Below are 114002 nucleotides of genomic sequence, written 5' to 3' on the forward strand. Positions count from 1 at the left end.
CCCGTGTCCCCGGCAGTGCCCCCGCCGTGCGAGCGGCGGGTCCCCTCATACGGTCCGTACAAGGGCGTACGGAACTCCGACACCGCGCCCGCCATGGCTCCTTTGGGATGCCGGGCTCGCACCGCTCGGCCGCGGGCGGCCTCCCGGGCTTCGCCCGGCTGCGCCGGCCTCCGGCCGTCGGTGCGCGGCCCGTGTCCCCGGCAGTGCCCCCGCCGTGCGAGCGGCGGGTCCCCTCATACGGTCCGTACAAGGGCGTACGGAACTCCGACACCGCGCCCGCCATGTCCCCGACCAGGGATGGCGGGCGCGGTGGCGTGTCCGGCCAAGGGGGCGTTGTCCCAGCGCCGCCGTGCTTCAGGGGGTGGGGTCCTCGCGTGGGGGTTCGTCGTCGTTGCCGCGGCGGAGGGTGCGCGTTCCGTGGGCCGGGGTCCACGAGCGGATCACCAGGTCCTCGCCGTCGACGGCGATGTGGACCACCTCGGTCAGGTCGGCGTGGAAGAGGTGGAAGGGGTGTGCCGGGGCGTCGGTCTCCTCCGCGTACCGGTGCAGTTCCGGCGGCTCCAGTACCTCCACCGCGCGCCCCGAGATCCGTACGTCGCCGTCGGGCATGGTGTCGCCCTCGCCGGGGTTGGTGTGCAGGGCGAAGCGCGGGTCGCGCTGGAGGTCCCTGGCCTTCATCGAGCCCGCCATCATGCCGAGCCACAGTTCCCCGCCCCGGAACTCCACGTTGAGTCCGGTCACCCGGGGCGAGCCGTCCTTGCGCAGGGTGGCCAGGACGTGGTGCGGGAACTGGGCGAAGCGGGCCCGCACGGCCGCCGCGAATTCCGGTTCCGCCTTCTCGAACGCTGCCCAGTTGTTCGTCGTCATCTCGGTCTCCTCGCATGATGTCGCAGGCCGGGCCCCTGCTGCCCTGGCGTCTGGGGGCGTGGGGACATCTTCGGTGAAGCGGGCGCTCGGATGCCGCTTCTGTCCGGTGGACGCGCGGACGCGCGGACGCGCCCGTGCTCGCGCCGCGGGAGCCCGGCGCCCCTACGGGCGCTTTGCCGCGCCTTCGGAGGCCGCGCGCGCCGCCTCCAGGGCGTCGATGTCCTCCAGCATCGCGGCCGCGAGGTCCCGCTCGGAGGTGTAGTACCGCTCCGCCCACCTGAGGGTCAGCGCCGGGTACGCCCAGGCCGCCTCGTCCTGGGCGCCCTCCGCGTCGGCCTCCGCGCGGCGGCGCATCCCCTCCGCGAACTCCTGGTGCCCGAGCAGTACTTCGCGCATCTGCTCCGGCTCCAGCAGATGGCCCAGCCACAGCCGCAGCATCGGCCCGTGCTTGAGGACCGGCGGGTCGACCGGTGCCTCGCGCGCCCACCTGCGTACGGCGGCCATGCCCTCGTCGGTGATCCGGTACACGCGCTTGTCCCGGGTGCCGGATTCCTGGGAGACCATCCGCGAGGAGGTGTAGCCGGCCTTCTCCAGGCGCTTCAGCTCGCTGTAGATCTGGCTGAAGGAGGGGCTCCAGTAGAAGAAGCGCAGCGACCGGTCCGACCACTTCTTCAGGTCGTAGCCGGACAGTTCCTCGCCGAAGGAGAGCAGTCCGAGGACCGCCCAGCTGGTCGCGGGGAGGGCGCGCGGGTGCGCCCCCGCCGGCGTCTCGTCTGCCGTCTCGGCCGTCTCGTCTGCCACGCAGCGCAGTCTACGACCGGTCGCGCGAGGGCCCTTCCCCCTGCCGTAAGTGACTGCTAGAAGTATTCCTGTTCGTCATGTGGGGTGCGGCGCGCCGTGTCCTCTTCCCGAACCCCCGCTGGAGGGACCTTCCGTGAAGTTCCAGGAGAAGCCCGCGTACCGGGTGCGTCCCGGCGCCCGCGGCGGGGTCTGAGATGGCCTCGCTGGAGGGGAAGGTCGTCGTCATCACCGGAGCCGGACGCGGCCAGGGCGCCGCCGGGGCCCGGCTGTGCGCGGGGGCCGGGGCGCGGGTCGTCGTCACCGACGTGCGTGAGGAGGAGGGCCGGGCGGTCGCCGCCGAACTGGGCACCGGCCAGGGCCTGTACGTACGGCACGACGTGGCCGACGCCGACAGCTGGGCCGGGGTGGTGCGGGAGGCGTTGGCCGCCTTCGGTACGGTCTCGGCGCTGGTCAACAACGCCGCCCTGTGGCGCACCGCGCACGTCGAGGAGCAGAGCGCGGAGGGCTTCGAGGAGCTGCTGAGGGTCAACCTGCTGGGCCCGTTCCTCGGCATCCGGGCGCTGGCCCCGGTCCTGCGCGCCGGCGGGGGCGGTTCCGTCGTCAACATCTCCTCCACCGCCGGGCTGGTCGGCATCCCCGGCCACGCGGCGTACGCGTCCACGAAGTTCGGGCTGCGGGGCCTGACCCGGTCGGCGGCGCTGGACCTCGCCGGGGACGGGATCCGGGTCAACTCGGTGCACCCGGGGGCCGTCGACACCCCGATGGTGGCCGCCGCGGTCGCCGGGCGGGACTGGTCGCACGTGCCGCTGGGGCGGATGGGCAGGCCGGGGGAGGTCGCGGAGCTGGTGCTGTTCCTGTGCTCGGACGCGTCCTCGTACGTGACGGGCGCGGAGTTCACGGTCGACGGGGGGATGACGGCGCGATGACGCGGGACGAGCTGTCCGGGGCCGCGCGGCGGCTGTGCGACGCGATGGCCGCCCGGTTCCCCGGGCCCGGGGACGCCGGCGCGCTGCGGGCCGCGGTGGCCGCGGGGGGCGCGGTGCGCCCGGCGGGGCCGGAGGTGGCGTCGGTGTACGACACCACCGCGGGCGGGGTGCCGGTGCGGGTCTACGACCCGGCGCCCGGGGCGGCGGGGCGGCCGCTGGCCGTGTACTTCCACGGCGGCGGCTGGGTGATGTGCGGCCTGGACACCCACGACGCCCTGTGCCGCGCCCTGGCCGCGGCCTCCGGGGCGGTGGTCGTCTCCGCGGGGTACCGGCTGGCCCCGGAGCACCCCTGGCCGGCGGCGGCCGACGACGCGCTCACCGCCCTGCTGTGGGCACGGGCCGAGGCGGTCCGGCTGGGCTGCGATCCGGGCCGGGTGGTGGTGGCGGGGGACTCCAGCGGGGGCAACCTGGCGGCGGTCACCGCGCTGCGGGCGCCGGAACTGGTCGCCGGGCAGCTGCTGGCGTACCCGCCGCTGGACGCCTCGATGGACTCCGCGTCGGTGGCGGCGTACGGGCGCGGCTACTTCCACACCGCCGCGCACATGGGCTGGTACTGGGACCAGTACGGCGGCGACCCCGCTCACCCGCACGTCTCGCCCCTGCGGGCGGCCCGGATCGCGGGGCTCCCGCGCACGCTGCTCGTCCTCGCGGACTGCGATCCGCTGCGGGACGAGGGGCTGGCGTACGCGCGCCGCCTGGGCCGGGCGGGCGTGGACTGCGAGGTCCGGCTCTACCCGGGGGTCTTCCACGGCTTCCTGGGCCTGCCGCTGCCGGCGGCGGAGGCGGCGGTGGCGGGAGCGGCGGCCTGGCTGGCGGGCACCGGCTGAGGGAGAGGGGCGGGGCGGCCGGATTCGAACCGGCGTCCTCCTCCATGCTGTGTAGGCGCACTGCCTCTGTGCTACGACCCCGCTTGTGTGCGATCTTAACCGCCGCCGGGCGGGCCCCGCACCGGGTATTCCCGGCATGATGTGTCCATGCCTGGTTTCCTGCTGCGTGCCTGCCTGCTCCTCGCCGTGGAGGCCGGAGCAGCCGCGCTGCTGCGCGATCCCGGGACGCCGTGGATCCCCGTACTGCTGGCGGTGTTCGTGGCCGGCTCGGCCGTACCGCACGGCACCGAGGCGGAGTTCGCGGGCCGCTTCCTCGTCGCTCTCACCGCGGTGGGCGCCGCCCGGCTGGGGGCCGCGGCCTGGGAGGGGCACGGCCTGCCGGCCACGGTGGGCCTCGGGGCGCTGCTGCTGCTCCAGACGGTGGCGCTGCTGCGGCTGTCGCTGCGCGCGCGCCGCCGTCGGACCGGGCGCCGGCGCGCCCCCGCGGGCGGCCGCGGCGGCCGGTGACGGCCGGACGATTTGGCGCACCCGGGCGGACCGGGTATTTTTCCTGTCGAGGCGCCGCTAGCTCAGTTGGTTAGAGCAGCTGACTCTTAATCAGCGGGTCCGGGGTTCGAGTCCCTGGCGGCGCACCCTTTCCTTCGGGCGGTTCCCGGTTCACCGGGAACCGCCCGAAGTGCTTTCCGGCCCGGCCGTGATCCGCCGGACCCCCTATGCCAGCGCCTCCGCCCGGCACTGCGACGGGCCGCCCCACGCGTCACGCAGCGGGCGGGCCTTGAGCAGCCACAGCGACAGGTCCAGTTCCCGGGTGTAGCCGACCGCCCCGTGCAGCTGGAGGGCGGTGAGCGCGGCCGCGTACGCCGCCTCCCCGGCGGTCAGCTTCGCCGCCGCCACGTCCCGGCGCGACAGGGACAGCGCGGCCGCCCACAGCAGCGGCCGGGCGAACTCCAGCGCCAGCAGGGTGTCCGCCAGCCGGTGCTTGACCGCCTGGAAGCCGCCGATCGGCATCCCGAACTGGGTGCGCCGCTTCGCGTACTCCACCGTCCGCGCCAGCAGCGCCTCGCCGACGCCCAGGCACTGGGCCGCCGTCAGCAGCCGCGCCCAGCGCAGGGCCGCCCCGGCCGCCGCCGTCACCGCCGGGCCCGCCGCCAGCAGCTCCCCGGCGGCGGCCGGCCGGTACAGCCGCCGCGCCGGATCGGTCGAGGCCAGCGGCTCCCCGGGCCCGTCTGCCAGCCACAGCTCGCCCGCCGCCGTCACCGCGAACCGGTGCGTCGCCGCGTCCGCGTCCAGGGCGTACGGGGATCCGCCCGGCAGCGTCAGCGTCGCCGAGGACCCGCCCGAGGCCAGTCCCGGCAGGAACCGCTCCGCCGGCTTCCCGTCGTCCAGCCCGGCGAGGAGCACCGCGGCCGCCGCCGTCTCCACCACCGGCCCCGCAACGCCCGCCCGCCCCAGCTCCACGAAACCGAGCGCCAGCTCCACCGGCAGCGGGCCCGCGCCGTCATACGCCTCCGGCGCGGCCAGCGCGAACAGGCCCGTACCGGCGAGCCGGGCCCACAGCGCCCGCCCGGGCCCGTGCTCCCCGGCCGCCCAGGCCCGCGCCGTCGCCGGGACCCCGGCCGCGGCCAGCAGGGAGCGCAGGGTGCGGACGTACTCGGACTGTTCCGCGGTCGGCAGGAAGCGCATCAGCGGCGGCCCTTCGGGAGGCCGAGCAGCCGCTCGGCGATGATGTCGCGCTGGATCTCGTTCGTGCCCGCGTAGATCGGCCCGGCCAGCGAGAAGAGCCACGGCTCCGCCCACTCGCCGTCCGCGAGCTCCGCGTCCGCGCCCAGCAGGTCGAGGGCCGTCTCGTGCAGGGCGATGTCGTACTGCGACCAGAACACCTTGTTCAGGCTGGACTCGGCGCCGATCCGCTCGCCCGCCGCGAAGCGGGAGGCGCCCGCCCAGGTGAACAGCGCGTAGGCGCGGGCCCCGACCACCGCGTCCGCGACCCGGTCCCGCAGCGCGGTGTCGGAGGGGTCGCCCCGGTCGCGCCACAGCCGGGCCAGCCGGTCGGCCGCCGCCAGGAACCGGCCGGGGGAGCGCAGGGTCAGCCCCCGCTCGTTGCCGGTGGTGGACATCGCGATCCGCCAGCCCTGCCCGGGCTCGCCGATCACGTCCTCGTCGGGGACGAAGACCCCGTCCAGGAAGAGCTCCGCGAAGGCCGGCTTGCCGTCGAGGCGGCCGATGGGCCGTACCGTCACCCCCGGGGCCCGCAGGCCGAACATCAGGTACGTCAGCCCCTGGTGCGGCTCCGGCGCCCCGGGGTCCGTGCGGAAGACGCCGAAGGCCCGGTCGGCGAAGGCGGCCCGCGAGGACCAGGTCTTCTGCCCGGACAGCAGCCAGCCGCCCTCCGTCCGTACCGCCTTCGAGCGCAGCGAGGCCAGGTCGGAGCCGGCCTCCGGCTCCGACCAGGCCTGCGCCCAGATCACCTCGCCGCTCGCCATGGGGGGCAGTACGCGCGCCCGCTGCGCGGCCGTGGCGTGCTCGAAGAGGGTGGGGGCCAGCAGGTTGATGCCGTTCTGCGAGACCCGGCCGGGTGCGCCCGCCGCCCAGTACTCCTCCTCGAAGACCAGCCACCGCTCGAGGTCCGCGCCCCGGCCCCCGTACTCCTCGGGCCAGGACACCACCGACCAGCGGTCCGCGTGCAGCAGCGCCTCCCATTCCCGGTGCGCCGCGAAGCCTTCGGCGGTCTCCAGGGAGGGCAGGGGGCGGGCGGGGACGTGGGCGCGGAGCCAGTCGCGGGCCTCGGCCCGGAAGGCCTCCACCCCGGGGGAGTGGTCGAGGTTCATGAGGCGGCACATCCTTCCCTAACAAGTGTTTGGTAGGTTAACGTACGGCCATGAGCAGAGTCGAGGAGTCGCGCACCGGAGCCCGCGGCCGGCTCCGCACCCCCCGCACCACCGCCGAGCGGAACCCCGGCCTTCCAGAGGAGGTACGGGCATGACCGCGCCCCCCTACGTCCCGGCCCACGGGCTGCTCAAGGACCGCACCGCCGTCATCACCGCCGCCGCCGGAGCCGGTATCGGCGGCGCCACCGCCCGCCGCTTCCTGGAGGAGGGCGCGACCGTCCTGATCAGCGACGCCCACGCCCGCCGCCTGAAGGAGACCGAGGAAGCCCTCACCGCCGCGTTCGGGCCCGGCCGCGTCGCCTCCCTGCCCTGCGACGTCACCGACGGGCACCAGGTCGAGACCCTCTTCGCGCACGCCGAACGGCTCCACGGCGGCCTCGACGTCGTCGTCAACAACGCCGGCCTCGGCGGCACCGCCGAACTCGTGGACATGACCGACGACCAGTGGGACCGGGTCCTCGACGTCACCCTGAACGGCACCTTCCGCTGTACCCGCGCCGCGCTGCGCTCCCTGAAGGCCTCCGGACGCGGCGGAGTCGTCGTCAACAACGCCTCCGTCATCGGCTGGCGCGCCCAGACCGGCCAGGCCCACTACGCCGCCGCCAAGGCCGGAGTGATGGCCCTGACCCGCTGCGCGGCGCTGGAGGCCGCCGGGTTCGGCGTCCGCGTCAACGCGGTAGCCCCCAGCCTGGCCATGCATCCGCACCTGGCGAAGGTCACCAGCGAGGAGCTGCTGCGCGAACTGACGGCCCGCGAGGCCTTCGGCCGGTACGCCGAGCCGTGGGAGATCGCCAACGTCATCGTCTTCCTGGCCAGCGGCTACTCCTCGTACATGACGGGCGAGACGGTGTCGGTCAGCAGCCAGCACGCCTAGGCCGAGAATGGGCACGTGCCAACGAACCAGCCGAACGCCCGGCCGAACGCCCAGCCGGGCGCGAAGAAGAAGACGCACGTGACCGCCTCACCGGAGCGCCGGCGGGAGCTCCTCGCCACCGCCGCCGAGGTCTTCGCCGCCCAGGGCTACAACGCCACCACCGTCCGCAAGATCGCCGACGCCGCCGGGATGCTCGCCGGCAGCCTCTACTACCACTTCGATTCCAAGGAATCGATGCTCGACGAGATCCTCTCGGCGTTCCTGACCGAGCTGTGGGCGGGGTACGACACCGTCCTCGCCGCCGGTCTCGGCCCCAGGGAGACCATCGAGGCCCTCGTCACCGAGTCCTTCCGGGAGATCGACCGGCACCGCGCCGCCGTCGCGATCTACCAGAAGGAGGCCCGCGCCCTCTCCGCGCAGCCCCGCTTCCACTACCTCTCCGACTCTCAGGTCAAGTTCGAGAAGGCGTGGCTGGGGACGCTGGAGCGGGGGGTCGACGCCCAGGTCTTCCGTGCCGACCTCGACATCCGCCTCACCTACCGCTTCGTCCGCGACACGGTCTGGGTCGCGGCGTCCTGGTACCGGCCGGGCGGCCAGCACAGCCCCGAGGAGATCGCCCGCCAGTACCTGTCGATGGTGCTGGACGGGATCGCCGTACGCCCCTGACCCGGAGGAGCCCGCCATGCCCGAGGCCTACATAGTCGACGCCGTACGCACCCCCGTGGGGCGGCGCGGCGGCGGCCTGTCCGCCGTGCACCCCGCCGACCTGGGCGCGCACGTCCTGAAGGCGCTGGTCGAGCGGTCCGGGGTCGACCCGGCCGCCGTGGAGGACGTCGTCTTCGGCTGCCTGGACACCGTCGGGCCGCAGGCCGGCGACATCGCCCGCACGGCATGGCTGGCGGCGGGCCTCCCGGAGGAGGTGCCCGGGGTGACGGTGGACCGGCAGTGCGGGTCCTCGCAGCAGGCCGTGCACTTCGCCGCGCAGGGCGTCCTGTCCGGGACCCAGGACCTGGTCGTCGCGGGCGGCACCCAGAACATGTCGATGATCCCCATCGCCTACGCCTCCCGCCAGGCCGCCGAGCCGCTGGGCCTCACCGAGGGCCCCTACGCGGGATCGCGCGGCTGGCGAGCCCGGTACGGGGACGCGCCGGTCAACCAGTTCCACGGGGCGGAGCTCATCGCCGCGAAGTGGGGGATCTCGCGGCGGGACATGGAGGAATTCGCGCTGCGCTCCCACCGGCGGGCGGTCCGCGCCATCGACGAGGGCCGCTTCCGGCGGGAGACCGTCGCCTACGGGGAGGTCCGGGTGGACGAGGGCCCGCGCCGGGACACCACCCCGGAGAAGATGGCCGGCCTGAAGCCGGTCGTCGAGGGCGGCACCATCACCGCGGCCGTCTCCTCCCAGGTCTCGGACGGCGCCGCCGCCCTGCTGATCGCCTCCGAACGGGCGGTCGCCGAGCACGGCCTCACGCCCCGCGCCCGCGTCCACCACCTGTCGGTCCGCGGCGAGGACCCCGTCCGCATGCTGTCGGCCCCGATCCCGGCGACCGCGTACGCCCTGAAGAAGACCGGCCTCACCCTGGACGCGATCGACCTGGTCGAGATCAACGAGGCCTTCGCGCCGGTGGTGCTGGCCTGGCTGAAGGAGACGGGCGCCGACCCGGACCGGGTCAACGTCAACGGCGGCGCCATCGCCCTGGGCCACCCGCTGGGGGCGACGGGCGCGAAGCTGATGACCACGCTGCTGCACGAGCTGGAACGCACGGGCGGCCGCTACGGGCTCCAGACCATGTGCGAGGGCGGCGGGCAGGCGAACGTGACGATCATCGAGCGGCTCTGATCCGGCTCCGGCGGGGCCCCGCCGCGGCCCCGCCGCGGTTCGAGTGGCGCAGGTCGCAGCGGCGCGGGCCCGAGGTGTGCTAGCTTTGGAGCCGTTGCAGTTGTGGTACCCATGAACATTATGTGCGCCTGACGGGATTGCTCCGCAGGCGCTTTTATTGTTTTTCCCGGAATCTCCCGGATGGGGCCCTTGCCGCCTATTCAGGAGATCCAAATGGCTAACGGTACCGTGAAGTGGTTCAACTCGGAAAAGGGCTTCGGCTTCATCGAGCAGGACGGTGGCGGCCCGGACGTCTTCGCCCACTACTCGAACATCGCCACCCAGGGCTTCCGTGAGCTGACCGAGGGTCAGCGCGTGTCGTTCGACGTCACCCAGGGCCAGAAGGGCCCCCAGGCGGAGAACATCCTCCCCGCCTAAGTTCTTCAGCATGCCGGGGTCCGCACCGCACGGTGCGGGCCCCGGCTTGTCTGCTGTCTCCACCGTTGTTCGACCTGCCGGTTTCAGGAGGGCTTTTCCGCATGACCAGCTCCAGCTCCGCACGACCCAGCCGCCGCCCCACCCGGGGCCGAGGTGCGGCCCAGGGACGTCCGAAGGCTGGCGCGGGACGGCAGAAGTCCGCACCCGTCGCCCGGCCCCAGGAATTCACCATGCCCGAACCGCAGACCCCGGCCCTCCCGCCGGTCGCCGCGTTCGAGGACATGGACATGCCCGAGGCGCTGCTGAAGACCCTCGCCGCCCAGGGCGTGACCGAGCCGTTCCCGATCCAGGCCGCCACCCTGCCGAACTCGCTCGCCGGCCGTGACCTGCTCGGCCGCGGCCGCACCGGCTCCGGCAAGACCCTCGCCTTCGGCCTGGCCCTGCTCGCCCGCACCGCCGGCCGCCGCGCACAGCCCAAGGCGCCGCTCGCGATGGTCCTCGTACCGACCCGCGAGCTGGCCCAGCAGGTCACCGACGCCCTGAGCCCGTACGCCACGGCCGTCAACCTGCGCATCGCGACCGTCGTCGGCGGCATGTCGATCAACCGGCAGTCCGGCGCCCTGCGCCGCGGCGCCGAGGTGCTCGTCGCCACCCCCGGCCGCCTCAAGGACCTCATCGACCGCGGCGACGCCGACCTCTCGCAGGTCTCCGTCACCGTCCTCGACGAGGCCGACCAGATGACCGACATGGGCTTCATGCCGCAGGTCACCGCCCTGCTCAAGCAGGTCGAGCCCGGCGGCCAGACCATGCTGTTCTCGGCGACCCTCGACAAGAACATCGACAAGCTCGTCAAGATGTTCCTGACCGACCCGGTCGGCCACTCCGTCGACCCGTCGGCCGGCGCGGTCACCACCATGGAGCACCACGTCCTGTACGTCATGGACGAGACCGACAAGAAGGCCGTGGCGACCCGCATAGCGGCCCGCGACGGTCGGGTGATCATGTTCGTGGACACCAAGCGCGGGGTCGACCGCATGGTCAAGCGGCTGCTCGCCGACGGCGTCCGCGCCTCCGGCCTGCACGGCGGACGTTCCCAGCCGCAGCGCAACCGGACCCTGGACTGGTTCAAGACCGGCGAGGTCACCGCGCTGATCGCCACCAACGTCGCCGCGCGCGGCATCCACATCGACGACCTCGACCTCGTCGTCAACGTGGACCCGCCGACCGACCACAAGGACTACCTGCACCGCGGTGGCCGCACCGCCCGCGCCGGCGAGTCCGGCAGCGTCGTCACCCTGGTCCTGCCCGAGCAGAAGCGGGACATGACCCGCCTGATGTCGGACGCCGGGATCAGCCCGCGCACCGCGCAGGTCAAGTCCTCCGACGCGGAACTGTCCCGCCTCACCGGCGCCCGCGAGCCCTCCGGCATCCCCGTCGTCATGGAGGTGCCGCAGCCCCCGCAGCCCAAGCGCACCGGATCGGGATCCGGATCCGGATCCGGTTCCTCGCGCCGCCGCTCCGGCGGCCCCCGCGGCGGCTCCGCCACCGGCTCCGCCCCCGCGGCCGGCGGTCGCGGCCGGCGCTCCGGCGGCGCCGCCTCCGGGCAGGCCACCGCCTCCGGCTCGGGCCAGGCCCGCCGCGGCCAGGGCGGCGGCCAGGGCACCGGCGGTGCCCCCGCCCAGGGCCGCCGCTCCGGCGGCTCGGTCTCCGGCGGCGCCGCCGCGGCCTCCGCGCGCAGCCGCGTCGGCACCGGCGGCCAGGGCCGCCGCCGGGCGGTCTGACCCCCGGCACGACGACGAGGACGCCGGGCGGCACGCAGCACGTGCCGCCCGGCCTCGGCATGTCCGGCCCCGGACGGCTGCCGGAGGGCTACCGGGCGGCTGCCGGAGGGCTACCGGACCAGCTTGTCCTGGAGCTTCACCAGCGTCCGCAGGTCCAGGCCCAGCCCGTCCGTCAGGTAGCCGTAGAAGCTCCCGTAGTCGGCCTCCAGCTGTCCCGTCGCCGCGTCCAGGTAGTCCTGGCGGACCTCCTGGAGCGGGATCAGCAGGTCCGGGTTCTGCATCCGCCCCGACTGCTTGAGAACCTCGCGCACCCGGGCGTCGTACGCCGCCCGGAAGGTGTTCGAGGCCAGGTAGTCGCGCTCGGCCGTCTCCTGCGGCACGGCCAGCGCACGCAACAGGACGTAACTCAGCCAGCCCGTCCGGTCCTTGCCGGAGGTGCAGTGGTACAGCAGCGGGCCCTGGCTCCCGTCCGCGATCTCCCGCAGCGTCGTCGCCAGCTGCGCCCGGTTCTCGGGACCGGTCACGAAGGTGCGGTAGATGTCCCGCATGTACGCCTCCGCGCGCCCGCCGCCGAGCATCTGCTCCTGCTTCACGGGGTCACCCGTGGCTATCGCACCGACCAGGGTGCCGTACAGGCCCAGGTCGCTGATCGGACGGGACGTGACGGAGAGCCCGGACGGCAGCCGGTCGGCGCCGTCGTACTGGAGCTCCAGCGGGATGCGGAAATCGACGACCTTCGTGAGGCCGAGACCCGCGACGGCGGTGACGTCCGCCGCCGTCAGCCTGCTCAGCGCGTCGGAGCGGTACACCAGCCCCTGACGGACCTGACCGCCGGTGTAGGTGCGGTAGCCGCCGACGTCCCGGACGTTGACGGCGCCCTGGAGGGGGATCTGACGGATCGTTTCCGCCAGCGGGTCCTGGTGCTGCGCCGGACGGTGGCGCGGGTGCCCGGCGGAGGCGGCGCTGTCCGCCGGCGCCGCGTACGCGGAGGCGGGCAGGGCCCCGAGGGCGAGGGCGGCGGCGACCGCCGCGGTGGCCAGGCGGGTTCGGGCACGGCTCATCGTGCGACTCCTGTAACGGAGAAGGGGGATCACCCTGGGGGTGGCAGGGTGCGGAGCGAGTGCAGTGCTTCGAGTACCTGCTGTGCTTCGGCCATGACGCCGGAGACGAGTTCCGCACACGACGGCAGATCCTCGATCACCCCCGCGACCTGGCCCGATGCCATGACACCGAGGTCCGTACGGCCCTCGACCATGGACGCCTTCAGGAGCATCGGGGTGTTCGCGGCCAGCAGGACCTGGCTCCAGGACAGGTCCTTGCCGTGCTTCATCGCCAGGCCGTCGCGCACCAGCCGCGTCCAGCTCAGGCCCGACAGCCTCCGGAAACCCGCCGCGTGCCGGACCGCCCTGACCAGCGCCCCGGCGCGGCCGGACCGCTCCAGGGACGCCACCAGTTCGGTGCGCAGCATCCGGTGCGGCAGCCCGTCCACGGCCGTGGTGACGGTGACGTCCTTGACCGTGGCCTTCAGGTACTCGGCCTTCACGGCGTCCGGGACCGTGGAATCGGAGGTCAGCAGGAAACGCGTACCCATCGCGATGCCCGCCGCCCCGTAGGCCAGGGCCGCCACCAGCCCACGGCCGTCACGGAAGCCGCCCGCCGCCACCACCGGGATGTCCACCGCGTCGACCACCTGCGGCAACAGCACGGTCGTGGCCACCTCCCCGGTGTGCCCGCCGCCCTCCCCGCCCTGCACGATCACCGCGTCCGCACCCCAGGCCGCGACCTTCTCGGCGTGCCGGCGCGCCCCGACCGAGGGGATCACCACCACCCCGGCGTCCTTCAGCCGGGCGATCAGCTCCCGGGAAGGGGCGAGCGCGAACGAGACCACCCGCACGCCCTCGTCGATGACCAGCCGCACCCGCTCGGCCGCGTCCCCGGAGTCCGCCCGCAGGTTCACCCCGAACGGCGCGTCCGTACGCGACCGGACCTCCCTGACCGCCGCCCGCAGCTGCGGCATGGTCATCGTCGCCGAGGCCAGGACGCCGAGTGCCCCCGCGTTCGCCGCCGCCGACACCAGCCGCGGCCCGGCCACCCAGCCCATGCCCGTCTGCACGATCGGGTACCGGACCCCGACCAGCCGGGTCAACGCCGTCTCCATCGTCCCCGTCGTCCCCATCGCCGCCTCCCCGCCGTTCCGCCCATTCGCCCTCCCCGTGCCCGACGCCTCAGACCCGGACCTCCCGGTCGCGCAGGCCCCGGGGGTCGATCACCTCGCGGATCAGCCGCAGCTCCTCGGCGCTCGGCTCCCGCGTGTACGGGACCCCGTCCGCGACCGCCAGCTCGAACCCGGTCGCCGCGCGGACCTGCCCGACCGTGACGCCCGGGTGCAGCGACACCAGCCGCATCGAGCGGTCCGGGCCGGCGAAGTCGAACACCCCGAGATCGCTGACCACCCGGGGCAGCCGGTGGAAGCGGGTCACCCCGGCCGCCTCCGCACGGTCGTGGCCTACCCCGCAGACCATGTCGACGCGCTCGACGAACACCCGCGGGGAGTGCCTCGGGATCCAGTAGCTCACCGGGTTGTTCAGGGTGTTCACGGGTGCGCCGCGCACCCCGAGGAGCTGACGGGAGGGCCGCTCCCAGTCGCCGACGCAGGAGATGTTCTGGTTGCCGTACCGGTCGATCTGGCTGGCGCCCATCATCACGTGCCGCCGGCCGCCGGCGACCATCGTCAGGTGGCGGCGGTACGGCAGCCAGCCCTCGGCCGTACCGTCGAGGCCGACCAGCATGGCCTCGCCGTCGGTGAGCAGCAGGTCGGGGGCGAAGGTGTGCTTGGCGAGCCGGGCGCCGAAGGAGGGGATCAGCCCCATCGGGCTGGCCAGCACCTCGCCGTCGCCCCGCCAGGCCTCGGCGCAGGCGATGACGCAGTACTCCGGTCGGGTGGCGGTCGCGGCGGTCACTGCTGCTCCTCGTGCCAGGTCCGGACGGCGGTCCGGTAGTCGTGCTCGCTCGCGCCGGCCAGGAAGCGGGCGGCGAACTCGGGCCAGGGGGTGGACGCGTACAGCTTCTGGAAGGCCTCGTCGCGGTCGTAGTCGGGCACGCAGGAGGTGAAGTGCGCGCCGTTCGGGGCCTCCACGACCCCGGTGACGGAGTGCCGGCTGACGAGGAGGGACTGCGGCGGCCCCGACTTGGCCAGCTCCGCGCTCTCCACGAGCTGCTCGCAGGAGACGTACGCGGCGTCGGCGGCCTCGCAGAAGAGGTCGTCGAAGTAGGGGTCCGGGCCCAGGTACTGGGCGTTGCCGAGCCGGTCGGCGCGGTTGAGGTGGACCAGGGCCGCGTCCATGCGCAGGGCGGGGACGGCGACGAACTCCTCGCCGTCGGCGTACGGGGAGGTGACGGTGCGCAGTTCGGGGTTGACCCGCATCACGTCGGAGCCGAGGCCGGCCCGCACGGGCATGAACGGGAGCCGGTTCGCGGCGGCGTGCAGCCCCCACATGAGCATGGCCTCGTCGTACTCGGTGAGGGCGAGGGTCCCGCGCTCGCGGGCGGCCCGGAAGTTCGGTTCCAGGGCGATGGAGTCGAGGGTGGCGAAGGGGGCCACCAGTCTGCGGATCCGGCCGGCGGCGGCCAGCAGCCCGACATCGGGGCCGCCGTACGAGACCACGGTGAGATCGGTGATCTCCGAGCGGAGCAGCGCCCGCACCAGGGCCATCGGCTTGCGCCGGGAGCCCCAGCCGCCGATGCCGAGGGTCATCCCGCTGCGCAGCTGCCCGACGACCTCTTCGAGGGTCATGCTCTTGTCCGTCATGCGGTGTCTCCCCAATCCTTCCCGGGGGCGGAGCCCTTCCCGAACGTGTCGCGGACCCGGTCGGCGACCCCGCTGAGGTTGGCCTCGAAGGTGAAGCCCTGCTCGAAGCGGTAGCTGCGCCGCACGTCCACCGGGTCGATGCCGTTGATGGCGGCCTTGGCCAGGCGGATCAGGTATGCGTCCTTCTTCGCGATCTCGGCCGCCAGCTCCAGGGCCGCCTCCCGCAGCCGCTCGGGCGGCACCACCTTCCAGACGGAGCCGTGCGCGTGCAGTTCGGCGGCGGTGACGGTGCGCGAGGTGTAGTACAGGGCCCGCATCAGGTGCTGCGGGACGAGCCGGGCCAGGTGGGTGGCGGCCCCGAGGGCGCCCCGGTCGAGCTCGGGCAGGCCGAAGACGGCGTCCTCGCCCGCCACGATCGCGTCGGCGTTGCCGACGAGGCCGATGCCGCCGCCCAGACAGAAGCCGTTCACGGCGGCGACCACCGGCACCTCGCACTCGTACACGGCGGCGAAGGCCTCGTAGCAGCCGCGGTTGGCGCCGACGAGGGCCCCGTGCCCGGAGTCGCGCTGCATCTCCTTGATGTCGACCCCGGCGTTGAAACCCCGGCCCTCGGCAGCCAGCACCACGCAGCGCACCGCGGGGTCGCGGCCCGCCGCGCGCAGGGCGTCGGCGAGGTCGTACCAGCCCTGGACCGGCAGCGCGTTGACGGGCGGGAAGTCGGCTGTGACGAGTGCGATGCCCTTGGCGGGGCCGGAGGTGGAGACACCCATGAGAGGATCAGCTACCTTTCCACCAAACATTTGTTAGGTGAGGAAGGTAGCAGCCGATGGAGCTCAACGGGAGGGTCGTGGTCGTCACCGGCGGAACCCGGGGCGTGGGCGCCGGGATCGCGCGTTCGTTCCTCACGGCGGGGGCGGAGGTCGTCGTCTGCGCGCGGCGGGAGCCGCGGGAGCCGGTGGCGGCGGACGGGCGGCAGGCCGCCTTCACCGCCGTGGACCTGCGCGACGGGGCAGCCGTACGGGAGTTCTTCGACGCGGTCGCCGGCCGGTACGGGCGGCTCGACTGCCTGGTGAACAACGCGGGCGGCACCCCGTACCGGCTGCTGGGCGAGGGCGGGGCCGAGCGGCACGCGCGGGTCGTCGAGCTCAACCTGGTGGCCCCGATGACGGCCTCGCTCGCCGCCTACCCGTGGCTGCGCGAGAGCCGGGGCTCGGTCGTGATGATCGGCAGCGTCAGCGGGACCCGCCCCTCGCCCGGGACGGCGGCCTACGGCGCGGCCAAGGCGGGCCTGGAGAACCTGGCCCGCTCGATGGCGGTGGAATGGGCGCCCCGGGTACGCGTCAACTCGCTGGTCCTGGGCATGGTGCGGACCGAGCTGGCGCACCTGCACTACGGGGACGAGGCGGGCATCGCGGCGGTCGGTGCCACCGTGCCGCTGGGCCGGCTGGCCGAACCCTCCGACGTGGGGGAGGCGGCGGTGTTCCTGGCCTCGGACCGGGCGGCGTACGTGAGCGGAGCGAGCCTGCTGGTGCACGGGGGCGGGGAGCGCCCGGCGTTCCTGGACGCGGCGACGGTCAACGGGGCGAGGGGCGGCGGGGCGACGGTCAACGGGGCGAGGGGCGACGGGGCAGTGGCCGGCGGGGCAGTGGTCGGGGAGGAGAGCTGAGATGGGCATGGCGCAGGGACGCGTGGTGATCGTGACGGGCGCGGGACGGGGACTGGGCCGGGCCCACGCCTTGGCCTTCGCGGCGGAGGGCGCGCGGGTGGTCGTCAACGACCTCGGCGTGGACATCGACGGGCGGCCGGGGCCCGACAGCCCGGCGACGCTGGTCGTGGAGGAGATCCGGGCGCTGGGCGGGCAGGCGGTGGCGCACGGCGGGGACATCGCGTCGGAGGGGGGCGCGGCCTCGCTGGTGGACTGCGCCGTCTCCTCCTTCGGCGGGCTGGACACCCTGGTGAACAACGCCGGGTTCCTGCGGGACCGGATGCTGGTCAACCTGGGGGAGGCCGACTGGGACGCGGTGATGCGGGTGCACCTGAAGGGACACTTCCTGCCGCTGCGGTCGGCGGCCGCGTGGTGGCGGGCCGAGGCGAAGGCCGGGCGGCAGCGGGCCGCCCGGGTGGTCAACACCTCCTCGGGCGCGGGGCTGCTGGGCTCGGTCGGCCAGGGCAACTACAGCGCGGCCAAGGCGGGCGTCCTCGGCCTGACCCTGGTGGCGGCGGCCGAGATGGCCCGGTACGGGGTCCAGGTCAACGCCATCGCCCCGGCGGCGCGGACCCGGATGACCGAGGAGACCTTCGCCGAGTCGATGGCGGCGCCGGGGGAAGGCGCCTTCGACGCGATGGCCCCGGAGAACGTGTCCCCGCTGGTGGTGTGGCTCGGCTCGGACGCCTCCGCGGGGGTCACGGGGCGGGTGTTCGAGGCGGAGGGCGGCCGGATCACGGTGATGGAGGGCTGGCGCCCGGGCCCCACCACCGACCGCGGCGCCCGCTGGACCCCGTCGGAGGCGGGCGAGGCGGCGGCGAAACTCCTGGCGGCATCGCAGCCGCCGCTGCCGGTGTACGGAGCCCGGTAGGCGGGGTAGCGGCGGCTGGGGGAGGGCCTCCGACGACCGGGCCCGGCCTCCCGGCACCGAGTCGACCCGCGCCACGGCCGGGCGGCGACGCTCCGGGTCCCGGGGACGTTCCAGACCCGCGCGGCCGCCGGGCCCCAAGGCCCGCGCGGCCCGGCTCTGGGCGGGCCAGCGGTTGGAGGGGCCGGTCCCGCGCGGGTCGGGTCCCGTCCGGCCGGCTTCGGGTGGTCCGGCGCGGTCCGGCTCCGGCCAGCCGTCCGGCCCCCAGTGGTTGGAGGGGCCGGTCCCGCGGGGGTCTGGTCCCGTCCGGCCTCGGGCGGTCCTGCCCGGCGCGGTCCGGCCGGCCGTGTGCGGCCGTCGCGGGGTTCGGCTTCGCGGGGATCCGGCCTCTCCGGCGCCGGTCGGCCGGCTTCGGATGGTGCGGCCCGGGTGGTCCGGCCCTGCGCGGGTTCGGACCTGTCCGAGGGCCGGTCCCGTCCGGCACCCCGGCGCGGCCCGACGGGTCGGCGTGGTGTGGCCCGGCCGTGCGGGGGCCTTGCCGCGCCCCCGGCCTCCGCCCGTTCCCCGGGCTGCGAACGGCCCCTCTGGGGTGGCGCGCCTCGGATGCCGGCCTCCGAGGCGCGGGCGCGGAGCCCCGGGTGCTGGAGGTCGGAACGCGCGCGGTCGGGGGCGGCCCCGGTCGCGGCCCGGGCGGGTGGTGCATCAAAAGGGCCATCGTGCGGGCCGCGGTGGATCAGCCCGTCCGTGGTCGCGCTGATGGGCGGCCCCGGGCACGGGCGGGGCGCGCCCGTTCCGGCCAGGAAAGGGGCGCGGTACGCGCGACGGCGGCCTTGGCCGTATCCCGTCCTCCCCACCCCGACGGCAGCGTGATGGCATGTGCACGCCGAATCCGGCAAACGTTCCCGTCCGCGTGAAAGGGAGAACCGAACATGCCGCTCCGCAGAATCGCCGTCGGCGCCGCCGTCGCAGTGCTGTCGGCCGTGGCCCTGCCCGCCCAGGCCCAGGCAGGCCCGTCCTACGTCCCGCCGCCCGGCCGCGTCACCGTCGACGTCGTCGGCGTCAACGGCTCGGGCTGCCCCCAGGGCACCGCCAACGTCGCCGCCGCCTCCGACAACACGGCCTTCACCGTCACGTACAGCAACTACCTCGCGCAGACCGGAGGCGGCTCCGGCGGCACCGAGTTCCGCAAGAACTGCCAACTGGCCCTGCGGATCCACGTCCCCCAGGGGTACACGTACGCCATCGCCCGCGCCGACTACCGCGGCTTCGCCCACCTCCAGCGCGGGGCCTACGGACAGGAGCGCGCGAACTACTACTTCCAGGGCGCGCCCCAGACGGCCCGCACCACCCACCAGTTCAACGGTCCCTTGACGGACAACTGGCAGGCCGGCGACCGCACCGAGTACGCCGACCTGGTCTGGGCTCCCTGCGGCGAGGAGCGCAACCTCAACGTCAACACCGAACTGCGGGTCTACGCGGGCACGTCGAGCCCGCAGACGCTGAGCTTCATGAGCATGGATTCGACGGACGGCAGCGTCAGCACCGTCTACCACTTCGAGTGGAAGGAATGCCCCGCCAGCTGACGCCAGCGCCTGAGACCGATCCGGAGGTCAGGAGTGACAACGATGTCTCACCCCCTGTCCCGCAACCGCACCCGCACCCGCACCCGCGTCCTGCTCGTCGGCGCCGCGGCCGCCGCCCTGGTCACCGCGTCCACTCCCGCCGTGGCCGCGGGCCCGATCACCGCCCCGCCCGACAAGATCGTGATCGAACTCGCCACCGTCAACGGCTCCGGCTGCCGCGAAGGCACCGCCCAGGTCGCCGTCGCCCCCGACAACACGGCCTTCACCGTCACGTACAGCGACTACATGGCGCAGGTCGGCCCGGGCGCCCCGCCGACCGCCTTCCGCAGGAACTGCCAGCTCAATCTCCGCGTCCACGTGCCGTCCGGCTTCACCTACGCCATCGTGCAGGCCGACTACCGCGGATTCGCGTTCCTCCAGCCCGGCGCCTGGGGCCAGGAGAGGGCGAGCTACTACTTCCAGGGAATGCCGCAGACGTCCCAGCGGACCCACCAGTTCACCGGCCCCCTCAACGACAACTGGCAGACGAGCGACAAGACCGAATACGCCGACCTCGTCTGGGCTCCCTGCGGTGAAAAGCGGAACTTCAACATCAACACCGAACTGCGCGTGAACGCCGGCACCTCCAACCCGCAGACCTCCACGAGCTTCATGGCCATGGACTCCACCGACGCCAGTGTCAGCACCCTCTACCACCTCGCCTGGCAGGTCTGCCCGGGCGGCGGCCCGAAGAAGGCCTAACCCGAGGAAGGCCCAACCCGAGGAAGACCCGGAGCCGCGAAAGGCCGCGGGCCCGGCCCCCTGGCGAGGGGTCGGGCCCGCGGCTTCACTCGTGCGTTGCCATATGACTACCCGCTACGTCGGCGCGTTGAACCGCGGCCGGACCACCAGGTTGTCCGCCGACCGCCGCGACCGCCCGCGGCGGTCGCCCGGGCCGCGCCGGTCAGGACAGCTTGCCGCCGTAGTCCGGCAGCTTGACGGTGCGTTCGGCGTGGCCGCCGACGAGGTCGCTCTCGTTGTTCCCGATGTTGGCGATGATCGTGTAGCCGCGCGCCTCGATCTCCGCGCGCTTGGCCGTCTTGTACGCGCTGACCTGCTCGAACAGTGCCGGCAGGTCCCGTACGTACAGTCCGTCGACCGGGTAGCCGACCGCCTTCAGGTTGTGCTCGGTCAGGGAGTACACGATCCCGGGCCGGGCGGTGACGAAGAAGATCGCCACGCCCCGGTCGTCCGCGTACCGGGTCAGCGCGCGCACCTTCTCGATGGCGGGCGTGGGGAAGGTCCAGAACCAGTGGAAGTCCGTCTCCAGCGAGGAGTTGTCGATGTCGAGGACGATCGCGGGCTTCTCGCCGGCCGGGGAGGCGGCGATGCGCTGCTCGATGGCGGGGCGCGCGGCGTCGATGACGGCGGCCACGTCGCGCTGCCACGTGGCGTAGTCGATGCCGAGGATCGCCGCGTTGCCGCCGGGTGCGGAGGCGGTGACCGCGGCCGGGGCGGCCGCGGGGGCCGCCTCGGCGGCGGTGGCCGGCAGCAGCGTCATCACGGCGGCGGCGACGGCCACGCCGGCGGCGGCGGTACGGGACATGGGGATGCGGCGGGTGCTGCGCATGGGGGGCGCTCCTCGGTCACGGCTTGACATGTACTGACCAGGGTTGGCCAGAACCGCACCCCTGTCTACTGGCCGGTAGGAAACTTTTCGTGGCCGCCCGATGAATGGTGTTCCGTCCCCCGGACGGGCGGGCCGGAACTTGTCCGAAAAGGCGGTCTTGATGGCGCCGCTCCGGCGGTTGTGTCATGGACGCGTCATTCACCCGATGGCACGCACAGCCCAACCCCCCACGAAAGGCAGTGTGTTGACCGTGACCACCCTTGGCCGGATCGTCAAGCGCGCCCTCGCCGTCGGCGCCGTCACCCTCGCCGCCGTCAGCCTCCAGCCCGCCGGCGCCAACGCCTCACCCACCCCCGTCGTCGGCGGAACCCGCGCCGCCCAGGGGGAGTTCCCCTTCATGGTGCGCCTCTCCATGGGCTGCGGCGGATCCCTCTACACCCAGCAGATCGTCCTCACCGCCGCCCACTGCGTCAGCGGCTCCGGCAACAACACCTCCATCACCGCCACCGCCGGCGTCGTCGACCTCAACAGCTCCAGCGCGATCAAGGTCAGGTCCACCAAGGTGCTCCAGGCCCCCGGCTACAACGGCAAGGGCAAGGACTGGGCCCTGATCAAGCTCGCCCAGCCCATCAACCTGGCCACCCTCAAGATCGCCGACACCAAGGCCTACGACAGCGGCACCTTCACCGTCGCCGGCTGGGGCGCCGCCCGCGAAGGCGGCAGCCAGCAGCGCTACCTCCTGAAGGCCCAGGTCCCCTTCGTCTCCGACGCCTCCTGCCAGAGCGCCTACGGCAACGACCTCGTCCCCAGCGAAGAGATCTGCGCCGGCTACGCCCAGGGCGGCGTCGACACCTGCCAGGGCGACTCCGGCGGCCCCATGTTCCGCCGCGACAGCAGCAACGCCTGGATCCAGGTCGGCATCGTCAGCTGGGGCGAGGGCTGCGCCCGGGCCGGCTACCCCGGCGTGTACACCGAGGTGTCCACCTTCGCCGCCGACATCAAGGCCGCGGCGGCCACCCTCTAGTCCCGGCCCCTCCGCCCGTCCTTCCGGCCGGACCGAACCGGCCGGAAGGACGAGCGCGACGCCCCGGACACCACCACGTCACCGGCACCAGCACCGGCCCCGAAGCCCTGATCCGCACCGCCGGACCGCCACCCGCCCCGACGGCTCCCTCCCGGCCGGGCCCGCCCCCGCCGCCGGCCGCCGTGAGCCCCCGGCCGCACCCCGCGTCTCACGGACCGACTGACAGAGGTGACGGCGACGCCCGGCACGTATTCTCGGGAACCATGAACAACAGCGACATCGACGAGATCGACGAGAACGTCACCGCCGAACTGTCCCGCCTGCGCGACAGCATCGACAACATCGACGCGGCCGTGGTCCACATGCTCGCCGAGCGCTTCAAGTGCACCCAGCAGGTCGGCCACCTCAAGGCCAAGCACCAGCTGCCCCCGGCCGACCCGGGCCGCGAGGCCAGCCAGATCGCCCGCCTGCGCCAGCTCGCCGAGAGCGCCAAACTCGACCCGGCCTTCGCCGAAAAACTCCTCAACTTCATCATCGCCGAGGTCATCCGCCACCACGAGACCATCGCCGCGGGCGAGGAGTAGCACCCACCGGGGCCGGCAGCCGGGCCGACACCCGGCCCCGGCCGAGCCCCGGCCCCGGCTCCCGGCAGACGCCCGGCCCCGGCCGAGCCCCGGACGACGCCCCGCCCCGGCAGACACCCCCGCCGACGACCGGCCCCGCCAGCCCTGGGAGCCGCCGCGGCCATCCGGCAGCATGGGCCCATGACCGCACTGACGCGCAACGAAGCGCAGCTCCGAGCCCAGCTCCTCGACGTCCACCACTACGTCGTCGGCCTCGACCTCACCACCGGCGACGAGACCTTCGAATCCGCCACCGTCATCCGGTTCACCGCCCGCACCGCCGCGGACACCTTCATCGAGCTCAAGCCGGACGCACTGCACTCCGCCACCCTCGACGGAACCCCCCTCGACCCCGCCACCCTCACCGGCAACCGGCTCCCCCTCACCGGCCTGACCCCCGGCCCCCACGAGCTGCGCATCGACGCCCGCATGCGCTACTCCCGCACCGGCGAGGGACTCCACCGCTTCACCGACCCCGCCGACGGGGAGACGTACGTCTACTCCCAGATGTTCATGGACGACGTCCAGCGCGTCTTCCCCGCCTTCGACCAGCCCGACCTGAAGGCCGTCTTCGAATTCACCGTCGCCGCCCCCACCCACTGGACCGTCCTCACCAACAGCGTCACCACCCGCGTCGTCGACCGCCCCGCCACCGGCGACACCGCCGCCGCAGGCCTCTGGCAGTCCGTCACCACCCCCCTCATCCCCAGCTACCTCGCCGCCGTCGCCGCCGGCCCCTGGCACAGCGTCACCACCAGCCACGCCGGACTGCCCTTCGGCATCCACTGCCGCCAGTCCCTCGCCCCCCACCTCGACGCCGACGCCGACGAGATCCTCTCCGTCACCACCGCCTGCTTCGACCGCTACCACGAGAAGTTCACCGAGCCCTACCCCTTCGACTCCTACGACCAGGCCTTCGTCCCCGAATTCAACGCGGGCGCCATGGAGAACCCCGGGCTCGTCACCTTCCGCGACGAATTCGTCTTCCGCTCCGCCGTCACCGACACCGAACGCCAGCGCCGCGCCATGGTCATCGCCCACGAAATGGCCCACATGTGGTTCGGCGACCTCGTCACCCTCGCCTGGTTCGACGACATCTGGCTCAACGAATCCTTCGCCGAATACATGGGCTACCAGACCCTCACCGAAGCCACCCGCTTCACCGGCACCTGGACCGAATTCGGCATGGAACGCAAGCCCTGGGGCTACGCCGCCGACCAACGCCCCTCCACCCACCCCGTCGCCCCCGGCCCCGACGACGTCCCCGACACCGCCTCCGCCCTCCTCAACTTCGACGGCATCTCCTACGCCAAGGGCGCCTCCGCCCTGCGCCAGCTCGTCGCCTGGCTCGGCGAGAAGGACTTCCTCGCCGGCATCAACACCCACTTCACCCGCCACAAATTCGCCAACGCCTCCCTCGCCGACTTCGTGGACTCCCTCGCCGCCCACACCGACCGCGACGTCCACACCTGGGCCGACACCTGGCTGCGCACCACCGGCATCGACACCCTCACCCCCCGCATCGAGGAGAACACCGGCGGCTGGACCCTCACCGTCGACCGCCACGGCAGCCGCCCCCACCGCATCACCGCCGGCACCTACGACCACACCGCCGACGGCACCCTCGAACGCACCGAACTCCTCGACCTCGACGTCCCCACCGACGAGGTCCTCTCCGCCACCGGCCCCCGCCCCGCCCTCCTCGTCCTCAACGACGGCGACCTCAGCTACGCCAAGATCCGCCTCGACGACACCTCCCTCGAAACCGCCCGGCGCAACCTCTCCCGCATCCCCGACCCCCTCACCCGCGCCGTCGTCTGGGGCTCCCTGCGCGACATGGTCCGCGACGGCGAACTCGCACCCGCCGCCTACCTCGCCACCGCCGAAGCCCACCTCCCCGACGAAACCGACCTCGCCGTCGTCCAGGGCGTCCTCACCTTCGCCCGCGACCACGTCGCCGACTCCTACACCGCCCCCGACCAGCGCACCGCCGCCCTCACCACCCTCACCGGCATCGCCCGCGCCCTCCTGCGCCGCACCGAGGACGGCACCGAACCCGGCCTGCGCCTCGCCGCCGTACGCGCCCTCATCGACAGCGCCACCCAGCCCGACACCCTCACCGCCTGGCTCACCGACGGCACCGTCACCGGCGGCCCCGAACTCGACCCCGAACTGCGCTGGCGCATCCTCGCCCGCCTCTGCGTACTCGGCGCCGCCGACGCCACCGCCATCGACGCCGCCCTCGCCGCCGACCCCAGCGCCACCGGTCAGCAGGGCGCCGCCCGCTGCCACGCCTCCCTGCCCACCCCCGAAGCCAAGGCCGCCGCCTGGCAGCGCCTCTTCCACGACGACACCCTGTCCAACTACCTCTTCACCGCCACCGCCCACGGCTTCTGGCAACCCGAACAGGCCGACCTCGTACGCGACTACGTACCCCGCTACTACCCCGAGGCCGTCGCCCTCGCCGCCCGCCGCGGCCCCGCCATCGCGGAAGCCGCCGGCCGCTGGGCCTTCCCCACCCACGCCGTCGACCGGGCCAACCTCCAGGCCGGCCACACCTGCCTCGAAAACCCCGAGATCATCCCGATGCTGCGCCGCGCCCTCACCGACCAGCTCGACGACCTCGCCCGCGCCCTGCGGGTCCGGGGCACCTGACCCGCCCCGACCCCTCCCGTCGGGCGGCCACCGCACCGCGCCGCCGCCCGACGGGCCCACCCGCGTACCCTTTGTCCCGTGCCGTCCTCCCCCCTCCACCGCGTCGCCGTCCTCGTGCTCGAGGGCGCCAAACCCCTCGACGTCGGCATCCCCGCACAGGTCTTCACGACCCGCGCGAGCATGCCGTACGAGGTACGCGTCTGCGGAGCGGCACCCGGACTCGTCACCGGCGGCGACGGCCTCTCGTACTACGTCACCCACGGCCTCGACGCACTCGCCTGGGCCGACATCGTCTTCGTCCCCGGCTACCGCTTCCCCGACCGCGACGACCCGCCCCGCCCCGTCCTCGACGCCCTCACCGCCGCCCACCACCGGGGCGCACGGCTCGCCGCCATCTCCACCGGCGCCTTCGCCCTCGCCGCCACCGGCCTCCTCGACGGCAAACGGGCCACCACCCACTGGCACTACGCCCGCGCCCTCGCCGCCAAACACCCCCTCGTCCACGTCGACGAGAACGTCCTCTTCGTCGACGAGGGCAGCGTCCTCACCTCCGCCGGCGCCGCCTCCGGCATCGACCTGTGCCTGCACGTCCTGCGCCGCGACCTCGGCATCGCCGCCTCCAACCACGCCGCCCGCCGCCTGGTCGCCGCCCCCTACCGCAGCGGCGGCCAGGCCCAGTACGTGCCGCGCAGCGTCCCCGAACCGCTCGGCGAACGCTTCGCCGCCACCCGCGAATGGGCCCTGCACCGCCTCGGCGAACCCCTCACCCTCGAAGCCCTCGCCCAGCACGCCGCCGTATCCCCCCGGACCTTCTCCCGCCGCTTCGTCGAGGACACCGGCTACACCCCCATGCAATGGGTCATGCGCGCCCGCATCGACCTCGCCCGCGAACTGCTCGAACGCTCCGAACGCGGCGTCGAGCAGATCGCCGCCGACGTCGGCCTCGGCACCGGCGCCAACCTGCGCCTGCACTTCCAGCGCATCCTCGACACCACCCCCACCGAATACCGCCGCACCTTCACCCACGGCACCTGACCGGCCCCCGCGAAGGGGACGGCGACCCGATGGCGAGATCCTTTCGAACCGTGGCGATCACGCCCCTGTCACCGTCGGACGCGGAAGGCGAACCTGAGGGCGCGAACAGAAGGGACAGCTCACATGACTCGCATCGCCATCAACGGATTCGGCCGCATCGGACGCAACGTGCTGCGCGCGCTCCTCGAACGCGACAGCGACCTCGAGATCGTCGCGGTGAACGACCTCACCGAGCCCGCCACCCTCGCCCGGCTGCTCGCCTACGACACCACCTCCGGCCGCCTCGGCCGCCCGGTCAGCGTCGACGGCAACGTCCTCGTCGTGGACGGCCACCGCATCACGGTCCTCGCCGAACGGGAACCGGCACAGCTGCCCTGGGCCGACCTCGGCATCGACATCGTCCTCGAGGCCACCGGCCGCTTCACCTCCGCCGAGGCCGCCCGCGCCCACATCAAGGCCGGCGCCCGCAAGGTCCTCGTCAGCGCCCCCTCGGACGGCGCCGACGTCACCCTCGCCTACGGGGTCAACACCGACGCCTACGACCCGGCCGCGCACACGATCGTCTCGAACGCCTCCTGCACGACCAACGCACTCGCGCCGCTGGCCGCCGTACTGGACCGGCTCGCCGGCATCGAGCACGGCTTCATGACCACGGTGCACGCCTACACCCAGGAGCAGAACCTCCAGGACGGCCCCCACCGCGACCCGCGCCGCGCCCGCGCCGCCGGCGTCAACATCGTGCCCACCTCGACGGGCGCCGCGAAGGCCATCGGCCTCGTCCTGCCGAACCTCGACGGCAAGCTGTCGGGCGACTCGATCCGCGTACCGGTGCCCGTGGGCTCGATCGTCGAGCTCAACACCACCGTCGCCCGCGACGTGACCCGCGAGCAGGTCCTCGAGGCCTACCGGACCGCGGCCGAGGGCCCGCTGGCCGGCGTACTCGAGTACTCGGACGACCCGCTGGTGTCCTCCGACATCACGGGCAACCCCGCCTCCTCGATCTTCGACTCCGAGCTCACCCGCGTCGAGGGCCGCCACATCAAGGTCGTCGCCTGGTACGACAACGAGTGGGGCTTCTCCAACCGCGTGATCGACACCCTCACCCTGCTCGCCACGAGCTGACCCACCCGCCCCCTCAGGGGTCTTGTACCGAGCGCCGCAGTTGGTTCTGACCTGGCAACTGCGGCGCTCACCCATGCCCGGGCCCGGCCCGGGGGAGCGACGCGACGACAGGCAGGGAACGGCCCCGCACAGCGGCAGACGCGGCGGACGGCCCCAAACGCCCGGCCCCCGCGACGCCCGGCACGCCACCGGCGACCACCGGCAGGCCGGGCAGGCCCCCCGCGACGCCCGGCAGGCCACCGGCAACCACCGGCCCCCAACCGGTTACCCCATTCGGGTCTCCATCGTTGTACCGGCAGGGTGTCCCGCCCACCCCCGGCCCCCGCGCAGCGGATCCGCCGGTCCGCCCGCCCCGGAGGCCCCATGACCGAGCCAGCGCCAGCGCCCGCGCCCCCGCTCGCCGGCGGAGCCCACGGCACCGACGCCCTCCGGCCCCTCCTCGACACCGTCCTCACCGCCCTCCGCACCGGCGCCGCCGCGCGCAAGGGCCCCCTCCCCGCCGGCGGCCCCGCCACCACCACCGCCCGCGTCCACGCCGCCCTCGGCGACACCGGCCTCCTCCCCGCCCACGGCACCGGCGACCACGAAGCCCTCGCCACCCTCGTCCACACCCTCGCCGCGGGCGCCGCCGACCCCGCCCACCCCCTCTGCGCCGCCCACCTGCACTGCCCCCCGCTCGCCGTCGCGGCCGCCGCCGACCTCGCCGTCAGCGCCCTCAACCCCTCACTGGACTCCTGGGACCAGGCCCCCGCCGCCTCCGCCATCGAAGCCCTCCTCACCCGCACCCTCGCCGCCGAGTTCTACGACACCCCCCGCGCCGACGCCCTCCTCACCACCGGCGGCACCGAAGCCAACCAACTGGCCCTCCTCCTCGCCCGCGAACGCCACGGCCCCGGCCTCGCCGTCCTCCACGGAGCCAACGCCCACCACTCCATCCCCCGCGCCGCCTGGCTCCTCGGCCTCCCACCCACCACCACCCTCCCCACCCCCACCGGCACCCTCGACCCCGCCACCCTCGACGCCGCCCTCACCCGCACCCCCCGACCCGCCCTCGTCACCGCCACCGCGGGCACCACCGACGCCGGCCTCATCGACCCCCTCGACGCCCTCGCCGACGTCTGCGCACGCCACCACGCCGAACTCCACGTCGACGCCGCCTACGGCGGAGCCCTCACCTTCAGCCCCCGCCACCGCGCCAAGCTGAGCGGCCTCCACCGCGCCCGCTCCCTCACCCTCGACCTGCACAAACTCGGCTGGCAACCCGTCGCCGCAGGCCTGCTCGCCGTCCCCGACACCACCCACCTGGCACCCCTCGCCCACCAGGCCGACTACCTCAACGCCACCGACGACACCGAAGCCGGCCTCCCCGACCTCCTCGGCCGCTCCCTGCGCACCACCCGCCGCCCCGACGCCTTCAAGATCGCCGCCACCCTCCGCTCACTCGGCCGCGACGGCCTCGCCCGGCTCATCGACCGCACCTGCGCCACAGCCCACCGGCTCGCCGACCTCCTCGACGCACACCCCGGCTTCGAACTCCACGCGCGCCCCACCCTCACCACGGTCCTCTTCCGGCCCACCCCCACGGACGACGACCAGCTCCCCGCCCTGCGCCGCACCCTCCTCCACGACGGCACCGCCGTCCTCGGCCGCGCCAGCGCCGACGGCCGCCTCTGGCTCAAGGCGACCCTGCTCAACCCCCACACCACCCCGCGGGACCTGGACACCCTCGTCGCCCTCCTGGAAGGCAGCACCCACCGATGACCGCCCAGCTCGATGCACCCCACGACCTCGTCGGAATCGGCATCGGCCCCTTCAACCTGTCCCTCGCCGCCCTCGCCCACGGCCTCCCCCAACACGGCGCGGACCGGCTCGCCACCGCCTTCTACGACCAGCGCCGCGACTTCCGCTGGCACCCCGGACTCCTCCTCGACGGAGCCACCCTCCAAGTCCCCTTCCTCGCCGACCTCGTCACCCTCGCCGACCCCACCAGCCCCTGGACCTTCCTCAGCTACCTCAAGCACAAGGAACGGCTCTTCCCCTTCTACTTCGCCGAGCAGTTCCACATCCAGCGCGCCGAATACGACGCCTACTGCCGCTGGGTGGCCGGCCGCCTCCCCGGACTCCACTTCGGCCACCAGGTCGACGCCGTCCGCTGGAACCCCGAACGCGACCTCTTCGAAGTCGACTACACCCAGCTCGACGCCGACGGAGAAGCCGAAGCCCTCGGCCGCACCCACACCCGCAACCTCGTCCTCGGCATCGGCACCGCCCCCTACGTCCCCGAACCCCTGCGCCCCCTCGCCGACGCCCCCACCGTCCCCGTCATCCACTCCGCCGACTACCTCGACAACCGCCGGCGCATCCTCGGCGCCGAACACGTCACCGTCATCGGATCCGGCCAGTCAGGAGCCGAAGTCTTCCTCGACCTCCTCCGCGCCCGCCCCGCCGGCCGCGAACGCCTCACCTGGCTCGCCCGCACCCCATCCTTCGCCCCCATGGAGTACTCCAAGCTCGGCCTCGAACACTTCACCCCCGACTACACCCGCTACTTCCACGACCTCCCCGAAGCCGTCCGCGACCGGCTCGTCCCCGCCCAATGGCAACTCCACAAGGGCATCGACGCCGCCACCATCGCCGCCATCCACGAAGAGCTCTACCGCCGCACCCTCCACGGCGGCTGGCCCGACACCGTCCTCACCCCCGGAGTCACCGTCCGCACCGCCGGCCGCGTCGCCACCACCAAGGTCGAACTCCACCTCGAACACACCCAGCAAGGCACCCGCTCCCGCCTCACCACCGACGCCGTCGTGCTCGCCACCGGCTACAAGGAACGCCCCCTCACCAGCCTCTTCGCCGGCCTCGACCCCTACATGCGCAAGGACTCCTCCGGCCGCCCCCGCATCGACGACCGCTACCGCATGATCCTCGACCCCTCCGTCAGCGGCAGCGTCTTCGTCCAGAACGGGGAACGCCACACCCACGGCGTCGGCACCCCCGACCTCGGGCTCGCCGCCTGGCGCAGCGCCGCCATCCTCAACACCCTCACCGGCAAAGAGCCCTACCCCCAGCCCCAGCGCACCGCCTTCACCACCTTCGGCCTCGAACAACGCACCCCCACCCGCCCCCAGGTGGACCTCCGCCCCCTCGTCGAGCACCCCTGACGCGAACGGCCGGGACCCGCCACAGCAGGACCCGGCCACACACCGCACGAGACGACCGGAACGCCTAGAACACCGGCACGCCCGCCCGCGTCAGCCGCCAGTCCACCGAAGCGAACCCCGCCGGATCCACCGTGCCCTTCGCCTTCACCCACTGGATGATCGTGTTGCGGATCTCGTCCGAGTTCGCCCACAACTGCTTCGCCTGCGCCACGTGCGGGAACGCCCCACCACCCGAAGCCCGGTAATTGTTCACCGCGAACACGAACCGCGCCGCCGGATCCACCGGCTTCCCCTCGAACGACAACCCCGTGATCCGCGAACCCACCGGCTGCGCGATGTCGATGTCGTACGTCAGCCCGTACACCGCGTCGTAGTTGTAGTCCGGGATGCCCTCCGCGTTCGTCAGCTTCGCCGGATCCACCGCACCGCCCGCGGCCGTCCGCACGAAGTACCGCGCGGAATACTCCAGGTAGTCCTTCAGCTGCGCACCCGTGAGGAGCCGCGCCTCCAGCGTGTTCTCGAACGGGTACAGCCCCGCCGCATCCCTGATCGTCACCTGCCCGGCCGGTATCGCCGCCGTCCGGGAGAAACAGGAGGCCTGCGACAGCACCGGCAGGGCCCCCCACTCGGAACCGGCCAGGGCCGCCTTCACCGTCTCCGCCTGCACATGGTTGATCAGATCGATGATCGGCACGTCCTTCACCGGCCCCTCGGCCGACGCCATCGCCTGAGTCGACGTCCCGATCACCTGGTTGACGTACGCCACCACCTTGCGGTGCTCGTCCGACAGCAACCCCGTGATCTTCGGGTCCTCGGCGGCCGTGTTCGAGTTCAGCACCCTCGCCGACACCTTCGCCACCGACCAGCGGCCCCGCTCCCACGCCAGCTCGAAGTCGAACAGCGTCAGCCGCTGCCCCCACTTCAGCGGCTCCGACAGCACCACGTCCTTGCCGGTCGCCTTGTTCCTCACCCGGTACTCCGGGATCTCCGTGTGCGCGTGCCCCACCAGGATCGCGTCGATCCCCGGCACCTGCTCCGCCACCAGACCCGCCGCGTTCTCCACGTACGGCAGCTGGTCACCGTACGAAGACGTACCGCTCGACCCCGAATGCGCCGACACGATCACCACGTCCGCACCCATCGACCGCAGCCGCGGCACGTACTTCGCCGCCTGCTCCTCCAGCCCCGGGAACGTCATCTTCCCCTGCACGTTCGCCTTGTCCCAGATCGCGATGCCCGGATTCGTCAGGCCCAGCACCGCCACCTTCACGTCCCGCCCGTGCGGGGTCCGCAGCCGGTGCATGCTGTACGGCGGGAACGCCGGCCGCAGCGTCTTCGCGTCCAGCGCGTTCGCCCCCAGCAGCGGGAAATCACACTGCTCCTCGAACTTGCGCAGCACCGGAATGCCGTAGTTGAACTCGTGGTTCCCCAGCGCCGCCGCGTCGTACCCGATCGCGTTCATCGCCTGCGCCATCGGATGTACCGGACCCCGCCGCGCGGTGATCGGATCCACCTTCGCGTAGTAGTACGACAGCTGCGTCCCCTGGATCGTGTCACCCGCGTCGATCAGGAGCGCATTGCCGCGCCCCTTCTCCGCGCGGACCTGCTCCACCAGCGTCGAGATCTTCGCCAGACCGACGTCGTTGTGCGCCTTGTCGTCGAACTCCTTGTCCGTGAAGTAGTCCCAGTTGAAGACGTTCCCGTGCAGATCGGTCGTACCCATCACGGTGAACGCGTACGTCTTCGACCCCTTCGACGGCACGGCCGCAGCCGCGGCCGGAGAGCTCGTGGCCCCCGCGATCGCCACAGCGGCACCCGTGGCGGCCGAAGCCCCAATGAAAGTCCTACGGTCAAACGCCATTGTCATCTCCCCTTGTGAGGCGTGTATTGAGGCGTGAACAACGCGCGTAGATTCTGACTCACGAGTAACAAGCCGCAACACCCCCCACGGGTTGCGATCCGATGACCACACCAGAACGGACCCGGATGCAACAGTGAAACCATGACCCAGGAACCCGCCCGCACCACGCACCAGCCCTACGGAACCCCCGAAGTCCCCCGCGTCGCCGTCCGCGGCGAAGCCCGCCTCGAAGTCGACCCCGAAATCGCCCGCATCGGAATCACCGTCAGCGCCCGCGGCACCGACCGCCGCACCGCCCTCGAAGACCTCACCCGCCGCAACAACACCGTCCTCGAACTCGTCAAGAGCTACGGCGAACCCGTCGAGAAACTCGAAACCGGCGCCTTCTCCATCACCCCCGAACTCACCCGCCACGGCCGCGGCGAACGCGTCCGCGCCTACTGCGGCCGCGTCCACATCACCGCCGAACTCAACGACTTCACCACCCTCGGCGAACTCACCACCCGCCTCGCCGACCTCGAACTCACCCAGGTCGACGGCCCCTGGTGGGCCCTGCGCCCCACCTCACCCGCCCACGGCGAAGCCCGCCGCCAAGCCGTACTCGAAGCCGTCCAACGCGCCCGCGAATACGCCCACGCCCTCGGCGCCGACCTCGCCTCCCTCGTCGAACTCGCCGACCTCGGAGCCGAAGACGCCACCCCCTACCCCCCGGGCGGCAGCGGAATGCGCACCATGGCCTTCGCCGCCCCCGCCGACGACGCCGGCGCCCCGCCCCTCGACCTCGAACCACAGCGTCAGACCGTCCACGCCCAGGTCAACGCCCGCTTCACCATGACCCCGCCACAGCTCTGAGAACACCCCGCGGGGGTGCTCATCAGAGCACCCCCACGCACATTCAATAAATGTCAACAAGCCTTCTCCCAAAGCTCGTTGACGAGACACCAGCACCACATTTCCTACCCCCCGGTAGGGCATACCCTCGACCCATGCGCCGAGCGAAAATCGTATGTACCCTGGGCCCCGCCACCGACTCATACGACCAGATCAAAGCCCTGGTCGAAGCCGGAATGGACATCGCCCGACTCAACCTCAGCCACGGCACCTACGCCGAACACGAGGAGCGCTACCAACGCGTACGCAAGGCCTCCGACGAAACCGGCCGCAGCGTCGGCATCCTCGCCGACCTACAAGGCCCGAAGATCCGCCTCGGCCGCTTCCACGAAGGCCCCGTACTCCTTGAACGCGGCGACGAATTCACCATCACCACCGAACAGCACCCGGGCGACCGCCACACCTGCGGCACCACCTACACGGGCCTCGCCCAAGACGTCACCACCGGCGAACGCATCCTCGTGGACGACGGACGCGTCACCCTCGAAGTCACCGCCGTCGACGGCCCCCGCGTCCACACCCGCGTCATCGAAGGCGGCATGGTCTCCGACCACAAGGGCCTCAACCTCCCCGGCGTCGCCGTCTCCGTCCCCGCCCTCTCCGACAAGGACATCGAAGACCTCCGCTGGGCCCTGCGCACCGGCGCCGACGTCATCGCCCTCTCCTTCGTCCGCACCGGCCGCGACATCGACGACGTCCACCGCATCATGGACGAAGAAGGCCGACGCCTCCCCGTCATCGCCAAAATCGAAAAGCCCCAAGCCGTGGAGAACATCGACGACATCGTCGCCGCCTTCGACGGCATCATGGTCGCCCGAGGCGACCTCGGCGTCGAAATGCCCCTCGAACACGTCCCCATCGTCCAAAAGCGCGCCATCAAGCTCGCCAAACGCAACGCCAAACCCGTCATCGTCGCCACCCAAATGCTCGACTCGATGATCGACAACAGCCGCCCCACCCGCGCCGAAGCCTCCGACGTCGCCAACGCCGTCATCGACGGCACCGACGCCGTCATGCTCTCCGGCGAAACCAGCGTCGGCAAATACCCCGTCGAAACCGTCCGCACCATGGCCCGCATCGTCGAAGCCGCCGAAGAAGACATCCTCGCCAAAGGCCTCCCCCCGCTCACCGACCGCAACAAACCCCGCACCCAAGGCGGAGCCGTCGCCCGCGCCGCCGCCGAAATGGGCGACTTCCTCGAGGCCAAATTCCTCGTCGCCTTCACCCAGAGCGGCGACACCGTCCGACGCCTCTCCCGCTACCGCAGCCCCATCCCCCTCCTCGCCTTCACCCCCGACCCCGCCACCCGCTCCCAGCTCAACCTCACCTGGGGCGTCGAAACCTTCCTCGGCCCCCACGTCGACTCCACCGACGCCATGGTCGCCCAGGTCGAAGAAGAACTCCTGCGCATCGGACGCTGCGTCCCCGGCGACATCGTCGTCATCACCGCCGGCTCACCCCCCGGCGTCAGCGGCAAGACCAACCTCGTCCGCATCCACCACATCGGCGACCCCGTCCGCTGACACCCCCCGAAAACACCGCCGGGCCGCCCCCAAGGGACGGCCCGGCGACCTCGTTCAAAACCGGATCACCACCCGAAGCGACGATCCACCTCGGCCTCGAACTCCTCCAACGACAACACCGCATCACCGTTCTTGTCCGCCGCATCGAACAACGCCGACGACGCAGCCGCGTCCCCCACGCCCCACGCCGGCAGAACCCCCCGAGCCGCCAACGTCGGCCCCTTCGCCCGCAGCGCCGAAATCACCTCCGCACGCGTCAACCGCCCGTCATGATTCAAATCCAGCGCCTCGAAAAGCAGCCGAGCCTTCTCACTCACCCAAACCTCCCACCCACACCAACGATCCCCTCAACCTAAGGCACCAACCCCGGCACCACCTCCCACCCGTTCACCACCCACACCAACCGCCAGTACCGCTCCACCCGCGGATCAACCGGTCCCTCCACCCCCGGACCCCGCCGGAACACCTCCCGGAACCCCGCGTCCCCCACCAACCCCGCCAACTCCACCCACGCCGCCACCTGCTCCACCGACGGATCCTCCGGCAGATCCGGCGCGGCGGCCCGCACCATCGCCACCACCGACGGATCCGCACCCTCCACCAACAACTCCACCCAACGCCGCCGCTCCTGCGCCGACACCCGCGTCACCTCGTGCATCAACCGAACCTCCTCAAGACCCGACCCACGCTCCGCCACCAGCCGCAACACCGCCCGACGCAACCGCAACGCCCGGATCTGCACCTCCACCGCATCGGCCTGCACGGCGGCGACCTCGGCCACCGACAGCTCCCGATCCAGCACCCGCCGCACACTGGGCAGACCCACCCCCAGCTCCCGCAGCGTCCGTACGAGCTCCAGCCGCACCAGCGCGTCGACGTCGTACAGCCGGTACCCGGCACGACTACGACAGGCCGGCACGACGACCCCCTCATCGGAGTAAAAGCGGATCGTCCGCACCGCCAACCCCGTCCTCCGGGCCAGCTCCCCGATCGAATACAACTCCGCCGCGCCGTCCATGCCCCCACCCTGAGGTCTCCACCCACTGGAGACTCAAGGCTAGGGTCAGTACTTCGGCCCGACGTGGGCGTCCATCAGGGCGACGGATTCCTTCCGGGCGATGGAAACGTTGTACTTGTTTGCCCGCTTCCACCGGACGCCGACCCGGTCCAGGGTGCGGGTCAGGAGCCCGGTGATGTCCTCGGACCTGTTGGTGAAGAAGTACCGGGGGTACTCGTACCGCTTGCCGTTCCGGACGGTCCAGTTGGTGGTCCGACACCCGTCGGAATGGATCAGCCCTCGGATGAAATCCCAGGGGTGCGCGTCGACGGCCTTCCGCTGCCAGGGCTCGAGGGCGATGCGGCGGTCGTGCTTCCTGCCGGGCGCGTGCTGGGGGAAGAGGCACGGCCAGTGCCGTCCGTAACTGGTGACGGCCACACAGCCCTGTCGCTGCAGCACGTAGACCTTGTCCGTCGGCCGTACGGCCAGGATCGCTGCCCGGCACAGCTCGATGAGGCCGGGCCAGGCGTCCGCGCACGCGATGCGGAGGTAGTACCCACCGTGGGGGTGCGGGCTGATGCAGCCGTCGCCGAGGTAGAGGCCGAGGAGGTAGGCGTAGGCGGCATCGTCGGCCGGGCCGGCACACGGCGCCGACTGATTGAGGCGGGGGAGTGGATCGATGCGGATTCGCCATTCCCGAATGGCGGCCCGGGATATCCCGGTTTCCTTGCTGACCGAGTTCAGGCTCCGCCCCTGGGCGAGCAGCCGCAGGGTGTGGCGACGGGTGGCCATGTCGTACATGTGATCGACGTTGCCGTGCGGAATTCGTTCACGTGCCGCATTTGGATACGCTTCGCTGAAACGAGTGAAGGTCACGCGATACTCGCGTGACCTTGGAAAAGAAGGAAAAGTGCCCCGGGTCGGACTCGAACCGACACTGTATGGGTTTTGAATCCATCGCCTGCTGCCAATTGGGCTACCGGGGCCCAACGAATCGAAGGTTACCCCCGACCCGCTGCGTGTCCACCTTACCGCAGCTAGGTAGGCTCGGGGGAGCTTGTTATGCCCCGCAAAGAGGAGCCTCCGTGACCGCCGAGCACGAGTCGACGCCCACGCCCGACGCCGACCAGTCGCACGTTCCGCCGCTGACGACCCGCGTCGTCATCGCCGAGGACGAGGCGCTCATCCGTCTTGACCTGAAAGAGATGCTCGAAGAAGAGGGCTACTCCGTCGTCGGCGAGGCCGGGGACGGGCAGACGGCCGTCGAGCTCGCGCGGGAGCACCGGCCCGACCTGGTGATCCTCGACGTGAAGATGCCGGTCCTCGACGGGATCTCCGCCGCCGAGAAGATCGCGGGGGAGTCCATCGCCCCCGTGCTCATGCTCACCGCCTTCTCGCAGCGCGACCTCGTGGAGCGGGCGCGGGACGCCGGGGCCATGGCGTACCTGGTGAAGCCGTTCAGCAAGAGCGACGTCGTCCCGGCGATCGAGATGGCCGTGTCCCGTTTCGCGGAGCTGAAGGCGCTGGAGAAGGAGGTCGCGGACCTCTCCGCGCGGCTGGAGACCCGCAAGCTGGTCGACCGGGCCAAGAGCATCCTGCAGACGCAGTACGGGTTGAGCGAGCCGGCCGCGTTCCGCTGGATCCAGAAGACCTCCATGGACCGCCGCATGTCCATGCAGCAGGTCGCCGAGGCGGTCATCGAGGACGCCGAGGAGAAGAAGCAGAACGCCGGCAAGTAAGGGATCCGGCGTCCGGAACGCGTGAGGCCCGTCTCCCCCCGAGGGGAGACGGGCCTCACGGCTTCACGGGGCCGGCCGGCGGGACTAGTCCTCGCCGAGGTAGGCCTTGCGGACGTCCTCGTTGACGAGGAGCTCGCGGCCCGGGCCGGACAGGACGATCTTGCCGATCTCCATGACGTGGCCCTGGTCGGCCAGCGACAGCGCGGCCTGGGCGTTCTGCTCGACCAGCAGGATGGTGGTTCCGGCGGCCTTGAGCTCGGCGATCGTCGCCATGATCTTCTGCATCATGAGCGGGGAGAGGCCCATGGAGGGCTCGTCGAGCATGAGCAGCTTGGGCTGGGACATGAGCGCGCGGCCCATGGCGAGCATCTGCTGTTCGCCGCCGGAGAGGGTGCCGGCGGCCTGCTTGCGGCGCTCTCCCAGGATGGGGAAGAGGTCGTAGGCGCGCTGGACGTCCTTCTGGATGCCTTCCTTGTCGTTGCGGAGGAAGGCGCCGAGGAGGAGGTTGTCCTCGATCGACATGCGCGGGAAGATGTGCCGCCCCTCGGGGGAGTGGGCGAGTCCGAGCGAGACGATGTCGTGCGCCGGGACCTTCTTCAGCGACTTGCCCTGGAACTTGATCTGGCCGCCCTTGGGCTTGATGAGGCCGGAGAGGGTGCGCAGGGTGGTGGTCTTGCCGGCGCCGTTGGTGCCGATGAGGGTGACGATTTCGCCTTCGTTGACGGTGAAGGAGATGCCCTTGACGGCTTCGATCTTGCCGTAGGCGACGCGGAGGTCCTCGACCTCGAGGAGGGCGGTCACTTGGCTTCTCCGTCCGTGCTGGTGGTGCTGTGCGCTTCGGCGGCCCCGTCCTCGGTGGTCTCGTCCTCGGCGGCTTCGCCCTCGGCGGCGGCTTCGGCGGCTTCGACCTCGGCGGCTTCTTCGGCGCCGGGGGCGCCTTCGAAGGGTTCGCCGAGGTAGGCGGCGACGACGCGTTCGTCGCTCTGGACCTCGGTGGCGGTGCCTTCGATGAGCTTTTCGCCCTGGACGAGGCAGGCGACGCGGTCGCAGAGGTTGAAGATGAAGCGCATGTCGTGCTCGATGACGAGGACGGCGATGCCCTTGTCCCGGATGGCGAAGATGAGCTCTTCGGCGGCGCGGGTCTCCTGCGGGTTCATGCCGGCGGTGGGCTCGTCCAGGAGGATGAGGCCGGGGTCGCTGGCGAGGGCGCGGGCGATCTCGAGCTTGCGCTGTTCACCGTAGGGGAGGTTGCGGGCGAGGTGCTCGGCCTTGTGGTCGAGGCCGATGAACTCGAGGAGTTCCATGGCGCGCTCGCGGCTGGCCTGCTCTTCCCGGCCGAAGCTGGGGAGGCGGAGGAGGGCGGACCAGAGGCCTTCCTTGGTGCGGGTGTGGCGTCCGACGAGGACGTTTTCCAGGACCGTCATGTTGTTGAAGAGACGGATGTTCTGGAAGGTGCGGGCGATGCCGGCCGCGGTGACCTTGTAGGACTTGGGGGGCAGGACCGTGCCCTTGTACCGGACTTCGCCCTCGGTGGGGATGTAGAGGCCGGTGAGGCAGTTGAAGAAGGTGGTCTTGCCGGCGCCGTTGGGGCCGATGAGGCCGACGATCTCGCCGCTGCGGACGGTGAGGTCGACGTTCTTGACGGCGGTGAGGCCGCCGAAGCGCATCGTGACGCCGCGGGCGTCGAGGACCGTTTCGGTCGCCGTTGCGGTCGTGGTGGTGGTCATGGATCAGGCCCCTGTCTTGCCGAGGACTGTGGGCGCTTCGAGGTCCTTGTGGAGTTCGAGCTGGTTGCGCCGGTTGGGGATGAGGCCTTCGGGGCGCAGGCGCATCAGGATGACGAGTGCGATGCCGAAGACGAGGAGCTGGTACTCGCCCAGGAACTGGAGCTTGTTGGGGATCATGAAGAGGAGGGCGCCGCCGACGAGGGGGCCGGAGATGGTGCCCATGCCGCCGAGTACGACTGCCGCGAGGAGGAAGGCGGAGTTCGGGGGGACGGCGTTGGCGAAGACGTACTGGTCCGGGGTGACGGTGTAGTTCACGTGGGCCTGTACGGCTCCGGCGAGGCCGGCGAGGGTGGCGCCGAGGGCGAAGGCGATGAGCTTGACGCGGAAGCCGTTGATGCCCATGGCTTCGGCGGCGGTCTCGTCTTCGCGGATGGCGACCCAGGCGCGGCCGATGCGGGATTCGGCGCTGCGGCGGAAGACCATGATCACGATGAGGGTGACCAGGAGCATCAGCAGGAAGTAGTTGGCGAAGCGGCCGACGGTGAATCCGGCGATGGTGTGGCTGGCTCCGAAGTCGAACCCGAAGAGGTTGACGTTGGGGATGCCGGCGATGCCGTTGGGGCCGTTGGTGAGGTCGGGGCCGCTGACGCCGTCGAGGTTGTTCATCGAGATGCGGAAGATCTCTCCGAAGCCCAGGGTGACGATGGCGAGGTAGTCGCCGCGCAGGCGCAGGGTCGGGGCGCCGATGAGGACGCCGAAGACCATGGAGGCGAGGGCGCCGACGAGGAGTGCGGCCCAGAAGGGCAGGTGCACGCCGAAGGGGGAGTTGGGGGAGCCGGAGACCAGGGCCGCGGTGTAGGCGCCGACGCCGAGGAAGGCGACGTAGCCGAGGTCGAGGAGGCCGGTGAGGCCGACGACGATGTTCAGGCCGAGGGCGACGGTGGCGAAGATGAGGATGTTGACGCCGAGGGTCGCGTACTGGTCGTCGGTCTGGGTGAGGGGGAAGGCCGCGGCCGCGACGAAGGCGCCGACGAGGGCGACGTTGCGGTGCTTGGCGGTGAGGGCGGTGAAGCGGGCGACCAGGCCGGCCTTGTTGAGGGCGGTGAAGCCGAAGCCGGCGGTGATCAGGAAGCCGAGGAAGAGTTCCTGGTAGGGGGTGGTGACGCCGTAGGTGAAGACGCCGAGGGCGACGGCGAGGACGGCGGTGATGAGCAGGATCTCGGCGTAGGCCGGAAGTTCGCGGGCCGGCTTGGCGGTGCCGCTGGCGTGGGCGGCCTTGGTGACGGCCCAGCTGTTGCCGATGTTGTGCTTGGTCTGCTCCCACCAGGTGTCTTCGGGGTCCGCCGGTTCGGTGGCGGGGCGTTCGAAGGGGAGGGAGCGGGCGCCGAGGTAGGCGGCGAGGGCGGTGACGAGGGCGACGACGCCGCCGGGCTCCAGGTTGACGAGGCCGCCGAGGGTGTTGCTGATCGCCCAGACGGTGTAGGCCACCGTCAGGAGGGTGCCGAGGGCGCAGAGCTTGATCGCGGCGTCGGTTCCGGCGGGGGCGAGCCAGCGCAGGCCCTTGATGCCGTAGGAGCTGAGGCCGAAGAGCGCGGTGAGGGCGCCGCCGACGAGGACGAGCCACTGGAGGCCGCCGGGGTACCCGTAGACGGTGAGGTCACCGGGGAAGGCGGAGGTCCAGGTCCAGGCGAGGAAGCAGGAGATGACCGTGAGGGCGCCGCCGGCGGTGGCGAGGGCGCGGGCGGTCTTCTCGGGGAGGGAGATTCCCGCTCGGCCGTTGGTGGCCTTCTGCGGCGTGGTGTCTGTGGTGGTGGTCGTCATGGTTCTCACGCCCTGTCCGCCACGCGCTCGCCCATCAGACCCTGGGGCCGGAAGAGAAGCACGAGGATGAGGAGTACGAACGCCCAGGTGTTGCCCCAGGACTGGCCGCCGAGCTGCTGCATGCCCGGTACGTCGGCGATGTAGGCGGTGGTCAGGGTTTCGGCGAGGCCGAGGACGATGCCGCCGATCATGGCGCCGTAGATGTTGCCGATGCCGCCGAGGACGGCCGCGGTGAAGGCCTTGAGGCCGAGGATGAAGCCCATGCGGTAGTTGACTTCGCCGTACTTGAGGCCGTACGCGACGGCTCCGACGGCGGCGAAGGCGGCGCCGAGGGCGAAGGCGACCGTGATGATGCGGTCGGTGTTGATGCCCATGAGCTTCGCGGTGTCGGGGTCCTGCGCGGTGGCCTGCATGCCGCGGCCGGTGCGGGTCTTCTTGACGAAGAAGCCGAGGAAGGCCATGGAGATGGGCGCGGCGAGCAGCAGGAAGACGTCACCGGTCTGGATGGTGATGCTGCCGAGGTGGAAGGGGCCGCCGGGGATTTCGGGGAAGACGACGGAGGACTTCGCGTCGGGGTACCAGGCCCACACGACCTGCTGGAGGACGATGGAGAGGCCGATGGCGGTGATGAGCGGGGCGAGGCGTGGAGCGTTGCGCAGCGGCCGGTAGGCGAAGCGTTCGGCGCCGACGGCTATGAGGGTGGCGACGATGATGGCGCCTATGAGCATGAGCGGCAGCGCGAGCCACATGGTGGTGCCGCCGGGGAGCATCAGCCAGACCGTGAGGGCTCCGAACCCGCCGGTCATGAAGATCTCGCCGTGGGCGAAGTTGATGAGCTGGACGATGCCATAGACCATCGTGTAGCCGATGGCGACGAGCCCGTACATGGATCCCAGTAGCAGGCCGTTGACCAGCTGTTGCGGCAGTTCGTGCACCGCAGGTCCTCCGAGTCTTTCGACGGATGTGACACCGCGCGGGGCGCAATGGTGCGCGCCCCGCGCGGCAGGTGAGGGGTGAGGCTTGGGGGGTCAGCCGGTGGGAGGTCAGCCGGCGAGGGTGCCGGACTCGACGGTCTTGAAGTCGTCGCCGTCGACCTTGTAGACGGTGAGCTGCTTGTTGGTGGCGTCGCCGAACTCGTCGAAGGAGACCTTGCCGGTCACGCCTTCGAAGTTGACGCCCTGGACGGCCTCGAGGACCTTGGCGCGGGCGTCGGAGGGGAGCTTGCCGTTGTTGGCGTCGACGACCTTCTTGACGGCTTCGATGACGGCCCAGGCGGAGTCGTACGAGTAGCCGCCGTAGGCGGAGTAGTCGTCCTTGTAGCCGGCCTTCTTGTAGTTGTCGACGAACTCCTTGGCGGAGGCCAGGCTCTCGACGGGGGCGCCGACGGAGGTGCAGAGGTCGCCCTGGGCGCTGGCGCCGGCGAGCTCGACGTACTTCTTGTCCTTCATGCCGTCGCCGCCGACGAGCGGGATGTTGGTGCCGGAGGCCTTGATCTGCTTGCTCAGGGGGCCGGCCGCCGGGTACTCGCCGCCGTAGTAGACGACGTCGGCGCCGGAGCTCTTGACCTGGGTCACGATCGCCGAGAAGTCCTTGGACTCGGGGTCGATGTGGCCCTCGCCGGCGACGGCGCCGCCGAGCTTGGTGAACTCGCCCTTGAAGGTCGCGGCGAGGCCGGCGCCGTAGGTCTTCTTGTCATCGATGATGAAGACCTTCTTCTTGCCCGCCTTGTTGAAGAGGTACTGCGCCGCGTACGGGCCCTGGATGGCGTCCGTGGTGGCGGTGCGGAAGTAGCTCTTGTAGGTGCGGGTCTTCTGGCCCTCGGCCCACTTGGGGCCCTGGGTCAGGGACGGGCTGGTGTTGGCGGGGGAGATCTGGGCCAGCTTCGCGTCGTCGAAGACCTTCTGCATGGCCTCGGAGACCGAGGAGTTCAGCGGGCCGACGACGCCGAGGACGTCCTTGTTGGCGGTGAGCTTGGTGGCGTTCTGCTGGCCGGAGGAGGCCTGGGCCTGGTCGTCGAGGGCTTCTATCTTGAAGGTGACGCCCTTGACGTACTTCTTCTCGTTGGCCTGCTTGGCGGCGAGGTCGGCGGAGTTCTTGATGCCGAGGCCGAGGGCGGAGAGGTCGCCCGTCAGCGGGGCGTCGACGCCGATGACGACGGTGGTGTTGCCGCCGTCGGCGGTGGCTCCGCCCTTGTCGTCGCGGGATCCGCAGGCGGTGAGGGTGAGAGCGCCCGCGGCGAGGGCGGCGGTCACGGCGATGAGCTGACGAGAACGCACGATCAGTCCTTTCCTGGCGCCGCGTCCCCCCGTGGGACGCGTCGAGTCGAACGCGGGGAACCGAACTGAGGAAATCCGGCGCGGTCGCGGTAACTGGCGGTGACTCTAGGCGGCTCTTCGGGGGATATGGAGGGCTGAGGCCAATGATGTGACTCTCTTGTTATGCCACGGCGTAATACATAGCGGTTCACGGGGGGTGGAACGGGGGAATTCAGGCCGGTTCGTCTTGTCCGCATGGTGAGACGCGGCAGGAGCTTGGGGTGGTTTGAGTCCTGTCATGCCAGGACTCTGGGGGTGTTTGCTCATGACGGGCCAGTGGGGGGCGTGTCTCGGTCTGCGGGACATGCCCTGGTCAGGGCGACGGAAAGATCTCGCGCATATCGGTCACCGGGGATGTAACTGTGATCCTCTTTCTGGAACCCATTACTCAGGGTCACCTCCAAAAAGGGCAGCCCGGAATTCCGTGCTACATGCACGCAGTCTTTTACCCGAATGAGCAGCAGGAGCCCGCGTTCTTCCCCCGCGCCGACCGCGGCCGGGAGCGGTGGCCGGATCGTCACGCTCAGCGCCCGCGAGGGCTGGCCGATCCGCTCCACCGAGATGGCCGGCCCCCACCCGGTCCGCACACGCACAGTGAACGCGAACGCGTAGTCGGGGGGCGGCGGCTCCATCGGCTCCCCGTACGTCAGGGACAGCGCCTGCGAGGGGGCGGGCGGCGCCTGGGGGCGGGGCGGATCGGGCCACGCGGCGTACAGCCGTGCGGCGCCCGCGGCCAGTACGGCGGCCGCGGCGACGGCCAGGACGGCCCCGCGGTGGCGGGCGTAGCGCGAGCGGATCCAGGCGGCCGCCCGGGGGGTACGCGCCCCCGTGCGCGGGGCGTGACCGTCCTCCGTGCCCTCCCCGGGCTCCACGGGGCCGATGCCGGCGCTCACGGCCGGGGCCCGGCGGTACGGGAGGCGGTGGCGGTCCCGGCGGGGACGGGGGCGCTGACGGTGGCGGCGTCGATGCGGGCGCCGGCGGCGGTGCGCGGTGCCGTCGCCCGGCATGTGGCCGTGGCGCCGCGCGGCGCCGGTCCGGATCCCATGCGGGAACGCTAGACCGGCGCCGCGTACGGCACAACGGCTCGTGCCGGCCCGGCTGTTAAGACTCCGTGTCGCGCAGCAGGCAGGTGAGGCGGGCGGTGCAGACGCGGCGGTCCTGCTCGTCGGAGATGACGATCTCGTAGGTGGCGGTGGAGCGGCCGCGGTGGACCGGGGTGGCGACGCCGGTGACCCGGCCGTCGCGCACGCCGCGGTGGTGGGTGCAGTTGAGGTCGACGCCGACGGCGATCTTGTTGATGCCGCCGTGCATCATGGCGCCGACGGAGCCGAGGGTTTCGGCCAGGACGGCGGAGGCGCCGCCGTGGAGGAGTCCGTAGGGCTGGGTGTTGCCCTTGACGGGCATGGTGGCGACGACGCGTTCGGCGGAGGCTTCCAGGATCTGGATCTCCATGCGCCGGCCGAGATCGCCCGCCGAGAACAGGGCGGGCAGGTCTATGCCCAGAGCCGCGTACTCGTCGAGGACTTCCTGGGGGAACTTCACGGCGTGCTGCTCGTCGCCCATGGGTCTGCTCCGTTCGTCAACGGTCGTTAACCAGTGTGTCGGGGCCGTTCTATCAGGCCGGTTCGAAGCGCACGACGACGGACTTGCTGGCGGGGGTGTTGCTGGTGTCGGCCGTGGAGTCCAGGGGGACCAGGACGTTGGTCTCGGGGTAGTAGGCGGCGGCGCAGCCGCGGGCGGTGGGGTAGTGGACGACGCGGAAGCCGGGGGCGCGGCGTTCGACGCCGTCCTTCCATTCGCCGACGAGGTCGGCGTAGGAGCCGTCGGCGAGGCCGAGCTCGGCGGCGTCCTCGGGGTTGACCATGACGATGCGGCGGCCGCCGGTGATGCCGCGGTAGCGGTCGTCGAGGCCGTAGATGGTGGTGTTGTACTGGTCGTGGCTGCGCAGGGTCTGCAGGAGCAGCCGGCCGGCCGGTACGCGGGGGTACTCGACGGGGACGGCGGTGAAGTTGGCCTTGCCGGTCGTGGTGGGGAAGCGGCGTTCGTCGCGGGGGGCGTGGGGCAGCTGGAAGCCGCCGGGGCGGGCGACGCGGGTGTTGAAGTCCTCGAAGCCGGGGACGACGCGGGCGATGCGGTCGCGGATGGCGGCGTAGTCGTTCTCGAAGTCCTCCCAGGGGGTCCTGGAGGCGGTGCCGAGGACGGCGCGGGCCATGCGGGCGACGATGGCCGGTTCGGAGAGCAGGTGGGGGGAGGCGGGGGCGAGGTTGCCGCGGGAGGCGTGGACCATGCCCATGGAGTCCTCGACGGTGACGAACTGGCGGCCGCTCTCCTGGACGTCCTTGTCGGTGCGGCCGAGGGTGGGCAGGATCAGGGCGCGCCGGCCGGTGACCGCGTGGGAGCGGTTGAGCTTGGTGGAGACGTGGACGGTGAGGGAGGCGCGGCGGATCGCGGCTTCGGTGACGGCGGTGTCGGGGGTGGCGGCGACGAAGTTGCCGCCCATGGCGAAGAGGACCTTGGCCTTGCCGTCGCGCAGGGCTTCGATGGAGCGGACCACGTCGTAGCCGTGCGCGCGGGGCGAGGTGATGCCGAATTCGCGGTCGAGGGCGTCGAGGAAGGCGGGGGCGGGGCGTTCGAAGATGCCCATGGTGCGGTCGCCCTGGACGTTGGAGTGGCCGCGGACGGGGCAGACGCCGGCGCCGGGGCGGCCGATGTTGCCGCGGAGCAGGAGGAGGTTGACGACCTCGCGGATGGTGGCGACGGAGTGCTTGTGCTGGGTGAGGCCCATGGCCCAGCAGACGATGGTGCGCTCGGAGGCCAGGATCATGGCCAGGGCGCGTTCGATCTCGGGGCGGGTGAGGCCGGTGGCGGTGAGGGTCTCGTCCCAGTCGGTGTTCCCGGCGGCGGCGGCGAGGGTTTCGTAGCCGTGGGTGTGCTCGCGGATGAAGTCCTCGTCGAGGGCGCCGTCGGTCTCGATGACGAGTTTGTTGAGGAGGCGGAAGAGGGCCTGGTCGCCGCCGATGCGGATCTGGAGGAAGAGGTCGTTGAGGGGGGTGCCCTTGAGCATGCCGAGGGGGCTCTGGGGGTTCTTGAAGCGCTCCATGCCGGCCTCGGGCAGCGGGTTCACCGAGATGATCTTCGCGCCGGCTTCCTTGGCCTTCTCCAGCGCGGAGAGCATGCGGGGGTGGTTGGTGCCCGGGTTCTGGCCGGCGACGATGATCAGGTCGGCGCGGTGGAGGTCCTCGAGGGAGACGCTGCCCTTGCCGATGCCGATGGTCTCGCCCAGTGCTGAGCCTGAGGACTCGTGGCACATGTTGGAGCAGTCCGGCAGGTTGTTGGTGCCGAATTCGCGGGCGAAGAGCTGGAAGAGGAACGCGGCCTCGTTGCTGGTGCGGCCGGAGGTGTAGAAGAGCGCCTCGTCGGGGGAGGACAGGGCCCCCAGCTCCTCCGCGATGATCGCGAAGGCCTTCTTCCAGCTGACGGGCTCGTACCGGTCGGCGCCTTCGGGCAGGTACACGGGGTGGGTGAGGCGGCCCTGCTGGCCGAGCCAGTAGCCGCTGCGGGCGGCCAGCTCGGACACCGGGTGGGCGGCGAAGAAGTCCGGGGTGACCCGGCGCAGCGTGGCCTCCTCGGCGACGGCCTTGGCGCCGTTCTCGCAGAACTCGGCGGCGTGCCGCTGGTCGCCCTCGGGCCAGGCGCAGCCGGGGCAGTCGAAGCCGTCCTTCTGGTTGACCTTGAGGAGGGTCCGCGCGGTGCGGCGCAGCCCCATCTGCTCGTACCCGGCCTTCAGGGTGTGCGCGATGGCGGGCAGGCCGGCGGCGGCGTGCTGCGGGGGACCGACGTGCGGCGCGTCCTGTACCGGATCACCTGCGGGCGGCTTGGTGGCCATGTCGCTCCCCTTCGAGCAGTCTTCGCGTACACGTCCGATCCTGTCACGCCCGGCTGACATCGCCGGCGGCGGATTTGTCGGTGGGGGCGCCTAGGATCGGGGGCGTGGCAGAGACAGCATCGAAGAAGACCGACCAGCCGACCGCAGCGGACCGCCCCCGCCTGATGCTCATGGACGGGCACTCCCTGGCGTACCGGGCGTTCTTCGCGCTGCCCGCGGAGAATTTCACGACGGCCACGGGCCAGCCGACGAACGCCATCTACGGCTTCGCGTCGATGCTGGCGAACACGTTGCGTGACGAGGCGCCGACGCATTTCGCGGTGGCGTTCGACGTGTCCCGCAAGACGTGGCGCACGACGGAGTTCCCCGAGTACAAGGCGAACCGCTCGAAGACCCCGGACGAGTTCAAGGGGCAGGTCGAGCTGATCGGCGAGCTGCTCGACGCGATGAAGGTGCCGCGGTTCGCGGTGGACGGCTTCGAGGCCGACGACGTGATCGCGACGCTGGCGACGCAGGCCGAGGCCCTCGGCTTCGACGTGCTGATCGTCACGGGTGACCGGGACTCCTTCCAGCTGGTCTCCGAGCACACGACGGTGCTGTATCCGACGAAGGGTGTTTCCGAGCTGACCCGGTTCACTCCGGAGAAGGTCGTGGAGAAGTACGGGCTCACCCCCCAGCAGTACCCGGACTTCGCGGCGCTGCGCGGTGACCCGTCGGACAACCTGCCGGGCATCCCGGGTGTCGGGGAGAAGACGGCCGCCAAGTGGATCACGCAGTTCGGGTCGTTCGCGGAGCTGGTGGACCGGGCCGACGAGGTCAAGGGCAAGGCCGGGCAGAACTTCCGCGACCACCTGGAGGCCGTGAAGCTCAACCGGGTGCTGACCGAGATGGTCAAGGACGTGGAGCTGCCCAGCACCCCGGCCGACCTGGTGCGTGCCCCGTACGACCGGGCCGCGGTCACGGGGGTGCTGGACGTGCTGGAGATCCGCAACGCCTCGCTGCGGGAGCGGCTGCTGGCCGTGGACCCGGGCGCGGCCGTGGCGGAGGAGGCCCCGGCTCCGGCGGCCGGTGTGGAGCTGGACGGGTCGGTGCTGGGCGCGGGCGAGCTCGCGCCGTGGCTGGAGGCGCACGGGGCCGGTCCGCTGGGCGTGTCCACCGTGGACAGCTGGATGCTGGGCGCCGGCAGCGTCAGTGAGGTCGCGCTGGCCTCGGCGGGCGGCGCGGCCGCCTGGTTCGAGCCGTCCTCGCTGGACGAGGCCGACGAGCGGGCATTCGCGGCCTGGGCCGCGGACGCGGGGCGCCCCAAGGTGGTGCACAACGCGAAGGGTCTGATGCGGGTCTTCCCCGAGCACGGCTGGACCCTGGCGGGCGTCACCATGGACACCGCGCTCGCCGCCTACCTGGTCAAGCCGGGCCGGCGTTCCTTCGCGCTGGACGTGCTGTCCGTGGAGTACCTGGGCCGTGAGCTCCAGCCGCCGGCCGCCGCCGGACAGCTGGCGTTCGGTGCCGACGAGACCGCCGAGGCGGACGCGCTGATGGCGCAGGCCCGCGCGGTCCTCGACCTGGGCGACGCCTTCGCGGCGAAGCTGCCCGAGGTCGGCGCGGTCGAGCTGCTCCACGAGATGGAGCTGCCGACGTCCGAGCTGCTGGCCCGGCTGGAGCGGGCGGGCATCGCCGCCGACCGCGACCACCTGGAAGCCATGGAGCAGCAGTTCGCGGGCGCCGTGCAGCAGGCGGTGAAGGAGGCGCACGCGGCGGTCGGCCACGAGTTCAACCTCGGCTCGCCCAAGCAGCTCCAGGAGGTGTTCTTCGGCGAGCTGGACCTGCCGAAGACGAAGAAGACGAAGACCGGCTACACCACGGACGCGGACGCGCTGGCCTGGCTGGCCACGCAGACCGACCACGAGCTGCCGGTGATCATGCTGCGGCACCGGGAGCAGGCCAAGCTGCGGGTGACCGTCGAGGGCCTGGTCAAGGCGATCGCCGCCGACGGCCGGGTGCACACCAGCTTCAGCCAGACCGTCGCCGCGACCGGCCGCCTGTCCTCCACGGACCCCAACCTGCAGAACGTGCCGGTGCGCACGGACGAGGGCCGCGCGATCCGCCGGGGCTTCGTCGTCGGCGAGGGCTACGAGTCGCTGATGACGGCCGACTACAGCCAGATCGAGCTGCGCGTCATGGCGCACCTCTCCGAGGACGAGGGCCTGATCGAGGCGTTCCTGTCCGGTGAGGACCTGCACACCACCGTCGCCTCGCAGGTGTTCGGCGTGGAGCGCTCCCAGGTCGACGCCGAGATGCGCCGCAAGATCAAGGCCATGTCGTACGGCCTGGCGTACGGGCTGTCGGCGTTCGGTCTCGCCCAGCAGCTGAACATCGAGCCGGCCGAGGCGCGCGGGCTGATGGAGACCTTCTTCGAGCGGTTCGGCGGGGTCCGCGACTACCTCCAGCGGGTGGTCGACGAGGCCCGGGCGACCGGCTACACGGCGACGGTCTTCGGTCGCCGCCGCTATCTGCCGGACCTGAACAGCGACAACCGCCAGCGCCGTGAGGCCGCCGAGCGGATGGCACTGAACGCCCCGATCCAGGGCACCGCCGCCGACATCGTCAAGGTCGCCATGCTGCGCGTGGACAAGGCCCTCGCCGAGGCGGCCCTGAAGTCGCGGATGCTGCTCCAGGTCCATGACGAAATCGTCCTGGAGATCGCCCCCGGCGAGCGGGAGCGGGTCGAGGAGCTGGTGCGCCGGGAGATGGGCGCGGCCGTGGAGCTGCGGGCCCCGCTTGACGTGTCCGTGGGCGTCGGCGGCGACTGGGAGTCCGCCGCGCACTGACCCGCGTGCGGCGTCCGAGCGCCCGTTCCCGCTAAGCGGCGGGGACGGGCGTTCGCGCGTCCCGCTCCGGGCGGGGCCGGTCCCGGCGGCGATGGTGGTGGCGCAGCCGTACGAGGGTCCCGTACAGCAGCAGCCCGACGGTGAGGCCGGCTCCCGCTCCGAAGCAGACGGTCGGGATGATGTCGAGCGGGGTGCGGATCCGGTCGTGGAAGGTGAAGAAGCGCATCACCCGCAGGGTGATCCCGGCCGCCGCGCAGCCGGCGATCAGCGCGGCGGCGCCCCAGCGCTCCGCGCGGCCGAGCACCGGGACCGAGGCCGGCGCGGGCACGGCCGGCAGCCGCCGCAGGCCGCTCACCGTGAACCAGAGCAGTGCGCAGGCGGCCACCGCGGAGGAGCCGTACTGGAGGTAGGAGTAGAGGGGCAGGCCGAAGGCGAGGGGGTCACCGAGCCCCGGCAGCGCGTTCGTCCCCCAGCGGTCCAGGTGCGTGAAGCTGTCCCACACCACGTGGGTGAGCGAGCCGGCCGCCGCCGAGAGGTAGAACCAGAGCGCGAGCCGCGGCAGCCCCCGCCCGCGCCAGCTCTCACCCCGTACGAAGGTGTACGCCCTGCCCCGCCAGGTCCGTGGCAGGAGCGCGACGAGGGGTTCGCGCAACAGCAGCCAGCACGCCGCGAGGAGCGCGGTCAGGACGGCGTCCACGGTGGCCACGCCCAGCAGGGTGTGCGTGAAGCGGCCGTAGCCCATGACGCCGCTCACGACGGCGTCCGCGAAGTAGAAGGTGTCCGGGGCGAACGAGCCCAGGACGAGCGCCGAGGCGACCAGCGGGCCCCGGGCGCGCCCGGTCCGGCGTATGGCCGGAAGCACGGCGGCCGCATGGCTGAGAGTGAACGGCACGGGGGCTCCTCGGGCTTTCGGCGTCCGGACATTATGCGTGTGCTGCGAGGGAACGTGGGGATGTGGTGAATTCCGAGCCGCGGTGCGTGCCGTGTGCAGTGAGTTGACGTAGGGTCACGCGGACGTCTAGGGGAGGGGTCCGTCATGGCGGCACGAATACGCGGACGCGGGCTGCGCAGGGGCGCGGCCGCGGCACTGGTCTCGGCGGTGGTGGCCGCCGCCATGACGGCCTCGCAGGGCCCGGCCGGCGCCGGGCAGCAGCGGGTCGCGGCGGCCGGCGAGGAGGCCGCGGCGCCGCGGCCGGCGACCGCGGGCTCCGGCGGTGACTCCGCCTACTTCACCGAACTCCCGCCGCTGGTGAGCCCCGAGCCGCCGGCCGTCGTCCTGCCGGAGGGGCCGCCCGCCTCCGGAGAGCGGCCCGCGCCCGTGCCCTCGCCGTCGGCGGCCGTGGTGCCGGCGGCGGACCTGCCCGTGGCGCCGGGCGCGCAGGGGATACCGGCCGGCGTGCTCGCCGCGTACCGGGCCGCCGAACAGCGGGTGGAGCGGAACGATCCCGGGTGCGGGCTGCGCTGGCAGCTGCTCGCGGCGATCGGCAAGGTCGAATCGGGGCAGGCGCGCGGCGGGCAGGTGGACGCCGCCGGGACCACGCTGCGGCCCATCCTGGGGCCGGTGCTCAACGGCAACGGCTTCGCGAACATCTCCGACACCGACGGCGGGGCCTTCGACGGCGACGCCCGCTACGACCGGGCCGTCGGGCCGATGCAGTTCATCCCGTCGACCTGGGCGGCCTGGGGCCAGGACGCGAACGGCGACGGCCGGCGCGACCCGAACAACATCCACGACGCCGCGCTGGCGGCCGGACGGTACCTGTGCGCGGGCAGCCGGGACCTGAGGACGGGGGTGGACCTGGACCGGGCCGTACTGTCGTACAACCACTCCGCGGAGTACCTGCGGACGGTGCGGTCCTGGTTCGCGTACTACCTCCAGGGGGTCCGCGAGGTCCCGGACGCGGGCGGCGTCGCGGGCCCCGCCGGTACGGTCCCGGGCGCCCCGGCGGGCCGGCCGTCGGACCCGAAGCCGACGCCCAAGCCGACCCCGACGCCGAAGCCGACCCCGACGCCGACCCCGACGCCCAAGCCGACCCCGACGCCCAAGCCGACCCCGACGCCGACCCCGACGCCCAAGCCGACCCCGACGCCCACCCCGACGCCGAAGCCCACCCCGACGCCGACCCCCACGCCGAAGCCCACCCCCACCCCCACGCCGAGCACGACGCCCACGCCGACCCCCACCCCCACCCCCACCCCGCGCCCGTCCTCGTCGGCATCGGCCCCCGCCCCCGCGCCCACCCCGGCCTCCACCCCCGCGCCGGGCCCGTCGGTGACCCCGGCCCCGCCGAAGCCGGGGCCCGGCACGGCCGGTTAGGGGGTGTCCGGTGGATCAGGGCCGGATCAGGCCATGATCCGCCGGACGCCCCCCTAGGCCTCGGCCGCCGTACCGGGACGCCCGGCGCCGAAGTGGCCGTGCCGGGCGCCCCGGCGGTTCCCGGCGGTTCTCATCTCACCCCCGCGTTGCTACGGTACGCCTCCCTGACGCCCCATCAGATCCGGAGGCCCCGCCATGCGCGCACTCGCCGCCGCCGCCGTCGGACTGGCCGCCGCGCTGGCCCTCGTCCTCACCGTCACCGCGTTCGGGGTGCCGGAGGGCGAGACCTCGCCCCGGCCGCTGCTCACCACCGCGCCCGCCGCGCCCGGGAAGTAGAGGAGGCCCGGCCGTGCGACGCAGAGCGAGCCTCGTCCTCCTTGCCCTGGCCGTGTTCTGCGCGGCCCTCGCACCACTGCTGCGCTGGTACGCGTACCCGCGGCTCGCCAAGGTCCCGCCCGGCCAGTACCAGGAGATGGTCCTGGAGGCCAGGGACGCCACCCTCCTCGACTACTCCGGCGGCATGCGGCCCAAGAAGGTCGACAAGGTCACGATCGTCCATACCCTCAAGGGCAACGTCGAGGCGTCGAAGGAGATCGAGGCCGACGCCGGCAAGGACGTGGTCGTCTGGGACACGCTCTCCCACATCATCGGGCCGGACGGCAAGACGGTCTCGCAGATCCCCGAGCGCTACATCTTCGACGCCCACACCCAGGACCCGGTGCACGCCACCGGCGAGATGGTCGACGGGGACCCGGTCGAGCGCGAGGGCATCGAGTTCAAGTGGCCCTTCTTCACCGAGCCGCGCGACTACCTCTACTTCGACGCGCAGACCCGCACCTCCTCCCCGGTCCACTACGTCGGACCGCGCACCTACCGCGGCATGGACGTCTACTACTTCGAGCAGACCGTCCCCTGGACCAAGGTCCCCATGCCGAAGAAGATGCCGATCGAGGGCATCGACCCCGCCACCATCGAGCAGACCACCGGCACCACCCTCTGGTACACGGTCACGGCCCGGTTCTGGGTCGACCCGGTGACCGGCGCGCCCGTCAACGCCGAGCAGGACATCCAGCAGGAGATGCGCGGCGGCATCGCGGCGGGAGCCCCGGAGGGCAGGCTCACCGCCTTCGCCGGACACGTCACGATCCGCGAGGACTACGCGAAGCACACCTTCGACCTGGTCTCCGCCAACCGTACGAAGGTCCTCGCGCTGCACACCTACGCCCCGGCCGGCCTCGCCGTCGGCGGGCTGGCGCTGCTCGCCTGCGCCCTCTGGCTGGAGGCCCGGGGCCGCCGTGCCCGGGACGGGGCCGTCAGCGCCTGAGCCGGGCGTTGGTGTGGCGGGTGGGCTCGGCCGTGGCCGGGTCCTCCGGCCACGGATGCCTGGGGTAGCGGCCGCGGAGTTCGGCGCGGACGGCGCGGTAGCCGCCCCGCCAGAAGGAGGCCAGGTCGGCGGTGACGGCGGCCGGCCGGCCCGCCGGCGACAGCAGGTGGACCAGCAGCGGAACCCCCGCCACGCGCGGGGTCTCGGCCAGCCCGAACAGTTCCTGGAGCTTGACCGCGAGCACCGGCTGCTCGGCCGTGTAGTCGACGCGGATCCGGGACCCGCTGGGGACCTCGATCCGCTCGGGCGCCAGCTCGTCCAGCCGCGCGGCTTCCCCGGTGGCCCAGGGCAGCAGCCGGTTCAGGGCCTGTCCGGCGTCGATCCGGCCCAGGTCGGCACGGCGGCGGGCGCGCGACAGCTCGGGCTCCAGCCAGTCGTCGGCCCGCTCCAGCAGTGCCGCGTCGTCCGCCACGTCCGGCCAGGAGCCGCCGAGCGTACGGTGCAGGAAGCCGATCCGGGCCCGGAGCGCCCGCGCGTCCGGGGACCAGCGCAGCAGGTCCAGGCCCTCGGCGCGCAGCCCGTCGAGCAGGGCCGCCCGCACCAGCGCCGGGGCGGGGTCGCGCAGCGGGCGCGCCACCAGTTCGATCGCCCCGAGCCGCTCGGCGGAGCGGGCGACCACGTCCCCGTCCTCCCAGCGGACCTCCTCCCCGCGGGCCAGCAGGTGCCCGGCGGCGGCCCGGGCGGTGTCCTCGTCGAGGACCGCCGCCAGCCGGACCCGTGCGGACGCCGCGTGCGGGGCCCGGTCGGCGACGGCCACGGCCAGCCAGGGCGCGTCGCGCAGCGCGGAGCCCTCGCCCAGCTCGGCGCCGGTCCCCGAGGCCATCAGGAACGCGCCCGCGCCCCTGGCCCGGGCCACCCGCTCCGGGAACGCGAGCGCGGCGACGAGGGCGGTGGCGTGGTCGTCGCCGGCCGCCGCCGCGCCCGGGGCCCCGGCCGGGGAGGCGCCCCGCGCGGCGGCGTCGCCGGACACCGCGCGCTCCAGGCGGCCCACCTCCGCCCGCCAGCGGCCCGCGTACGGGTCACCGCCCCGGCGGGCCGCACGCCAGGCGGCCGCCAGGTCGTCCCCGTACTCCCGCGGCGGCTCCTCGCTCAGCAGCGCCACCACCTCGGCGGCCCGCCGCGCGCCCAGCGCCCCGGCGCCGTCCAGCAGCGCCCGCGCCAGCCGCGGGTGCAGGCCCAGCCGGGCCGTGCGCCGCCCGCGCGGGGTCGGCCGCCCCGCGGCGTCCACCGCCCCGACGGCCACCAGCACCTCCCGGGCGGCGGCCATGGCCCCGGCCGGCGGCGGATCCAGCAGCGCCAGCCCGGCGGCGTCCGGGTCGCCCCAGCAGGCGGCCTGGAGCGCGAACGGCGCCAGGTCCGCGATCCGGATCTCGGGGGAGGGGAAGGCGGGCAGCCGGCCGTCCTCCGCCTCGGCCCAGCACCGGTACACCACCCCCGGCGCCTCACGTCCGGCCCGGCCCGCCCGCTGGCGGCCCGCCGCGCGAGAGGCCCGTACCGTCGCCAGCGCGCCCAGCCCCCGGGCGTGGTCCACCCGGGGCTCGCGGGCCAGCCCGGAGTCCACGACCACCCGTACGCCCGGCACGGTCAGGCTCGACTCCGCGACGGCGGTCGAGAGGATCACCCGGCGGTGCGCCGAGGCGGTCAGCGCCGCGTCCTGCACGGCGGCCGGCGCCCGGCCGTGGACCTGGAGCACCTCGGCGTCCACCCCGGCCAGCTGCCCGGCGACGCGGGCGATCTCGCCGACGCCGGGCAGGAAGCACAGCACGTCGCCGGAACGTTCCGCCAGCGCCCGGCGCACCACCGAGGCCACGTGCGCGAGCTGCGCCGGATCCACCCTCGTCCCGTGCGGCGGCCGCACGGGCCGGGCCGGCGGCGCCCACACGGTCTCCACCGGGTACGCGACCCCGGCGGCCTCCACCACCGGCGCGTCCCCCAGCAGCCGGGCCCAGCCGGCCGCGTCGGTCGTCGCGGAGGCCGCCACCAGGCGCAGCTCGGGGCGCAGGGTCTCGCGTACGTCCAGCAGGAAGGCGGCGACGGTGTCGGCGTCCAGGTGCCGCTCGTGGCACTCGTCCAGGACCACCACGTCGACCCCGGCCAGCTCCTGGTCGCGCTGGAGGCGCTGGAGCAGTACCCCGGTGGTCACCACCTCCACGGCCGTGTCCCGGCCCACGACGCGCTCCCCGCGCACCGTGAAGCCCACCGAGCCCCCGACGGCCTCGCCCAGCAGCCAGGCCATCCGCCGCGCCGCCGCCCGGGCGGCGATCCGCCGGGGCTCGGCGACGACCACCCGGCGCGGCGGCCCGCCGCCCGTCAGCCCGGCCAGGACGAGCGGCACGAGGGTGGTCTTGCCCGTACCGGGCGGGGCGCACAGCACGGCCGTGCCCCGCTCGTCCAGCGCCGAGACGAGGGCGGGCACGGCCTCCCGTACGGGGAGGGCGTCGAGGGCGGCCTGGCGGATCAAGGGATCAGTCCCTCTCGCAGACGAAGATCGCGGTGCCCGGGATCAGGTTGCCGCGCAGCGGGGACCAGCCGCCCCACTCCTGGCTGTTCCATTCCGGCCACTGCGGCTCCACGAGGTCGAGCAGCCGGAAGCCGCCCGCGACCACGTCCCGGACGCGGTCGCCGATCGTGCGGTGGTGCTCGACGTAGACGGCGCGGCCCCGCTCGTCCTGCTCGACGTAGGGGGTCCGGTCGAAGTAGGAGGCGGAGACGGAGAGCCCTTCGGGGCCGGGCTCGTCGGGGAAGGCCCAGCGGATCGGGTGGGTGACGGAGAAGACCCAGCGGCCGCCGGGGCGCAGGACGCGGCGCACCTCGCGCATGACGTTCACCGGGTCGGCGACGAAGGGGACGGCGCCGTACGCCGAGCAGGCGAGGTCGAAGGAGCCGTCGCGGAAGGGGAGCCGGCCGGCGTCGGCCTCGACGAGCGGGACGTCCCCGCCGATGCGCAGGGCGTGCTGGAGCTGGCGGTGGGAGAGGTCGAGGGCCACCGGGCGGGCGCCCTGGGCGGCGAGCCAGCGCGAGCACTGTGCGGCGCCGGCGCCGATCTCCAGGACGTGCTTGCCCTTGAGGGATGCGGTGGGCCCCAGCAGGGCGGCGTCGGCCTCGTCCAGGCCCTCGGGGCCCCAGACGAAGCGGTCGTCGCCGAGGAAGGCGCCGTGCTCGCTCTGGTACTCGTCGGCGTTGCGGTCCCACCAGCCGCGGCTCGCCCGGCTGCTCTCCGCTTCGCCCGCGTCACGCCGGGTGGCCTCGGCCTCGTCCTCGGCGGTGCTGCCCGCCCCGCGGGCGTCTTCGGGGGCGTAGTCCTCTTGGTTCATGGGGCCCGTCGTCGTAGTCTGCGGATGGCTCGGTGGTCGGGGCGGCCGGAAAGTCGTACGGAGTGCTCATCACCGTGTCGCCGCCCGCGAATTGCGCCGGTTATGCGGCGATCTGCCCGCGGTGTGCGCCTTCGCGCATTGACCCTTCCCGGCTGCCCCCGTATGCTACAAGTTGCGCTGCGAGCCTGTGCTCCTCAGACCTAGCAGGCTGCGCTTGCATCTGTTGATGTCCCCTCGGTTTTCGAGGCCCTTCCCCTCCGGGGGATCCAGGGGCTTCTTTGGCTGTCCGGCTTCTTCGGCAGGTGCCGATAAGGGCTCCCGGCGTAGCAGTACCTACGACTTTCTGTCCGTAACCGGAGCCCTTTCCCACATGACGAGCAGCACCGAGACCACCGCCACCACCCCTCCGCAGGTAGCGGTCAACGACATCGGTAACGCGGAAGCCTTCCTGGCCGCGATCGACGAGACGATCAAGTACTTCAACGACGGCGACATCGTCGACGGCGTCATCGTGAAGGTCGACCGGGACGAGGTCCTGCTCGACATCGGTTACAAGACCGAAGGCGTGATCCCGAGCCGCGAGCTCTCGATCAAGCACGACGTCGACCCGAACGAGGTCGTCAAGGTCGGCGACGAGATCGAGGCCCTGGTTCTCCAGAAGGAGGACAAGGAAGGCCGCCTCATCCTGTCCAAGAAGCGCGCTCAGTACGAGCGTGCCTGGGGCACGATCGAGAAGATCAAGGAAGAAGACGGCATCGTCACCGGCACCGTCATCGAGGTCGTCAAGGGTGGTCTCATCCTCGACATCGGCCTCCGTGGCTTCCTGCCGGCCTCCCTCGTCGAGATGCGCCGCGTCCGCGACCTCCAGCCCTACGTGGGCAAGGAGCTCGAGGCGAAGATCATCGAGCTGGACAAGAACCGCAACAACGTGGTCCTGTCCCGCCGCGCCTGGCTCGAGCAGACCCAGTCCGAGGTTCGCCAGACGTTCCTCACCACCCTGCAGAAGGGTCAGGTCCGCTCCGGCGTCGTCTCCTCGATCGTCAACTTCGGTGCCTTCGTGGACCTGGGTGGCGTCGACGGTCTCGTGCACGTCTCCGAGCTCTCCTGGAAGCACATCGACCACCCGTCCGAGGTTGTCGAGGTCGGCCAGGAAGTCACCGTCGAGGTCCTCGACGTCGACATGGACCGCGAGCGCGTCTCCCTGTCGCTGAAGGCGACGCAGGAGGACCCGTGGCAGCAGTTCGCCCGGACCCACCAGATCGGCCAGGTCGTCCCGGGTAAGGTCACCAAGCTGGTTCCGTTCGGTGCGTTCGTCCGCGTGGACGAGGGCATCGAGGGTCTGGTCCACATCTCCGAGCTGGCCGAGCGCCACGTGGAGATCCCGGAGCAGGTCGTCCAGGTCAACGACGAGATCTTCGTCAAGGTCATCGACATCGACCTCGAGCGTCGCCGGATCTCGCTGTCCCTCAAGCAGGCCAACGAGTCCTTCGGTGCCGACCCGGCGTCGGTCGAGTTCGACCCGACCCTGTACGGCATGGCCGCGTCCTACGACGACCAGGGCAACTACATCTACCCCGAGGGCTTCGACCCCGAGACCAACGACTGGCTCGAGGGCTACGAGACCCAGCGCGAGACGTGGGAGCGCCAGTACGCCGAGGCGCAGGTCCGCTTCGAGCAGCACCAGGCCCAGGTCATCAAGAGCCGCGAGGCCGACGAGGCCGCTGCCGCCGAGGGCGCTGCCGCCCCGGCCGCCGGCGGCAACGCCGGTGCGGGCGTCTCGGGTGGTTCGTACTCCTCCGAGGGTGCGGACGAGACCTCCGGCGCCCTGGCGTCGGACGAGGCCCTGGCCGCGCTCCGCGAGAAGCTGGCCGGCGGCCAGAGCTGATCGCAGCGCATCACACTCCGGTGTGAGCCGAGCTGAACGACGAGGCCCGTCCCCTTCGGGGGGCGGGCCTCGCCGCGTTCCCGGGCCGGGCGCCGGGGTTCCGCCGGACACCGTGGGTCCGGCCGCCGTCGCGTTGCGTTTCTGTTAACACGGCCGACCGGGGAATGGCCGCGCCGCCCCGGACGTTCTTCGCAGGGAACACGGCGCGAGGGAGGATTGGTGACGGTGCTTGATCCACAGGGTCTGTACGAATGGGACGCCAAGGGTCTGGCGGTGGCCGACCTGGCGCTGACCCAGGACTCGGCCGGACTGGTCATGCTCTACCACTTCGAGGGGTACATCGACGCGGGCGAGACCGGCGAACAGATCGTCGAACGGCTCCTCGACACCCTGCCCCACCAGGTGGTGGCCCGCTTCGACGCGGACCGGCTGGTGGACTACCGGGCACGCCGCCCGCTGCTGACCTTCCAGCGCGACCACTGGAGCGACTTCGAGGAGCCCCGCCTGGAGGTGCGCCTGGTCCAGGACGCCACCGGCGCGCCCTTCCTGCTGCTCTCCGGCCCGGAGCCGGACGTGGAGTGGGAGCGCTTCGCCGCCGCCGTCCGGCAGATCGTGGAGCGGCTCGGTGTCCGGCTCTCGGTCAACTTCCACGGCATCCCGATGGGCGTGCCGCACACCCGGCCCGTCGGCATCACCCCGCACGGCAACCGGACCGATCTGATGCCCGGCCACCGCAGCCCCTTCGACGAGGCCCAGGTACCCGGCAGCGCCGAATCGCTGATCGAGTTCCGCCTCGGCCAGGCCGGACACGACGTACTCGGCGTCGCCGCGCACGTCCCGCACTACGTCGCCCGCTCCGCCTACCCCGACGCGGCCCTGACCGCGCTGGAGGCCATCACGGCCGCCACCGGGCTGGTCCTGCCGGCCGTCGCGCACGCCCTGCGCACCGAGGCCCACCGGACCCAGACGGAGATCGACCGGCAGATCCGCGAGGGCGACGAGGAACTCGTCAGCCTCGTCCAGGGACTGGAGCACCAGTACGACGCCGCGGCCGGGGCCGAGACCCGCGGCAACATGATCGCCGAGCCGGCCGAGATCCCCTCGGCCGAGGAGCTCGGCCGCGAGTTCGAGAAGTTCCTGGCGGAACGCGAGGGCGAGGCGTAGGCCCAGGCGGTCAGGGGCGCCCGGCCGATCACGCGCCGGGAGCCGGGACCGGAGGGTAGGCGCGGTCCGGATTCGGGGCGGGGTGGATTCGGGGGCACGGGCGCCCGGGCCGCAGCGGTCCCCCGGGCGGTGTTCCCCGCCCGTGGGACACCGCCTAGGGTGCTGACCATGCTGAAAGTGGGCCTGACAGGCGGAATCGGTGCCGGCAAGAGCGAGGTCTCGCGGCTGCTGGCGGGATACGGGGCGGTCGTCGTGGACGCCGACCGGATCGCGCGGGAGGTCGTCGAGCCGGGCACACCCGGACTCGCGGCCGTCGTGGAGGCCTTCGGGGACTCCGTCCTCACCGCCGACGGACGGCTGGACCGGCCCCGGCTGGGAGCGGTCGTCTTCGCCGACCCGGCGAAGCTCCGGACCCTCAACGCCATCGTGCACCCGCTCGTCGGGGCCCGGTCCGCCGAGCTGGAGCGCGCGGCCGGACCCGGCGCGATCGTGGTGCACGACGTACCGCTCCTCACGGAGAACGGCCTCGCGCCCCTGTACGACCTCGTCGTGGTCGTGGACGCGTCCCCCGGAACGCAGCTGGCCCGGCTGACCGCACTGCGCGGGATGACCGAGGAGGAGGCCCGCGCCCGGATGGCCGCCCAGGCCACCCGCGAGCAGCGGCTGGCGGTGGCCACCCTCGTGATCGACAACGACGGGCCGCTGGAGGCGCTGGAGCCTCAGGTGCGCAAGGTCTGGGAAGAGCTGACGGCCCGGGCCGCCGCCCAGGCCGCCACGGAATAGGGGCAGCGGCGGAGGGCGTTGAACGCGCCCGTAGAGGGAAGGAAAGACACCGTGTCCGAAACCACGCCCCCGCCGCCGCCCACCGGACCGGGACCCGGACCCGCTGGATCTCCGGGTTCCGCGAGCCCCGAGACCCACGTCATCGACTACCGCGCGGCCGAGCACCTCCTGGCCGCCCGCGACCCGCGCGGCGCGGTCAGGCTGCTCGACTCCGTCATAGCCGCGCACCCGGAGAACACCGCGGCCCGGCTGCTGCGCGCCCGTGCCTTCTTCGCGGCGGCCCAGTTGCGGCCCGCCCAGCTGGAGTTCGAACTGGTGCTGGAGCGCGAGCCGGACAACGCCTTCGCCCACTTCGCGCTCGCCCGCACCCACGAGCGGTCCGGGCGCCCCGAGCAGGCCCGCCGGCACTTCCGGCTCGCCGCCGCCCTCGACCCGCAGCCCGAGTACCTGGAAGCGGCCCGCTTCGAGCGCTGAGCCGCAGCCGGCTCAGCGCTCGCGCGGAGGCTCGTACGGGGGCACGTCCGCCCCCGGCTGGTAGTGCGGGCCCTGATGGATGTGCCGGACGACGACGGCCAGGTCGACGGCGGCCAGCAGCGCGACCGCCGCGCAGGCGGCCGCCCACCCGGGACGGCCGGACAGCGAGAAGGCGGCCGCCCCGCCGACGGCCCAGATCAGTCCCCACAGGCTCAGCCAGAACCGCAGCCGCAGCGGACTGCGCGCGGTCACCGGCTCGTTCCCGGTACGCATGGCCATCGCCCCATCCCGTACGGAGGCCTCCGTTCCATGCTCCCACCCGGGGCGCGGCGCGTTAAGTGCCGCGGGCGGCGGCTGCGGCCGCGGTCAGGGATTGAGCTTGTTCACGGCCGTCGTTGTCGTCTTCTTGAAGGCGGGCACGGGAGCGTCGGGCAGGTTGCCCATCTGGCCCCACTTCACGACGGTGACGGTGGAGCCGTCGCGTCCGATCCCGTACATGTGCACGCCCGGCTCGGACTCCGGGATCGAGGTGCCCACCCCGTAGACGTGCGCGCCCTCCTCCACGGCCAGCTTCCCGTAGTCCTGCCAGGACGCCGTCCCGCCCGGGTTCGTGCGCAGCCACTCCGCGGCGCAGGCGGCGACCCGGCGCTCCAGGGTGGCGGCGAGCTTCGCTGCGGCGGCGCCGGAAGCGGTGCGTACGGAGATCTGGACGGCACCGGTGTCGAACTCGGTACCGAAGTCGCGGTGCCAGCTGCCGGCGGCCGGAAGCACCTGCTCCAGGCAGAAGGGCGCGCTCTCGGGCAGCCCCTTGGTGACCTTGCCCGGGTACCAGGCGGAGGAGGGGTGCGGGGGCAGGTCGGTGCCGTTCAGGAACCCGGGGGCGGTGGCGGCCGCGGCGGTGCCGGAGGCGGTCAGGGCGAGGGCGGCGGCCGCCGCGAGGACGGCGGCGGCGAGGGCCGAGGTGCTGGAGCGTCGGAACACGGTGTCTCCCCGTAAGAGGTGCGGTTGTGTGCGTCGTGCCGTGCGGCCGGTGGACGACCGCTACGAACAGCCTTCCCGCTCGGGGAGCGGGGGAGCGAGGTTTGCGGCGGAACCGGGACACTGGAACGGCTGTACGTGCCGTCACCTGCGGGAACACCCCTGGCATGGGACGGAGTCACGGGAGGGGGAGCCTGGTGGGCGAGGCGGAGACCGAGGAATTCGCGCGGCTGATGCGGGAGCTGAAGGAGCGCGCCGGACTGAGCTACGGAACGCTCGCGCGCAAGCTGCACACGAGCACCTCGACACTGCACCGGTACTGCGCGGGGGAGGCGGTGCCGGCGGAGTTCGCCGTGGTGGACCGCTTCGCCCGGGCCTGCGGGGCCGCGCGGGAGGAGGCGGTGGACCTGCACCGCGCCTGGCTGCTGGCGGACGCGCGACGCCGGTCGGCGGGCCGGGCCGCACCGGGGGCCGGGGCGGTCACGGGGGCGGGGGCGGGGGCGGAGGCGCGGGCCGCGTCGGGGGTGGGGACCGCGGCCGAGCCCGGGGGCTCCGGGGGCGAGCCCGGGGCCGGGGTCACGGGTGACGCGCGGGCCGGGGTCACGGGCGGTGCGCCGGCCGGGGCGGGGCGCTGGTACCGGCGGCGGGGTGTGGCGGTGGGTGCGGCCGGTGCGGCGGCGCTGTCCGTGGCCGTCGCGGTACTGGTGGCGGCGGGGCCCGGGCCGCGTACCCCCGGGGCGGGCCCGGCCGGGGCCGCCGGCCCCACGGCGGGGGCGGGCGTCGGGACGGCCGGGCCGGGGCGGGGCATGCCGAGCGGGCGGGACAGCACGCCCCCGGCGGCGCCGACGCCCGCGCCGGCACCCGCCGGGAGCGTCATCCCCGGCACCGGCTCGGGCACCGGCTCGGGCTCGGGCGCCGGTGCGGCGGCGCCTTCGCCGACCCCTCCGGCCGGGCCGGTGGCGACACCGCTCAAGGCGGCCGTCCGGTCCCACGTGTGGGCCGCCGGCTGTGACCACGCCTACCTCTCCGAGCGGGCCCCGGAATCCGTCCCCGCACCGCCCGTGGAGGCGGACGCGCCCGCCTGGGCACGGGCCCAGCGGGCCGTGCACGCCGGCACCCAGACCGTCGAGGTGACCCTGCACGGCACCGGGGAGGGGGCCGTGGTGCTCCAGGGGCTGGAGGTACGGGTAGACGCACGGCGGACCCCGCCGCCCTGGAACGTGTACCAGATGTCCCCGGGCTGCGGCGGCGGCCTCACCCCGGCCGGCTTCGCGGTGAACCTGGACGCGCCGAGGCCGCTGGCCCGGCCCGTCGCGGGCAACGACGCCGGCACCCGGCTCCCCGCGCCGGCCTTCCCCCTGCGCGTCTCGGCCACCGATCCGGTCGTGCTCCGGGTCACGGCGGCCGCCACGGGCTGCGACTGCGACTGGTACCTGGAACTGCGGTGGAGCGGGCCCGGCGGGTCCGGCACCCTCCGCCTCGACGACGACGGCGTCCCCTGGCGCACCAGTGCCGCGGCGGGCCGGCCCGAGTACGGCTTCGCGAGCGAGCTGGGCCGCTGGGCGCGCTGACCGCCGGCCGGGCGTATGCGCTGGTCAGCGGCGTTGTCAGTGGGCGCGCCTAGACTCGGGTGCAGTGGATCCGCCATGTCGGGCGGAGCCGAGCGCCAGGGAGGGGGACCCCGTGACCGCGCAGCCGCCGCCGCAGCCGTCGTTGCTGCGCCGCGCCGCCGTGTTCCTCCCCGCCGCCGTACCCCGGGAGGGGCGGGTGGCGTTCTGGTGCCCCGAGGGAGACCCCCTGCCCGAGCTGGGGACCCCGCATCCGCTGAAGGTGGTCCGGGCCCACGGGGACGGCGTCCGCACGCGTACCGTGCCCGCGGTGGCGCTGTCGGTGGCCGCCGCCCTGCCCGTGCTGGTACGGGCGGCCCGCAGCCCCGCCGCGCATCCCGCCACCCGCGCCTGGGGCACCGCCGCCGCGCAGGCGCTGGCCCTCGCCGCGCGCGGCCGCCTGCTGCCCGGGCTCACCGCCGACGGGGTCGACGCCTGGCGTGCCGGGCCGCTGGACGCCGAGGACGTCGGGTACCTGCGCGCCGTCGCGGCCGCCCTGCCGTACGAGGGGTACGCCACCCCGCTCGCCGGGCGCCGGCCGACCGCGCTGCCCGAGCCGGAGGCCCTGGTCCGGGCCTTCCTCGACGCCGTCGCCGACGTGCTGCCGCGTACGCCCGCCGCGCCCTTCGCCACCGGGCGGCCGTTCGCCGCCGTGGAGCCGCAGCGGGTGCCGGGGATACAGGAGTGGGCCGCGCAGGTCGCGGCCGGTGCCGATGCCGGGGTGGGGATCTCGCTCCGGCTGGACCTGTCCTCCTTCCGCCTGTTCGACGAGGCCGAGCCGGAGGACGTCCGCCGCGCCGGAGCCGCCGTGGTCCAGGTGCACAGCCTCGCCGACCCGACCCTGATCACCGACGCGGGGCAGCTGTGGGCCGGGACGGCGGGCGCCGGATTCGGCCCGCGCGCCCGGATCGACGCCGTGCTCGCGCTGCGCCGGGCGGCCAGGGTATGGCCGCCGCTGCTGCGCCTGCTCGACCAGCCGGTGCCCGACGCCCTCCCGCTGTCCGACCCCGAGCTCGAGGACCTGCTCGGCACCGCCGCGACCCGGCTGGCCGCCGCCGGGGTACTCGTGCACTGGCCGCGCGAGCTGGCCCGTACGCTCTCCGCGACCGCCGTCGTGCGCCCGGCCGCGCCCGGGTCCGCGACCGACGGCACCGCCTTCTTCGACGCGGCCGCCCTGTTCTCCTTCTCCTGGGAGCTGGCCCTCGGCGGGGACCGGCTCACCCCGGGCGAGATGGACGCGCTCGCGCAGGCCCACCGGCCCGTGGTGCGGCTGCGCGACCAGTGGGTGCGGGTCGATCCCGAACTCGTGCGCAGGGCGCGCAAGCGGGACCTGGGCCTGCTGGACCCGGTGGACGCGCTGGCCACCGTACTCACCGGCACGGCCGAGGTGGACGGCGAGGCGGTGCCCGCGGTCCCCGTGGGGGCGCTGGCCGCCCTGCGGGACCGGCTCGCCGGCGAGCCGGCCGCGGTCGCGGCGCCCGCGGCCCTGAAGGCGACCCTGCGGGACTACCAGCTGCGCGGGCTGGCCTGGCTGGACCTGATGACCTCCCTGGGGCTGGGCGGCTGCCTCGCCGACGACATGGGCCTGGGCAAGACCGTCACCCTGATCGCCCTGCACCTGCACCGGGACCGCCCCGAGCCCACCCTCGTGGTCTGCCCGGCGTCCCTGCTGGGCAACTGGCAGCGGGAGATCGAGAAGTTCGCCCCCGGCACCCCCGTACGCCGCTTCCACGGCGCCGGCCGCAGCCTCGACGGAGTGAGCGGGGGCTTCGTGCTCACCACGTACGGGACGATGCGCGCGGCGGCCGCCCGGCTGGCCGGGCACAGCTGGGGCATGGTCGTCGCGGACGAGGCCCAGCACGTGAAGAACCCCCACTCGGCCACCGCGAAGGCGCTGCGCACCATCCCCGCCCCGGCCCGCGTGGCCCTCACCGGGACTCCGGTCGAGAACAACCTCTCCGAGCTGTGGGCCCTGCTCGACTGGACGACCCCGGGACTGCTGGGCCCGCTCACCGCCTTCCGGGCCCGGCACGCCCGCCCGGTCGAGCACCAGCAGGAGGAGGACGGGGGCAACGAGGCGGCGGTGGCCCGGCTGGCCGCCCTCGTCCGGCCGTTCCTGCTGCGCCGCAAGAAGTCCGATCCCGGCATCGCGCCCGAGCTTCCCCCCAAGACGGAGACCGACCACCCGGTGTCGCTGACCCGGGAACAGGTCTCCCTGTACCAGGCCGCGGTGGACGAGGCGATGGCCGTGATCGAGGGCAGCGAGGGCATCGGGCGGCGCGGCATGATCATGAAGTTGCTGGCCTCGCTCAAGCAGATCTGCAACCACCCCGCGCAGTACCTGAAGGAGCAGGGCGTGCCGGGAGCCGGTCCCCGCATCGCGCACCGCTCGGGCAAACTCGCCCTGCTGGACGAGCTGCTGGACACGATCCTGGCCGAGGACGGCTCGGTCCTGGTCTTCACCCAGTACGTGACCATGGCCCGGATCCTGGAGCGGCACCTCACCGACCGGGGCATCGCCTCGCAGCTCCTGCACGGCGGTACCCCCGTCCCGCGGCGCGAGGAGCTCGTCGACCGTTTCCAGTCCGGCGAGGTCCCCGTCTTCCTGCTGTCCCTCAAGGCCGCGGGCACCGGCCTCAACCTGACCCGCGCCGGACACGTGATCCACTACGACCGCTGGTGGAACCCGGCCGTCGAGGAGCAGGCCACCGACCGCGCCTACCGCATCGGCCAGACCCAGCCCGTCCAGGTCCACCGCATCATCGCCGAAGGCACCGTGGAGGACCGCATCGCCGAACTGCTGGAGACCAAGCGGGCCCTGGCCGACGCAGTCCTCGGCTCCGGCGAGTCGGCGCTGACCGAGCTGACCGACCGCGAGCTGGCCGATCTCGTCTCCCTGCGGAGGCCGGCGTGATCACCGCGCGGGACGACCGCCGCCGCACCTTCGAGACCGTGCCCGCCGGGGCGGGGGCCGCGACCTGGTGGGGCCTGGCCTGGGTGGCCGCGCTGGAGGAGCGCGCGCAGGACGCCGCCCGTCTCCAGCGCGGTCAGGCCTACGCCGCCGAAGGCCATGTCGACGCCGTGACGGTCACCCCCGGCCGGATCGTGGCCTACGTCCGGGGCAGCCGGGCGCGCCCCTACCGCACCGAACTGTCCCTGCCCGCCTTCGCGGACGCCGAGTGGTCCGTTCTGCTGGAGGCGCTGGCCGCCGACCCCTCGGCCCTCGCCGCGCTGCTGGAGCGGGAGGTCCCGCAGTCCCTCGCGGATACCCTGCTGCCCGGCGCGGGGGAGCTCGTGGCGCGCTGCTCCTGTCCGGACACGGTGCGGCCGCCCTGCAAGCACGCCGCGGCCCTCTGCTACCGGGCGGCCCGGCTCCTCGACACCGACCCCTTCGTCCTGCTGCTCCTTCGCGGCCGCGGTGAGCGCGAGCTCCTCGACGAACTGGCCCGGCGCAACGCCGCCCACGCGGCGCGCGAACAGCCCGGTGCCGCGCCGGACTTCCCCGGCGTCCCGGCCCGCGAGGCGCTCGCCCGGACCAGCCTGCCCCCGCTGCCCGCCCCGCTCCCCGCACCGGCCGCCGCGGGCCCGCCGCCGGCCTACCCCGCCGATCCGGCAGCGCCCGATCCGCTGGCGCTGGAGCAGCTCGCCGGTGACGCGGCCGCCCGCGCACTGGCCCTGCTCGGCACGGCCGAGGACCCCATCGCCGGGCTCACCCTCTGGCAGGACGCCGTCCGGCTAGCCTCGGCGCACCCCACCTCCGGCCTCACCGGCTCCGCCCGCGCCCTCTACCGCGACCTGGCCCGGGCGACCGGCCGCAGCACCACGGACCTGGCCCGCGCGGCCGCGGCATGGCGGCAGGGGGGCCTGCCCGCGCTCACCGTCCTCGAAGAGCCCTGGGACCCTCCGGCCGGGCCCTTCGACCGGGCCCGCCCCGCCCTGCTCGCCGCCGGACAGGGTTCCTTCCGCCCCGAGCGCAACCGCCTCACCGCCCGGACCCGTCAGCTCCGTCTGAGCCGTGAGGGCCTCTGGTACGCCTACGAGTCACGCCCGGAGGCCGCCGACTGGTGGCCCACCGCCGGCCCGTCCCCTGACCCGGTCACCGCCCTGCTGCGCTGACCTTCCCCGCCCAGGCGGCCAGGGCGGCGAAGTCCCGTTCGCGCAGGCCGTGACGGGGGTGGATGCGCAGCAGGAGGCTCGGAGCCGGGTGGTGGGAGGCGACCCAGGCACGGTCCTGCGGGGTGATCATGTCGTCGACCCACGCGAAGGGCCGGCCGGCCGCCCATTCGAGCAGCGGGCGGGTCTTCCAGGAGAGGCCGTCGGGGTCCCGGGCGAAGAGCTCCGGCCACTCCACCACGGGCAGGTCGGAGGGGAGCCCGATGTGCGGGGCGATCAGGGTGTTGGCCTGGTGCGTCCAGGCCGTGGCCCAGGCGAGGTCGAAGGGCAGGGCCCGCAGCCGGGCGCCGTGGGAGGGATGGAGGCGCACCCGGGCACCGCGCCGGGCCTTGCGGGACTCCGGGTCGCGGTAGGAGAGCCAGACGTCCGGGCGCATCCGGTGGCTCGTATAGCCGCGCAGGCCGGCGAAGAGGGACCGGAACGGGTTCAGCGGGCCGTCCACGTCGAGCAGCAGGAGCGGTCGTTCAGTCATGAAGTAGGCACTACCCAGTACACGATGGAGTGAAATGCCTACCGGCCCTATAACCCGAACGGGTTTACCGCGTTGTTTCCGGTGCGGGCTCGATGCCCCTGGAACCCCTCCGGAAGGCAGGAAAACTGATGCGTCACACTCGTCGGAATGGCTTGATCGCGGTGATGGTCGCGGGTGGCGGACTGGCTGTCGCGGGGGTGGGCGGCCTCGCGCACGCCGACGCCGAAGCGGACGGGCAGGCCCAGAGATCCCCGGGGCTGCTCTCCGGGAACCTGGTGCAGCTGCCCGTGCACACCCCGGTGAACGTGTGCGGGAACACCGTGAGCGTGGTCGGTGTGCTCAACCCGGCGGCGGGCAACGGCTGTACGAACGCGGCCCCCGGTGGCGGGAAGCCGGACCCGCGGCCCTCCCATCCGTCGAAACCGGGGTCCGGGAACGGGGGAGGCGGCGCGGTGGCCGAGGGAGGGGCGAAGGGTTCTCCCGGGCTGCTGTCCGGTAACGGCCTGCAGCTTCCCGTCGATCTCCCGCTGAACGTCAGCGGGAACTCCGTGAACGTCGTCGGCATCGGCAACGGCTCCCACGGCAACACCGCCGAGAACGGCGGGACCCCGCCCGGCGGGAAGCCGGCGCAGCCGCCCGCCGCGCAGCCGCCGGTCTCCCCGCGGCCGGTGACCCCGCCCGCCGCGACGGCCCCCACCGCCCTCGCCCCGGGACAGGATCCGTCGGCCCTGGCCAGCACCGGATCCGACGGACTCGGCTACCTGCTGCCCGGCAGCGGCGCCCTGCTGCTCGGCGGAGCACTCCTCTACCGCCGCTTCCGCCTCAACTGACGCTCCCCGCACGCCAGCCGTCCAGGACGGCGTCGATCCGCGCCGCCAGCCGGGCCCGCGCCGCGAACCGCGGCACCCCCGCCATCAGAAGCGCGTCGTACTCGGTGTCGGTGTGCCGCACGGCGGCCCGTACCGCCACCGACACCGCCTGCTCGTCCAGTGCCCGGCCGGCGGCGGTACGCCCGACCCGGCCGCTGCCGCGCACCGAGGCGTGGGCGGCGATCGCCTGCGCGCGGTCGGGCGGGCAGCCGGGGAACAGCCGCCGTATCTCGGCCGCGAAGGCCGCGGTGAAGCGGACGTCCTCGGCCGCGCGGCGCAGCCGGTCGCGCTCCCGGCGGCGGGCCCGGGCATCGGCGTCGGCCAGGCAGGCGCGCTCGGCGCGGGCCAGCGCGGTGTCCTCCACCAGCAGCCCCTGGCGTTCGTAGCGGCGGCGGCCCTTGTGCCGGCGCACCACGACGGCGTGCAGCGAACTGCCCTCCCGCGCCCGGCGGGTGAGCGCCGCGTCACCGCGCGGCAGGTACACGAGATGGCCGAGGTCGGCGCAGTCCAGGCAGCGGGGCACCCCGGACTCGCGGACGAGGTGCCGCAGCGGTCCCCGTCGGCAGGCGGCGCAGTGGATCGGCTTCTGTGACTCGAAGACGACGAGACTCATGCCGTTGTGATACCGCTCGTCGGCGCCCCTATCACCTTGCGGAGTAAGGTCGTTGGTCTTTCATTAAATCCGACTGAAACTCATGAGGTTCGTCTACCGTGAGCCGACGGCAAGGAGGGGCACATGGGTGGACGACAGGCGACGGTACGGCGCCCGAGAGCGTCGGGAGCCTCCAGAGCGGCGGTGCCCTCGGGCCTCACCGGCCGGGAGGTCGTCATACCGCCCGGCGGTTGCACGGGATGGCACTACCACCACGTGCCGCTCATGGCGGTGGTCAAGTCGGGGACCCTGACCCGCTTCCTCGCCGACGGCGCCGTGGAGGTGCACCCGACGGGGGCCACCTTCGTCGAACCGGCGGGCGCCGACAACGTACACCTCGGCCGGAACCTCGGCTCCCGGCCCGTGGTCCTCCAGGTGACCTGCGGCCTGGCCGAGGACGACCCCTGGTCGGTGCCGGCCCCGGCCCCGCTCGACGCCGTTCCCTGCCGCTGCCCCGAGGACCCCCGGTGCGCCGCTCAGACCAGTCGGCGTATCTCCCCGCGCACCCGGTAGAAGCCCCCGCTGGCCGCGTGCAGGCCGTCCACCACGTACCGCGCTCCGGCCTCCCGGATACCGCGCGGGAACTGTACGTTCCAGCCGTGCTCGAAGCCCTCCGAGACCACCTGCACCCGCATCCGCCCTCCCTGCTGGACGCACTCCACCACCACACCGCCGGCCGGGACCGAGGCCACCGAAACCGTCGCCACCGCCGAGGCGGAGGCCGCCGGGGTGAAGACCGGCAGCGCCGCCGCCGACTTCACGTCCACCGCGGTCGGGACGGAACCCTGCTGCGCCGCGGCGATCGCCGCTTCGCTCGCGTCCACGCACACCAGCGACCCGTCCGTGGTGACGAGGTAGAGCCGCTCGTCCAGGTACTGCATCGAGAGCGCGGAACCGCCGCCGGTGCCCAGCTTCCACAGCCGCCGCCCGTCGGCGTCGAAGCAGTACACCGAGGAGGACGAGTCCCCGGCGAAGACGTGACGGCCGTCCGGAGAGGTCGCGCACGAGTACACCGCCGCGTCGCACGGGTACGAGGCCTCGACCCGGCCCGTCGCCTTCGACAGGCGCTGCACGGTGTTGCGTACCGTACCCGCGTACACGGCGTGCTCCTCCTGCCAGCCGAACAGCACCCCGCCGGGCGTGGCCGTGTGCCACAACTGGCCGGTGCCGTCGGCCGCGTAGGCCGTCACACCGCTGCTGTGCCCGTGGTACACGGCCCGCTCGTCCGCCCGGACCATCCAGGCGCCGGTCCCCGAGGACTTCCGGGACCACTGGTGCTCGTCCTCGTGGTCGATGACCGTCAGACCGCCGCCCGCGTCCGAGACGTTGAGCACGCCCTCGTGGATGTCGAGCCAGTAGATGTCCACGTCCGCCGCTATCCCGTACGCCCCGAACGGCACCTTCGAGGACAGGTCGTACACCGTGCCGTCGTCACAGCCCGCGTATATCCAGAACTCGTCCGCGACCAGGCACTTCACCCCGTCCGGCAGGGAGTAGCGGGCCAGTACCTCGCCGCCGTGGCTCACCGTGTAGACGTCCCCCGCCTGGTTGCCGACCCAGCAGCGGTCCTCGTCCACGTGGATGCCGAAGGCCGAGGAACCGGTGCGGAAGCGCCACAGCACCGGCGCCACCGCGCGGGCCGTCGACGGCGCCGAGGCCACTTGCCGGCGGGTGACCGAGCGGGCGGCGCGCGCCCCCCGGACCGCCGGGGCGTACCCCTTGCGGACCTTCTCGCCGATCTTCTTGGCGGCGGCCGCGCGGGCCTTCTCGGCCGTGGGGAAGGAGGAGCTCTGCAGCTGGCCGGCGGCGCCGATGCGGCCGTAGCGCACCGAGACGGCGGTGCCGTCGACGGTCACCTCGTAGAACTTGTGCGCCGCGCCGTCCTCCTGCGACAGCTCCAGATACGTCGTCTCCCGAGCCATGACAGACCCCTCCCCAAGAGCAGGGCCGCCGGCTCCTGTCCACCGGTGATCCCTCGTGAAAAACGTTAGGGCGCACCACTGACAATGGGCCGGTGAAGCTGGAAGCGATCACCTGGCAGCGGATGGCCGAGCGGCTCGCCGGTCATCTGGACGACTCCCGCGGCCCCGCGGGCGAGGAGCGCACGTGGCGACGCGTCGGCATCGACGGCGCGCCGGCGGCCGGTACCGGGGTCCTCGCGGGGGAGCTCGCCGACGCGCTGCGCTCGCGCGGGCGGTCCGTGCTCGTGGTCGCGGCCGGGGGCTTCCTGCGGCCGGCGTCGCTGCGGTTCGAGTTCGGGCGCGAGGACGTGGACGCGTACCTGGGGGGCTGGTACGACACGGGCGCGCTGTGGCGGGAGGTGTTCGGTCCGACGGATCCCGGCGGCAGCGGGCGGGTGCTGCCGGACCTGTGGGACCCGGTGCGGGACCGGGCGACCCGCAGCCCGTACGCCGAACTGCCGCCGGGCGGCGTGCTGGTGGTCCACGGGCCGCTGCTGCTGGGGCACTGGTTCCCGTTCGACCTGAGCGTCCACATCAGCCTCTCCGAGGGGGCGCTGGCGCGGCGCACGGAGGAGGCGGAGCGGTGGACGCTGCCGGCGTTCGCCCGCTACGAGAGGGAGACCGGCCCGGGGACGGCCGCGGACGTGCTGGTCCGCGCGGACGACCCGCGGCACCCGGCCTGGACGGGCGTGCGGTAGCCCCGGCCCGGCCCGTAGCCCCGGCCGGGTGAGGTGCCCGCGCCGGGAGGCACCGCTGCGCCCCCGGCCGGGCCGCTACGGGCGGCCGCCCAGGCGGGTGACCGCGCTGGCCGCCGCGCGGCAGCCGGCGCGGGCCGATTCCGCCGGGCCGGCCCCCGAGAGGCGGGCCGCCAGGAAGCCGCCCGTGAAGGCGTCCCCGGCGCCCGTGGTGTCCACCGCCTCCGCCGGCTCCGCCTCGACCTCGGCGGTGATCCGGCCGTCCTCCGCGACGAGCGCTCCGCCGGGGCCCCGGGTGACCACCACCAGCGGCACCCGGCGGCTGAGCTCCTCCGCCGCCCGGGCCGGTTCCCGTACGCCGGCCAGCAGCCGGGCCTCGTCCTCGTTCGGCAGGAGTACGCCGGCCCCCGCCACGGCCGCCAGGAAGCGCTCGGGGCCGAGCCCGGCCAGGAACCCCGCCGAGGCGGGGTCGACGCTGACGGGCACCCCGCGGGTCCGGGCGGCCCGCAGCGCGACCAGGGCCAGCTCCCGGCTGCTGTCCGAGAAGAACAGGTAGCCCGACAGGTGCAGGTGCCCGGCACCGTCCAGCAGGGCCGGCACCCAGTCGGCGGGGCACAGCCGCAGCGAGGCCCCGCTGTCGGTCAGGAACGTCCGCTCCGCGTCCCCGCCGACCAGCGCCACCACCGTCCCCGTCGGCTCCGCCGGGTCCACCACCAGCCGGGGCCGTACTCCCGCCTCGACCAGGGCCCGCTCGTGCCAGTGGGCCGACTCGCACCCCACCCGCGCGAGGAGGCGTACCTCCGAGGCGCCCGTACGGGCCGCCCAGCAGGCGGCGTTGGCGCCGGCCCCGCCCGGGAGGGTGCGGATGCGGGCGGTGGTGTCGGTGGCCGGGGTCAGGGGTCCGCGGTGCACCGCCACCACGTCCGTCACCACGTCGCCGACCACCAGCAGGGCGGCCGTCACGCGCGGGCCGCCCAGGCCCGGGCGATGCGGGCGCCGAGCCGCACGTTGCCCCGGACCGCCGCCAGGTTCGCCTCCAGCGAGGCGCCGCCGGTCGCGCGCACCAGGAACCCCAGCAGGAACGGTGTCACCGCCTGCCCCGTGATGCCCCGTTCGCGGCACTCGGCCAGCGCCTCGGCCAGGACCCGGTCGTGCAGCGCCGGATCCAGCTGCTCCGCCTCCGCCACCGGGTTGGCGACGAGCAGCGCCGCCTCGGGTCCGCCGAGGTCGTCCTGGGCGGCCATCACCGCCGCCACCTCCTCCGGCTTCCGCACCGTCCAGTCGACCGGCTCTCCCGAGTCGGTCAGGTAGAAGCCGGGGAAGCGGTCCGTCCGGTAGCCCAGGACGCCGACGCCGAGGGTTTCGAGGCGCTGGAGCGTGGCCGGCACGTCCAGGATCGACTTCACCCCCGCGCACACCACCGTGATCCGGGTCCGGGCGAGCAGCGACAGGTCCGCCGACTCGTCCTGCGAGAGCGTCCACTCCCGGTGTACGCCGCCGAGCCCGCCCGTGGCGAACACCCGCAGCCCCGCCCGCGCGGCCAGGAACGCCGTCGCCGACACCGTGGTCGCCCCGGTCGCCCCGGTGGCGAGGGCGGGCGCGAGGTCCCGGTGGCCCAGCTTGCGCACGCCCTCGCCCGTAGCGATCCGCTCCAGCGCGGCCTTGTCGAGGCCCGCCCGGGCCACCCCGTCCACCACGGCGACGGTCGCCGGGACCGCGCCCTCCGCCCGGACCAGGTCCTCCAGTTCCAGCCCCGCCTCCAGATTGCGGGGACGCGGCAGACCGTGCGAGATGATCGTCGACTCCAGGGCGACGACGGGCCGGCGAGCGGCGAGCGCCTCGCGTACCTCATCCGACAGGACCGGTCCCCCGGGCAGGGGTGCAGTTGCTCTGTGCTGTGGCATGTCCCCATCCCTGGCACGGGATTCCCGCCGCCAAACGCCACCCGTCCCGCTCCGGCGCGAACCCGTCCGGGCGGCGCCCCCGGAAGGACCGCTCCCGGACCGGGCCCCGCACCGGGCCGCACACCATGCCGTGCCCCGTGCCGTCCGCCCTGCCGGTCGCCGGGGACGAGCGGGCCGCTCTGGCCGAAAGCCGCCGGGCGCTCCGGCGCGCGCGGCCCGTGGCGCTGACGCGCTCGACGGAATGACGCGCCGGAGGCGCCCGCGCTGGACGCTCTGGTCACCCCGTGAACGGGGCGGCGGCCCTACGCTGACGCAGCATGAGCACCCGTCACCACGAAGCCCCCGCCTCCTTCGCCGTGTCCGTCGCGGACGTCCCCGACGCCGAGCTGGAGCCCGAGGAGCTCGACCCCGCGCGGATCGTCTCCGGCACCCCGGTCGTGACCGGGAAGGTGCTGTGGGAGTCGGCGGACGGCTCGCAGGTCCGGGGGATCTGGCAGATCACCCCCGGGGTGGTCACCGACACCGAGGCCGACGAACTGTTCGTGGTGGTCAGCGGCCGCGCCACCATCGAGGTCGAGGGCGGCGCGGGCTTCGAGGTGGGGCCGGGCTCGGCCTGTGTGCTGCGGGAGGGCGACCGGACCACCTGGACGGTCCACGAGACGCTCCGCAAGGCCTACCACATCAACTGCTGAGATCCCCCGGCTCGGTGCGTGCCGCGTACCGCCGGGCGGTGAACAGGGCGAGCGCCGCCATCGGCAGCAGCAGGGCCGCACTGATCGCGTTGAGCCAGCCGTAACCGGCCTGGGACATGATCAGCCCGGCGGCCGCCCCGCCCACGGCGGCGGCGGTGTTCATCGTCAGGTCGCCCAGGCCCTGCACGGCGGCCCGCGCGGCCTGCGGTACCGAGTCGGTCAGCAGCGCCGAGCCGACGACGATCCCGGCGGACCAGCCGAGCCCGAGCAGGAAGAGGCCGGCCGCGCTCTGGGCGTGGTTCCCGCCGGCCGTGCCGGCGAGCAGGGCGGCGATGGACAGCAGCCCGGCGGTGAGCCCGATCACGGACAGCCGGCCGAGCCGGTCGGCGAGCCAGCCCATGACGGGGGAGAAGGCGAACATGCCCGCGATGTGGCCGCTGATCACCAGGCCGATGAGCCGCAGGTCGGCGCCGTGGTGACCGAGGTCGACGGGGGTCATCACCATGATCGACACCATGGCGGTGTGCGACACGGCGACGGTGAGCAGCGCGAGCCGGGCCCGCGGTGATGCCTTGACGGCGGCGACGCCGGCGCGCAGCGAGCGGGCCTGCCGGGACTGCTCGCCGGAACCGGCCAGGGCCCGGGCGGTCAGCAGCGGGTCCGGCCTCAGGAACACGGCGAGCAGGGCGCCGGTGAGTACGAAGACGGCGCCGGCCCATACGAAGGGTCCCGCCGTCTGGGGTATGGAGGTGCCGGCGAAGCTGTCGCTGGCGGGGGCGGAGAGGTTGGGGCCGAGCACCGCGCCCAGGGTGGAGGCCCAGACGACCAGCGAGATCGCGCGGGCCCGCCGGTCGGGCGCGGCGAGGTCGGTGGCGGCGAAGCGGGCCTGGAAGGTGGCGCAGGAGGCCGCGCCGAAGGCGGCCATGCCGACCAGCAGCAGCGGGAAGTTGTCGACGACGGCGGCCAGGACGACCAGGGCCGCGCCGAGCGCGCCGATCGCGTACGCCACCACCAGTCCCCACCGGCGCCCGCGCGCGGTCATCAGGGCGGCGAGCGGCAGCGAGAACAGCGCGGTGCCGATCACGGCGGCGGTGGAAGCGACCCCGGACAGGGCCTCGGTGCCGCTGATCTCGGTGGCCAGTACGGGGGCCAGGGCGACGCTGATCGGCACGCCCAGGCCGCCCAGCATCTGGCTGGCCATCAGCACGGCGGAGGTCCGGCGCTGGAGCCGGGGCAGTGCCGCCGCGTCGACGGGCGCGGGCGTGGCCTTGGTGCCGGCGGAGGTTCCGGGAGCGGCGCTCACGCCTGGCACCGCCGTCGCGGGGGTTCGGCGGAGGCGGACGGGAGGGGGCCTGGTGCGGCGGGAGTGGTCACGGCGGCAGTTTCCCACCGTCGGCCGCGCGGGGGAACCGCGTATCGCGGCCCGGGGTCCCGTCGCCACCCGCTGTCACCGCCGCGACGGCGCGCGCGGCTCAGAACAGGGGCTGCGGGAGCACGCCCTCCAGCGCGAGCAGGATCCGCTTGGTCTCCACCCCGCCCCCGAAGCCGCCGATGCCCCCGTCGTTCTCGACCACGCGGTGGCAGGCCACGACCACGGGCAGGGGATTGGAGCCCATGGCGTTGCCCACGGCCTGGGCCGCCCCCGGCTGCCCGGCCCGGGCGGCCAGCTCCCCGTACCCGACGACCGATCCGTACGGCACCGAGCGGTCGAGCTCCAGCAGCACCTGCCGGTTGAAACCTGAGCTGAGCCGCCAGTCCAGCGGCAGCTCGAAGCGCCGCAGCGAACCGGCGAAGTAGGCGGCCAGCTGGCGTATCGGCTCGGCGAGCAGCACCTCCTCGCCCGGGTCCGGCCGCCACGCGTCGGCGCCGAGCCGGGAGACGAGCGAGCCGATCATCCGGCCGGCCCGGTCCGGGCGCGCGTGGAACTCGACCCGGACCAGACCCTCGGGGGTCGCGGCCAGGAGCAGGGGACCGATGTCGCTGGGCACGACGGTCCATTCGAGGTGCGGCCCGCGGGGCCGCTCGGTGCTGTCCACGTCTCCACCGTACGGCCCGCCACCGACAGCGCGGACGGGTTCGCGCACGCCACCGCCGCGCCGGGCCCTCAGAAGCCGAGCGCGGCGTTGCGCACCACGTCGGGCGCGTTGGTGATGATCCCGTCCACGCCCATGTCCCGTACCTTGCGGGCCGTGGCCGCGTCGTCCACGATCCAGGTGTCCACCTCCATGGGCCTGCCGTGGGCTCCCAGCAGGCCGTGCACCGCCCTCACCCAGTCCGCGGAGATCGTGGTGTGCCAGGGGTTGATCCGGTCCGTGAACCGCGCGTAGCGCGGCAGCTCGGCCACGGGCGGGGTGCCCAGGAAGGCCGTCACCAGGCCGGGGTGCAGTTCGTGCACGGTGCGTACGGAATCGGCGCTGAAGCTCTGTACCACCAGGCGGTCCGGGACGTGGTCCTCGTCCAGCCAGCCGGCCTCGTCCAGGAGCTCCAGCGTCTCCTCCTCGATCCCCGGGTAGAGCTCCGGCTTCTTGATCTCCAGCAGCAGCTTCTGCCGGTTCTCCTCGACCCGCTCCAGGTACGCGCGCAGGGTCGGGACCCGGGCGCCCGCGAAGCGGGGTGCGAACCAGCTCCCCGCGTCCAGCCGCCCGATCTCCTCCGCCGTGAAGTCCCTGACCCGCCACGGCCTGCGGTCGGGGAAGACCTGCTCGACGTCGGTGGTGCGGGCGAGGGTGTCGTCGTGGACCACCACCAGCTCGCCGTCCTTGGTCCGCTGGACGTCGTTCTCGACCCAGTCGAAGCCCAGCCGCCTCGCCAGGTCGATCGCTTCGAGGGTGTTCTCCGGGGCGTAGGCGGAAGCCCCCCGGTGGGCGTACACGACGGGGCCCAGGACCCCGCTCGCGGCATCGGGGGAGCCGGGGCCGGCGGCGGCCGGGGAGGCCGTCCCGCCCAGCACCGCGAGGGTGAAGCCCAGGATCGCGGCGGCGGCCGCGGTGGCGGGTCGGACGTACATGTGCTTTCTCCTCGGGTCGTGAGCCCTGTTCCTGCGTCAGACGGGCGCGGAGCGGCAGACGTTGCGGCGATGCACTTCACGGCGGAGCGTTCACCGCGATCATGGGCTCGAAGATCACCGGGACGCCACCGAACTACGACAAACAGACCGGAAAGGAGGAGATCCACTCCGCCCGCCGGACCTGTCGAGGGCTCCCCGGACCCGTCGGGAGGGCGTGCGTGTCAGTGCGGGGTCGTACGGTGGACTCATGCGGCCCGTATCGAAGATCGAACGCACGGTGGCACCCTTTGAGGTCGTCAGCCCGTACCAGCCCAGCGGTGACCAGCCGGCGGCCATCGCCGAGCTGGAGAAGCGCATCCGCGCAGGTGAGAAGGACGTCGTACTGCTCGGCGCGACGGGCACGGGCAAGTCCGCGACCACGGCCTGGATGATCGAGAGGCTCCAGCGCCCCACGCTGGTGATGGCGCCGAACAAGACGCTGGCCGCCCAGCTGGCGAACGAGTTCCGCGAGCTCCTGCCGAACAACGCCGTCGAGTACTTCGTCTCGTACTACGACTACTACCAGCCCGAGGCCTACGTACCGCAGTCGGACACCTACATCGAGAAGGACTCCTCGATCAACGAGGAGGTCGAGCGGCTGCGCCACTCCGCGACGAACTCGCTGCTGACCCGGCGCGACGTGATCGTCGTCGCCTCCGTGTCCTGCATCTACGGCCTCGGCACCCCGCAGGAGTACGTGGACCGGATGGTCTCCCTCAAGGTGGGCGAGGAGATCGACCGGGACCAGCTGCTGCGCCGCTTCGTCGACATCCAGTACACCCGCAACGACCTCGCCTTCACCCGCGGCACCTTCCGGGTGCGCGGCGACACCATCGAGATCTTCCCGGTCTACGAGGAACTGGCCGTCCGGATCGAGATGTTCGGCGACGAGATCGAGGCGCTCTCCACCCTGCACCCGCTGACCGGCGAGGTCATCAGCGAGGACCGCGAGCTCTACGTCTTCCCCGCCAGCCACTACGTCGCCGGCCCCGAGCGCATGGAGAAGGCGATCACCGGCATCGAGGCCGAGCTCGCCGAGCGGCTCGCGGAGCTGGAGAAGCAGGGCAAGATGCTGGAGGCGCAGCGGCTGCGCATGCGCACCACCTACGACCTGGAGATGATGCGCCAGATCGGCTCCTGCTCCGGGATCGAGAACTACTCCCTGCACATGGACGACCGCGAGCGCGGCTCGGCCCCCAACACCCTCATCGACTACTTCCCCGAGGACTTCCTCCTCGTCATCGACGAGTCGCACGTCACGGTGCCGCAGATCGGGGCGATGTACGAGGGCGACGCCTCGCGCAAGCGGACCCTGGTCGACCACGGCTTCCGGCTGCCGTCCGCGCTCGACAACCGGCCGCTGAAGTGGGAGGAATTCCTGGAGCGGGTCGGCCAGACCGTCTACCTGTCGGCCACCCCCGGAAAGTACGAGCTCTCCCGCTCCGACGGCTTCGTCGAGCAGATCATCCGCCCCACCGGCCTCGTCGACCCCGAGGTCGTCGTCAAGCCCACCGAGGGCCAGATCGACGACCTGGTGCACGAGATCCGCGCCCGGGTGGAGAAGGACGAGCGGGTCCTGGTCACCACCCTCACCAAGAAGATGGCCGAGGACCTCACCGACTACTTCCTGGAGCTGGGCATCCAGGTCCGGTACCTGCACAGCGACGTCGACACCCTGCGCCGCATCGAGCTGCTGCGCGAGCTGCGGGCCGGCGAGTACGACGTCCTGGTCGGCATCAACCTGCTCCGCGAGGGCCTCGACCTGCCCGAGGTGTCGCTCGTGGCGATCCTCGACGCCGACAAGGAGGGCTTCCTGCGCTCGGGGACCTCCCTCATCCAGACCATCGGCCGCGCCGCCCGCAACGTCTCCGGCCAGGTCCACATGTACGCGGACAAGATGACCCCGGCGATGGAGAAGGCCATCGACGAGACCAACCGGCGCCGCGAGAAGCAGATCGCGTACAACACGGCGCACGGGATCGACCCGCAGCCGCTGCGCAAGAAGATCAACGACATCGTCGCCACCATCGCCCGCGAGGAGCTGGACACCGAGCAGCTCCTCGGCACCGGCTACCGCCAGACCAAGGACGGCAAGGCCGCCAAGGCACCGGTCCCCGCGCTCGGCGGCGCGGCGGCGGCCAAGGGCAAGGCCGGCAAGGCGGCGAAGGGCGCGGCGGCCGCGACGCCCACCGACCGGCCCGCCGCCGAACTGGCCGCGCTCATCGAGCAGATGACCGAGCGGATGCGGGCGGCGGCGGCCGAGCTCCAGTTCGAGGTGGCCGCCCGGATCCGGGACGAGGTGGGCGAGCTCAAGAAGGAGCTTCGCCAGATGAGGGAAGCGGGCCTCGCCTGACCCGTGGGCGGTCAGTAGGGTGTGGAAACGCCGCAGGTGCACGCTGCGGGCCTTTAGGGGCGGGCTATGGAGAGGGGAACGCGCGTGACGGTCAACATGACCAAGGGTCAGGCCATCAGTCTGCAGAAGGCGGACGGCGGCACGCTGACCGCGGTCCGGATGGGCCTCGGCTGGCAGGCGGCCAAGCGCCGCGGCCTGTTCGGGTCGCGGACGCGGGAGATCGACCTGGACGCGTCGGCAGTGCTCTTCGCCGACAAGCAGCCGGTGGACGTGGTGTTCTTCCGGCACCTGCAGAGCGACGACGGCTCGGTCCGCCACACCGGCGACAACCTGGTCGGCGGCGTGGGCCAGGGCGGGGACGACGAGGCCATCCTCGTCGACCTCCAGCGGGTCCCGGTCCACATCGACACGATCGTCTTCACGGTGAACTCGTTCACCGGCCAGACCTTCCAGGAGGTCCAGAACGCCTTCTGCCGCATCGTCGACGAGACCAACGGCCAGGAACTGGCCCGCTACACCCTCGACGGCGGCGGCCAGTACACCGCGCAGATCATGGCGAAGGTGTCCCGGGCCGGTGCCGGCTGGCAGATGACGGCCCTCGGAAACCCGGCCAACGGCCGGACCTTCCAGGACCTGATGCCGGCGATCCTGCCGCACCTGTAAGACCGCACCAACAAGAGAAGAAGGCACGGGGGAGGGGCTGCACGATGACGGCCGAACTGGTCCGGGGGCAGAACCACCCCGTGCCCCACGACAGGATCGAGGTCAGGGTCTCGGCGGGCACACCCGTGCTCGCCCTGGCGGCCCTGGCCGACGAGCAGGGCCGCCTCGCGGGCCCCGGGGCGCTGGCCCGTCCGGGCGCCCCGGCCCCGTCCTGGATACGGCTGCCGGGGGAGGTCGCCGACCGGCACACGCTGACCGTCGACCTCGACGCCGTCGCCGCGGAGGTCCACCGGATCGGCCTGCTCCTCGTCCTGCCGCCCGGCGGGCCGCTGGGCTTCGGCTCCGCACCGGCCGCGCACACGGCGGTGGCCACTCCCGGCGGGCCCGAGTTCGCCGGTTTTACCCTGACCGGGCTGGACGCCGAGACGGCCGTGGTGGCCCTGGAGCTCTACCGGCGCCAGGGCGCATGGAAGGTCCGGGCCGTCGGCCAGGGGTACGCCGAAGGGCTGGGCGCCCTGCTCACCGACGGCGGCCTGGCCGCGCCGGAGGCCGCCGAGCTGGCCGGTGCCGCCCTCCGGGAGGCCGCCGGGCCGGCCGGTGCCGCCCTCGCGGAGGCCGGCGGGCCCGGCGGGGGAGACCGCACGCCCGCCGCCCCGCCCCCGCAGGCCCAGGGCGCGCCGCGCGCCGGCCGGCGGCCCGCGCCCGCCCCCGAGTCGCCGGAGCCCGTCCCGGTCTCCGGAGTCCCCCACGCCGGCACCCCCGGCCCCGCGCCGGCCACCCCCGGGGACACCGCGGCCGGCCCGCCCACCATCGACTACGCGCACCCGCGCCGTCGGCGCACCAGCACCGAAGCTCCCGAGCCGGCCCCCCGGCCCGCGCCCGCCGCCGAACCCGGCCGACCCCCGGCCCCGGTCGCCGGGGACGCGGGCGGCTGGTCCATGGACGAGCGGCTCTACAACCAGGTCTGGGGCATGTTCGAGGACCTGGCCCGCACCGTCGCCGCCTACCGCGGCGCCGTCGACTTCGCCGACGCGCGGCTGGACCGCGAACTGGACGAGGCCCTGTCCGACCCGCGCCACCGCATCGGCGGCGCGGGTGACTCCGCGCGCGACACCGCCCGGGCCCGCCGGGACGATCTGGTCGCGCAGGCCAGGGCCGCCCTCGACCGGGACCTGGCCCAGCTGGTCGCCGAGTCCGAGGTGGTCGAGCCCGCGCTGCCGGCCGCGTACGCCCGCTGGGACAGCCCCGTCTGGCACGGCGGGGGCGTGCCCGAGGAGGCCCCGCTGGCGCTGCGCCTGGGCAACCTGAGCCTGCCCGAGATGCCGGGCCTGCGGATCCCGATGCTGATGCGGCTCCCGCTGGAGCGCGGGCTGTGGATCGACAACGGCCGCACCGGCTCCGAGACCGCCATGGCCATGGACACCGACCGGCTGCGCCGCGCCGCCATGGACATGGCCGTCGCGCACGCCGTACGGCTGCTCGCGGTCCACCCCGCCGACCGGATCTCCGTCCACGTCATCGACGCCGCCGGGGCGGGTGCCGCCTCCCTGGCCCCGCTGGTGCGCGCCGGAGTGCTCGCTGCGCCGCCCGCCGCCGGCGCCGAGGGGGTCGCGCGGACCCTGGCGCGGCTGACGCGGCGCGTGGACCTCGTACAGATGGCGCTGCGGGCCGGCGCCCCCGAGGAGCTGCCCGCCGACGTGGACCGGGCCGAGCAGCTGCTGGTGGTGCACGACTTCCCGCACGGCTTCGACGACCGGGCGGTCACCCAGTTGCGCTACCTGGCCGACGAGGGCCCGGCGGTCGGGGTGTACCTGCTGATGGTCGCGGACCGCGACGAGGCCTCCGCGTACGGGCCGCTGCTGGATCCGCTGTGGCGCTCGCTGATGCGGCTGTCGCCGGTGCCGGACAGCCACCTCGCCGACCCCTGGGTCCAGCACGCCTGGACCTTCGAGCCGGACCTGCCCCCCGAGGGCAGTACGGTCCTCGACCGGGCCCTGGAGCGGGTGCGTCAGGCGCGGAGGGAGGCCCGCCCATGAGCGGGCCATGGGCGGTCCATGACCGGCCGGTGACCCCTTCTTGGTGAGCCCTTTACCTTTTGTCTCCTCCGCGGGTACTCTGGGACCCGCGGAGGGGAGTATTCCTGCTATTTCCTGCGCGGCGTGCCCGTCAATACGGACCACTGTGCTCATCTGGCGCGGTCGGTCCCGGGGCGCCGGCCCGCGGCCTGTGGCCGCCGGGTGGAAGAGACCTCCGGCAGCGATGACGCTGACCATGTGCTGAGCCATCCGCCGGAGGCGTGAATACTGTGGACGTTTCGTTGACCCTGTGGGTGCTGACCGTTGCCGGTCTGTGCATCCTCATCGGCGCCGATTTCCTCATCGGCCGCAAACCGCACGACGTTTCGATCAAGGAAGCGGGCATCTGGACCGTCGTCTGGATCGTGCTCGCCGCCCTCTTCGGCCTCGGCCTGCTGTTCTTCGGCAACGGCCAGGCCTCCCAGGAGTTCTTCGCCGGTTTCATCACCGAGAAGTCCCTGAGCGTGGACAACCTCTTCGTCTTCGTCCTGATCATGGCGAAGTTCTCCGTACCCTCCCACCTCCAGCAGCGCGTCCTGCTGGTGGGCGTACTGATCGCCCTCGTGCTCCGCGCGATCTTCATCGCGGCCGGCGCCGCGATCATCACCACCTTCTCGTGGGTCTTCTACCTCTTCGGCGCCTTCCTGATCTACACCGCCTGGAAGCTGATCCAGGAGGCCCGCAAGGACGAGGACGAGGAAGAGTTCGAGGAGAACCGCCTCCTCAAGTCGATCGAGAAGAAGTTCGGCGTCGCCGACCGCTACCACGGCACCAAGCTCTTCATCCAGAACAACGGCAAGCGCGTCCTGACCCCCCTGATGGTCGTCATGCTCGCCATCGGCACCACGGACGTGCTCTTCGCCCTGGACTCGATCCCCGCCATCTTCGGCCTCACCCAGGACCCGTACATCGTCTTCACCGCCAACGCCTTCGCCCTCATGGGTCTGCGCCAGCTGTACTTCCTGATCGGCGGCCTGCTCAAGAAGCTGGTCCACCTCAGCTACGGCCTGTCCGTGATCCTCGGCTTCATCGGCGTGAAGCTGGTGCTGCACGCCCTGCACGAGTCCGGGGTGCACGTCCCGCAGATCTCCATCCCGCTCTCCCTGGGCGTCATCTGCGGTGTCCTCGTGATCACCACCATCACCAGCCTGATCGCCTCGAAGAAGCAGGCGGCGGCCGAGGCCTCCGCCGCGGAGGCCAAGAGCGTCGACGCCTGACCGGCCGACCGTACGGAAAGGGCCCGGGAGCACGCTCCCGGGCCCTTTCCGTACGTCCCCGCTACAGCGGCCCGAGGTCGGCGATCGTCTCCGGAACCTCCCGGAGCCTGCGGAGTATCCCCGTCACCCGCAGGGAGAGCTCGTTCGCCGCCGTCGCCTCCATCGCGTGGTCCAGGCCCGCCGCCGTGGCCGCCTCCCGCACGTCCTTCACGTTCTCGTTCAGGTCGCCCACCATCTCGGCGGCCGCGGTGACCTGCCGCTCCAGCTCCTGGACCAGCCGGTGCAGCGTCTGCGTCGGCGTCTCCTCCGGCGCGTCGGCGGAGCCCGCCGGATCGCCGGCCGCCGATCCGGCCGCCGCGTCCGCCCCGCCCGCCGGCTGGTCGGGCCCGATACCGCCGGCCGGGCCCCGCCGGGTGTACGCGCGGGTGCCGGACTCCTTCGTGAAGGTCCGGTTGAACCAGGCCCGAGTGGCGGTGCCGCTCGTCGGGGCCCCGGTCGCGTCGACCTGGCCGGGCCTGCGGTCCCCCTCGTTCATCGCGTCGAAGATCTCCCGCAGCAGCCCGACGGCCACCACCGGGTTCTTGCGCATCGCCTCCAGGACGTTCGACACGGTACGGCGGACCTTCTGGGCCTCCCTGCCCTCGTCGTCCTCCCGCTGGCCGACGATGGAACCGCGGTCGGCGTCGATGATGTCGAAGGAGGCCAGCCAGTGGGGGGTGCGGAAGAGCAGGAGCTCCTCGAACGCCTCCCGGTCGGTGTCGGCCGAGGCCAGCAGCTCCGGCAGCCGACGCCCGGAAAGGGTGATCCCCTTGTGGCCGTGCGCCCGCGTGAGGACCTCCGCGACACGCGGGTTCCACGGGCCGGCGAAGGACTCGGACGTCAGCGCGGACCACGCCCTGACCCGCCGGTTGATGTCCTTGCTGACGAGCTGGGACGCCGCGGGCTCGCCCAGGGCGGACCGGATCTGGGCGCGCTTGGCGGCCTCGGACGGCACCGGGAAGAGCTCCGTCAGCAGCCGCATCGACCGGATGTCGCGCAGCTCCGCCGTCGTCGCGTCGGCGGGCACGCCCGGGAGCTCGGTCACCGGCGCGAGACCGGCGAGCACATCGGCCGTCCGGTCGTCGAGCAGCCCATGGGCGCAGTAGGCGCCGAGCACACCGCGCCCCAGGGCCCGCCCGCGGTCGTTGGGCCCGAACTCGAGCGGCGGGTGGACGTGGTCGCGGCGGTTGCTGCCCTGCACGATGCGGAACAGCCGCTCCGGCGCGGAGGAGCCGATCACCAGCTGGGACTCCACCGAGGCGATCGCCTTGGCGCGGTGCGCCCGGCTGTCCGTGTTCCCGGCCAGCTCGGCGGCCGCGTATTCCTGGTTGAGCAGTTCGGACAGGGCGGCCAGCCAGTAGCTCGGATTGACCGAGATGCGGTTGTCGTCCTGCCCCAGCTTCTTGAACGGGACACCGGTGAGCACCTCGGAGGAGGAGACGTCGAAGAGCTGCTGGCGGTACTTCGTCCGGTTGTTGCCGCGCACGGCCATCCAGCCCCAGTACGACGACGGGTAGCGCGACCGGCCGTCCGGCTGCTCCGGCGGCTCCTCGGCCAGGCCGAAGTGCTGGGCGACGTACATGCAGGGCTCGACCTGGCCGTTGAGCGCCAGGTCCTCCAGCAGGTCGTACGTGCGCATCCCGTCGTGGTTCTCCAGCGAGTTCGCGGCCTGGTCCACCCGCGCGACCAGCGCGTCACGGGTGGCCGCGGTGCTCTCCAGCGCGGTGAACGTCCGCTCGGAGCCGTCCTCCGTCAGGCGCGTCCACGGCCTGACACGGGAGGGGGTGGGGGAGCCGTGGGGCTGGGCGGGGTTCGCGACGGAATGCCACTCCGAGCTGATGCGCTCGTTGTGCTCCCAGACGACGCCCCCGACGCCGTGCATGTTCACGGTGGCCAGCATCATCTGGCCGGCGTCGGTGCGCACCCACCGGTACCGGTCGGGCCGCAGCCGCCGGACGCCGTCGGGTTCGTCCTCGGGATTCGTCAACGAGTCCTTCGGGCGGACGACGAACGGCGCGATGGTCTCCAGGGCGGCACGGGGCGCGGTGACGCCCTTGGTGGCCAGGACGGCATCCACCCATTTCTCCTGCCACTCACGGGTGGCCGGCTGGGGGAAGGGGCCGGGAGGCGGCGTGGACATGCTGGTTCTCCACTCTGCGGGGCTGGCTCGGAACGGCGGTGCCCGGCCGCCGTACGGAGACGCCCGCACGGCGGCCGGGCAGGGTTACTTCTTCAGGAAGAGCGCCGCGACGGCTGCGGCGGCGGCCAGCCCGGCGATGACGACCGTGACGACCTGGATCGGCCAGCGACGGCTCTCCAGCGCCCGCAGACGGGATTCGTGGTCCGTGATCCGGTCGGCGGAATCCCGGATCCCGTCGAGCTTCGAGGACAAGGTGGCGAGGGAGTCCCGCACGGCCCTCAGCTCGGAATGGAAGTCCGCGGCGAAATACCCCGGAGCCTGCCAGGAAGGGGGCGGGAGTACCGGCTGGTGCGGTACGTACTGCGCGGCGAAGAAGCCCGCCGCCGGTAAGTGCCCGCCGCCGCCCTGGGCGGCCGGAGCGGAGTGGTCGTCGGGTGAGGGCGTCATGAGTGGTCCTCGGAGCGATGCGTTCGCCACGTCGGGCCGGTACGGTCCGGCTCGTCCGCCGGCGCACCCGGTCAGGGCGCCGGGGAGTGGGCTGATGGCCGCACGCACGCCTGGCCGGTAGCCGTCAGCGGTCCGCTGCCGCCTGCTGGCGGTATGAGCCGAACACCGACCGCCTCTCCATGCGCTGCACCCGCCATCTCGGCACTCCGCCGGGCGCCGGCGGAGCACATGCGAGACCTGGCCCTTCAGGTGAATTCCTGCACGGGCCGCGGGAGTTAGGCCCGGCATGAGGCGCGCTCCGTGCATATGGATACACCATCCGGACCACACCGGTCCGGCATACCGGTGATCTGCCGCCGCACGGGTCCGGAGGCCGGCGCCTCACACCACGGCCGGTTCGTTCCTCGCCGCCCGGGACGGGGCCGGCCGGGTCTCCGGGAGCAGGGCGAAGCAGCCGAGGCTGACCAGCGAGACCACCGTCAGGTACACCGCGACGCCCCACGGCGGGCCGGGGCCGTCCGACAGGGCCGTGGCCACGAGCGGGGTCAGCGCACCGCCCAGCACGCCCCCCAGGTTGTAGCCGACGGCCGCGCCAGTGCAGCGCAGGCGCGGGGCGTACAGCTCGGGCAGGTAGGCGCCGACCACGGCGAACATCGTCACCATCGCCAGCAGCGCGCCGACGCAGCCCACCGTCATCAGCAGCGGGTCCGCCGTGTCCAGCAGGGCGACGAAGGGGAACATCCACACCGCGCACGCCGCGCTGCCGGCCAGGCACAGCGGCCGGCGTCCCCAGCGGTCGCCGAGCACCGCCAGCACCGGGGTGGCCAGCCCCTTGAGCAGGACCGCCGCCATCACGATGGCCAGCATCACCGTACGGTCCACGCCGGCGCGGCCGGTGGCGTACGCGAGGGACCAGGTGGTGACCGAGTAGAAGACGGCGTACCCGACCGCCATCGCCCCGCCGGTCAGCAGCAGCAGCCGCCAGTGGCCGCGCACCACCTCGGCGAGCGGAGCGTCGGCCTGCCGGCCGGACGCGGCGAGCGCGCGGAACGCCGGGGTCTCCTCGACCGACCGGCGCAGCCACAGCCCGGCCAGCGCCAGCAGCCCGGCGGCCCAGAACGGCACCCGCCAGCCCCACGCGGTGAACTGGGCCTCGCTCAGGGTCCAGGACAGCGCCAGGGTCAGGCCGTTGGCCAGCAGGAAGCCGGCGGCCGGGCCCATCTGCGGGAAGCTCGACCACAGTCCGCGGCGCCGCTCCGGAGCGTGCTCGGCGGTCAGCAGGACCGCCCCGCCCCATTCACCGCCGAGGCCCAGCCCCTGGAGGAAGCGCAGCAGGAGCAGCAGGACGGGTGCGGCGATGCCGATGGCGTCGAAGGAGGGCACGCAGCCGACGGCCACTGTGGCGAGGCCGGTCAGGAGCAGCGAGCCGAGCAGCACGGGGCGGCGGCCGTAGCGGTCGCCGATGTGTCCGAAGAGGACGGAGCCGAGCGGGCGGGCGAGGAAGCCGACTCCGAACGTGCCGAAGGCGGCGAGGGTTCCGGCGAGCGGGGAGAAGGAGGGGAAGAAGAGCGGGCCGAGCACCAGGGCGGCGGCCGTGCCGTAGACGAAGAAGTCGTAGAACTCGATGGCGGTGCCGACCAGGGAGGCGATGGCCAGCCGCAGCATCGAGGGGGAGGAGGGCGGGGCGGGGTCTCGTTGCATGGTGCAGCAACTACCTCAGTCCCCGCCTCCAGGACAGGCGTTCGGTCAAGGTCGACCGGAAGGAGTGCCCTGCGCCGCGGTATTGACCCGGCCGGCGAGCGCGTCCGCGGGCACGGACGCGCTCGCGGGGTCACCAGCCGCGCTCGCGCCACTCCGCGAGGTGCGGGCGCTCGGTGCCGAGCGTGGTGTCGTTCCCGTGGCCCGGGTAGACCCAGGTCTCGTCCGGCAGCCGCTCGAAGAGCTTGTGCTGGACGTCGTCGATGAGGCGGGTGAAGTTCTCCGCGTCGCCCCACGTGTTGCCCACGCCGCCCGGGAAGAGGCAGTCGCCGGTGAACACGTGCGGGTGCCCGTGCGGGTCGTCGTAGATCAGCGCGATCGAGCCGGGGGTGTGCCCGGCCAGGTGGCGCGCGGTCAGGGAGACCCGCCCGACGGTGATGGTGTCCCCGTCCTCGACCAGGACGTCCGTGGCGACGGGGATGCCCTCCGCGTCGTGGGCGCCCGCGTAGGTCCGCGCGCCCGTGGCGTCGACGACCGCCTGGAGGGCGCCCCAGTGGTCGCCGTGCCGGTGCGTGGTGACGACGGACGCGATGCCGTCGTCGCCGATCAGCTGCAGCAGCGTGTCCGCCTCGGCTGCCGCGTCGATCAGCAGCTGCTCGCCGGTGGCCCGGCAGCGCAGCAGGTACGCGTTGTTGTTCATCGAACCGACCGCGACCTTGGAAATCATCAGGTCGGCGAGTTCGTGCACGTCGGCGGGACCGCCGACCTTGACCGCTCCGCTGTACGTCATGTCGGAATCCTAGAGCGCGGGGAGCTCGGGCAGGCGGTCGCCGGCCTCGACGGTGAGGCGGGCGCCCTTGAGGCCGCGGCCGGCCAGCCAGCCGAGCAGCTCGTCCTTCGGGCCGCTGAGGGTCACCGGGGTGCCCTCGGTGCCGCCCGTGCGGGCGACGGGCTCGCCGCCGGGGAGGGTGAGGGTGACCGGCGGGACGTCGGGGCGGCCGGACCAGCGGTCGGCGAGGAAGGCGATCTCCCGGTCGGTGAACTCTTCCAGGAGGTCGCGGAGCTCGTAGCCGATGTTCAGGTCGACGTGGTGGAGCTCGATCTCGACGAGCCGGCGGAAGGGCACGTTGGCGGCGAGGTCGGTGACGCCGTTGCGCAGCTCGACGGTGCGCTGCCAGTCCTGGTCGGTTTCCGTGGTGGCGAGGAAGCGGGCCCCGGAATCACGGAGGTCCGTCAGGTGTTCTTCCAGGGGCCGGCCTGCGTCGCGCTCGATGTCCGCGTCGCGGGCGGCGGCGCTCTCGTACATGGGGCGGCCCTCGAAGACGTTCACGAGGGCGTCGGCGTTGCGCGCCAGGTGGGCCAGGATGTGGCCGCGGGTCCATCCCGGGAGGTGTGACTCCTCGGAGAGGGAGGCGTTGTCCAGTTTCGCGACCGCGTTCAGCAGCCGTTCCGTGGCTTCACGTACAGATGCCAGGTCGTGCACATGATCAGTCATGGGTCCGAGCCTAGTGGCCGCGGGGCCCCGGCCACACGATCGGGTGAAGCGGGCTTGCGAGTGCCGTAAATCGAATGTGCGTGCTATACGCTCGGGAGTCAGACTCCATCCCATCGCAGAGGCGCCCCCCATACCCTGGACAGTCGGGGCCCGTGCCCCCGCTCACTCAAGAAAGGTGCGACCGGCGTGACCGACCGTCTCATCGTTCGTGGCGCTCGCGAGCACAACCTGAAGAACGTCTCGCTCGACCTGCCCCGCGACTCGCTCATCGTCTTCACCGGGCTCTCCGGCTCGGGCAAGTCCTCCCTGGCCTTCGACACGATCTTCGCCGAGGGCCAGCGCCGCTACGTGGAGTCGCTCTCCTCCTACGCCCGGCAGTTCCTGGGGCAGATGGACAAGCCCGACGTCGACTTCATCGAGGGCCTCTCCCCGGCCGTCTCGATCGACCAGAAGTCGACCTCGCGCAACCCCCGCTCCACCGTCGGCACCATCACCGAGGTCTACGACTACCTCCGCCTGCTCTTCGCCCGCATCGGCAAGCCGCACTGCCCCGAGTGCCGCCGCCCGATCTCCCGGCAGTCGCCGCAGGCGATCGTCGACAAGGTCCTCGCCCTCCCCGAGGGCAGCCGCTTCCAGGTGCTGTCCCCGCTGGTCCGCGAGCGCAAGGGCGAGTTCGTCGACCTCTTCGCGGACCTCCAGACCAAGGGCTACAGCCGGGCGCGGGTGGACGGGCAGACCGTCCAGCTCTCCGAGCCGCCCACGCTGAAGAAGCAGGAGAAGCACACCATCGAGGTGGTCGTCGACCGCCTCACCGTCAAGGACAGCGCCAAGCGCCGGCTCACCGACTCCGTCGAGACCGCGCTGGGCCTCTCCGGCGGCATGGTGATCCTGGACTTCGTCGACCTCGCCGAGGACGACCCCGAGCGCGAGCGGATGTACTCCGAGCACCTCTACTGCCCGTACGACGACCTGTCCTTCGAGGAGCTGGAGCCGCGCTCCTTCTCCTTCAACTCGCCCTTCGGCGCCTGCCCCGAGTGCACCGGCATCGGCACGCGCATGGAGGTCGACCCCGAGCTGATCGTCCCGGACGAGGACAAGTCCCTGGACGAGGGCGCCGTCTCGCCGTGGGCGCTCGGCCACACCAAGGACTACTTCCAGCGGCTGATCGGCGCGCTCGCCGGGGAGCTGGGTTTCCGGACCGACATCCCGTGGGCCGGGCTGCCGCAGCGCGCCCGGAAGGCGCTGCTGTACGGCCACAAGACCCAGATCGAGGTCCGCTACCGCAACCGGTACGGGCGCGAGCGGGCGTACACGACGGCTTTCGAGGGCGCCGTGCCCTTCGTCAAGCGCCGGCACGCCGAGTCCGAGAGCGACGCCAGCCGCGAGCGCTTCGAGGGCTACATGCGAGAGGTGCCCTGCCCGACCTGCGAGGGCACCCGCCTCAAGCCGATCGTGCTCGCGGTGACGGTGATGGAGCGGTCCATCGCCGAGGTCGCGGCGATGTCGATCAGCGAGTGCGCCGACTTCCTGGGGCGGCTGAAGCTGGACGCCCGCGACAAGAAGATCGCCGAGCGGGTCCTCAAGGAGGTCAACGAGCGGCTGCGCTTCCTCGTGGACGTGGGCCTGGACTACCTCTCCCTCAACCGTGCCGCCGGCACCCTGTCGGGCGGCGAGGCCCAGCGCATCCGGCTCGCCACGCAGATCGGCTCCGGCCTGGTCGGCGTGCTGTACGTGCTGGACGAGCCGTCCATCGGCCTGCACCAGCGGGACAACCACCGGCTGATCGAGACGCTGGTACGGCTGCGGGACATGGGCAACACCCTCATCGTCGTCGAGCACGACGAGGACACCATCAAGGTGGCCGACTGGGTCGTGGACATCGGCCCCGGCGCCGGCGAGCACGGCGGCAAGGTGGTGCACAGCGGCTCGCTGAAGGAGCTGCTGGAGAACGGCGATTCGATGACCGGCCAGTACCTGTCCGGCAAGAAGTCGATCCCCGTGCCCGACGTACGCCGCCCCGTGAACGGCGACCGAAGGCTCACCGTGCACGGCGCCAAGGAGAACAACCTGCGGGACATCGACGTGTCCTTCCCGCTGGGCGTGCTCACCGCGGTCACCGGTGTCTCCGGCTCCGGCAAGTCGACACTGGTCAACGACATCCTGTACACGCACCTGGCGCGCGAGCTGAACGGCGCCCGGTCGGTACCGGGCCGCCACACGCGGGTCGAGGGTGACGACCTGGTGGACAAGGTCGTCCATGTCGACCAGTCGCCGATCGGCCGCACCCCGCGGTCCAACCCGGCGACGTACACGGGCGTCTTCGACCACGTGCGCAGGCTCTTCGCGGAGACCATGGAGGCGAAGGTGCGCGGTTACCTGCCGGGCCGCTTCTCCTTCAACGTCAAGGGCGGCCGGTGCGAGAACTGCTCCGGTGACGGCACCATCAAGATCGAGATGAACTTCCTGCCGGACGTGTACGTCCCGTGCGAGGTGTGCCACGGCGACCGGTACAACCGGGAGACGTTGGAGGTCCACTACAAGGGCAAGTCCATCGCCGAAGTCCTGAACATGCCGATCGAGGAGGCGCTGGACTTCTTCGAGGCCGTACCGACGATCGCGCGGCACCTGCGCACGCTGAACGAGGTGGGGCTGGGCTACGTCCGCCTCGGCCAGTCCGCGCCGACCCTGTCGGGCGGTGAGGCGCAGCGCGTCAAGCTGGCCTCGGAGCTGCAGAAGCGGTCGACGGGCCGGACGGTCTACGTACTGGACGAGCCGACGACGGGTCTGCACTTCGAGGATATCTCGAAGCTGATCAAGGTGCTGTCCGGGCTGGTGGACAAGGGGAACTCGGTGATCGTCATCGAGCACAACCTCGACGTCATCAAGACCGCCGACTGGGTCGTCGACATGGGCCCCGAGGGCGGGTACGGCGGCGGCCTGGTGGTGGCCGAGGGCACGCCCGAGCAGGTCGCGTCGGTCGGCGCGAGCCACACGGGCAAGTTCCTGCGGGACATCCTCGGATCGGAGCGGATCTCCGACGCGGGTGCGCCCGCGGCTCCGGCCAGGCGGGCGAAGAAGGCGGCGCCCGCCGCGAAGAAGGCGGCGCCCGCCGCGAAGAAGGCGGCCCCGGCCAAGAAGACGGCGGCCCGCACCCGCAAGGCGTAGCCCCTGGTCCCGGCCGTCGCCGGGACCTGTGGGCCGCCGGCGGGAGCGGCGGCGGTACCGCCCCGGTCGCCGGGGAGGTGCGGCCGCCCTTCCCGCGCGGCGGGGCGCGCAGGCCCCGGTCAGCGGCCGAGTTCCAGCTCCGCCGCGTACGGGGGCTCGGCGCCCGCCCGGGTGCAGGTCAGCGCGGCGGCGCGGGCCGCGTAGGCCAGCACGTCCGGCCAGTCCGCCGCGCCCGGGTCCGGGATCCCGGCGAGCCGGTGCAGCAGCGCCGCGTTGACGGTGTCGCCCGCGCCGATCGTGTCGGCCACGGCGACCGGGCGGGCCGCCGCGCTGTGCTCCGCGCCGTCCGAGGTCCACACCGTCAGGCCCGCCGCGCCCCGGGTCAGCACCACCGCCGACGGGCCGGCCGCCAGCCAGTCCCCGGCCCGGCCGCCCAGCCAGGCCGCGTCCTCTTCCGACAGCTTGAGCACGGACACGTACGGCAGCCAGCCCAGGAACCGTTCCCGGTACGCGGCCGGGTCCGCGATCAGCGCCGGGCGGACGTTGGGGTCCAGCAGGGTCAGCAGCCCGCGCCGGGACTCCCGCCGCAGCAGCGCCTCGTACGCGGACGCGCCCGGCTCCAGCACCAGTGAGCAGGTGCCGAGCGCGAGGGCCCGCGCCCCCGGGGGCAGCTCGGGCGGCAGCGCGAAGAGCCGGTCGGCGGTCCCCTCGACGTAGAAGCCGTACACGGCCGAGCCGTCCGGCCCGAGCGAGGGCACGGCCAGCGTGGTCGGCTCGGGCCCGCGCTGCACCAGCGACAGGTCCACCCCGGCGGCCCGCAGCCCGGCAAGCAGGCTCTCGCCGAAGCCGTCCGAGGACACCCGGGAGCAGAAGGCGACCTCGGCGCCCAGCCGGCCCAGCGCCAGGGCGGTGTTGTAGGGCCCGCCACCGGGCCGGGGCAGCAGCGCGCCCCGCGGCCGTTCGACGGGCACGAGGTCGATCAGGGCTTCTCCACCGACGACGATCACGCGGGGGAAGGTATCCCATCGGACGCCGGTATCGTCGGGTGGAGCCCGCCCCGGGGCCCGTCACTCGTGCAGGAGAACCGCATGTCCGCGTCGCAGTCCGCCGCCCGCCGTACCGTGCTCAAGGGAGCCGCCGCGCTGGCCGGGGCCGTGGGCGCGGGGACGGCGCTCACCGCGTGCTCCACCGAGACCAACAGCGGTGCCGGCAGCCCGGCCGTCCCGAAGGAGCCGGTCGAGCTGGGCGGGGTGGCCGACGTGCCGGTCGGCGGCGCGAAGCTGTTCCGCGAGCGCAAGGTCGTCGTCAGCTGCCAGGCGGAGGGCCAGTACAAGGCGTTCAGCGCCCAGTGCACCCACGCCGGCTGCGTCCTGGACAAGATCGTCGAGGGTGAGGGCAACTGCCCCTGCCACGGCAGCCGTTTCGACGTCACCACCGGCAAGGTCCTGCGCGGCCCCGCCACCGACCCGCTGCCGGCCGTCCCGGTCAAGGCGGAGAACGGCAGGCTGATCGCGGGATAGCGGCCGCCCGCCGGGGCCGCCCGCCGGGCCCGCCCGCCGCCGGCCGCCCGCCGGCCGCCCCCGCCCGCCGGGCGACGCCCCGGCGGGGGTGCGGACCGGCCGCGCGGCCTACTCCCAGTCCCAGGCGATCCCCAGGATCCCGCACCGGACGCCCTCTTCCACCAGGTGCACCGCCCGGTGGCGGCCGCTCGGGGTGAGGTCGCCGAGGGCGGTGCGCGGGGACCGGGGGCCCGCGCGGGAGAAGCGGCGGCAGCGCACCGGCAGGGCCGCCTCGTCGAAGGAGACCTGGAGCATGTACTGCCCGCCCGCGTAGCTGAAGCCCCGTACGTACTCCGTACTGCGCCCGCCGGTGCCGTCCTCGATGCCGTAGCCGAAGACGTACGTGTCCCCGCGCCGCAGCCGCGCGTCGAACAGCAGCTCCGCCACCACCACCCCGGCCTCCCGGTGGCAGCGCACCCGGCCCGTGCGGCAGTTCTCGTACGCCGTCACCTCCACCCGCGTCGCGTCGCAGCCCGGATCGCCGTGGTGGACGGCGAGGTAGCGGTCGACGCCGTCGCGGTGGGCCCGGACGATCTGCTGCGACTCCCGGGTGCGCAGCTCGCCGCCCGGCCCGATGCGGACCCGCTCGTGGTGGCCGAGCGAGTGCAGGCCGCCGTCCGCCGGGAGCTCCAGCCCGGCCAGCAGCTGTTCCACCGCCGCGCCCACGCTCACCAGCGCCCGGTACGAGCGGGTGGCCGGGCGGGCGCCGGAGGCGGGGACGGGGTCGGCCAGCAGGCGCAGCAGGGCGCCCGCGGGCAGCTCAAGGATCTCCTCCAGGGCGGAGACCGCCCGCAGGGACTCGGGACGGCGCGGCCTCCGGGCACCCTGCTGCCAGTAACTGAGGCTGGTCACCCCGACCTTGACGCCGCGTGCCGCGAGATGGTGCCGCACGCGGTGCAGGGGCAGGCCGCGGGCGGCGAGGGCGGCGCGCAGCGCGAGGTGGAAGGGGCCTGTGCCGAGCAGCGCGCCCAGCTCCGCCGGGGCTGCCGTGTCTGACCGGTCGCCGGTGGGCCGCATGGCGACTCCTCTGTGAACGTTCACGCGCGCCGGGTGGGGGGCCGGGCCGGTGGTGCCGGGGACCTGGTGGAACGGCGGCAACCGTTCACACCGCAGCCACACCGTTCACACTGCAATGTCACCGCGTATTGAAGCGTGTTGACCTGATCGCGACAACACCCTGATGCTCCTCCACAGCGTCCGGACGCGCTCCCCCCCCCACACCTCGAGTCCCCACCTCGGGAGGAACGCGATGCGCAACAGAAGCGGGCGGCTGTCCCTGGCCGCCATGATCTCCGCCCTGCTCCTCGTCCTGCTGCCCGTCGGCATCGGCGCCGGTACCGCCACCGCCGCCGGCACGGGCGCGGACACCGCGAGCACGGCCCTGGCGTACAAGCGGCTCGACATCACCATGCAGGCGCAGCAGAAGAGCAACTGGTGCTGGGCCGCGGGCGGCAACACCATCGCCACCTGGTTCGGCCGCACCTACAGCCAGAACCAGTTCTGCAACGCAGCCTTCAACCGTCAGCAGGGCACCGAGTGCCCCAACAACCAGGCCACGCTGGGCAACGTCCAGACCGCCCTGCGCTGGGCCGGCATCAACGCCGGCAGCTATGTGAACGGCTGGCTCCAGTACTCGACCGTACAGACCGAGATCAACGCCAACCGGCCGGTCGAGACCCGCATCCAGTGGTCCAACGGCGGGGGCCACATGCACGTCGTCTACGGCTACGACACCGCCGGCAGCTGGGTCTACTGGGGCGACCCCTGGCCCTCCAGCGACCGCTACAACTGGGCCTCCCACGCCTGGTACGTGGACAACAGCACCTTCTCCTGGACCCACTCCCTCTACCGGATCGGGGCGTGACCGCCATGACCCTGCGCGCCTCCGCCGCCGTCCTCGCGGCCGCCGCCGTCCTGTGGGCCACGGGCGGGCAGGCTTCCGCCGCCCCCGTACCGCAGCCCCAGAGCGTCACCGCCGAGAGCAGGGCGGCCGCCCGCGAGGCCGCCGCCGCGCCCGCCACCTTGGCGACGCTCTCCCGGTTCTTCGCCCGCGAGGGGAGGATCCCGGAGGCCGAGGCCCAGCCCCGGATCGAGGGTGAGGTGACCCCGGTGAGCTACCTGTCGCCCGACTTCGTCGCCGGGAAGGCCGAGGCGCCGGTCGCCCGCCTGGAGTTCCTGGCGAGCGCGGCCGTCTCCTCGGACGGGCAGAAGGCGGCCCTGTGGACCGCGAGGACCGGGGCCGGCTGGCAGGTGGTGAACATCGCCACCGGCGACGACGAGTTCCGCTACGCCCGGCTGGGCGCGGAGAGACTGCCCGGCGGGACGGTGTTCCGCGAGCCGCAGACCGACGCCTGGTACGTGGCACGGGAGGACCGGGTGCTGCCGCTGGACGAGGACGCCGCGCAGGCCGTGGGCGACCGGGGGACGACGCTGGCCGGGTACCGGGCCCGGGTGACGAAGCTGTACGGGGACAAGCTGCCGGCGTCCGCGTACGCGAAGGAGGGCAGGGCCGGGGGCTTCGCCGACGCGGGCGGGGGCGCCGGTGCCGGGCCCGCCGGCGCGCCGGTGGCGGTGGGCGCCGGGGCGCTGGCGCTGGGAGCGGCCGGGGCGGTAGCCCTGCTGCGGCGGCGCCGCACCGGCCTCGGGGCGTAACCCCGGCCCCGGCCCCACCCGCCCGCGGGGCCCGGCACCCGCCCGGGCCCCGCGAGGCCGGGCGCCCGCGAGGCCGGGCTCCGCGAGCCGCCCCGCAGGCCCGCCCCCCGGCCGCCTCCGTCGTTCCGCCCCTCCGGCTGCCGCCGGGGGAGGGCGCCCCCTCGGGCCCGGCCCGGACGCCGCCGGGCCCGGGCGGGCCCACGCCGGCGGGACCGATTCCGCACCGGCCGGGCCGCCCGGTGGTGCGGGGGGTTGTCGGCCCCCGCCAGTAGGGTGGTTGGCATGGCCGACCCTTCCAGCTACCGTCCCGAGCCCGGGCAGGTCCCCGACTCCCCGGGGGTCTACAAGTTCCGCGACGACCACCGCCGGGTGATCTACGTCGGGAAGGCCAAGAGCCTGCGCCAGCGCCTGGCGAGCTACTTCCAGGACATCGCCGGCCTGCACCCCCGCACCGCCACCATGGTCACCACGGCCGCCTCCGTCGAGTGGACCGTCGTGTCCACCGAGGTCGAGGCGCTCCAGCTCGAGTACTCCTGGATCAAGGAGTACGACCCCCGGTTCAACGTCAAGTACCGGGACGACAAGAGCTACCCCTCCCTCGCCGTGACCATGAACGAGGTGTACCCGCGGGTCCAGGTCATGCGCGGGCCCAAGAAGAAGGGCGTGCGCTACTTCGGCCCGTACGGGCACGCCTGGGCCATCCGCGAGACCGTCGACCTGATGCTGCGCGTCTTCCCGGTGCGGACCTGCTCCGCCGGCGTGTTCAAGCGGTCCGCGCAGATCGGCCGTCCCTGCCTCCTCGGCTACATCGGCAAGTGCTCCGCGCCCTGCGTCGGCCGGGTCACCCCCGATGAGCACCGCGAACTCGCCGAGGACTTCTGCGACTTCATGGCGGGACGGACCGGCACCTACCTCTCGCGGCTCGAGAAGCAGATGCACGAGGCCGCCGAGGAGATGGAGTACGAGAAGGCCGCCAGGCTGCGCGACGACATAGGCGCCCTGCGCCGCGCGATGGAGAAGAACGCCGTCGTGCTCGCCGACGCCACCGACGCCGACCTCATCGCGGTCGCCGAGGACGAGCTGGAGGCGGCCGTGCAGATCTTCCACGTCCGCGGCGGCCGGGTCCGCGGCCAGCGCGGCTGGGTCACCGACAAGGTCGAGGCGGTGGACACCGCCGGGCTCGTCGAGCACGCCCTCCAGCAGCTGTACGGGGAGGAGAAGGGCGAAGCCGTCCCCAAGGAGGTGCTGGTACCGGCGCTCCCCGAGGACACGCCCGCCCTCAGCCAGTGGCTCGCCGGCCGCCGCGGATCCGGCGTCAGCCTGCGCATCCCGCAGCGCGGGGACAAGAAGTCCCTGATGGAGACCGTCCACCGCAACGCCCAGCAGTCCCTCGCCCTGCACAAGACCAAGCGCGCCAGCGACCTCACCACCCGCTCCCGGGCCCTGGAGGAGATCGCCGAGGCCCTGGAGCTGGACGGTGCGCCCCTGCGCATCGAGTGCTTCGACATCTCCCACCTCCAGGGGGAGGACGTCGTGGCGTCGATGGTGGTGTTCGAGGACGGCCTGGCCAGGAAGAGCGAGTACCGCAGGTTCCAGATCAAGGGCTTCGAGGGCCAGGACGACGTCCGGTCCATGCACGAGGTCGTCTCCCGGCGCTTCCGCCGCTACCTCCAGGAGAAGCTGAAGACGGGGGAGTGGTCCCCCGAGGACGGCGAGCCCGAGGACGACGGGCGGCCCAGGCGTTTCGCGTACCCCCCGCAGCTCGTCGTCGTCGACGGCGGGCAGCCCCAGGTGGCGGCCGCCAAGCGGGCCCTGGAGGAGCTCGGGATCGACGACGTGGCGGTGTGCGGGCTCGCCAAGCGGCTGGAGGAGGTCTGGCTGCCCGGAGAGGACGACCCCGTCGTGCTGCCCCGCACGAGCGAAGGCCTCTACCTGCTCCAGCGGGTGCGTGACGAAGCCCACCGGTTCGCCATCCGGTACCAGCGCGACAAGCGCGGAAAGCGCCTGAAGGCGGGCCCGCTGGACGAGGTTCCGGGCCTCGGAGAGAGCCGCAGGCTGGCCCTCGTGAAGCACTTCGGTTCGGTGAAGAAGCTGAGACAGGCGACAATCGACCAGATCTGCGAGGTCCCGGGCATAGGCCGCAAGACGGCGGAGACCGTGGCCGCCGCCCTCGCCGGGGCGGTTCCCGCCGGTCCTGCCGTCAACACGGCGACAGGAGAGATCATTGAGGACGAGGTGTCCGCACCTGCGGAGACATCGTCCGAACGGGGGACCGCGCCATGACCGAGCACGAGACCGCACAGACCGCACAGACCGCACACACGACCGGGCGCACGGCCGAGGACACGGCCGGGCACACGAACGAGCACGACCGAGACGGAGCACAGGTGAGTACGGGCACGACCGTGGAGCCCGGCGACAACGCCGAGGCGGCCATCCCCGAGCTGGTGATCATCTCCGGGATGTCCGGAGCCGGCCGCAGTACGGCGGCCAAGTGTCTGGAGGACCTCGGCTGGTTCGTCGTGGACAACCTCCCGCCGGCCCTCATCCCCACCATGGTGGAGCTCGGCGCCCGCTCCCAGGGCAACGTGGCGCGGATCGCCGTCGTCGTCGACGTCCGCGGCCGCCAGTTCTTCGACGCCCTGCGCGAGTCCCTCTCCGACCTGGAGGCCCGCGGCGTCACCCGCCGCATCGTCTTCCTGGAGTCCTCCGACGACGCGCTGGTCCGGCGTTTCGAGTCGGTCCGCCGCCCCCACCCGCTCCAGGGCGACGGCCGGATCGTCGACGGCATCGCCGCCGAGCGCGACCTGCTGCGGGAGCTGCGCGGTGACGCCGACCTGGTCATCGACACCTCCAGCCTGAACGTGCACGAGCTGCGCGCGAAGATGGACGCCCAGTTCGCGGGCGACGAGGAGCCCGAGCTGCGGGCCACCGTCATGTCCTTCGGCTTCAAGTACGGTCTGCCCGTCGACGCCGACCTCGTCGTCGACTGCCGCTTCATCCCCAACCCGCACTGGGTGCCCGAGCTGCGCCCCTTCACCGGGCTCAACGAGGAGGTGTCGGGCTACGTCTTCAGCCAGCCCGGCGCCAAGGAGTTCCTCGACCGCTACACCGAGCTGCTCCAGCTCATCGCCGCCGGCTACCGCCGGGAGGGCAAGCGGTACGTGACCATCGCGGTCGGATGCACCGGCGGCAAGCACCGCAGCGTGGCCATGTCCGAGAAGCTCGCCGCCCGCCTCGCGTCCGAGGGCGTCGAGACCGTCGTCGTCCACCGGGACATGGGGCGCGAGTGACCGGTCGGACCCTGCGGCTGCGCCGCCTGCGCCGCCTCACCCCCGGCCGGGGCGAGGAGGGCGCGGGCCGCGCCGGCCGCCGCGGCGCGGCGCCGAAGGTGGCCGCACCCAAGGTCGTCGCCCTCGGCGGCGGCATGGGCCTGTCGGCCTCCCTGGCCGCGCTGCGCCGGATCACCGGCGAACTCACGGCGGTGGTCACCGTCGCCGACGACGGCGGCTCCAGCGGCCGGCTCCGGGAGGAGCTGGGCGTGCTGCCCCCCGGCGACCTGCGCAAGGCGCTGGCCGCGCTGTGCGGGGACGACGACTGGGGGCAGACCTGGGCCCGGGTCATCCAGCACCGCTTCCAGTCCGAGGGCGACCTGCACGGCCACGCGGTCGGCAACCTGCTGATCGTCGCCCTCTGGGAGCAGCTCGGCGACCCAGTCCAGGCCCTCGACCTGGTCGGGAAGCTGCTGGGCGCGCAGGGCCGGGTGCTGCCGATGTCGGCGGTGCCGCTGGAGCTCCAGGCCCTGGTCAAGGGGCACGACCCGGCGCGCCCGAACGAGGTCGACACGGTCCGGGGGCAGGCCACGGTGGCCCTCACCCCCGGCGAGGTGCTCTCCGTGCAGGTCGTGCCGGCCGACCCGCCGGCCGTGCCGGAGGCCGTCGCCGCCGTGCTCGACGCCGACTGGGTGGTACTGGGCCCGGGGTCCTGGTTCTCCTCCGTGATCCCGCACCTGCTGGTGCCGGAACTGCTCGACGCGCTGGTGCAGACGAAGGCCCGCAGGGTCCTGTCACTGAACCTGGCACCGCAGCCCGGCGAAACCGAGGGCTTCTCTCCGCAGCGTCATTTGGAGGTTTTGGCCCGACACGCCCCTAAACTCGCCCTGGACGTGGTGCTGGCCGACGAGGCCGCCGTGCCCGACCGCGAGTCCCTCGCCGATGCCGCGAAACGGTTCGGTGCCGCGGTCGAGCTGGCTCCAGTGGCCTGGCGTGGGGGTACCTCCCAGGCCGAAGTCGCTGGGGGAGGTTCTCCGAAGCACGATCCGGAGCTGCTGGCCGCCGCGTACGACCGTATTTTTCGGATGCATGGAAGGATCGGCCCATGGCGATGACGCCCGCGGTGAAGGATGAGATCTCACGCCTCCCCGTCACCCGGACCTGCTGCAGGAAGGCGGAGGTCTCGGCGATCCTGCGGTTCGCGGGCGGCCTGCACCTGGTGAGCGGCCGCATCGTCATCGAGGCGGAGCTGGACACCGGCATCGCCGCGCGACGGCTGCGCAAGGACATCCTGGAGATCTTCGGACACTCCTCCGACCTGGTGGTCATGGCCCCCGGCGGACTGCGCCGCGGCAGCCGTTTCGTCGTGCGCGTCGTGGCGGGCGGGGACCAGCTGGCACGCCAGACGGGCCTGGTGGACGGCCGCGGCCGCCCCATCCGGGGTCTTCCCCCGCAGGTGGTCTCCGGGGCCACCTGTGACGCGGAGGCGGCCTGGCGCGGTGCCTTCCTGGCCCACGGCTCCCTCACCGAGCCGGGGCGCTCGTCCTCCCTGGAGGTCACCTGCCCAGGCCCGGAGGCCGCCCTGGCCCTGGTGGGTGCCGCCCGCAGGCTCTCCATCGCCGCGAAGGCGCGCGAGGTGCGCGGCGTGGACCGGGTCGTGGTCCGTGACGGGGACGCCATCGGCGCCCTGCTGACCCGCCTCGGCGCCCACGAGTCGGTGCTGGCGTGGGAGGAGCGGCGGATGCGGCGCGAGGTGCGCGCCACCGCCAACCGCCTCGCCAACTTCGACGACGCCAACCTGCGCCGCTCGGCGCGGGCCGCGGTGGCCGCCGGCGCCCGGGTGCAGCGCGCCCTGGAGATCCTCGGCGAGGAGGTCCCCGAGCACCTCGCCGCGGCCGGCCGGCTGCGCATGGAGCACAAGCAGGCCTCCCTGGAGGAGCTGGGCGCGCTCGCCGACCCGCCGCTGACCAAGGACGCCGTCGCGGGCCGGATCCGCCGCCTGCTGGCGATGGCCGACAAGCGGGCCCAGGACCTCGGCATCCCGGGCACCGAATCGAACCTGGACCTCAGCGAGGAGCTGGCCGACAACATGGCGGGCTGACCAGCGGCTCCCCGGACGTACGCCCTGACGGGCCCGCACGCTCCCCCGTGCGGGCCCGTTCCGTTCCCGGTTTGTCCCGTTGACATGGGCATCGCCGGATCGTGAGCCTGGCGTCCGAACGTTTCGTGGCAGACGACGCCCAGGGGGGCACATGAGGCACCGCGCGAGATCGATCCTCGCCGCAAGCGCACTCGTCCTGGCAACCACACTTGCCGCGCTGCCCGCCGCGGCCCAGCCCCGGCCCGCGTCAGGCACGGCAGCCGGCGCCGACGAGGTACGGACCTACGACGCCGACATCACCCGCGAGCAGGTCCCGCTCGTCCTCGCCGCCGGCCAGGACGGCCACGAACTCTCCGAGCGCGCCCCCGAGACCGGGACCGCCCGGGTCGAGCTCTTCCTCACCGGGGAGCAGGCCGCGCGGCTCGCGGCCCAGGGGGTCAGGCTCGCCGAGCGCAAGGTCTCCGCCCAGGGGCTGGCCCGCGCCAAGGCCGCCGGGGACGGGGTCTTCCGCCCGTACAGCGGCAAGGGAGGCCTGCGGGAGGAGATCCTGCGGACCGCGCAGGAGAACCCGGCGCTCACCAAGGTCGTCTCCATCGGCAGGACCGTCCAGGGCAAGGACATCCTCGCCCTCAAGGTCACCAAGGACGCCAAGACGACCGAGGACGGCGACAAGCCGTCCGTGCTCTACCTGTCCAACCAGCACGCCCGCGAGTGGATCACCCCCGAGATGACCCGGCGGCTGATGCACCACACCCTCGACAACTACGGCAAGGACGAACGGATCACCCGGCTGGTGGACTCCACCGAGCTGTGGTTCCTGCTCTCCGCCAACCCCGACGGGTACGACCACACCTTCACCTCCGACAGCGCCCGGCTGTGGCGCAAGAACCTCCGCGACAACGACGGCGACGGCAGGACCACCGCGGCCGACGGAGTCGACCTCAACCGCAACTTCGCCTACAAGTGGGGCTACGACAACGAGGGTTCCTCCCCCAACCCCTCCAGCGAGACCTTCCGCGGCCCCGGGGCGCAGTCCGAGCCCGAGACCCTGGCCCTCGACGGCTTCGAGAAGCGCATCGGCTTCGCGTACGCCATCAACTACCACTCGGCCTCCGAGCTGATCCTGTACGGCGTGGGCTGGCAGGTCGCCACCCCCACCCCGGACGACGTCGCCTACAAGGCGCTCGCCGGCACGCCCGAGAAGCCCGCCGTCCCCGGCTACCGCCCGCAGCTCTCCTCCGAGCTGTACACCACCAACGGCGAGGCCGACGGCCACGCGGCCAACGCCAACGGCGTCATGATGTTCACCCCGGAGATGACCACCTGCCAGACGGCCTCCGCGATCGACCCGGACGACGCCTGGAAGCCCGAGGACTGCGCCTCCGGGTTCAACTTCCCGGACGACGAGAAGCTGATCCAGCAGGAGTTCGCCAAGAACGTCCCCTTCGCGCTGAGCGTCGGCGAGAGCGCCGCCCACCCGGACCGGCCCGCGTCCTCCGTCGGCACGAGCGCCGCCGACTTCACCCCCGATCCCTTCACCACCTCCTACGCGGCCCGCGGCGAGGACCAGACGGTCGCCGTCACGGCCCGCAAGGCACTCAAGGACAAGCGGCTCAACTTCCGCGTCAACGGCGGCCGTGCGCACGACGACGAACTCAAGGCCTGGAAGGGCGGGAACGTCTACGGCGGCGAGGACAACAACTGGTTCGACGAGTACCGGGCCGCGGTGGACGGCACCCGGCCCGGCGACAAGGTCGAGGTCTGGTTCACCGGCCGCGACCGATCCGGCGGGCTCGTCTCCAGCGAGCACTTCACGTACACGGTGGCGCAGCGCCCCCGCGCGGACGTGCTGGTGATCGCCGAGGAGGGCGCGAAGGCGCGGCACGCCCAGAGCTACGTGGACGCGCTGCGGGCCAACGGGAAGTCCGCGGCCGTCTGGGACGTGGCCACCCAGGGGGCCCCGCACCGTCTCGGCGTGCTCTCCCACTTCGGCACGGCCGTCCACTACACCGGCGCCGCGGCCCCCGGCGGCCCCACCCAGCTGGCGGTCCGCGAGTTCCTCAACGAGGGCGGCAAGCTCGTCGAGGCCGGGGAGCTGGCGGGCGGCCGGGCCCAGGTCGGCCGGGCCCTGACCGACGACTTCAGCCAGTACTACCTCGGCGCCTACGGCCGCACCCCGGCCAAGGGCGCGACCGGCTTCACCGGCGCGGGAGCCCTCGCCGGGACCAAGGGCTCCCTCGGTGACGCGGCGGGCCACCCGCTGGGCGCCCCCGGGGCCTACACCGTCACCTCCGACAGCCTCCCCGAGGCGCGGTTCCCGCAGTTCAAGAGCGCCCAGGCGGGCCAGTACGCCGGCGTCGTGAACCCGTACGCCCCCTACGCGGGCAGCGGGATGGCCGCGGCCGCCCATGACGACGACGACTGGAAGCGGCTCACGCGCACGATCGACCTCACCCGGGTCACCGCCGCCGACCAGCCGAAGCTGAGGATGGCCCTCAACTGGAACACCGAGGAGGGCTACGACCACGCCGTCCTGGAGGCCCGTACGGCCGGCGGGGACGACTGGACCACACTTCCGGAAGCGGGCGGGCTGAGCTCCGCCACAGTCCCGGCGGAGTGCGAGGCCGGATTCTTCCTGGGCGGCCACCCCTTCCTGCGCCGCTACCTCACCCTGGACTCCGGCGGCTGCACCGCGTCGGGCAGCAGCGGAGCGTGGAACAGCTTCACCGGCTCCTCCGGGGGCTGGAAGCAGGCCGCCTTCGACCTGAGCCCCTACGCCGGGAAGACGGTCGAGGTCTCCCTCTCCTACGTGACCGACCCCGGATCGGGCGGCCGCGGCGTCTTCGCCGACGAGGCGCGGGTGTCCCTGGGCGGCGCCGACCAGCCCGTGGAGGGGTTCGAGACCTCCCTCGGCGCATGGGCCGCGCAGGGCCCGCCCGCCGGGAGTCCGGACGTTCCGGGAGATTGGTCCAGGTCCGGAGAGCTCTTCAAGTCGTACGCGGCGGTCACTACGCGTGACACGGTCCTGCTCGGTTTCGGGCTGGAGCACGTTCCTGCCGCGGCGGACCGGGCCGCAGTGCTCGGCAAGGCGCTCGCGTCGCTGGACCGCTGATCCGCCACCCGGTCCCCGCTCACCCTGAGTGACGGGGGCCGGAGTTCCCGAGGCCCCGTGCCGTGGCCACTGGTACAGGGCTTCGGGGCGTCCCCCGTGGGGCAGGGGGAGTGTCAGGCCCCGACCGATGTCACTCCGAAGCTCACAGAGAGGTAGGGTCGTAAGCGGTCGGGGACATCCCATACAGCTCGCCGGCGGGACAGGCCGGCGCACCAACGAGGAGATCGGTTCGTGACGATCCGCGTAGGCATCAATGGTTTTGGCCGAATTGGCCGTAACTACTTCCGGGCTCTTCTCGAGCAGGGAGCGGACATCGAGATCGTCGGTGTCAACGACCTGACGGACAACGCCACCCTGGTGCACCTGCTCAAGTACGACACCATCCTGGGCCGCCTCAAGGCCGAGGTCTCCCACACCGACGACACCATCACGGTCGGCGGCAACACCTTCAAGACCTTCGCCGAGCGCGACCCCGCGAACCTCCCGTGGGGCGAGCTGGGCGCCGACATCGTCATCGAGTCGACCGGCATCTTCACGAAGAAGGCCGACGCGGCCAAGCACATCGCGGCCGGCGCGAAGAAGGTCCTCATCTCGGCTCCGGCCAAGGACGAGGACATCACCATCGTGATGGGCGTCAACCAGGACAAGTACGACGCGGCCAACCACCACGTGATCTCCAACGCCTCCTGCACCACCAACTGTGTGGCGCCGATGGCCAAGGTCCTCGACGAGAACTTCGGCATCGTCAAGGGCATGATGACGACGGTCCACGCCTACACCAACGACCAGCGCATCCTGGACTTCCCGCACTCGGACCTGCGCCGCGCCCGCGCCGCCGCCGAGAACATCATCCCGACCTCCACCGGTGCCGCCAAGGCCACCGCGCTGGTCCTGCCGCAGCTCAAGGGCAAGCTCGACGGCATCGCCATGCGCGTCCCGGTCCCGACCGGCTCGGTCACCGACCTCGTCCTGGAACTCGACCGCGAGGTCACCAAGGACGAGATCAACGCCGCCTTCCAGAAGGCCGCGGAGGGCCAGCTCAAGGGCATCCTCGACTACACCGAGGACGCGATCGTCTCCTCCGACATCGTGAACTGGCCGGCCTCCTGCACCTTCGACTCCTCGCTGACCATGGTCCAGGGCAAGCAGGTCAAGGTCGTCGGCTGGTACGACAACGAGTGGGGCTACTCCAACCGACTCGTCGACCTGACCGTCTTCGTCGGCGGTCAGCTCTAAGGCCGTCAGCTCTTAAAAGCGTAGGGCAAGGCAACACGATGTGAGCACAGGGTCCGCTCGGCGCGATGAGGCGCCGTCCGGGCCCTGTCGCTTGCCTCGCCCTCCCGTCCTCGCCCTCCGGGTGAAGGTCTCCTAAGGAGTAGGAAACACATGAAGACGATCGACGAACTGCTCGCCGAGGGCGTCGCCGGCAAGCGGGTCTTCGTCCGCGCCGACCTCAACGTGCCCCTGGCGAACGGTGAGATCACCGATGACGGCCGCATCCGCGCCGTCCTGCCGACCATCGCGAAGTTGGCCGAGGCCGGCGCCCGCGTGGTCGTCGCCTCGCACCTGGGCCGCCCCAAGGGCGCCCCGGACCCGGCCTTCTCGCTCGCCCCGGCCGCCAAGCGGCTCGGCGAGCTGCTCGACGCGGAGGTGGCCTTCGCCACCGACACCGTCGGCGCCTCCGCCAAGGAGACCGTCGCGGCCCTCGCCGACGGACGGGTCGCCGTCATCGAGAACCTGCGCTTCAACGCCGGCGAGACCTCCAAGGACGACGCGGAGCGCGGCGCCTTCGCGGACCAGCTCGCCGAGCTGGCCGACGTCTACGTCGGCGACGGCTTCGGCGCCGTCCACCGCAAGCACGCCTCGGTCTTCGACCTGCCCGCGCGCCTCCCGCACGCGGCCGGCTACCTCATCGCCACCGAGGTCGGCGTCCTGCAGAAGCTCACCGCCGACGTCCAGCGCCCCTACGTGGTCGTCCTCGGCGGGGCCAAGGTCTCCGACAAGCTCGCCGTCATCGACGAGCTGCTCGGCAAGGCCGACCGCATCCTCATCGGCGGCGGCATGGCCTACACCTTCCTCCACGCCAAGGGCTACGAGGTCGGCATCTCCCTGCTCCAGAAGGACCAGGTGGACAAGGTCAAGGAGTACATGGAGCGCGCCGAGCAGAACGGCGTCGAGCTGGTCCTCCCGGTAGACATCCTGGCCTCCTCGGACTTCCCCGACCTCAAGGGCAAGACCCCGGCGGAGTTCGTCACCGTCGCCGCGGACGCGATCCCCGCGGACAAGGAGGGCCTGGACATCGGCCCCAAGACCCGTGAGCTGTACGCTTCGAAGATCGCCGACGCCGCGACCGTCTTCTGGAACGGCCCGGTGGGCGTCTTCGAGCACCCCGACTACGCGGGCGGCACCGCCGCCATCGCGCAGGCCCTCCTCGACAGCCGGGCCTTCACCGTGGTCGGCGGTGGCGACAGCGCCGCCTCCGTCCGCATCCTGGGCTTCGACGAGAACGCCTTCGGTCACATTTCCACCGGTGGTGGCGCCAGCCTCGAATACCTCGAGGGCAAGACGCTCCCCGGCCTCGCCGCCCTGGAGGGCTGAACCCCCATGACCACTGTGAACGGCCGCACCCCGCTGATGGCGGGCAACTGGAAGATGAACCTCAACCACCTCGAGGCCATCGCCCACGTCCAGAAGCTCGCCTTCGCGTTCACCGACAAGGACTACGACGCCGTCGAGGTCGCGGTGCTCCCGCCCTTCACCGACCTGCGCTCGGTCCAGACCCTGGTCGACGCCGACAAGCTGAAGATCAAGTACGGCGCCCAGGACATCTCGGCGCACGACTCCGGCGCGTACACCGGTGAGATCTCCGGCCCGATGCTGTCGAAGCTGAGCTGCACCTTCGTCGCCGTCGGCCACAGCGAGCGCCGCCAGTACCACGGCGAGGGCGACGAGATCTGCAACGCCAAGGTGAAGGCCGCCTACCGCAACGGGATCACCCCGATCCTGTGCGTCGGCGAGGGCCTGGACGTCCGCAAGGCCGGCAACCAGGTCGCGCACACGCTGGCCCAGGTCGACGGCGGCCTCAAGGACCTCCCGGCCGAGCAGGCCGAGTCCATCGTGATCGCGTACGAGCCGGTCTGGGCGATCGGCACCGGCGAGGTCGCCACCCCCGAGGACGCGCAGGAGGTCTGCGGGGCGATCCGCGGCCGCCTCGCCGAGCTGTACTCCCAGGAGCTGGCCGACAAGGTCCGCATCCAGTACGGCGGCTCGGTCAAGGCCGGCAACATCGCCGCGATCATGGCCCAGCCCGACGTCGACGGTGCGCTGATCGGCGGCGCCGCGCTGGACGTGGACGAGTTCGTCAAGATCGTCCGCTTCCGCGACCAGTGAGTATGCGGTAGGGCCGATCCGTCGTACCCTTGCGGGGGCCGGGGGCCGCGTACGCGCGGCCTGCCGGCCCCCGCTTCCTCCCAGCAAGCCCAGAAAGTAGGAATCAGCCGTGGTTATGGGGTTCTCGATCGCCCTGCTCGTCTTCAGCGCTCTGCTGATGCTGCTCGTGCTGATGCACAAGGGCAAGGGTGGCGGCCTTTCCGACATGTTCGGCGGCGGCATGCAGTCCTCGGTCGGCGGCTCCTCCGTGGCCGAGCGCAACCTCGACCGCATCACGGTCGTCGTCGGCCTGCTGTGGTTCGCCTGCATCGTCGCGCTCGGCCTGCTCATGAAGGCCGCCGCGGTCTGACGGTTCTGGCCATTCGGCCCGTCCCGCCGGTTCCGCCCTGCCTATCATGAGGGCCTGCGTCCACGGCCGGAGCGAGTAACTCCGGTTGCTGGACGCGCGTTGGGCCTTACGTAGACTGGGGCGCCCGCAGCGGACATCCCCTCACGCTCCGCGGCACCATCACGCAGGGAGTTACGACCGTGGCAAGTGGCAACGCGATTCGTGGAAGTCGGGTCGGAGCCGGGCCGATGGGCGAGGCCGAGCGCGGTGAATCCGCGCCCCGCCTGCGCATCTCCTTCTGGTGCTCGAACGGGCACGAGACGCAGCCGAGCTTCGCCAGCGACGCGCAGGTGCCGGACACCTGGGACTGCCCGCGCTGCGGGTTCCCGGCCGGCCAGGACCGGGACAACCCGCCCGCGCCGCCGCGCACGGAGCCGTACAAGACGCACCTCGCGTACGTCCGCGAGCGCCGCACGGACGCCGACGGCGAGGCGATCCTCGCCGAGGCCCTCGCCAAGCTCCGCGGCGAGATCTGAGCGGTCCGTCCGAACGCGACCAGCCGCACTCGAGAGCGGCTCGGGGGCCCGGCACGTGGGAGAACCAATCCCGCGGACCGGGCCCCTTTGTGTGCGTTGTCCCCCTTCCGATCCCTTAGGTTGGACGGTGGCGGGGCACAACAGGACGGAAGAAGTGGGTTGATGTCCGAGATGAACGCAGACAGCCGTACGAGGCTCAACCGGACGCCCGAGTGGCACGCACTCGGCAAGCACCGGGAAGAGCTGGGGCAGACGCATCTGCGGGAGCTGTTCGAGTCGGACCCGGGCCGGGGCACCGGCTACACGCTGCGCGTCGGGGACCTGCACATCGACTACTCGAAGCACCTCGTCACCGACGAGACGCTCGGGCTGCTGCGCGAACTGGCCTCGGCCACCGGCGTGGCGGAGCTGCGGGACGCGATGTTCCGCGGCGAGAAGATCAACGTGACGGAGGACCGCGCGGTCCTGCACACCGCGCTGCGCGCCCCCCTGGACGCGGTCGTCGAGGTGGACGGCGAGAACGTCGTACCCGGCGTGCACGAGGTCCTCGACAAGATGGCGGCCTTCTCCGGCCAGGTCAGGTCGGGGGAGTGGACCGGATTCACCGGCGAGCGCATCAAGAACGTCGTCAACATCGGCATCGGCGGCTCCGACCTGGGCCCCGCCATGGCGTACGAGGCGCTGCGCGCCTTCACCGACCGCGGCCTGACCGTGCGGTTCGTGTCCAACGTGGACGGCGCCGACCTGCACGAGGCCGTGCGCGACCTCGACCCGGCGCAGACGCTGTTCATCATCGCGTCGAAGACCTTCACCACCATCGAGACCATCACCAACGCCACCTCGGCACGGGAATGGCTGCTCGCGGGTCTGGGCGGTGACCAGGCCGCCGTGGCACGGCACTTCGTCGCGCTGTCCACGAACGCCGAGAAGGTCACCGAGTTCGGCATCGACCCGGCCAACATGTTCGGCTTCTGGGACTGGGTCGGCGGACGCTACTCCTTCGACTCCGCCATCGGCCTCTCCCTGATGATCGCCATCGGCCCGGACGCCTTCCGCGAGATGCTCGGCGGCTTCCACGCCATGGACGAGCACTTCCGCACCGCGCCCCCGGAGCGCAACGCCCCGCTTCTGCTGGGCCTGTTGGGCATCTGGTACGGGGCCTTCTTCGACGCGCAGTCGCACGCGGTGCTCCCGTACAGCCACTACCTCTCCCGTTTCACGGCCTACTTGCAGCAGCTGGACATGGAGTCCAACGGCAAGTCCGTGGACCGGGAAGGCAATCCGGTCGACTGGCAGACCGGCCCGGTGGTGTGGGGCACGCCCGGCACCAACGGACAGCACGCCTACTACCAGCTGATCCACCAGGGCACCCGGATGATCCCGGCGGACTTCATCGGCTTCGCCCGCCCGGTGGCGGAGCTGCCGCCGGCGCTGGCCGCCCAGCACGACCTGCTGATGGCGAACTTCTTCGCCCAGACGCAGGCCCTGGCCTTCGGCAAGACCGCCGACGAGGTGCGCGCGGAGGGCGTCGCCGAGGAGCTCGTCCCGCACAAGACCTTCCGGGGCAACCACCCGACGACCACCATCCTCGCCGCCGAACTGACGCCTTCGGTGCTGGGACAGCTCATCGCGCTGTACGAGCACAAGGTGTTCGTACAGGGCGCGGTGTGGAACATCGACTCCTTCGACCAGTGGGGCGTCGAACTCGGCAAGGTCCTCGCCAAGCGCGTGGAACCGGCGCTGACCGAGGGCTCGGACGTGGAGGGCCTCGACCCGTCGACGCGGGCGCTGGTGACCGCGTACCGGGAACTGCGCGGCCGCTGACGCACGGCGAAGGGCCCCGCACCGGTCGCCGGTGCGGGGCCCTTCGCGCGGTTCCCGTCAAGCGGAAGCCGGGGGATACAGCCCGGCGGGCAGCTTGGCCGCCGCCGCGCGGTCCAGCAGCCACAGGGTGCGGCTGCGGCCGTGGGCGGCCGCGGCCGGGGCCTGGACCCCGCCGGCCCCGCCCAGGGCGATGGCCACCGCCCCCGCCTTGTCCTCGCCGGCCGCCAGCAGCCAGACCTCGCGGGCCGCGCGGATCGCCGGGAGGGTGAGCGAGACGCGGGTCGGCGGCGGCTTCGGGGCGCCGTGGACGCCGACGACGGTGCGCTCGGTCTCGCGGGCCGCCGGGTGCTCGGGGAACAGGGACGCCACGTGGGTGTCCGGGCCCACTCCCAGCATCAGCACGTCGAACGTGGGCACCGGGCCGTGGTCCTCGGGCCCGGCGGCCTTCGCCAGCTCGGCGGCGTAGGCCGCCGCGGCGGCGTCGACGTCGTCGCCGTACGGGCCGTCGGAGGCGGGCATCGCGTGCACGCGGGCCGGATCCACGGGGACGGAGTCCAGCAGCGCCTCGCGGGCCTGGACGTGGTTGCGCTCGGGGTCGTCGGCGGGGACGTAACGCTCGTCGCCCCACCAGAGGTCGATGCGGGACCAGTCGACGGCGTCCCGGGCGGGGGCGGCGGCGAGCGCCGCGAGCAGGCCGTTGCCGTTGCGGCCGCCGGTCAGGACCACGGAGGCCGAGCCGCGGGCCGCCTGTGCGTCCACGATCTTCGTGATGAGCCGGGCCGCCGCGGCCTGGGCCATCAGCTCCTTGTCCCGGTGGACGACGACCTGGGGAGTCGTCATACCCATGTGCTGCCGCCTTCTTGGTAGTTCTGGGATGAATGGTGCGCGTCGGCGCGGGGTGCCGCTGCGCGGAGCCGTTCCCCACCCCGCCCCTTCCCGAAACCGGGGGCAGGCCCCCGGACCCCCGTACGGGCGCTCCGCCCCGAAGGGGACCGCACCCGGCGAGCGGGGCCGTCGAGGATGCGGTGGGTCCGGGGCCATGCCCCGGGCCGCCCGCCGGCGGGGCCGAGGTTCCGGGGCTGCGCCCCAGGTCCTTCGGTCCCGCTGACGGGGTGGCGGACCGGGGGCTGTGCCCCGGCGCGGGCGCCTGGGCGGCCGGTGGTGCGGCGGTCCAGGGCCGCGCCCCGGGCGGCCGGCCACGGGGTCGAGGCCCCGGGGCTGCGCCCCAAGTCCGTGGCGAACCGGGGCTGCGCCCGGGCCCCCGGCCCCCGGGCCGCCGGTGGTGCGGTGGATCCGGGGCCGACGCCCGGGCCGCCCCCCCGACGGGGTCGGAGGGGCCGAGGGCTGCGCCTCGGGGTTCGGGGTTGTGCCCCGAGCCCGTGTGCCGGGCCCGGGCGGCCGGTGGGGGGGGGGGGGGGGGGGGGGGGGGGGGGGGGGGGGGGGGGGGGGGGGGGGGGGGGGGGGGGGAGTGGGGGGGGGGGGGGGGGGGTGGTGGGGGGGAGGC

At 72.9% G+C, this 114002-nt stretch carries 99 protein-coding genes and 3 tRNA genes; 57 read left to right on the forward strand and 45 right to left on the reverse strand.

Translation table 11 applies throughout. From position 1 onward, the window contains the following. Positions 1-354: 354 nt before the first annotated feature. Together ACZ4WZ_RS11150 and ACZ4WZ_RS11155 are read right to left on the reverse strand one after the other, a co-directional pair. Positions 355-867, reverse strand: a complete 513-nt coding sequence (locus tag ACZ4WZ_RS11150) for a pyridoxamine 5'-phosphate oxidase family protein (RefSeq protein WP_467888154.1) — start codon at positions 865-867, stop codon at positions 355-357. Between the two features lie 162 nt (positions 868-1029). Further along, positions 1030-1668 carry a PadR family transcriptional regulator gene (locus ACZ4WZ_RS11155; RefSeq protein WP_467888157.1) on the reverse strand — a complete coding sequence of 213 codons (639 nt, stop codon included), beginning with the start codon at positions 1666-1668 and terminating at the stop codon, positions 1030-1032. Positions 1669-1862: 194 nt separating this feature from the next. On the opposite strand from ACZ4WZ_RS11155, the gene ACZ4WZ_RS11160 reads away from it, so the two are divergent. Both ACZ4WZ_RS11160 and ACZ4WZ_RS11165 read left to right on the forward strand, forming a co-directional pair. Then, the gene (locus tag ACZ4WZ_RS11160) at positions 1863-2594 is read left to right on the forward strand and encodes an SDR family NAD(P)-dependent oxidoreductase (RefSeq protein WP_467888159.1); all 732 of its coding nucleotides are present in this window, start codon (positions 1863-1865) and stop codon (positions 2592-2594) included. Beyond that, the gene (locus ACZ4WZ_RS11165; RefSeq protein WP_467888162.1) at positions 2591-3481 is read left to right on the forward strand and encodes an alpha/beta hydrolase; all 891 of its coding nucleotides are present in this window, start codon (positions 2591-2593) and stop codon (positions 3479-3481) included. The genes ACZ4WZ_RS11160 and ACZ4WZ_RS11165 overlap by 4 nt, the downstream gene beginning before the upstream one ends. An 8-nt stretch (positions 3482-3489) precedes the next feature. On the opposite strand, the gene ACZ4WZ_RS11170 is transcribed toward ACZ4WZ_RS11165, so the two are convergent. Continuing rightward, a tRNA-Ala gene (locus ACZ4WZ_RS11170) sits at positions 3490-3564 on the reverse strand. A 64-nt stretch (positions 3565-3628) separates the two neighbouring features. On the opposite strand from ACZ4WZ_RS11170, the gene ACZ4WZ_RS11175 reads away from it, so the two are divergent. Together ACZ4WZ_RS11175 and ACZ4WZ_RS11180 are read left to right on the forward strand one after the other, a co-directional pair. After that, positions 3629-3988 carry a hypothetical protein gene (locus ACZ4WZ_RS11175; RefSeq protein ID WP_467888165.1) on the forward strand — a complete coding sequence of 120 codons (360 nt, stop codon included), beginning with the start codon at positions 3629-3631 and terminating at the stop codon, positions 3986-3988. 51 nt (positions 3989-4039) lie between these two features. After that, a tRNA-Lys gene (locus ACZ4WZ_RS11180) sits at positions 4040-4113 on the forward strand. Between the two features lie 79 nt (positions 4114-4192). Here the strand turns inward: ACZ4WZ_RS11180 and ACZ4WZ_RS11185 are convergent. Both ACZ4WZ_RS11185 and ACZ4WZ_RS11190 read right to left on the reverse strand, forming a co-directional pair. Continuing rightward, positions 4193-5164, reverse strand: coding sequence for an acyl-CoA dehydrogenase family protein (locus ACZ4WZ_RS11185; protein WP_467888168.1), 972 nt, complete (start codon positions 5162-5164; stop codon positions 4193-4195). Continuing rightward, positions 5164-6309, reverse strand: a complete 1146-nt coding sequence (locus ACZ4WZ_RS11190; protein WP_467888171.1) for an acyl-CoA dehydrogenase family protein — start codon at positions 6307-6309, stop codon at positions 5164-5166. The genes ACZ4WZ_RS11185 and ACZ4WZ_RS11190 overlap by 1 nt, the downstream gene beginning before the upstream one ends. A gap of 151 nt (positions 6310-6460) precedes the next feature. Here ACZ4WZ_RS11190 and ACZ4WZ_RS11195 point away from each other — a divergent pair, with 151 nt between their 5' ends. The 5 genes from ACZ4WZ_RS11195 to ACZ4WZ_RS11215 all read left to right on the forward strand — a co-directional run bounded on the left by ACZ4WZ_RS11195 (position 6461) and on the right by ACZ4WZ_RS11215 (position 11281). Then, on the forward strand, positions 6461-7243 hold the full coding sequence (locus tag ACZ4WZ_RS11195; RefSeq protein WP_467888173.1) for an SDR family oxidoreductase: 783 nt from the start codon (positions 6461-6463) through the stop codon (positions 7241-7243). A 15-nt stretch (positions 7244-7258) separates the two neighbouring features. Further along, on the forward strand, positions 7259-7909 hold the full coding sequence (locus tag ACZ4WZ_RS11200; protein WP_467888176.1) for a TetR/AcrR family transcriptional regulator: 651 nt from the start codon (positions 7259-7261) through the stop codon (positions 7907-7909). A 16-nt stretch (positions 7910-7925) separates the two neighbouring features. Next, positions 7926-9083, forward strand: a complete 1158-nt coding sequence (locus ACZ4WZ_RS11205; protein ID WP_467888178.1) for an acetyl-CoA C-acetyltransferase — start codon at positions 7926-7928, stop codon at positions 9081-9083. Positions 9084-9296: 213 nt separating this feature from the next. Continuing rightward, positions 9297-9500 carry a cold-shock protein gene (locus tag ACZ4WZ_RS11210; RefSeq protein WP_467888182.1) on the forward strand — a complete coding sequence of 68 codons (204 nt, stop codon included), beginning with the start codon at positions 9297-9299 and terminating at the stop codon, positions 9498-9500. Between the two features lie 101 nt (positions 9501-9601). Then, positions 9602-11281, forward strand: coding sequence for a DEAD/DEAH box helicase (locus ACZ4WZ_RS11215; protein WP_467888183.1), 1680 nt, complete (start codon positions 9602-9604; stop codon positions 11279-11281). A gap of 110 nt (positions 11282-11391) precedes the next feature. On the opposite strand, the gene ACZ4WZ_RS11220 is transcribed toward ACZ4WZ_RS11215, so the two are convergent. The 5 genes from ACZ4WZ_RS11220 to ACZ4WZ_RS11240 all read right to left on the reverse strand — a co-directional run bounded on the left by ACZ4WZ_RS11220 (position 11392) and on the right by ACZ4WZ_RS11240 (position 15859). Then, complete coding sequence (locus tag ACZ4WZ_RS11220; protein ID WP_467888186.1) at positions 11392-12342, reverse strand: tyrosine-protein phosphatase; 951 nt, start codon at positions 12340-12342, stop codon at positions 11392-11394. 29 nt (positions 12343-12371) lie between these two features. After that, the gene (locus tag ACZ4WZ_RS11225; RefSeq protein ID WP_467888593.1) at positions 12372-13439 is read right to left on the reverse strand and encodes an NAD(P)H-dependent flavin oxidoreductase; all 1068 of its coding nucleotides are present in this window, start codon (positions 13437-13439) and stop codon (positions 12372-12374) included. A 67-nt stretch (positions 13440-13506) separates the two neighbouring features. Then, a complete protein-coding gene (locus ACZ4WZ_RS11230; RefSeq protein ID WP_467888189.1) occupies positions 13507-14241 on the reverse strand; it encodes a CoA-transferase subunit beta in 735 nt (244 codons plus the stop codon). Further along, positions 14238-15089, reverse strand: coding sequence for a CoA transferase subunit A (locus tag ACZ4WZ_RS11235; protein WP_467888191.1), 852 nt, complete (start codon positions 15087-15089; stop codon positions 14238-14240). Before ACZ4WZ_RS11235 ends, ACZ4WZ_RS11230 begins: the two co-directional genes overlap by 4 nt. Next, a complete protein-coding gene (locus tag ACZ4WZ_RS11240) occupies positions 15086-15859 on the reverse strand; it encodes an enoyl-CoA hydratase family protein (RefSeq protein WP_467888194.1) in 774 nt (257 codons plus the stop codon). Before ACZ4WZ_RS11240 ends, ACZ4WZ_RS11235 begins: the two co-directional genes overlap by 4 nt. A 56-nt stretch (positions 15860-15915) precedes the next feature. On the opposite strand from ACZ4WZ_RS11240, the gene ACZ4WZ_RS11245 reads away from it, so the two are divergent. From ACZ4WZ_RS11245 to ACZ4WZ_RS11260, 4 genes are all read left to right on the forward strand, one after another. Next, a complete protein-coding gene (locus tag ACZ4WZ_RS11245; protein ID WP_467888197.1) occupies positions 15916-16755 on the forward strand; it encodes an SDR family oxidoreductase in 840 nt (279 codons plus the stop codon). Position 16756: 1 nt separating this feature from the next. After that, positions 16757-17665 carry an SDR family oxidoreductase gene (locus tag ACZ4WZ_RS11250; protein ID WP_467888199.1) on the forward strand — a complete coding sequence of 303 codons (909 nt, stop codon included), beginning with the start codon at positions 16757-16759 and terminating at the stop codon, positions 17663-17665. Positions 17666-18591: 926 nt separating this feature from the next. After that, entirely contained in the window at positions 18592-19245 is a 654-nt protein-coding gene (locus ACZ4WZ_RS11255) for a DUF4360 domain-containing protein (RefSeq protein WP_467888202.1), read from the forward strand. Positions 19246-19287: 42 nt separating this feature from the next. Beyond that, entirely contained in the window at positions 19288-19986 is a 699-nt protein-coding gene (locus ACZ4WZ_RS11260; RefSeq protein WP_467888205.1) for a DUF4360 domain-containing protein, read from the forward strand. Between the two features lie 202 nt (positions 19987-20188). On the opposite strand, the gene ACZ4WZ_RS11265 is transcribed toward ACZ4WZ_RS11260, so the two are convergent. Further along, positions 20189-20854, reverse strand: coding sequence for an HAD family acid phosphatase (locus ACZ4WZ_RS11265; RefSeq protein ID WP_467888207.1), 666 nt, complete (start codon positions 20852-20854; stop codon positions 20189-20191). Between the two features lie 205 nt (positions 20855-21059). Here ACZ4WZ_RS11265 and ACZ4WZ_RS11270 point away from each other — a divergent pair, with 205 nt between their 5' ends. The 7 genes from ACZ4WZ_RS11270 (at position 21060) to ACZ4WZ_RS11300 (ending at position 30474) form a co-directional block, all read left to right on the forward strand. Continuing rightward, positions 21060-21878 carry a serine protease gene (locus ACZ4WZ_RS11270; RefSeq protein WP_467888210.1) on the forward strand — a complete coding sequence of 273 codons (819 nt, stop codon included), beginning with the start codon at positions 21060-21062 and terminating at the stop codon, positions 21876-21878. A gap of 263 nt (positions 21879-22141) precedes the next feature. Next, the gene (locus ACZ4WZ_RS11275; protein ID WP_125817182.1) at positions 22142-22462 is read left to right on the forward strand and encodes a chorismate mutase; all 321 of its coding nucleotides are present in this window, start codon (positions 22142-22144) and stop codon (positions 22460-22462) included. Between the two features lie 180 nt (positions 22463-22642). Beyond that, on the forward strand, positions 22643-25156 hold the full coding sequence (pepN, locus tag ACZ4WZ_RS11280) for an aminopeptidase N (protein WP_467888213.1): 2514 nt from the start codon (positions 22643-22645) through the stop codon (positions 25154-25156). A gap of 78 nt (positions 25157-25234) precedes the next feature. Beyond that, complete coding sequence (locus tag ACZ4WZ_RS11285) at positions 25235-26191, forward strand: GlxA family transcriptional regulator (protein WP_388935237.1); 957 nt, start codon at positions 25235-25237, stop codon at positions 26189-26191. A 123-nt stretch (positions 26192-26314) separates the two neighbouring features. Further along, on the forward strand, positions 26315-27313 hold the full coding sequence (gap, locus tag ACZ4WZ_RS11290) for a type I glyceraldehyde-3-phosphate dehydrogenase (protein ID WP_467888216.1): 999 nt from the start codon (positions 26315-26317) through the stop codon (positions 27311-27313). 363 nt (positions 27314-27676) lie between these two features. After that, on the forward strand, positions 27677-29074 hold the full coding sequence (locus ACZ4WZ_RS11295; RefSeq protein ID WP_467888219.1) for a pyridoxal phosphate-dependent decarboxylase family protein: 1398 nt from the start codon (positions 27677-27679) through the stop codon (positions 29072-29074). Continuing rightward, entirely contained in the window at positions 29071-30474 is a 1404-nt protein-coding gene (locus ACZ4WZ_RS11300) for a lysine N(6)-hydroxylase/L-ornithine N(5)-oxygenase family protein (RefSeq protein ID WP_467888222.1), read from the forward strand. The genes ACZ4WZ_RS11295 and ACZ4WZ_RS11300 overlap by 4 nt, the downstream gene beginning before the upstream one ends. Before the next feature lie 64 nt (positions 30475-30538). Here ACZ4WZ_RS11300 and ACZ4WZ_RS11305 read toward each other — a convergent pair whose 3' ends face one another. Further along, the gene (locus ACZ4WZ_RS11305; protein ID WP_467888596.1) at positions 30539-32335 is read right to left on the reverse strand and encodes a bifunctional metallophosphatase/5'-nucleotidase; all 1797 of its coding nucleotides are present in this window, start codon (positions 32333-32335) and stop codon (positions 30539-30541) included. A 141-nt stretch (positions 32336-32476) separates the two neighbouring features. On the opposite strand from ACZ4WZ_RS11305, the gene ACZ4WZ_RS11310 reads away from it, so the two are divergent. Then, on the forward strand, positions 32477-33187 hold the full coding sequence (locus ACZ4WZ_RS11310; RefSeq protein WP_467888224.1) for an SIMPL domain-containing protein: 711 nt from the start codon (positions 32477-32479) through the stop codon (positions 33185-33187). A 134-nt stretch (positions 33188-33321) separates the two neighbouring features. After that, positions 33322-34749 (forward strand): pyruvate kinase, encoded by a 1428-nt coding sequence (gene pyk / locus ACZ4WZ_RS11315; protein ID WP_467888227.1) that lies wholly within the window; start codon positions 33322-33324, stop codon positions 34747-34749. Between the two features lie 65 nt (positions 34750-34814). Here the strand turns inward: pyk and ACZ4WZ_RS11320 are convergent, their stop codons facing one another. The 4 genes from ACZ4WZ_RS11320 to ACZ4WZ_RS11335 all read right to left on the reverse strand — a co-directional run bounded on the left by ACZ4WZ_RS11320 (position 34815) and on the right by ACZ4WZ_RS11335 (position 36732). Beyond that, on the reverse strand, positions 34815-35066 hold the full coding sequence (locus ACZ4WZ_RS11320) for an EF-hand domain-containing protein (RefSeq protein ID WP_467888230.1): 252 nt from the start codon (positions 35064-35066) through the stop codon (positions 34815-34817). Between the two features lie 35 nt (positions 35067-35101). Beyond that, positions 35102-35767 (reverse strand): MerR family transcriptional regulator, encoded by a 666-nt coding sequence (locus ACZ4WZ_RS11325; protein WP_467888233.1) that lies wholly within the window; start codon positions 35765-35767, stop codon positions 35102-35104. A 45-nt stretch (positions 35768-35812) separates the two neighbouring features. Then, positions 35813-36547 carry a transcriptional regulator gene (locus ACZ4WZ_RS11330; RefSeq protein WP_467888235.1) on the reverse strand — a complete coding sequence of 245 codons (735 nt, stop codon included), beginning with the start codon at positions 36545-36547 and terminating at the stop codon, positions 35813-35815. Positions 36548-36657: 110 nt separating this feature from the next. After that, positions 36658-36732: transfer RNA gene (locus ACZ4WZ_RS11335), tRNA-Leu, on the reverse strand. A gap of 99 nt (positions 36733-36831) precedes the next feature. Here ACZ4WZ_RS11335 and ACZ4WZ_RS11340 point away from each other — a divergent pair. Further along, the gene (locus tag ACZ4WZ_RS11340; RefSeq protein ID WP_467888238.1) at positions 36832-37485 is read left to right on the forward strand and encodes an ANTAR domain-containing response regulator; all 654 of its coding nucleotides are present in this window, start codon (positions 36832-36834) and stop codon (positions 37483-37485) included. 84 nt (positions 37486-37569) lie between these two features. On the opposite strand, the gene ACZ4WZ_RS11345 is transcribed toward ACZ4WZ_RS11340, so the two are convergent. The 8 genes from ACZ4WZ_RS11345 to ACZ4WZ_RS11380 all read right to left on the reverse strand — a co-directional run bounded on the left by ACZ4WZ_RS11345 (position 37570) and on the right by ACZ4WZ_RS11380 (position 47234). Beyond that, a complete protein-coding gene (locus tag ACZ4WZ_RS11345) occupies positions 37570-38286 on the reverse strand; it encodes an ABC transporter ATP-binding protein (RefSeq protein ID WP_385763406.1) in 717 nt (238 codons plus the stop codon). After that, entirely contained in the window at positions 38283-39212 is a 930-nt protein-coding gene (locus ACZ4WZ_RS11350; RefSeq protein ID WP_467888241.1) for an ABC transporter ATP-binding protein, read from the reverse strand. Before ACZ4WZ_RS11350 ends, ACZ4WZ_RS11345 begins: the two co-directional genes overlap by 4 nt. A gap of 3 nt (positions 39213-39215) precedes the next feature. Beyond that, positions 39216-41033: a branched-chain amino acid ABC transporter permease gene (locus tag ACZ4WZ_RS11355; protein WP_467888244.1), complete on the reverse strand. Its 1818-nt coding sequence runs from the start codon at positions 41031-41033 to the stop codon at positions 39216-39218. A 5-nt stretch (positions 41034-41038) separates the two neighbouring features. Then, positions 41039-41968, reverse strand: coding sequence for a branched-chain amino acid ABC transporter permease (locus ACZ4WZ_RS11360; RefSeq protein WP_388935209.1), 930 nt, complete (start codon positions 41966-41968; stop codon positions 41039-41041). A 108-nt stretch (positions 41969-42076) separates the two neighbouring features. Next, complete coding sequence (locus ACZ4WZ_RS11365; protein WP_388935205.1) at positions 42077-43309, reverse strand: branched-chain amino acid ABC transporter substrate-binding protein; 1233 nt, start codon at positions 43307-43309, stop codon at positions 42077-42079. A 928-nt stretch (positions 43310-44237) separates the two neighbouring features. Further along, the gene (locus ACZ4WZ_RS11370) at positions 44238-44393 is read right to left on the reverse strand and encodes a hypothetical protein (RefSeq protein WP_467888247.1); all 156 of its coding nucleotides are present in this window, start codon (positions 44391-44393) and stop codon (positions 44238-44240) included. 56 nt (positions 44394-44449) lie between these two features. Continuing rightward, complete coding sequence (locus ACZ4WZ_RS11375) at positions 44450-44911, reverse strand: PaaI family thioesterase (RefSeq protein WP_467888249.1); 462 nt, start codon at positions 44909-44911, stop codon at positions 44450-44452. A 52-nt stretch (positions 44912-44963) separates the two neighbouring features. Beyond that, on the reverse strand, positions 44964-47234 hold the full coding sequence (locus ACZ4WZ_RS11380; protein WP_467888250.1) for an FdhF/YdeP family oxidoreductase: 2271 nt from the start codon (positions 47232-47234) through the stop codon (positions 44964-44966). Between the two features lie 104 nt (positions 47235-47338). Here ACZ4WZ_RS11380 and polA point away from each other — a divergent pair, with 104 nt between their 5' ends. Beyond that, on the forward strand, positions 47339-50062 hold the full coding sequence (gene polA, locus ACZ4WZ_RS11385; protein ID WP_467888252.1) for a DNA polymerase I: 2724 nt from the start codon (positions 47339-47341) through the stop codon (positions 50060-50062). 31 nt (positions 50063-50093) lie between these two features. Here polA and ACZ4WZ_RS11390 read toward each other — a convergent pair whose 3' ends face one another. Further along, positions 50094-50954 (reverse strand): DUF4184 family protein, encoded by an 861-nt coding sequence (locus tag ACZ4WZ_RS11390; RefSeq protein WP_467888254.1) that lies wholly within the window; start codon positions 50952-50954, stop codon positions 50094-50096. A gap of 144 nt (positions 50955-51098) precedes the next feature. On the opposite strand from ACZ4WZ_RS11390, the gene ACZ4WZ_RS11395 reads away from it, so the two are divergent. From ACZ4WZ_RS11395 to pgfA, 3 genes are all read left to right on the forward strand, one after another. After that, on the forward strand, positions 51099-52379 hold the full coding sequence (locus ACZ4WZ_RS11395; RefSeq protein ID WP_467888256.1) for a lytic transglycosylase domain-containing protein: 1281 nt from the start codon (positions 51099-51101) through the stop codon (positions 52377-52379). 195 nt (positions 52380-52574) lie between these two features. Beyond that, entirely contained in the window at positions 52575-52715 is a 141-nt protein-coding gene (locus ACZ4WZ_RS11400) for an SPW_0924 family protein (RefSeq protein WP_388935184.1), read from the forward strand. A gap of 13 nt (positions 52716-52728) precedes the next feature. Then, positions 52729-53703: a cell envelope lipid trafficking protein PgfA gene (gene pgfA / locus ACZ4WZ_RS11405; RefSeq protein ID WP_467888259.1), complete on the forward strand. Its 975-nt coding sequence runs from the start codon at positions 52729-52731 to the stop codon at positions 53701-53703. Here pgfA and hrpB read toward each other — a convergent pair. Then, on the reverse strand, positions 53693-56224 hold the full coding sequence (gene hrpB, locus ACZ4WZ_RS11410; protein WP_467888262.1) for an ATP-dependent helicase HrpB: 2532 nt from the start codon (positions 56222-56224) through the stop codon (positions 53693-53695). The genes pgfA and hrpB overlap by 11 nt on opposite strands. 4 nt (positions 56225-56228) lie before the next feature. Next, complete coding sequence (locus ACZ4WZ_RS11415; RefSeq protein WP_467888264.1) at positions 56229-57077, reverse strand: class I SAM-dependent methyltransferase; 849 nt, start codon at positions 57075-57077, stop codon at positions 56229-56231. Positions 57078-57447: 370 nt separating this feature from the next. Between ACZ4WZ_RS11415 and rpsA the strand changes: the two genes are divergently transcribed. The 4 genes from rpsA to ACZ4WZ_RS11435 all read left to right on the forward strand — a co-directional run bounded on the left by rpsA (position 57448) and on the right by ACZ4WZ_RS11435 (position 61383). Further along, positions 57448-58962 carry a 30S ribosomal protein S1 gene (gene rpsA, locus ACZ4WZ_RS11420; RefSeq protein ID WP_007263497.1) on the forward strand — a complete coding sequence of 505 codons (1515 nt, stop codon included), beginning with the start codon at positions 57448-57450 and terminating at the stop codon, positions 58960-58962. Between the two features lie 225 nt (positions 58963-59187). After that, positions 59188-60126 (forward strand): PAC2 family protein, encoded by a 939-nt coding sequence (locus ACZ4WZ_RS11425; RefSeq protein ID WP_467888268.1) that lies wholly within the window; start codon positions 59188-59190, stop codon positions 60124-60126. 168 nt (positions 60127-60294) lie between these two features. Continuing rightward, positions 60295-60909 carry a dephospho-CoA kinase gene (gene coaE / locus ACZ4WZ_RS11430; RefSeq protein WP_467888270.1) on the forward strand — a complete coding sequence of 205 codons (615 nt, stop codon included), beginning with the start codon at positions 60295-60297 and terminating at the stop codon, positions 60907-60909. A 141-nt stretch (positions 60910-61050) separates the two neighbouring features. Continuing rightward, a complete protein-coding gene (locus tag ACZ4WZ_RS11435; RefSeq protein ID WP_388936176.1) occupies positions 61051-61383 on the forward strand; it encodes a tetratricopeptide repeat protein in 333 nt (110 codons plus the stop codon). A gap of 12 nt (positions 61384-61395) precedes the next feature. Here ACZ4WZ_RS11435 and ACZ4WZ_RS11440 read toward each other — a convergent pair whose 3' ends face one another. Next, a complete protein-coding gene (locus ACZ4WZ_RS11440) occupies positions 61396-61656 on the reverse strand; it encodes a DUF6343 family protein (RefSeq protein ID WP_467888599.1) in 261 nt (86 codons plus the stop codon). A 93-nt stretch (positions 61657-61749) separates the two neighbouring features. Next, on the reverse strand, positions 61750-62364 hold the full coding sequence (locus ACZ4WZ_RS11445) for a hypothetical protein (protein ID WP_467888272.1): 615 nt from the start codon (positions 62362-62364) through the stop codon (positions 61750-61752). 194 nt (positions 62365-62558) lie between these two features. On the opposite strand from ACZ4WZ_RS11445, the gene ACZ4WZ_RS11450 reads away from it, so the two are divergent. From ACZ4WZ_RS11450 to ACZ4WZ_RS11460, 3 genes are all read left to right on the forward strand, one after another. Beyond that, on the forward strand, positions 62559-63932 hold the full coding sequence (locus tag ACZ4WZ_RS11450; RefSeq protein ID WP_467888275.1) for a helix-turn-helix domain-containing protein: 1374 nt from the start codon (positions 62559-62561) through the stop codon (positions 63930-63932). A gap of 112 nt (positions 63933-64044) precedes the next feature. Next, entirely contained in the window at positions 64045-66882 is a 2838-nt protein-coding gene (locus ACZ4WZ_RS11455; RefSeq protein ID WP_467888277.1) for a DEAD/DEAH box helicase, read from the forward strand. Continuing rightward, a complete protein-coding gene (locus tag ACZ4WZ_RS11460; protein ID WP_467888280.1) occupies positions 66879-68084 on the forward strand; it encodes an SWIM zinc finger family protein in 1206 nt (401 codons plus the stop codon). The genes ACZ4WZ_RS11455 and ACZ4WZ_RS11460 overlap by 4 nt, the downstream gene beginning before the upstream one ends. On the opposite strand, the gene ACZ4WZ_RS11465 is transcribed toward ACZ4WZ_RS11460, so the two are convergent. Further along, a complete protein-coding gene (locus ACZ4WZ_RS11465) occupies positions 68065-68613 on the reverse strand; it encodes a hypothetical protein (protein WP_467888282.1) in 549 nt (182 codons plus the stop codon). The two genes, ACZ4WZ_RS11460 and ACZ4WZ_RS11465, sit on opposite strands and share 20 nt — an antisense overlap. A 128-nt stretch (positions 68614-68741) precedes the next feature. Here ACZ4WZ_RS11465 and ACZ4WZ_RS11470 point away from each other — a divergent pair, with 128 nt between their 5' ends. Further along, complete coding sequence (locus tag ACZ4WZ_RS11470) at positions 68742-69443, forward strand: chaplin (RefSeq protein WP_467888285.1); 702 nt, start codon at positions 68742-68744, stop codon at positions 69441-69443. Here ACZ4WZ_RS11470 and ACZ4WZ_RS11475 read toward each other — a convergent pair. Next, positions 69436-70095: a DUF2293 domain-containing protein gene (locus ACZ4WZ_RS11475; RefSeq protein WP_467888288.1), complete on the reverse strand. Its 660-nt coding sequence runs from the start codon at positions 70093-70095 to the stop codon at positions 69436-69438. The genes ACZ4WZ_RS11470 and ACZ4WZ_RS11475 overlap by 8 nt on opposite strands. A gap of 123 nt (positions 70096-70218) precedes the next feature. Here ACZ4WZ_RS11475 and ACZ4WZ_RS11480 point away from each other — a divergent pair, with 123 nt between their 5' ends. Then, positions 70219-70647: a cupin domain-containing protein gene (locus ACZ4WZ_RS11480; RefSeq protein ID WP_467888291.1), complete on the forward strand. Its 429-nt coding sequence runs from the start codon at positions 70219-70221 to the stop codon at positions 70645-70647. On the opposite strand, the gene ACZ4WZ_RS11485 is transcribed toward ACZ4WZ_RS11480, so the two are convergent. Beyond that, complete coding sequence (locus ACZ4WZ_RS11485; protein ID WP_467888294.1) at positions 70611-72056, reverse strand: WGR domain-containing protein; 1446 nt, start codon at positions 72054-72056, stop codon at positions 70611-70613. The genes ACZ4WZ_RS11480 and ACZ4WZ_RS11485 overlap by 37 nt on opposite strands. Positions 72057-72148: 92 nt before the next feature. Between ACZ4WZ_RS11485 and ACZ4WZ_RS11490 the strand changes: the two genes are divergently transcribed. Continuing rightward, positions 72149-72793, forward strand: a complete 645-nt coding sequence (locus ACZ4WZ_RS11490) for a nucleoside/nucleotide kinase family protein (protein WP_467888297.1) — start codon at positions 72149-72151, stop codon at positions 72791-72793. 75 nt (positions 72794-72868) lie between these two features. On the opposite strand, the gene ACZ4WZ_RS11495 is transcribed toward ACZ4WZ_RS11490, so the two are convergent. Together ACZ4WZ_RS11495 and ACZ4WZ_RS11500 are read right to left on the reverse strand one after the other, a co-directional pair. Then, a complete protein-coding gene (locus ACZ4WZ_RS11495; RefSeq protein ID WP_467888300.1) occupies positions 72869-73753 on the reverse strand; it encodes a carbohydrate kinase family protein in 885 nt (294 codons plus the stop codon). Then, positions 73750-74694: a pseudouridine-5'-phosphate glycosidase gene (locus ACZ4WZ_RS11500; RefSeq protein WP_467888303.1), complete on the reverse strand. Its 945-nt coding sequence runs from the start codon at positions 74692-74694 to the stop codon at positions 73750-73752. The genes ACZ4WZ_RS11495 and ACZ4WZ_RS11500 overlap by 4 nt, the downstream gene beginning before the upstream one ends. 317 nt (positions 74695-75011) lie before the next feature. On the opposite strand from ACZ4WZ_RS11500, the gene ACZ4WZ_RS11505 reads away from it, so the two are divergent. Then, entirely contained in the window at positions 75012-75386 is a 375-nt protein-coding gene (locus ACZ4WZ_RS11505; RefSeq protein WP_467888306.1) for a cupin domain-containing protein, read from the forward strand. Here ACZ4WZ_RS11505 and ACZ4WZ_RS11510 read toward each other — a convergent pair. From ACZ4WZ_RS11510 to ACZ4WZ_RS11520, 3 genes are all read right to left on the reverse strand, one after another. Continuing rightward, the gene (locus ACZ4WZ_RS11510; protein ID WP_467888602.1) at positions 75376-76587 is read right to left on the reverse strand and encodes an MFS transporter; all 1212 of its coding nucleotides are present in this window, start codon (positions 76585-76587) and stop codon (positions 75376-75378) included. The genes ACZ4WZ_RS11505 and ACZ4WZ_RS11510 overlap by 11 nt on opposite strands. 271 nt (positions 76588-76858) lie before the next feature. Beyond that, complete coding sequence (locus ACZ4WZ_RS11515) at positions 76859-77422, reverse strand: methylated-DNA--[protein]-cysteine S-methyltransferase (RefSeq protein WP_467888309.1); 564 nt, start codon at positions 77420-77422, stop codon at positions 76859-76861. A gap of 68 nt (positions 77423-77490) precedes the next feature. Next, the gene (locus ACZ4WZ_RS11520) at positions 77491-78393 is read right to left on the reverse strand and encodes a glycerophosphodiester phosphodiesterase (protein WP_467888312.1); all 903 of its coding nucleotides are present in this window, start codon (positions 78391-78393) and stop codon (positions 77491-77493) included. Between the two features lie 247 nt (positions 78394-78640). On the opposite strand from ACZ4WZ_RS11520, the gene uvrB reads away from it, so the two are divergent. From uvrB to ACZ4WZ_RS11540, 4 genes are all read left to right on the forward strand, one after another. Continuing rightward, a complete protein-coding gene (gene uvrB / locus ACZ4WZ_RS11525) occupies positions 78641-80785 on the forward strand; it encodes an excinuclease ABC subunit UvrB (RefSeq protein WP_467888314.1) in 2145 nt (714 codons plus the stop codon). An 84-nt stretch (positions 80786-80869) separates the two neighbouring features. Continuing rightward, entirely contained in the window at positions 80870-81448 is a 579-nt protein-coding gene (locus ACZ4WZ_RS11530; protein ID WP_467888317.1) for a TerD family protein, read from the forward strand. Between the two features lie 44 nt (positions 81449-81492). Beyond that, a complete protein-coding gene (locus ACZ4WZ_RS11535) occupies positions 81493-83484 on the forward strand; it encodes a TerD family protein (RefSeq protein ID WP_467888320.1) in 1992 nt (663 codons plus the stop codon). Between the two features lie 269 nt (positions 83485-83753). Beyond that, positions 83754-84740, forward strand: a complete 987-nt coding sequence (locus ACZ4WZ_RS11540) for a TerC/Alx family metal homeostasis membrane protein (protein WP_467888323.1) — start codon at positions 83754-83756, stop codon at positions 84738-84740. Between the two features lie 61 nt (positions 84741-84801). On the opposite strand, the gene ACZ4WZ_RS11545 is transcribed toward ACZ4WZ_RS11540, so the two are convergent. The 5 genes from ACZ4WZ_RS11545 to ACZ4WZ_RS11565 all read right to left on the reverse strand — a co-directional run bounded on the left by ACZ4WZ_RS11545 (position 84802) and on the right by ACZ4WZ_RS11565 (position 90559). Beyond that, entirely contained in the window at positions 84802-86919 is a 2118-nt protein-coding gene (locus tag ACZ4WZ_RS11545; protein ID WP_467888326.1) for a hypothetical protein, read from the reverse strand. Positions 86920-87003: 84 nt separating this feature from the next. Further along, the gene (locus ACZ4WZ_RS11550; protein ID WP_467888329.1) at positions 87004-87366 is read right to left on the reverse strand and encodes a hypothetical protein; all 363 of its coding nucleotides are present in this window, start codon (positions 87364-87366) and stop codon (positions 87004-87006) included. 381 nt (positions 87367-87747) lie between these two features. After that, complete coding sequence (locus ACZ4WZ_RS11555; RefSeq protein WP_467888332.1) at positions 87748-89067, reverse strand: MFS transporter; 1320 nt, start codon at positions 89065-89067, stop codon at positions 87748-87750. A 130-nt stretch (positions 89068-89197) separates the two neighbouring features. Further along, the gene (locus tag ACZ4WZ_RS11560; RefSeq protein ID WP_467888335.1) at positions 89198-89854 is read right to left on the reverse strand and encodes an MBL fold metallo-hydrolase; all 657 of its coding nucleotides are present in this window, start codon (positions 89852-89854) and stop codon (positions 89198-89200) included. Positions 89855-89863: 9 nt separating this feature from the next. Continuing rightward, positions 89864-90559 carry a maleylpyruvate isomerase family mycothiol-dependent enzyme gene (locus ACZ4WZ_RS11565; RefSeq protein WP_467888338.1) on the reverse strand — a complete coding sequence of 232 codons (696 nt, stop codon included), beginning with the start codon at positions 90557-90559 and terminating at the stop codon, positions 89864-89866. 186 nt (positions 90560-90745) lie between these two features. Here ACZ4WZ_RS11565 and uvrA point away from each other — a divergent pair, with 186 nt between their 5' ends. After that, on the forward strand, positions 90746-93724 hold the full coding sequence (gene uvrA / locus ACZ4WZ_RS11570; RefSeq protein WP_467888341.1) for an excinuclease ABC subunit UvrA: 2979 nt from the start codon (positions 90746-90748) through the stop codon (positions 93722-93724). A 119-nt stretch (positions 93725-93843) separates the two neighbouring features. Here uvrA and ACZ4WZ_RS11575 read toward each other — a convergent pair whose 3' ends face one another. Continuing rightward, the gene (locus ACZ4WZ_RS11575) at positions 93844-94731 is read right to left on the reverse strand and encodes a carbohydrate kinase family protein (protein WP_467888344.1); all 888 of its coding nucleotides are present in this window, start codon (positions 94729-94731) and stop codon (positions 93844-93846) included. Positions 94732-94812: 81 nt separating this feature from the next. Here ACZ4WZ_RS11575 and ACZ4WZ_RS11580 point away from each other — a divergent pair, with 81 nt between their 5' ends. Then, positions 94813-95244 (forward strand): Rieske (2Fe-2S) protein, encoded by a 432-nt coding sequence (locus ACZ4WZ_RS11580; protein WP_467888347.1) that lies wholly within the window; start codon positions 94813-94815, stop codon positions 95242-95244. A 108-nt stretch (positions 95245-95352) separates the two neighbouring features. Here ACZ4WZ_RS11580 and ACZ4WZ_RS11585 read toward each other — a convergent pair whose 3' ends face one another. After that, the gene (locus ACZ4WZ_RS11585; protein WP_467888349.1) at positions 95353-96300 is read right to left on the reverse strand and encodes a hypothetical protein; all 948 of its coding nucleotides are present in this window, start codon (positions 96298-96300) and stop codon (positions 95353-95355) included. Between the two features lie 232 nt (positions 96301-96532). Between ACZ4WZ_RS11585 and ACZ4WZ_RS11590 the strand changes: the two genes are divergently transcribed. The 13 genes from ACZ4WZ_RS11590 (at position 96533) to pgi (ending at position 112498) form a co-directional block, all read left to right on the forward strand. Continuing rightward, entirely contained in the window at positions 96533-97147 is a 615-nt protein-coding gene (locus ACZ4WZ_RS11590; protein ID WP_467888352.1) for a papain-like cysteine protease family protein, read from the forward strand. A 5-nt stretch (positions 97148-97152) separates the two neighbouring features. Next, the gene (locus tag ACZ4WZ_RS11595) at positions 97153-97935 is read left to right on the forward strand and encodes a hypothetical protein (protein WP_467888604.1); all 783 of its coding nucleotides are present in this window, start codon (positions 97153-97155) and stop codon (positions 97933-97935) included. 282 nt (positions 97936-98217) lie between these two features. Next, complete coding sequence (gene uvrC / locus ACZ4WZ_RS11600; RefSeq protein ID WP_467888355.1) at positions 98218-100218, forward strand: excinuclease ABC subunit UvrC; 2001 nt, start codon at positions 98218-98220, stop codon at positions 100216-100218. Beyond that, complete coding sequence (gene rapZ / locus ACZ4WZ_RS11605) at positions 100215-101228, forward strand: RNase adapter RapZ (RefSeq protein ID WP_467888357.1); 1014 nt, start codon at positions 100215-100217, stop codon at positions 101226-101228. The genes uvrC and rapZ overlap by 4 nt, the downstream gene beginning before the upstream one ends. After that, positions 101225-102322, forward strand: a complete 1098-nt coding sequence (locus ACZ4WZ_RS11610; RefSeq protein WP_467888360.1) for a gluconeogenesis factor YvcK family protein — start codon at positions 101225-101227, stop codon at positions 102320-102322. Before rapZ ends, ACZ4WZ_RS11610 begins: the two co-directional genes overlap by 4 nt. Continuing rightward, entirely contained in the window at positions 102313-103308 is a 996-nt protein-coding gene (gene whiA, locus ACZ4WZ_RS11615) for a DNA-binding protein WhiA (RefSeq protein WP_030237199.1), read from the forward strand. Before ACZ4WZ_RS11610 ends, whiA begins: the two co-directional genes overlap by 10 nt. A 151-nt stretch (positions 103309-103459) precedes the next feature. Then, positions 103460-106420 (forward strand): M14 family metallopeptidase, encoded by a 2961-nt coding sequence (locus tag ACZ4WZ_RS11620; protein ID WP_467888363.1) that lies wholly within the window; start codon positions 103460-103462, stop codon positions 106418-106420. 231 nt (positions 106421-106651) lie between these two features. Beyond that, positions 106652-107656: a type I glyceraldehyde-3-phosphate dehydrogenase gene (gap, locus tag ACZ4WZ_RS11625; protein ID WP_356873935.1), complete on the forward strand. Its 1005-nt coding sequence runs from the start codon at positions 106652-106654 to the stop codon at positions 107654-107656. Between the two features lie 150 nt (positions 107657-107806). After that, positions 107807-109018, forward strand: coding sequence for a phosphoglycerate kinase (locus tag ACZ4WZ_RS11630; protein WP_467888367.1), 1212 nt, complete (start codon positions 107807-107809; stop codon positions 109016-109018). A 15-nt stretch (positions 109019-109033) separates the two neighbouring features. Further along, complete coding sequence (gene tpiA / locus ACZ4WZ_RS11635) at positions 109034-109810, forward strand: triose-phosphate isomerase (RefSeq protein ID WP_467888607.1); 777 nt, start codon at positions 109034-109036, stop codon at positions 109808-109810. Positions 109811-109925: 115 nt separating this feature from the next. Continuing rightward, a complete protein-coding gene (gene secG, locus ACZ4WZ_RS11640; protein WP_388935080.1) occupies positions 109926-110159 on the forward strand; it encodes a preprotein translocase subunit SecG in 234 nt (77 codons plus the stop codon). Between the two features lie 179 nt (positions 110160-110338). After that, positions 110339-110674: an RNA polymerase-binding protein RbpA gene (locus ACZ4WZ_RS11645; protein ID WP_007263454.1), complete on the forward strand. Its 336-nt coding sequence runs from the start codon at positions 110339-110341 to the stop codon at positions 110672-110674. Positions 110675-110845: 171 nt separating this feature from the next. Then, positions 110846-112498 carry a glucose-6-phosphate isomerase gene (gene pgi, locus ACZ4WZ_RS11650; RefSeq protein ID WP_467888610.1) on the forward strand — a complete coding sequence of 551 codons (1653 nt, stop codon included), beginning with the start codon at positions 110846-110848 and terminating at the stop codon, positions 112496-112498. Between the two features lie 57 nt (positions 112499-112555). On the opposite strand, the gene pgl is transcribed toward pgi, so the two are convergent. Then, positions 112556-113338, reverse strand: coding sequence for a 6-phosphogluconolactonase (gene pgl, locus ACZ4WZ_RS11655; protein WP_467888370.1), 783 nt, complete (start codon positions 113336-113338; stop codon positions 112556-112558). Positions 113339-114002: the final 664 nt, after the last annotated feature.

It is taken from the genome of Streptomyces sp. NPDC029122 (genome assembly GCF_055569445.1).

Bases quoted from the DNA above. Each gene is read 5' to 3' on its own strand.
- ACZ4WZ_RS11150 (WP_467888154.1), bottom strand. From the start codon at position 867: ATGACGACGAACAACTGGGCAGCGTTCGAGAAGGCGGAACCGGAATTC.
- ACZ4WZ_RS11160 (WP_467888159.1), top strand. From the start codon at position 1,863: ATGGCCTCGCTGGAGGGGAAGGTCGTCGTCATCACCGGAGCCGGACGC.
- ACZ4WZ_RS11165 (WP_467888162.1), top strand. From the start codon at position 2,591: ATGACGCGGGACGAGCTGTCCGGGGCCGCGCGGCGGCTGTGCGACGCG.
- ACZ4WZ_RS11175 (WP_467888165.1), top strand. From the start codon at position 3,629: ATGCCTGGTTTCCTGCTGCGTGCCTGCCTGCTCCTCGCCGTGGAGGCC.
- ACZ4WZ_RS11185 (WP_467888168.1), bottom strand. From the start codon at position 5,164: ATGCGCTTCCTGCCGACCGCGGAACAGTCCGAGTACGTCCGCACCCTG.
- ACZ4WZ_RS11190 (WP_467888171.1), bottom strand. From the start codon at position 6,309: ATGAACCTCGACCACTCCCCCGGGGTGGAGGCCTTCCGGGCCGAGGCC.
- ACZ4WZ_RS11195 (WP_467888173.1), top strand. From the start codon at position 6,461: ATGACCGCGCCCCCCTACGTCCCGGCCCACGGGCTGCTCAAGGACCGC.
- ACZ4WZ_RS11205 (WP_467888178.1), top strand. From the start codon at position 7,926: ATGCCCGAGGCCTACATAGTCGACGCCGTACGCACCCCCGTGGGGCGG.
- ACZ4WZ_RS11210 (WP_467888182.1), top strand. From the start codon at position 9,297: ATGGCTAACGGTACCGTGAAGTGGTTCAACTCGGAAAAGGGCTTCGGC.
- ACZ4WZ_RS11215 (WP_467888183.1), top strand. From the start codon at position 9,602: ATGACCAGCTCCAGCTCCGCACGACCCAGCCGCCGCCCCACCCGGGGC.
- ACZ4WZ_RS11220 (WP_467888186.1), bottom strand. From the start codon at position 12,342: ATGAGCCGTGCCCGAACCCGCCTGGCCACCGCGGCGGTCGCCGCCGCC.
- ACZ4WZ_RS11225 (WP_467888593.1), bottom strand. From the start codon at position 13,439: ATGGAGACGGCGTTGACCCGGCTGGTCGGGGTCCGGTACCCGATCGTG.
- ACZ4WZ_RS11235 (WP_467888191.1), bottom strand. From the start codon at position 15,089: ATGACGGACAAGAGCATGACCCTCGAAGAGGTCGTCGGGCAGCTGCGC.
- ACZ4WZ_RS11240 (WP_467888194.1), bottom strand. From the start codon at position 15,859: ATGGGTGTCTCCACCTCCGGCCCCGCCAAGGGCATCGCACTCGTCACA.
- ACZ4WZ_RS11245 (WP_467888197.1), top strand. From the start codon at position 15,916: ATGGAGCTCAACGGGAGGGTCGTGGTCGTCACCGGCGGAACCCGGGGC.
- ACZ4WZ_RS11250 (WP_467888199.1), top strand. From the start codon at position 16,757: ATGGGCATGGCGCAGGGACGCGTGGTGATCGTGACGGGCGCGGGACGG.
- ACZ4WZ_RS11255 (WP_467888202.1), top strand. From the start codon at position 18,592: ATGCCGCTCCGCAGAATCGCCGTCGGCGCCGCCGTCGCAGTGCTGTCG.
- ACZ4WZ_RS11260 (WP_467888205.1), top strand. From the start codon at position 19,288: ATGTCTCACCCCCTGTCCCGCAACCGCACCCGCACCCGCACCCGCGTC.
- ACZ4WZ_RS11265 (WP_467888207.1), bottom strand. From the start codon at position 20,854: ATGCGCAGCACCCGCCGCATCCCCATGTCCCGTACCGCCGCCGCCGGC.
- ACZ4WZ_RS11270 (WP_467888210.1), top strand. From the start codon at position 21,060: ATGGCACGCACAGCCCAACCCCCCACGAAAGGCAGTGTGTTGACCGTG.
- ACZ4WZ_RS11275 (WP_125817182.1), top strand. From the start codon at position 22,142: ATGAACAACAGCGACATCGACGAGATCGACGAGAACGTCACCGCCGAA.
- pepN (WP_467888213.1), top strand. From the start codon at position 22,643: ATGACCGCACTGACGCGCAACGAAGCGCAGCTCCGAGCCCAGCTCCTC.
- gap (WP_467888216.1), top strand. From the start codon at position 26,315: ATGACTCGCATCGCCATCAACGGATTCGGCCGCATCGGACGCAACGTG.
- ACZ4WZ_RS11295 (WP_467888219.1), top strand. From the start codon at position 27,677: ATGACCGAGCCAGCGCCAGCGCCCGCGCCCCCGCTCGCCGGCGGAGCC.
- ACZ4WZ_RS11300 (WP_467888222.1), top strand. From the start codon at position 29,071: ATGACCGCCCAGCTCGATGCACCCCACGACCTCGTCGGAATCGGCATC.
- ACZ4WZ_RS11305 (WP_467888596.1), bottom strand. From the start codon at position 32,335: ATGGCGTTTGACCGTAGGACTTTCATTGGGGCTTCGGCCGCCACGGGT.
- ACZ4WZ_RS11310 (WP_467888224.1), top strand. From the start codon at position 32,477: ATGACCCAGGAACCCGCCCGCACCACGCACCAGCCCTACGGAACCCCC.
- pyk (WP_467888227.1), top strand. From the start codon at position 33,322: ATGCGCCGAGCGAAAATCGTATGTACCCTGGGCCCCGCCACCGACTCA.
- ACZ4WZ_RS11325 (WP_467888233.1), bottom strand. From the start codon at position 35,767: ATGGACGGCGCGGCGGAGTTGTATTCGATCGGGGAGCTGGCCCGGAGG.
- ACZ4WZ_RS11330 (WP_467888235.1), bottom strand. From the start codon at position 36,547: ATGTACGACATGGCCACCCGTCGCCACACCCTGCGGCTGCTCGCCCAG.
- ACZ4WZ_RS11350 (WP_467888241.1), bottom strand. From the start codon at position 39,212: ATGACCACCACCACGACCGCAACGGCGACCGAAACGGTCCTCGACGCC.
- ACZ4WZ_RS11355 (WP_467888244.1), bottom strand. From the start codon at position 41,033: ATGACGACCACCACCACAGACACCACGCCGCAGAAGGCCACCAACGGC.
- ACZ4WZ_RS11370 (WP_467888247.1), bottom strand. From the start codon at position 44,393: ATGGGATCCGGACCGGCGCCGCGCGGCGCCACGGCCACATGCCGGGCG.
- ACZ4WZ_RS11375 (WP_467888249.1), bottom strand. From the start codon at position 44,911: ATGGGCGACGAGCAGCACGCCGTGAAGTTCCCCCAGGAAGTCCTCGAC.
- ACZ4WZ_RS11380 (WP_467888250.1), bottom strand. From the start codon at position 47,234: ATGGCCACCAAGCCGCCCGCAGGTGATCCGGTACAGGACGCGCCGCAC.
- ACZ4WZ_RS11395 (WP_467888256.1), top strand. From the start codon at position 51,099: ATGGCGGCACGAATACGCGGACGCGGGCTGCGCAGGGGCGCGGCCGCG.
- ACZ4WZ_RS11400 (WP_388935184.1), top strand. From the start codon at position 52,575: ATGCGCGCACTCGCCGCCGCCGCCGTCGGACTGGCCGCCGCGCTGGCC.
- ACZ4WZ_RS11415 (WP_467888264.1), bottom strand. From the start codon at position 57,077: ATGAACCAAGAGGACTACGCCCCCGAAGACGCCCGCGGGGCGGGCAGC.
- rpsA (WP_007263497.1), top strand. From the start codon at position 57,448: ATGACGAGCAGCACCGAGACCACCGCCACCACCCCTCCGCAGGTAGCG.
- coaE (WP_467888270.1), top strand. From the start codon at position 60,295: ATGCTGAAAGTGGGCCTGACAGGCGGAATCGGTGCCGGCAAGAGCGAG.
- ACZ4WZ_RS11440 (WP_467888599.1), bottom strand. From the start codon at position 61,656: ATGCGTACCGGGAACGAGCCGGTGACCGCGCGCAGTCCGCTGCGGCTG.
- ACZ4WZ_RS11465 (WP_467888282.1), bottom strand. From the start codon at position 68,613: ATGACTGAACGACCGCTCCTGCTGCTCGACGTGGACGGCCCGCTGAAC.
- ACZ4WZ_RS11470 (WP_467888285.1), top strand. From the start codon at position 68,742: ATGCGTCACACTCGTCGGAATGGCTTGATCGCGGTGATGGTCGCGGGT.
- ACZ4WZ_RS11475 (WP_467888288.1), bottom strand. From the start codon at position 70,095: ATGAGTCTCGTCGTCTTCGAGTCACAGAAGCCGATCCACTGCGCCGCC.
- ACZ4WZ_RS11480 (WP_467888291.1), top strand. From the start codon at position 70,219: ATGGGTGGACGACAGGCGACGGTACGGCGCCCGAGAGCGTCGGGAGCC.
- ACZ4WZ_RS11485 (WP_467888294.1), bottom strand. From the start codon at position 72,056: ATGGCTCGGGAGACGACGTATCTGGAGCTGTCGCAGGAGGACGGCGCG.
- ACZ4WZ_RS11500 (WP_467888303.1), bottom strand. From the start codon at position 74,694: ATGCCACAGCACAGAGCAACTGCACCCCTGCCCGGGGGACCGGTCCTG.
- ACZ4WZ_RS11505 (WP_467888306.1), top strand. From the start codon at position 75,012: ATGAGCACCCGTCACCACGAAGCCCCCGCCTCCTTCGCCGTGTCCGTC.
- ACZ4WZ_RS11510 (WP_467888602.1), bottom strand. From the start codon at position 76,587: ATGGCCAGCCAGATGCTGGGCGGCCTGGGCGTGCCGATCAGCGTCGCC.
- ACZ4WZ_RS11520 (WP_467888312.1), bottom strand. From the start codon at position 78,393: ATGTACGTCCGACCCGCCACCGCGGCCGCCGCCGCGATCCTGGGCTTC.
- uvrB (WP_467888314.1), top strand. From the start codon at position 78,641: ATGCGGCCCGTATCGAAGATCGAACGCACGGTGGCACCCTTTGAGGTC.
- ACZ4WZ_RS11535 (WP_467888320.1), top strand. From the start codon at position 81,493: ATGACGGCCGAACTGGTCCGGGGGCAGAACCACCCCGTGCCCCACGAC.
- ACZ4WZ_RS11545 (WP_467888326.1), bottom strand. From the start codon at position 86,919: ATGTCCACGCCGCCTCCCGGCCCCTTCCCCCAGCCGGCCACCCGTGAG.
- ACZ4WZ_RS11550 (WP_467888329.1), bottom strand. From the start codon at position 87,366: ATGACGCCCTCACCCGACGACCACTCCGCTCCGGCCGCCCAGGGCGGC.
- ACZ4WZ_RS11555 (WP_467888332.1), bottom strand. From the start codon at position 89,067: ATGCAACGAGACCCCGCCCCGCCCTCCTCCCCCTCGATGCTGCGGCTG.
- ACZ4WZ_RS11560 (WP_467888335.1), bottom strand. From the start codon at position 89,854: ATGACGTACAGCGGAGCGGTCAAGGTCGGCGGTCCCGCCGACGTGCAC.
- ACZ4WZ_RS11565 (WP_467888338.1), bottom strand. From the start codon at position 90,559: ATGACTGATCATGTGCACGACCTGGCATCTGTACGTGAAGCCACGGAA.
- ACZ4WZ_RS11580 (WP_467888347.1), top strand. From the start codon at position 94,813: ATGTCCGCGTCGCAGTCCGCCGCCCGCCGTACCGTGCTCAAGGGAGCC.
- ACZ4WZ_RS11585 (WP_467888349.1), bottom strand. From the start codon at position 96,300: ATGCGGCCCACCGGCGACCGGTCAGACACGGCAGCCCCGGCGGAGCTG.
- ACZ4WZ_RS11590 (WP_467888352.1), top strand. From the start codon at position 96,533: ATGCGCAACAGAAGCGGGCGGCTGTCCCTGGCCGCCATGATCTCCGCC.
- ACZ4WZ_RS11595 (WP_467888604.1), top strand. From the start codon at position 97,153: ATGACCCTGCGCGCCTCCGCCGCCGTCCTCGCGGCCGCCGCCGTCCTG.
- uvrC (WP_467888355.1), top strand. From the start codon at position 98,218: ATGGCCGACCCTTCCAGCTACCGTCCCGAGCCCGGGCAGGTCCCCGAC.
- rapZ (WP_467888357.1), top strand. From the start codon at position 100,215: ATGACCGAGCACGAGACCGCACAGACCGCACAGACCGCACACACGACC.
- whiA (WP_030237199.1), top strand. From the start codon at position 102,313: ATGGCGATGACGCCCGCGGTGAAGGATGAGATCTCACGCCTCCCCGTC.
- ACZ4WZ_RS11620 (WP_467888363.1), top strand. From the start codon at position 103,460: ATGAGGCACCGCGCGAGATCGATCCTCGCCGCAAGCGCACTCGTCCTG.
- ACZ4WZ_RS11630 (WP_467888367.1), top strand. From the start codon at position 107,807: ATGAAGACGATCGACGAACTGCTCGCCGAGGGCGTCGCCGGCAAGCGG.
- secG (WP_388935080.1), top strand. From the start codon at position 109,926: ATGGGGTTCTCGATCGCCCTGCTCGTCTTCAGCGCTCTGCTGATGCTG.
- pgi (WP_467888610.1), top strand. From the start codon at position 110,846: ATGAACGCAGACAGCCGTACGAGGCTCAACCGGACGCCCGAGTGGCAC.
- pgl (WP_467888370.1), bottom strand. From the start codon at position 113,338: ATGACGACTCCCCAGGTCGTCGTCCACCGGGACAAGGAGCTGATGGCC.